Annotated in this window: 98 protein-coding genes, 1 tRNA gene, 1 pseudogene and 1 riboswitch (1 of these 101 running past the window's edge); of the genes and pseudogenes, 39 read left to right on the forward strand and 61 right to left on the reverse strand. The window is 49.8% G+C overall.

Annotation, left to right across the window (positions count from 1 at the left end; all coding sequences use genetic code 11):
* Nucleotides 1-6: 6 nt before the first annotated feature.
* A complete protein-coding gene (locus BZG75_RS00005) occupies nt 7-1,239 on the reverse strand; it encodes an ISL3 family transposase (RefSeq protein WP_077575824.1) in 1,233 nt (410 codons plus the stop codon).
* Between the two features lie 343 nt (nt 1,240-1,582).
* On the opposite strand from BZG75_RS00005, the gene BZG75_RS15640 reads away from it, so the two are divergent.
* Together BZG75_RS15640 and BZG75_RS15645 are read left to right on the forward strand one after the other, a co-directional pair.
* Nucleotides 1,583-1,834: a phage integrase N-terminal SAM-like domain-containing protein gene (locus tag BZG75_RS15640; RefSeq protein ID WP_443216179.1), complete on the forward strand. Its 252-nt coding sequence runs from the start codon at nt 1,583-1,585 to the stop codon at nt 1,832-1,834.
* Nucleotides 1,728-2,012: a phage integrase N-terminal SAM-like domain-containing protein gene (locus BZG75_RS15645; RefSeq protein WP_077575826.1), complete on the forward strand. Its 285-nt coding sequence runs from the start codon at nt 1,728-1,730 to the stop codon at nt 2,010-2,012. Before BZG75_RS15640 ends, BZG75_RS15645 begins: the two co-directional genes overlap by 107 nt.
* Nucleotides 2,013-2,205: 193 nt before the next feature.
* Here BZG75_RS15645 and BZG75_RS00020 read toward each other — a convergent pair.
* The 4 genes from BZG75_RS00020 to BZG75_RS00035 form a co-directional block, all read right to left on the reverse strand.
* A tRNA-Ser gene (locus BZG75_RS00020) sits at nt 2,206-2,296 on the reverse strand.
* Between the two features lie 138 nt (nt 2,297-2,434).
* Entirely contained in the window at nt 2,435-3,637 is a 1,203-nt protein-coding gene (gene fabV / locus BZG75_RS00025) for an enoyl-ACP reductase FabV (RefSeq protein WP_077575827.1), read from the reverse strand.
* 212 nt (nt 3,638-3,849) lie between these two features.
* Complete coding sequence (locus BZG75_RS00030) at nt 3,850-6,150, reverse strand: acyl-CoA dehydrogenase (protein ID WP_021022368.1); 2,301 nt, start codon at nt 6,148-6,150, stop codon at nt 3,850-3,852.
* Nucleotides 6,151-6,311: 161 nt separating this feature from the next.
* Nucleotides 6,312-6,995, reverse strand: coding sequence for a TetR/AcrR family transcriptional regulator (locus tag BZG75_RS00035; protein WP_077575828.1), 684 nt, complete (start codon nt 6,993-6,995; stop codon nt 6,312-6,314).
* Nucleotides 6,996-7,491: 496 nt separating this feature from the next.
* Here BZG75_RS00035 and BZG75_RS00040 point away from each other — a divergent pair, with 496 nt between their 5' ends.
* Nucleotides 7,492-10,134, forward strand: a complete 2,643-nt coding sequence (locus BZG75_RS00040) for a DUF2339 domain-containing protein (RefSeq protein WP_077575829.1) — start codon at nt 7,492-7,494, stop codon at nt 10,132-10,134.
* A gap of 318 nt (nt 10,135-10,452) precedes the next feature.
* Here BZG75_RS00040 and BZG75_RS00045 read toward each other — a convergent pair whose 3' ends face one another.
* On the reverse strand, nt 10,453-11,307 hold the full coding sequence (locus BZG75_RS00045) for an SDR family oxidoreductase (protein WP_158009944.1): 855 nt from the start codon (nt 11,305-11,307) through the stop codon (nt 10,453-10,455).
* Between the two features lie 322 nt (nt 11,308-11,629).
* Between BZG75_RS00045 and BZG75_RS00050 the strand changes: the two genes are divergently transcribed.
* Both BZG75_RS00050 and pyk read left to right on the forward strand, forming a co-directional pair.
* Nucleotides 11,630-12,484 (forward strand): MurR/RpiR family transcriptional regulator, encoded by an 855-nt coding sequence (locus tag BZG75_RS00050; protein WP_021022372.1) that lies wholly within the window; start codon nt 11,630-11,632, stop codon nt 12,482-12,484.
* Nucleotides 12,485-12,638: 154 nt separating this feature from the next.
* Nucleotides 12,639-14,084 (forward strand): pyruvate kinase, encoded by a 1,446-nt coding sequence (pyk, locus tag BZG75_RS00055; protein WP_077575831.1) that lies wholly within the window; start codon nt 12,639-12,641, stop codon nt 14,082-14,084.
* 81 nt (nt 14,085-14,165) lie between these two features.
* Here pyk and BZG75_RS00060 read toward each other — a convergent pair whose 3' ends face one another.
* The 7 genes from BZG75_RS00060 to pspA form a co-directional block, all read right to left on the reverse strand.
* Nucleotides 14,166-14,753 (reverse strand): GNAT family N-acetyltransferase, encoded by a 588-nt coding sequence (locus BZG75_RS00060; RefSeq protein WP_077575832.1) that lies wholly within the window; start codon nt 14,751-14,753, stop codon nt 14,166-14,168.
* 20 nt (nt 14,754-14,773) lie between these two features.
* Nucleotides 14,774-16,315, reverse strand: coding sequence for a transcriptional regulator TyrR (gene tyrR, locus BZG75_RS00065; RefSeq protein ID WP_077575833.1), 1,542 nt, complete (start codon nt 16,313-16,315; stop codon nt 14,774-14,776).
* A gap of 398 nt (nt 16,316-16,713) precedes the next feature.
* The gene (locus tag BZG75_RS00070; protein WP_077575834.1) at nt 16,714-17,748 is read right to left on the reverse strand and encodes a YcjF family protein; all 1,035 of its coding nucleotides are present in this window, start codon (nt 17,746-17,748) and stop codon (nt 16,714-16,716) included.
* 11 nt (nt 17,749-17,759) lie between these two features.
* A complete protein-coding gene (locus BZG75_RS00075) occupies nt 17,760-19,151 on the reverse strand; it encodes a YcjX family protein (RefSeq protein ID WP_077575835.1) in 1,392 nt (463 codons plus the stop codon).
* Nucleotides 19,152-19,241: 90 nt separating this feature from the next.
* Nucleotides 19,242-19,637, reverse strand: a complete 396-nt coding sequence (gene pspC / locus BZG75_RS00080) for an envelope stress response membrane protein PspC (protein ID WP_021022378.1) — start codon at nt 19,635-19,637, stop codon at nt 19,242-19,244.
* On the reverse strand, nt 19,634-19,864 hold the full coding sequence (pspB, locus tag BZG75_RS00085) for an envelope stress response membrane protein PspB (protein ID WP_021022379.1): 231 nt from the start codon (nt 19,862-19,864) through the stop codon (nt 19,634-19,636). Before pspB ends, pspC begins: the two co-directional genes overlap by 4 nt.
* Before the next feature lie 21 nt (nt 19,865-19,885).
* Nucleotides 19,886-20,554 (reverse strand): phage shock protein PspA, encoded by a 669-nt coding sequence (gene pspA / locus BZG75_RS00090; RefSeq protein ID WP_021022380.1) that lies wholly within the window; start codon nt 20,552-20,554, stop codon nt 19,886-19,888.
* Between the two features lie 161 nt (nt 20,555-20,715).
* Here pspA and pspF point away from each other — a divergent pair, with 161 nt between their 5' ends.
* From pspF to BZG75_RS00120, 6 genes and pseudogenes are all read left to right on the forward strand, one after another.
* Nucleotides 20,716-21,711 carry a phage shock protein operon transcriptional activator gene (gene pspF, locus BZG75_RS00095; protein ID WP_021022381.1) on the forward strand — a complete coding sequence of 332 codons (996 nt, stop codon included), beginning with the start codon at nt 20,716-20,718 and terminating at the stop codon, nt 21,709-21,711.
* A 141-nt stretch (nt 21,712-21,852) separates the two neighbouring features.
* Nucleotides 21,853-23,472, forward strand: a complete 1,620-nt coding sequence (gene sapA / locus BZG75_RS00100; protein WP_077575836.1) for an ABC transporter substrate-binding protein SapA — start codon at nt 21,853-21,855, stop codon at nt 23,470-23,472.
* 3 nt (nt 23,473-23,475) lie between these two features.
* Nucleotides 23,476-24,438, forward strand: coding sequence for an ABC transporter permease (locus BZG75_RS00105; protein ID WP_021022383.1), 963 nt, complete (start codon nt 23,476-23,478; stop codon nt 24,436-24,438).
* A complete protein-coding gene (sapC, locus tag BZG75_RS00110) occupies nt 24,425-25,312 on the forward strand; it encodes a putrescine export ABC transporter permease SapC (RefSeq protein ID WP_021022384.1) in 888 nt (295 codons plus the stop codon). Before BZG75_RS00105 ends, sapC begins: the two co-directional genes overlap by 14 nt.
* Entirely contained in the window at nt 25,312-26,319 is a 1,008-nt protein-coding gene (locus BZG75_RS00115) for a peptide ABC transporter ATP-binding protein (RefSeq protein ID WP_021022385.1), read from the forward strand. The genes sapC and BZG75_RS00115 overlap by 1 nt, the downstream gene beginning before the upstream one ends.
* Nucleotides 26,320-26,416: 97 nt before the next feature.
* Nucleotides 26,417-27,118, forward strand: a pseudogene (locus BZG75_RS00120) (peptide ABC transporter ATP-binding protein); the annotation flags it as partial.
* A 159-nt stretch (nt 27,119-27,277) separates the two neighbouring features.
* On the opposite strand, the gene pyrF reads toward BZG75_RS00120, so the two are convergent.
* The 9 genes from pyrF to gyrA all read right to left on the reverse strand — a co-directional run bounded on the left by pyrF (nt 27,278) and on the right by gyrA (nt 38,327).
* On the reverse strand, nt 27,278-27,976 hold the full coding sequence (gene pyrF, locus BZG75_RS00125) for an orotidine-5'-phosphate decarboxylase (RefSeq protein ID WP_077575837.1): 699 nt from the start codon (nt 27,974-27,976) through the stop codon (nt 27,278-27,280).
* An 87-nt stretch (nt 27,977-28,063) separates the two neighbouring features.
* Nucleotides 28,064-29,233, reverse strand: coding sequence for a lipopolysaccharide assembly protein LapB (lapB, locus tag BZG75_RS00130; protein ID WP_021022388.1), 1,170 nt, complete (start codon nt 29,231-29,233; stop codon nt 28,064-28,066).
* A 3-nt stretch (nt 29,234-29,236) separates the two neighbouring features.
* Nucleotides 29,237-29,524 (reverse strand): LapA family protein, encoded by a 288-nt coding sequence (locus tag BZG75_RS00135; RefSeq protein WP_021022389.1) that lies wholly within the window; start codon nt 29,522-29,524, stop codon nt 29,237-29,239.
* Nucleotides 29,525-29,823: 299 nt separating this feature from the next.
* Nucleotides 29,824-30,108 (reverse strand): integration host factor subunit beta, encoded by a 285-nt coding sequence (ihfB, locus tag BZG75_RS00140; protein WP_021022390.1) that lies wholly within the window; start codon nt 30,106-30,108, stop codon nt 29,824-29,826.
* Nucleotides 30,109-30,180: 72 nt separating this feature from the next.
* On the reverse strand, nt 30,181-31,851 hold the full coding sequence (gene rpsA / locus BZG75_RS00145; protein WP_077575838.1) for a 30S ribosomal protein S1: 1,671 nt from the start codon (nt 31,849-31,851) through the stop codon (nt 30,181-30,183).
* Nucleotides 31,852-31,954: 103 nt separating this feature from the next.
* Nucleotides 31,955-32,638 (reverse strand): (d)CMP kinase, encoded by a 684-nt coding sequence (gene cmk, locus BZG75_RS00150; protein ID WP_077460208.1) that lies wholly within the window; start codon nt 32,636-32,638, stop codon nt 31,955-31,957.
* 222 nt (nt 32,639-32,860) lie between these two features.
* Nucleotides 32,861-34,144, reverse strand: coding sequence for a 3-phosphoshikimate 1-carboxyvinyltransferase (gene aroA, locus BZG75_RS00155; protein WP_077575839.1), 1,284 nt, complete (start codon nt 34,142-34,144; stop codon nt 32,861-32,863).
* A gap of 157 nt (nt 34,145-34,301) precedes the next feature.
* Nucleotides 34,302-35,384 (reverse strand): 3-phosphoserine/phosphohydroxythreonine transaminase, encoded by a 1,083-nt coding sequence (gene serC / locus BZG75_RS00160; RefSeq protein ID WP_077575840.1) that lies wholly within the window; start codon nt 35,382-35,384, stop codon nt 34,302-34,304.
* A gap of 264 nt (nt 35,385-35,648) precedes the next feature.
* On the reverse strand, nt 35,649-38,327 hold the full coding sequence (gyrA, locus tag BZG75_RS00165) for a DNA topoisomerase (ATP-hydrolyzing) subunit A (protein ID WP_077575841.1): 2,679 nt from the start codon (nt 38,325-38,327) through the stop codon (nt 35,649-35,651).
* Nucleotides 38,328-38,637: 310 nt separating this feature from the next.
* On the opposite strand from gyrA, the gene ubiG reads away from it, so the two are divergent.
* The 5 genes from ubiG (at nt 38,638) to yfaE (ending at nt 44,188) form a co-directional block, all read left to right on the forward strand.
* Nucleotides 38,638-39,348 (forward strand): bifunctional 2-polyprenyl-6-hydroxyphenol methylase/3-demethylubiquinol 3-O-methyltransferase UbiG, encoded by a 711-nt coding sequence (ubiG, locus tag BZG75_RS00170; RefSeq protein WP_077575842.1) that lies wholly within the window; start codon nt 38,638-38,640, stop codon nt 39,346-39,348.
* A gap of 25 nt (nt 39,349-39,373) precedes the next feature.
* A complete protein-coding gene (gene gph, locus BZG75_RS00175; protein WP_077575843.1) occupies nt 39,374-40,030 on the forward strand; it encodes a phosphoglycolate phosphatase in 657 nt (218 codons plus the stop codon).
* 395 nt (nt 40,031-40,425) lie between these two features.
* Nucleotides 40,426-42,714: a class 1a ribonucleoside-diphosphate reductase subunit alpha gene (gene nrdA, locus BZG75_RS00180; protein WP_077575844.1), complete on the forward strand. Its 2,289-nt coding sequence runs from the start codon at nt 40,426-40,428 to the stop codon at nt 42,712-42,714.
* A gap of 53 nt (nt 42,715-42,767) precedes the next feature.
* Nucleotides 42,768-43,901, forward strand: a complete 1,134-nt coding sequence (gene nrdB, locus BZG75_RS00185) for a class Ia ribonucleoside-diphosphate reductase subunit beta (RefSeq protein ID WP_021022399.1) — start codon at nt 42,768-42,770, stop codon at nt 43,899-43,901.
* Entirely contained in the window at nt 43,898-44,188 is a 291-nt protein-coding gene (gene yfaE / locus BZG75_RS00190) for a class I ribonucleotide reductase maintenance protein YfaE (RefSeq protein ID WP_077575845.1), read from the forward strand. The genes nrdB and yfaE overlap by 4 nt, the downstream gene beginning before the upstream one ends.
* A gap of 47 nt (nt 44,189-44,235) precedes the next feature.
* On the opposite strand, the gene BZG75_RS00195 is transcribed toward yfaE, so the two are convergent.
* Nucleotides 44,236-45,489, reverse strand: coding sequence for a CinA family nicotinamide mononucleotide deamidase-related protein (locus BZG75_RS00195; RefSeq protein WP_242413559.1), 1,254 nt, complete (start codon nt 45,487-45,489; stop codon nt 44,236-44,238).
* A gap of 225 nt (nt 45,490-45,714) precedes the next feature.
* Here BZG75_RS00195 and tyrP point away from each other — a divergent pair, with 225 nt between their 5' ends.
* Nucleotides 45,715-46,887: a tyrosine transporter TyrP gene (gene tyrP / locus BZG75_RS00200; RefSeq protein ID WP_021022402.1), complete on the forward strand. Its 1,173-nt coding sequence runs from the start codon at nt 45,715-45,717 to the stop codon at nt 46,885-46,887.
* Nucleotides 46,888-46,950: 63 nt separating this feature from the next.
* On the opposite strand, the gene BZG75_RS00205 is transcribed toward tyrP, so the two are convergent.
* The 3 genes from BZG75_RS00205 to cysB all read right to left on the reverse strand — a co-directional run bounded on the left by BZG75_RS00205 (nt 46,951) and on the right by cysB (nt 50,122).
* On the reverse strand, nt 46,951-47,676 hold the full coding sequence (locus BZG75_RS00205; protein WP_077460202.1) for a sulfite exporter TauE/SafE family protein: 726 nt from the start codon (nt 47,674-47,676) through the stop codon (nt 46,951-46,953).
* A 124-nt stretch (nt 47,677-47,800) separates the two neighbouring features.
* Entirely contained in the window at nt 47,801-49,084 is a 1,284-nt protein-coding gene (locus BZG75_RS00210; RefSeq protein WP_077575846.1) for a methyltransferase, read from the reverse strand.
* Nucleotides 49,085-49,147: 63 nt separating this feature from the next.
* On the reverse strand, nt 49,148-50,122 hold the full coding sequence (cysB, locus tag BZG75_RS00215; RefSeq protein WP_021022404.1) for an HTH-type transcriptional regulator CysB: 975 nt from the start codon (nt 50,120-50,122) through the stop codon (nt 49,148-49,150).
* Between the two features lie 366 nt (nt 50,123-50,488).
* Here cysB and BZG75_RS00220 point away from each other — a divergent pair, with 366 nt between their 5' ends.
* Nucleotides 50,489-51,247, forward strand: coding sequence for a DNA repair protein (locus tag BZG75_RS00220; RefSeq protein ID WP_077575847.1), 759 nt, complete (start codon nt 50,489-50,491; stop codon nt 51,245-51,247).
* Nucleotides 51,248-51,362: 115 nt separating this feature from the next.
* Here BZG75_RS00220 and BZG75_RS00225 read toward each other — a convergent pair whose 3' ends face one another.
* A complete protein-coding gene (locus BZG75_RS00225) occupies nt 51,363-51,851 on the reverse strand; it encodes a low molecular weight protein-tyrosine-phosphatase (RefSeq protein ID WP_077575848.1) in 489 nt (162 codons plus the stop codon).
* 154 nt (nt 51,852-52,005) lie between these two features.
* Here BZG75_RS00225 and cobO point away from each other — a divergent pair, with 154 nt between their 5' ends.
* Nucleotides 52,006-52,596, forward strand: coding sequence for a cob(I)yrinic acid a,c-diamide adenosyltransferase (cobO, locus tag BZG75_RS00230; protein WP_077575849.1), 591 nt, complete (start codon nt 52,006-52,008; stop codon nt 52,594-52,596).
* A 57-nt stretch (nt 52,597-52,653) separates the two neighbouring features.
* On the opposite strand, the gene BZG75_RS00235 is transcribed toward cobO, so the two are convergent.
* The 5 genes from BZG75_RS00235 to apbC all read right to left on the reverse strand — a co-directional run bounded on the left by BZG75_RS00235 (nt 52,654) and on the right by apbC (nt 58,693).
* On the reverse strand, nt 52,654-53,715 hold the full coding sequence (locus tag BZG75_RS00235) for a metal-dependent hydrolase (protein WP_077575850.1): 1,062 nt from the start codon (nt 53,713-53,715) through the stop codon (nt 52,654-52,656).
* A 53-nt stretch (nt 53,716-53,768) separates the two neighbouring features.
* A complete protein-coding gene (locus BZG75_RS00240; RefSeq protein WP_077575851.1) occupies nt 53,769-55,937 on the reverse strand; it encodes an AsmA family protein in 2,169 nt (722 codons plus the stop codon).
* A gap of 99 nt (nt 55,938-56,036) precedes the next feature.
* Nucleotides 56,037-56,624: a dCTP deaminase gene (dcd, locus tag BZG75_RS00245; protein WP_021022410.1), complete on the reverse strand. Its 588-nt coding sequence runs from the start codon at nt 56,622-56,624 to the stop codon at nt 56,037-56,039.
* Nucleotides 56,625-56,794: 170 nt separating this feature from the next.
* Nucleotides 56,795-57,439, reverse strand: a complete 645-nt coding sequence (gene udk, locus BZG75_RS00250) for a uridine kinase (protein ID WP_077460248.1) — start codon at nt 57,437-57,439, stop codon at nt 56,795-56,797.
* A 141-nt stretch (nt 57,440-57,580) separates the two neighbouring features.
* Entirely contained in the window at nt 57,581-58,693 is a 1,113-nt protein-coding gene (apbC, locus tag BZG75_RS00255; protein WP_077575852.1) for an iron-sulfur cluster carrier protein ApbC, read from the reverse strand.
* 158 nt (nt 58,694-58,851) lie between these two features.
* Here apbC and metG point away from each other — a divergent pair, with 158 nt between their 5' ends.
* Together metG and BZG75_RS00265 are read left to right on the forward strand one after the other, a co-directional pair.
* Nucleotides 58,852-60,888, forward strand: a complete 2,037-nt coding sequence (metG, locus tag BZG75_RS00260; RefSeq protein WP_021022413.1) for a methionine--tRNA ligase — start codon at nt 58,852-58,854, stop codon at nt 60,886-60,888.
* 242 nt (nt 60,889-61,130) lie between these two features.
* A complete protein-coding gene (locus BZG75_RS00265; RefSeq protein ID WP_077575853.1) occupies nt 61,131-61,985 on the forward strand; it encodes a hypothetical protein in 855 nt (284 codons plus the stop codon).
* A 139-nt stretch (nt 61,986-62,124) separates the two neighbouring features.
* Here the strand turns inward: BZG75_RS00265 and serS are convergent, their stop codons facing one another.
* The 5 genes from serS to lrp form a co-directional block, all read right to left on the reverse strand.
* Nucleotides 62,125-63,411: a serine--tRNA ligase gene (gene serS, locus BZG75_RS00270; RefSeq protein ID WP_077575854.1), complete on the reverse strand. Its 1,287-nt coding sequence runs from the start codon at nt 63,409-63,411 to the stop codon at nt 62,125-62,127.
* Between the two features lie 187 nt (nt 63,412-63,598).
* Nucleotides 63,599-64,861 (reverse strand): replication-associated recombination protein A, encoded by a 1,263-nt coding sequence (locus BZG75_RS00275; protein WP_051109666.1) that lies wholly within the window; start codon nt 64,859-64,861, stop codon nt 63,599-63,601.
* A 71-nt stretch (nt 64,862-64,932) separates the two neighbouring features.
* Entirely contained in the window at nt 64,933-65,562 is a 630-nt protein-coding gene (gene lolA, locus BZG75_RS00280; RefSeq protein WP_021022417.1) for an outer membrane lipoprotein chaperone LolA, read from the reverse strand.
* Nucleotides 65,563-65,578: 16 nt separating this feature from the next.
* Nucleotides 65,579-68,392: a DNA translocase FtsK gene (locus BZG75_RS00285; protein ID WP_077575958.1), complete on the reverse strand. Its 2,814-nt coding sequence runs from the start codon at nt 68,390-68,392 to the stop codon at nt 65,579-65,581.
* A 224-nt stretch (nt 68,393-68,616) separates the two neighbouring features.
* A complete protein-coding gene (gene lrp, locus BZG75_RS00290) occupies nt 68,617-69,111 on the reverse strand; it encodes a leucine-responsive transcriptional regulator Lrp (protein ID WP_077460192.1) in 495 nt (164 codons plus the stop codon).
* A 166-nt stretch (nt 69,112-69,277) separates the two neighbouring features.
* On the opposite strand from lrp, the gene ald reads away from it, so the two are divergent.
* From ald to infA, 7 genes are all read left to right on the forward strand, one after another.
* A complete protein-coding gene (ald, locus tag BZG75_RS00295; protein ID WP_021022420.1) occupies nt 69,278-70,402 on the forward strand; it encodes an alanine dehydrogenase in 1,125 nt (374 codons plus the stop codon).
* A 119-nt stretch (nt 70,403-70,521) separates the two neighbouring features.
* Nucleotides 70,522-71,481 carry a thioredoxin-disulfide reductase gene (gene trxB / locus BZG75_RS00300; RefSeq protein WP_077460191.1) on the forward strand — a complete coding sequence of 320 codons (960 nt, stop codon included), beginning with the start codon at nt 70,522-70,524 and terminating at the stop codon, nt 71,479-71,481.
* A gap of 77 nt (nt 71,482-71,558) precedes the next feature.
* Nucleotides 71,559-73,328, forward strand: coding sequence for a heme ABC transporter permease/ATP-binding protein CydD (cydD, locus tag BZG75_RS00305; protein ID WP_077575855.1), 1,770 nt, complete (start codon nt 71,559-71,561; stop codon nt 73,326-73,328).
* Nucleotides 73,321-75,039, forward strand: a complete 1,719-nt coding sequence (gene cydC, locus BZG75_RS00310) for a heme ABC transporter ATP-binding protein/permease CydC (protein WP_077575856.1) — start codon at nt 73,321-73,323, stop codon at nt 75,037-75,039. Before cydD ends, cydC begins: the two co-directional genes overlap by 8 nt.
* A gap of 15 nt (nt 75,040-75,054) precedes the next feature.
* On the forward strand, nt 75,055-75,768 hold the full coding sequence (gene aat / locus BZG75_RS00315) for a leucyl/phenylalanyl-tRNA--protein transferase (RefSeq protein WP_077575857.1): 714 nt from the start codon (nt 75,055-75,057) through the stop codon (nt 75,766-75,768).
* On the forward strand, nt 75,765-76,490 hold the full coding sequence (locus BZG75_RS00320) for an arginyltransferase (protein WP_077575858.1): 726 nt from the start codon (nt 75,765-75,767) through the stop codon (nt 76,488-76,490). Before aat ends, BZG75_RS00320 begins: the two co-directional genes overlap by 4 nt.
* A gap of 129 nt (nt 76,491-76,619) precedes the next feature.
* Entirely contained in the window at nt 76,620-76,838 is a 219-nt protein-coding gene (infA, locus tag BZG75_RS00325) for a translation initiation factor IF-1 (RefSeq protein WP_021022425.1), read from the forward strand.
* Nucleotides 76,839-76,932: 94 nt separating this feature from the next.
* On the opposite strand, the gene clpA is transcribed toward infA, so the two are convergent.
* Together clpA and clpS are read right to left on the reverse strand one after the other, a co-directional pair.
* Nucleotides 76,933-79,188, reverse strand: coding sequence for an ATP-dependent Clp protease ATP-binding subunit ClpA (gene clpA / locus BZG75_RS00330; protein ID WP_077575859.1), 2,256 nt, complete (start codon nt 79,186-79,188; stop codon nt 76,933-76,935).
* Nucleotides 79,189-79,233: 45 nt separating this feature from the next.
* Nucleotides 79,234-79,554, reverse strand: a complete 321-nt coding sequence (gene clpS, locus BZG75_RS00335) for an ATP-dependent Clp protease adapter ClpS (RefSeq protein WP_021022427.1) — start codon at nt 79,552-79,554, stop codon at nt 79,234-79,236.
* An 825-nt stretch (nt 79,555-80,379) separates the two neighbouring features.
* Between clpS and cspD the strand changes: the two genes are divergently transcribed.
* Complete coding sequence (gene cspD / locus BZG75_RS00340) at nt 80,380-80,601, forward strand: cold shock domain-containing protein CspD (RefSeq protein ID WP_021022429.1); 222 nt, start codon at nt 80,380-80,382, stop codon at nt 80,599-80,601.
* 87 nt (nt 80,602-80,688) lie between these two features.
* Here cspD and BZG75_RS00345 read toward each other — a convergent pair whose 3' ends face one another.
* Nucleotides 80,689-81,270, reverse strand: coding sequence for a thymidine kinase (locus tag BZG75_RS00345; protein WP_021022430.1), 582 nt, complete (start codon nt 81,268-81,270; stop codon nt 80,689-80,691).
* 110 nt (nt 81,271-81,380) lie between these two features.
* Nucleotides 81,381-82,964 (reverse strand): Na+/H+ antiporter NhaC family protein, encoded by a 1,584-nt coding sequence (locus BZG75_RS00350; RefSeq protein WP_021022431.1) that lies wholly within the window; start codon nt 82,962-82,964, stop codon nt 81,381-81,383.
* An 88-nt stretch (nt 82,965-83,052) separates the two neighbouring features.
* A riboswitch (Lysine riboswitch) is annotated at nt 83,053-83,234 on the reverse strand.
* A gap of 281 nt (nt 83,235-83,515) precedes the next feature.
* Here BZG75_RS00350 and BZG75_RS00355 point away from each other — a divergent pair.
* Complete coding sequence (locus tag BZG75_RS00355; protein WP_021022432.1) at nt 83,516-83,941, forward strand: H-NS family histone-like protein; 426 nt, start codon at nt 83,516-83,518, stop codon at nt 83,939-83,941.
* Between the two features lie 58 nt (nt 83,942-83,999).
* Here BZG75_RS00355 and BZG75_RS00360 read toward each other — a convergent pair whose 3' ends face one another.
* Together BZG75_RS00360 and BZG75_RS00365 are read right to left on the reverse strand one after the other, a co-directional pair.
* On the reverse strand, nt 84,000-84,971 hold the full coding sequence (locus tag BZG75_RS00360; protein ID WP_077575860.1) for a lytic murein transglycosylase: 972 nt from the start codon (nt 84,969-84,971) through the stop codon (nt 84,000-84,002).
* 10 nt (nt 84,972-84,981) lie between these two features.
* The gene (locus tag BZG75_RS00365; RefSeq protein ID WP_021022434.1) at nt 84,982-85,257 is read right to left on the reverse strand and encodes a YcgL domain-containing protein; all 276 of its coding nucleotides are present in this window, start codon (nt 85,255-85,257) and stop codon (nt 84,982-84,984) included.
* Between the two features lie 268 nt (nt 85,258-85,525).
* On the opposite strand from BZG75_RS00365, the gene minC reads away from it, so the two are divergent.
* From minC to minE, 3 genes are read left to right on the forward strand one after another with little or no spacing between them, the layout of a single operon-like run.
* Nucleotides 85,526-86,188: a septum site-determining protein MinC gene (gene minC, locus BZG75_RS00370; RefSeq protein ID WP_077460183.1), complete on the forward strand. Its 663-nt coding sequence runs from the start codon at nt 85,526-85,528 to the stop codon at nt 86,186-86,188.
* Nucleotides 86,189-86,205: 17 nt separating this feature from the next.
* Nucleotides 86,206-87,018 carry a septum site-determining protein MinD gene (gene minD, locus BZG75_RS00375; RefSeq protein ID WP_077460182.1) on the forward strand — a complete coding sequence of 271 codons (813 nt, stop codon included), beginning with the start codon at nt 86,206-86,208 and terminating at the stop codon, nt 87,016-87,018.
* Between the two features lies 1 nt (nt 87,019).
* On the forward strand, nt 87,020-87,289 hold the full coding sequence (minE, locus tag BZG75_RS00380) for a cell division topological specificity factor MinE (protein WP_077460181.1): 270 nt from the start codon (nt 87,020-87,022) through the stop codon (nt 87,287-87,289).
* Between the two features lie 56 nt (nt 87,290-87,345).
* Here minE and rnd read toward each other — a convergent pair whose 3' ends face one another.
* The 7 genes from rnd to BZG75_RS00415 all read right to left on the reverse strand — a co-directional run bounded on the left by rnd (nt 87,346) and on the right by BZG75_RS00415 (nt 94,915).
* Nucleotides 87,346-88,479 carry a ribonuclease D gene (gene rnd, locus BZG75_RS00385; protein ID WP_077575959.1) on the reverse strand — a complete coding sequence of 378 codons (1,134 nt, stop codon included), beginning with the start codon at nt 88,477-88,479 and terminating at the stop codon, nt 87,346-87,348.
* An 85-nt stretch (nt 88,480-88,564) separates the two neighbouring features.
* Nucleotides 88,565-90,256, reverse strand: a complete 1,692-nt coding sequence (gene fadD, locus BZG75_RS00390) for a long-chain-fatty-acid--CoA ligase FadD (RefSeq protein ID WP_077460180.1) — start codon at nt 90,254-90,256, stop codon at nt 88,565-88,567.
* Between the two features lie 121 nt (nt 90,257-90,377).
* Nucleotides 90,378-91,337, reverse strand: a complete 960-nt coding sequence (locus BZG75_RS00395) for an alpha/beta fold hydrolase (RefSeq protein ID WP_241824040.1) — start codon at nt 91,335-91,337, stop codon at nt 90,378-90,380.
* A gap of 16 nt (nt 91,338-91,353) precedes the next feature.
* On the reverse strand, nt 91,354-91,896 hold the full coding sequence (locus BZG75_RS00400; protein ID WP_021022440.1) for a Slp family lipoprotein: 543 nt from the start codon (nt 91,894-91,896) through the stop codon (nt 91,354-91,356).
* 24 nt (nt 91,897-91,920) lie between these two features.
* Nucleotides 91,921-92,220, reverse strand: a complete 300-nt coding sequence (locus BZG75_RS00405) for a hypothetical protein (RefSeq protein ID WP_021022441.1) — start codon at nt 92,218-92,220, stop codon at nt 91,921-91,923.
* Between the two features lie 34 nt (nt 92,221-92,254).
* Entirely contained in the window at nt 92,255-92,950 is a 696-nt protein-coding gene (tsaB, locus tag BZG75_RS00410) for a tRNA (adenosine(37)-N6)-threonylcarbamoyltransferase complex dimerization subunit type 1 TsaB (protein ID WP_077575861.1), read from the reverse strand.
* Nucleotides 92,951-94,915, reverse strand: a complete 1,965-nt coding sequence (locus tag BZG75_RS00415) for an ATP-dependent DNA helicase (RefSeq protein WP_077575862.1) — start codon at nt 94,913-94,915, stop codon at nt 92,951-92,953. It lies immediately after the preceding gene.
* 158 nt (nt 94,916-95,073) lie between these two features.
* Between BZG75_RS00415 and purU the strand changes: the two genes are divergently transcribed.
* The 3 genes from purU to BZG75_RS00430 all read left to right on the forward strand — a co-directional run bounded on the left by purU (nt 95,074) and on the right by BZG75_RS00430 (nt 98,638).
* Entirely contained in the window at nt 95,074-95,907 is an 834-nt protein-coding gene (gene purU / locus BZG75_RS00420; protein WP_021022444.1) for a formyltetrahydrofolate deformylase, read from the forward strand.
* Between the two features lie 449 nt (nt 95,908-96,356).
* Nucleotides 96,357-98,087, forward strand: coding sequence for an arginine--tRNA ligase (gene argS / locus BZG75_RS00425; protein WP_077575863.1), 1,731 nt, complete (start codon nt 96,357-96,359; stop codon nt 98,085-98,087).
* A 122-nt stretch (nt 98,088-98,209) separates the two neighbouring features.
* The gene (locus BZG75_RS00430; RefSeq protein WP_077575864.1) at nt 98,210-98,638 is read left to right on the forward strand and encodes an HIT domain-containing protein; all 429 of its coding nucleotides are present in this window, start codon (nt 98,210-98,212) and stop codon (nt 98,636-98,638) included.
* A 5-nt stretch (nt 98,639-98,643) separates the two neighbouring features.
* Here the strand turns inward: BZG75_RS00430 and BZG75_RS00435 are convergent, their stop codons facing one another.
* From BZG75_RS00435 to znuA, 3 genes are all read right to left on the reverse strand, one after another.
* Entirely contained in the window at nt 98,644-100,935 is a 2,292-nt protein-coding gene (locus BZG75_RS00435; RefSeq protein WP_077575865.1) for a hypothetical protein, read from the reverse strand.
* Between the two features lie 114 nt (nt 100,936-101,049).
* The gene (mepM, locus tag BZG75_RS00440; protein WP_077575866.1) at nt 101,050-102,387 is read right to left on the reverse strand and encodes a murein DD-endopeptidase MepM; all 1,338 of its coding nucleotides are present in this window, start codon (nt 102,385-102,387) and stop codon (nt 101,050-101,052) included.
* Complete coding sequence (gene znuA / locus BZG75_RS00445; protein WP_077575867.1) at nt 102,371-103,264, reverse strand: zinc ABC transporter substrate-binding protein ZnuA; 894 nt, start codon at nt 103,262-103,264, stop codon at nt 102,371-102,373. Before znuA ends, mepM begins: the two co-directional genes overlap by 17 nt.
* Nucleotides 103,265-103,345: 81 nt before the next feature.
* On the opposite strand from znuA, the gene znuC reads away from it, so the two are divergent.
* Nucleotides 103,346-104,110, forward strand: coding sequence for a zinc ABC transporter ATP-binding protein ZnuC (znuC, locus tag BZG75_RS00450; protein WP_077575868.1), 765 nt, complete (start codon nt 103,346-103,348; stop codon nt 104,108-104,110).
* Complete coding sequence (znuB, locus tag BZG75_RS00455) at nt 104,103-104,894, forward strand: zinc ABC transporter permease subunit ZnuB (RefSeq protein ID WP_077460171.1); 792 nt, start codon at nt 104,103-104,105, stop codon at nt 104,892-104,894. The genes znuC and znuB overlap by 8 nt, the downstream gene beginning before the upstream one ends.
* Before the next feature lie 204 nt (nt 104,895-105,098).
* On the opposite strand, the gene sucD is transcribed toward znuB, so the two are convergent.
* From sucD to sdhC, 8 genes are all read right to left on the reverse strand, one after another.
* On the reverse strand, nt 105,099-105,971 hold the full coding sequence (sucD, locus tag BZG75_RS00460) for a succinate--CoA ligase subunit alpha (RefSeq protein ID WP_021022452.1): 873 nt from the start codon (nt 105,969-105,971) through the stop codon (nt 105,099-105,101).
* Nucleotides 105,972-105,973: 2 nt separating this feature from the next.
* Nucleotides 105,974-107,140 (reverse strand): ADP-forming succinate--CoA ligase subunit beta, encoded by a 1,167-nt coding sequence (gene sucC, locus BZG75_RS00465; RefSeq protein WP_077460170.1) that lies wholly within the window; start codon nt 107,138-107,140, stop codon nt 105,974-105,976.
* Nucleotides 107,141-107,252: 112 nt separating this feature from the next.
* Nucleotides 107,253-108,464, reverse strand: coding sequence for a 2-oxoglutarate dehydrogenase complex dihydrolipoyllysine-residue succinyltransferase (odhB, locus tag BZG75_RS00470; RefSeq protein WP_021022454.1), 1,212 nt, complete (start codon nt 108,462-108,464; stop codon nt 107,253-107,255).
* A 28-nt stretch (nt 108,465-108,492) separates the two neighbouring features.
* Nucleotides 108,493-111,303, reverse strand: coding sequence for a 2-oxoglutarate dehydrogenase E1 component (gene sucA, locus BZG75_RS00475; protein WP_077575869.1), 2,811 nt, complete (start codon nt 111,301-111,303; stop codon nt 108,493-108,495).
* 115 nt (nt 111,304-111,418) lie between these two features.
* On the reverse strand, nt 111,419-112,129 hold the full coding sequence (locus tag BZG75_RS00480; RefSeq protein ID WP_077460168.1) for a succinate dehydrogenase iron-sulfur subunit: 711 nt from the start codon (nt 112,127-112,129) through the stop codon (nt 111,419-111,421).
* Nucleotides 112,130-112,142: 13 nt separating this feature from the next.
* Nucleotides 112,143-113,909: a succinate dehydrogenase flavoprotein subunit gene (sdhA, locus tag BZG75_RS00485; protein ID WP_021022457.1), complete on the reverse strand. Its 1,767-nt coding sequence runs from the start codon at nt 113,907-113,909 to the stop codon at nt 112,143-112,145.
* Nucleotides 113,910-114,260 (reverse strand): succinate dehydrogenase, hydrophobic membrane anchor protein, encoded by a 351-nt coding sequence (sdhD, locus tag BZG75_RS00490; protein ID WP_021022458.1) that lies wholly within the window; start codon nt 114,258-114,260, stop codon nt 113,910-113,912. It abuts the gene before it with no gap.
* Nucleotides 114,254-114,646 carry a succinate dehydrogenase cytochrome b556 subunit gene (gene sdhC, locus BZG75_RS00495; RefSeq protein ID WP_021022459.1) on the reverse strand — a complete coding sequence of 131 codons (393 nt, stop codon included), beginning with the start codon at nt 114,644-114,646 and terminating at the stop codon, nt 114,254-114,256. The genes sdhD and sdhC overlap by 7 nt, the downstream gene beginning before the upstream one ends.
* Before the next feature lie 420 nt (nt 114,647-115,066).
* Between sdhC and BZG75_RS00500 the strand changes: the two genes are divergently transcribed.
* Nucleotides 115,067-115,343, forward strand: partial view of a citrate synthase gene (locus BZG75_RS00500; RefSeq protein ID WP_077575870.1) — the 5' portion only. Its footprint extends 1,013 nt past the window's final position; the window shows 277 of its 1,290 coding nt (coding positions 1-277); it begins with the start codon at nt 115,067-115,069; the stop codon falls past the right edge of the window.

The raw sequence follows: 115,343 nt of genomic DNA on the forward strand, positions 1-115,343 counted from the left end.
GGCTCTTCACCGTTCATGGTGGAAAGTCATATCAAGCCCCCCAAAATAGAACAGTATCGCTGTCTTGAACCGTTGTTTGTTTCTAAAGCCTTTGGCTCTAAGCTTCATGTATTGGATTTTGGCATTTATAGCTTCCGCCAGGCCATTCGATGCCTTCAGCCGCATTGCATTAAGGATTGCTGGTAAGTGCTTTTTCACTGTCGCCGCTGCTGTCATCAATGGTTTAATTCCACTTGCTTTAACTAAAGCAAGCCACTCTAGCCATTGATTCCTTGCGCTTCTGATCGAACCTCCGTACCAGATTAGTCTTGCTTGCTCTTTGAGCAACCAGCTAAGGCTTGTATCTATCATGAGCTTGGCCAATCTGTTTATACGCTCTCTCAGGCGACCGGTGAGGTTTCTATTTCTTTTGAGCCAGCCATAACGCGTTCTGTAGCACTCTCGTTTAAGGTATGGCGGTAGACGGTTAACCTCTTGCTTGCGAACATCGTCAACAGCTTTGGTGAGTACTTTTGCTACGTGGAAATGATCAACTGCAATCAGGCGTTTAGATCGTGAGCCAAAGAAGGACTCGGTTGCATTCATAAAAGCTTGGCTCATATCCATCGAGACTGAGCGGACCTGTTGTTTAGCGATGTTAGGCAGCACTCGATAGCAGTTTGCTAAGCTTTGTTCACTTTTACCGTCGGCAACAGCGAGAACTTGGCCCGTTCGGCTCGACATCACGGTGACATAATCATGCCCTCGGCAAAAGGCAGTTTCGTCTACCAACAGATCTTCTACCTTATTTAAATTTCTCCGGGCGAGCCCTCGTGAGACAGCCCTTTTCATTATCCGATCAATGGCTCCCCAACTCAGTCGAAAGGCTTTAGATACAGAGTGAAGAGAAGTGAACTGAAGTGTTTCAATAATCTTTGTCTCGAAGAGTTCGGTATAGCGACTACCAGGAGATGCCCAAGGAACAGAAACGGTCTGAACCCCGTGCTTTGGACAGTCAGCACGTGGGACTTGGGCCTCAAGATATGTTTCGTATTGGCATGTATCCAAATGACGCCATATCCGCTTTCGAGAGTCATGCTTTCTTACCGCTTTCGAACATGTTGGACAAGCAACGCCTGAAGGACTTTCGTACATGATGGTCACGGTAATACGTTGGCTCTTTTTATCCACTTGGACAGAGTCGACAGTCCATGGCGGAATCAGTCCAAGGATCGCTTGATAGAGTGCTGTATCTTTCATCTGATTCAGGGCCCAAGTGCAGAGTGTTTCCTTATTGTCCAATTAATCGGAAAACTTGAAAAGAAACACTTTCCACCACATCCGGTGAAGAGCCNGGTCACGGTAATACGTTGGCTCTTTTTATCCACTTGGACAGAGTCGACAGTCCATGGCGGAATCAGTCCAAGGATCGCTTGATAGAGTGCTGTATCTTTCATCTGATTCAGGGCCCAAGTGCAGAGTGTTTCCTTATTGTCCAATTAATCGGAAAACTTGAAAAGAAACACTTTCCACCACATCCGGTGAAGAGCCATGAATAAACAGTCTTAGAGGGAGGGAAAAGATCATGACCAAAAGTCCGTTTATGGCAAGCCTTCAGCACGAGATTAGGCGACGAGGCTATGCGATTAGAACCGAGAAAAGTTACTTGTACTGGGTTCGTCGATTTATCCTTTTCCATCACAAGCAACACCCTACAGAGCTCAGTGACGAGGATGTAAAAAACGTTTCTGTCTTATTTGGCGAATGCGCAGCAAGTTTCACCAAACACACAAAAGGTTGCCCTCAATGCATTAGCCTTTCTTTACAACCAGTTTTTAAACCAACCGCTAGGTAAGATTGCGTTTAGTCCGTCCAAAAAATCGCCGCGAATTCCAATTGTGCTCAGTAAAGAAGAAGTTGCCAAAATTTTTACCTACCTTAGCGCAAGAGATAAGCTGATTTGTGGGCTTATGTACGGCAGTGGCCTACGCATCAATGAGTGCTTGAGGTTACGCATTAAGGATTTGCTTTAACACCCACGCTACCGCCCTTTGGTTAGCGGCGTCCAAAAGGCCTTACAGGGCAATTTTTTGCGGGCTAGGTTATCAGACGCTGGGCAGTGTGTTTAGGCAAAGGGGTCTAAAATGTTGGCGGGGTCAGAATTTAGAAATTTTTGGGGATATAAACGCAAAAAAGCCGCTGACTGAGCAGCGGCTTTTCTATATGTGGCGGAGAGATAGGGATTTGAACCCTAGAAGGGCTATTAACCCTTGCCGGTTTTCAAGACCGGTGCTTTCAACCACTCAGCCATCTCTCCGGAACGCGGCGTATATTATTGGCTTAGGCTTCGCTTGTAAAGTAAAAAGCGACGATTTTGGTTTGTTTGGTTAGCTTTCGTGCAATAAAAAAGAGGCCAGCGTTTGGCTGACCTCTTTCGTCTGTTTTCTAAACAGTTTTAGATGTTTTCGACATCAAATTCTACCAATGGGCTCACGTCTGCGTCGTAGTCTACGCCGTCTACGCCAAAGCCAAATAGCTTCAAGAACTCGGCTTTGTATTCGTTGTAGTCGGTTAGCTCGGTGAGATTGTCAGTGGTGATTTGCGGCCACAAGTCGCGACAGTGCTGCTGAATGTCTTCGCGTAGCTCTAGGTCGTCTAAACGCAAGCGACGCTCGCTATCAACGGCAGGCTCGCTGCCATCGGCTTGATAGAGGCGTTGAGTAAACATGCGATGGATTTGCTCCATGCAGCCTTCATGGACCCCTTCTTCGCGCATCTTTTTGAACACCATAGCGATATAAAGCGGCATAACGGGAATAGCCGAGCTCGCTTGGGTCACGACGCTTTTCAATACGGCGACGTTGGCGCTACCACCTTTGGCGGCAAGCGTCTGGTTTAGCGCGTTGGCGGCACGGTCTAAGTCCATTTTGGCTTTGCCTAGTGCCCCTTCCCAGTAAATTGGCCAAGTGAGCTCTGTGCCAATGTAGCTGTAGGCGACGGTCTTGCAGCCTTCGGCCAATACGCCGGCGTCATTGAGTGCGTTAATCCAAAGTTCCCAGTCTTCACCGCCCATGACAGTGACGGTGTCTTGGATCTCTTGCTCAGTAGCAGGCTCGACGCTCGCTTCGATAAGTTGATCTTTGTTGGTATCGACGGCGGTTGAGGTGTACGTCTCACCGATAGGTTTGAGTGATGAGCGTACCAGCTCGCCGCTGTCAGGTAGCTTACGGACTGGCGAGGCCAGTGAGTAAACCACCATGTCGATTTGACCCAAGTCTTGTTTGATCAAATCGATGGTTTTTTGCTTGGCCTCGTGCGAGAAAGCATCGCCGTTCAGGCTTTTTGAATACAGGCCTTCTTGCTTGGCAAACTTGTCGAACGCGGCTGAGTTATACCAGCCTGCGGTGCCTGGCTTTTTCTCGGTGCCTGGCTTTTCGAAGAACACGCCTATGGTTGCGGCGCCGCCACCAAAGGCGGCTGCAATGCGTGAGGACAAGCCATAGCCGCTGGATGCACCCACGACCAACACACGTTTTGGCGCATTGGCAATCGGGCCTTGCGCTTTGGTGTAGTCAATTTGTTCTTTTACGTTCGCTTCACACCCCACTGGATGGGTGGTTGTACAGATAAATCCGCGAATTTTAGGTTTGATGATCATATTCAACGTCCCTCACAAAATTGAGGCTAGGATAAATACTAACGCCTGCCTATGCATCCCCTTTTATGGAAAAAGGGCAAAAATACCCAGTGGTTGGAGGTGTTGCAGGCAAAAATAGTGGGCAAGATCGCAGTGTAAATCGGTTCCATGAGCGAGCCAACAAAAAAGCGTCTGCTCATCACAGACGCTTTTCATTAGCGTAATCACAGCGTTTAAGCGGCTTTATTTGGGTTGGCTTTGTCGATAGCGCCCCCTTGTAACTGGTTTGAGGTAAACCAATCGGCCTCAAAATCATCCACTTGTACGGCGTAAGCACGCAACGCATCGGCCTCAAGCAATTTTTCACGCGCATCGGCGGTAATAATATTTTGCTCTACCGCTTGTTGTGAACGGTCGGCCAGGCTAGCTTTACCATTGATTTTTTTGGCTTTTACTGCCTTGATCAGGGCTTTTTCGGTATCACGACACGCCCACATGGCTGTGAAGGCGCGTTCCATTACCGCCACCGGATCGTCGGCTTTTTCCCCGACATAGCAAAGATGCGTCCAACGGTCGCGCTCTGCACTTGGGGTCATTAACTGCTCGGCGATCTGGTTAAGCAGTTTGTCGGACGGCATCGTATAACGCATGCCTAATGGGAACAGTAGCACCCGTAAACTACGACCCACGCCTTTGGCCGGGAAGTTGTTAAAGGCGCCATCAAAGGCTTTAGCACACTGGGCTAAGCAGTATTGCAGCGCATAGTGCACCATTGGCAGATCTTGGCTTGGACGCCCTTCATCTTCATAGCGCTTCAGGGTTGCCGATGCCATATAAAGGTGACTCAATACATCACCAAGGCGCGCTGAAAGCATTTCGCGGCGTTTTAGCTCACCGCCCAGTGACAACATCGCCACATCGGTGGTTACCGCCAGTGCGCGGCTCATGCGAGTAAGATGGCGATAGTATTTGGCCGTTTCACCACTAACCGGTGCACGGTTAGTCAGCGAGCCGGTTAACGCATTCACTAACCCCATGATGCTGTTTTTAGTGGCATGACCAATGTGTTTAAACAGCAGGTTATCAAATGCTTGTGCGCCTTGCTCTTGGTCTGGGTTAGCCGCCGCTTCCATCTCTTTAAGTACATAAGGGTGGCAACGGGTCGCCCCTTGACCAAAGATCATCAGGTTGCGGGTAAGAATGTTCGCCCCTTCCACGGTGATCGCGACAGGAATACCAAAGTAATGGTGGCCAATGTAGTTGAGTGGCCCCAATTGAATGGCACGACCCGCGTGAACATCCATCGAGTCGTTTAAGATGGTGCGCGCGATCTCGGTCATGTGGTATTTAGAAATGGCGGTGATGATCGCCGGTTTCTCACCTTGGTCAAGCGCGGTGGTGGTCAGGGTACGGGTCGATTCAATCAAGTAGTTCAACCCGCCCATGCGACCCAGTGCTTCGGCGACCCCTTCAAAGCGGCCAATATGCATACCAAACTGCTTACGTACATAGCTGTAAGCGCCTGTGGTGCGTGTGGCTAAGTGGCCGACCGCCGTGCCGAGCGCAGGCAGCGAGATCCCACGTCCGGCAGACAGGCATTCCACCAGCATACGCCAGCCTCGACCTACGTAGTCTTTCCCGCCGATGACCCAATCAATCGGAATAAAGACGTCTTCACCACGGGTGGTGCCATTCATGAAGGCCATATTGAGTGGGTTGTGGCGATCGCCAATTTCCACCCCTGGATGGTCTGCCGGGACCAAGGCACAGGTGATGCCGAGATCTTTTTTGTCACCCAACAACCCCTCAGGATCGCCGAGTTTGAAGGCAAGCCCAACGACACTGGCCACGGGAGCTAAGGTGATATAGCGCTTGTTCCAGCTTAAGCGGATCCCGAGAACCTCTTCGCCATTATGCTCACCCATGCAAATAACGCCATGGTCGGGAATGCTCCCTGCATCCGAGCCTGCTTCTGGGCCGGTTAAACCAAAGCAAGGCACTTCACGGCCATCGGCCAAACGTGGCAGCCAGTAATCGCGTTGTTCTTGGGTGCCGTAGTGCGTCAGTAGTTCTCCTGGGCCCAGTGAGTTCGGCACCATCACAGTGACCGCCGCGCTTAAACTGCGCGTCGCAATGCGCGATACGATGGTGGAGTTGGCCAGCGCCGAGAACGCGAGGCCGCCGTATTCTTTGGGGATGATCAGCGAGAAAAAGCGTTCTTTCTTCAAGTAATCCCACACCTCTTCCGGCAAATCTTTTTGCTCTTGCACGATTTTAAAATCGTCCAGCATGGCCAGTAAGGTATCGAGTTGGTTATCAATAAAAGCTTGTTCTTCAGCGGTGAGCGTTGGCTTGCCATAGCTGTGCAAGGTTTTCCAATCTGGCGATCCGGAAAAGAGTTCGCCATCCCACCAAACGCTGCCCGCTTCCATCGCTTCACGCTCTGTCGCTGATAAGGGTGGCAGCACCTTTTTGAAGAAAGTAAACGCTTTGTCACTAATCAGTGAACGACGTAATGAAGTTTGAGAGCTCATGATTCAGGTCCTTTTGTTGATCATGGTTGCACTCTTGTTGCTGTTATTGTGCGACCAGAACGGGTTTTACATTGCATTCCACGCATTGTCAGACATCGACAATAACGTGGGCGAATAAATGAGGGCTGGCTCCACGCCTACCACGCCCATACGTTGTTGCGCTAGTCGGCCTGCGATTCCGCCGAAAACGGAAGCACTTGGCCTTGCTGCATCACTGCTGGCTCGGCGTTCATCCCTGCTGCTAAATACGGGATGAGGCGGTCAACGATCGCTTCGGTGTCTAACGTGCGATCAAAATCATTTTCGGCAATTTCACGGAGTGCCTCGCTCGATGCCATGGTGAAAATGGCCGCGCCGAGCGTAAAATGGATATGCCAGAAGACGGCTTCGGGGGTGAGTGCCGGGTTGGCTTTGTGCACCGCTTGGTTAAACAAGGATAAAACGTGCTCATAGCGCGTGGTAATAAACCAACGCAAGTGCCCTTGCACATCGGTGTAGCCTCGACCAATTAATTGCATAAAGGTGGCCGCGCCATGAGGCCGGTATTGGTCAAGTGCGAGTACCGGCTGTTTGGCACAAGAAAACACTTGGGCCATCGTACATTCACGCTGGCTTAACAACATTTGCAGTTGTTCGCCAAGTGCGGGCATAAATGCCTCGAGATAACGTCCAAGCACCGCGCGCACCAATGATTTTTTATCACCAAAATGGTAATTCACCGAGGCAAGGTTAACCCCTGCTTTGCTGGTGATGGTGCGCAACGATGTTTCTTTAAAGCCATGCTCGGCGAAGAGCTGCTCCGCGGCATCCAGTATTTTCGCTTTGGTGTCGCCTCGTCCTGCCATTATTCATTCACCTGATTTAAACGCTTGTTTAACTTTATACCGACAAGCCTTATTTAACAAGTAAGAAACACCTACGTATCGCATGAGCAACATCACATTATTGAGTGATGACAAGGTGATCAGGCCATTACTGGCGTTCAGCGCCCGTTTGTTGTCACCGTATAATGTTTGGTAAATGATCCGTCTGAGACAGGAGGGGCAAGATGATATGTAACGTATTGAATATCAGAGACTAAGCCAGTAAGCCCGTACGGCCGCAAAAATAGGCGGCGCTTTTTTTATACCAATGTGGGAACCCATTCGCATTTTTGCTAGTCACACCTTGTGCCACTGCTTTTTCTAGAAGACTTTTCTTCTATGCCCACTTGCTCGTTGCTTGTGGGCTTTTTTATGCGCTTACTCCCAAATCTGGGCTCTTTTCGCCCAATTTCGATGATTTAATGTCTATCCACAGTAAAGTGTGTCTGCGTTCGCTAACAGATGTGGTCACCCTATTATGTATTTCACTTTTCTTGTCGCTATGGCGTTGATCATTATGGTCGGCAGTATTTGCGGCGTTGTTGCGATCATTAAAGTGAGTTCCTTGCGTCATGATCTTGAGGCGACCCAACATGCACTGAGGCAGTTGCGTCAGAGGCAAGAGACCACGACAAGTTCCAGCGATAACCACACGTCATCAAGCATGCGTTCGAGCAATGAACCTTCAGTAAAGTCATCAACGGAATCGGACGCTTTAGAGGAAAACCGCGAGCATCATACTCTCCAGCCCACAGATGCCCCCCCTCTTCACGACGATAACGCCATGCGTGCCACCAAAGGACATGCGATGGCATGGCTTGAGCGCGCGAAACAGCAATGGCTGGTTTGGAGTGGCGCCGGTATTTTTACCCTCGGTGGACTTTTCTTAATTTCCTATCTGATCAGCGAAGGCTATTTTCCCCCTCTTGCCCGTCTTGGCTTGGGAGCGCTGTTTGGCGTCGGTTTGATTGTAAGCAGTGAGTGGTTGCACGATAAGTTGCGCTGTTATACGCAAATTGATTGGCCGAGCTATGTGCCCGCTGCCATTGCGAGTGCGGGCTTTATCAGCTTGTTTGGCCTGACCTTGATGGCGGCGACGCCCTATCAGTTTATTTCTGATCCTATCGCTGTTGTGATGCTGGCGCTGATCTCGCTCGCTGCGACCTTCTACGGGCTTAGGTTTGGCCCACTACTGACCGTTGTCGGGCTCATCGGTGCGTATGGCGCGCCATTGTTCTCTACCAGTGCCACCCCCAGCTACGGGTTGCTCGCCAGCTATTTTTTACTCGTCGCCGCCGCCATCACCTATGTGGCTCAACGTGTCGAGCGCCGATGGCTGTGGTATAGCTTGTGGGGGATGCATCTTGCTTGGTTATTTGCTTTTGCCCATTTTTCGGCGCCCCTGCTTATCGTCACTGGATTTGCTGTCGGCTCAGTCTACGTGCTGATTGCAGTACCAAGATTGGGTTGGTTGCTTAAACCAACATCTGACGGGCCACTATCTTGGCGTATTCTTGTTGATATTCGATCATGGCACCATCACGCACTCGACACCTGGCTGATGCTTGCCATTATGCTGATTGCATCAATGGCGGCATTTCCATTATCTATCACCGCTGGTATTCCATTGATCGCAGCACTAGTGGGGTGGCTTTACCTCGCTCCCCTATTCTCTGTGCGTTGGGGTGCTTGGCCTGCTCTGGGCTTAATTTGGGCCGCGCTTTGGCTACTGACAAGTGATCTTGATGGCTCTGCACTTGCCCAACATATGGGTTTAAGTATCGGTGTGTTTACTCTGTTATATAGTTTGGCCTTGGGTAAGCGTTCGCCAAAAAGCATTCACTTTATCTGGTTGGCGTGCCTAGCGACACCATTAATGGTGAGCCTAAACTCGGTAGTGACGGATCCGTTTTGGGGTGGGCAACCTCCTCACGCATATAGCACCCTATTATGGTCAGCATGTTTAGCCGGTGGCGCGGCGATATTAGCGACATTTACTCGTTATTTTAAAGGAACAGACCAGACACAACATTTAGTCCGGTTAAGCCTATGGTGTGGGGTGAATGCACACCTTGCGCTTGCGCTGACCTTACTATTGAGCAATTACGCGCTAACCTTGGCGATCGCCCTTCAAGCCGTGGTGATGCTTTGGCTTACCCATAAATACAGGATTACACTCGCTGATTGGATTATTCAAGCCCTGGTCAGTCTTGTGCTCGCTCGCGCGACCTTATTATTGCTCACAACCAATCACATGACATCGGTGCCCGATACACTGTGGCTTTATCCGTCGCTTAGTCTGTTGATTTATGGCAGTCAGCGTTGGGTACAAAGCCAAACACTGCCCGCTTGGCTCACGGGTGCCCAGTTACAGCTCATCGCACTGTGGCTGACCAGCACGACAATTTGGCTGTGTGATCTTCAAGGCCTTAGCGGTGTCATCTATTCCGTCTCAGGCGCTGTGGTAATGAGTATGAACTGGTCATTGTTAGCTTGTGTTTATCTTTATCGCTATCGCCTCGCGCAGACGTTCGCTTTTTTATACCGCTTTAGCGGGATAGCACTGCTGGCATTGAGCATACTCATCCAACTGATCCTCTTTGTCGACCACAATCCCTACTTTGAAGAGGTATCTATTGGTTATTCGCCACTTTCCAGTTTGCTCTGGCCTTGGTGGGGCGTCCCCTTGCTGGTTTGTCTTTGGCTAGGCCGAGAGGGATCCTCATCGAGCCTGGCGTTTAACGCGCGAGTACAACTGCTTACGGGTATCGCTGCGGCATTTTTTGGGTTCTTGCTCGTCAACGGATTAATCCGCCAAGCTTGGCAAGGTGACACCATTGTGCTTTCACTGCCAACATCAAACGCAGAGCTTTACACTTATTCATTGGTTTGGTTAGTAATTGGCAGCCTGACTCTGCTCGGTGGATACTGGCAACAATCGGTACGTGTGCAGCAAGGTGCCATGGCGACTTTGGCGTTAGTGATATTGAAAGTTTTCTTGGTTGATATGGCAAGTTTGGAGGGGCTAATGCGAGCTTTGTCCTTCATTGGCCTCGGGCTATGCTTAGTGGGTCTAGGTGGCTTATTCCAGTGGCTCAAACAACGCCAATGGGCCGTGTAGTGCTACACCAATTATACGCAGGATAAATAATTTATATCTGTTTCAATTTAACGAGATGGCGGCGTTTATTGCCGCCAAGTTTGTGATAAGAATCACGAAATCGTCGCCCATTGACAAGATTTGGCGACTTTTTTAAATCATCAGGAACTTCTTGGTCATCGCCCAGTCCTAATGGGTGCATCGGTAAGAAATGCCTTGTCCCCCTCAGCGATTGAGGTGCATGATTCACCTTTCTTTCCGAACTGCTGCTGCTTTTTCTACTTACTTTAGAGTTTATTTGTCTCTACCTTTATTTTGCCCACCTTGTGTGGGCTTTTTTTATTTTGGTGCAGGGTCATCAGACGTTACCTGACCATTGGCAATCATTTGATAGGGCGACGCATACCGTAAGGTGAGTCCCAGCTGCGCCAGCGTATGCGTGGCATCAATCCATTTTCCATCGCCAGCACTTGGGTGATACTCAGGTGGCGTTAATCCCATTTCACGTGCAGCCCAGCTGTAATAAACGCTTTTGGATGGATGAAGATCCGCACTCAAATGGAAAACATGTCCCCATTGGCGCTGATGAATCATTGCACTGATTGCAGCCATGACATCGCTACGATGGATAAGATTAACCGGTTCGCTGCCGCCAGACAGCCCTGTACGCCCTGACAACATGGTCGATGGGTGACGTTCACCGCCAATTAAACCTGCCAAGCGCAGCACACTGCCCCGATCGCCATACACGCGATCAACATGGGCTTCAATGGCTTCATGCGCTTGACCGGATGCCGTTGTCGCGGCGGTCGGTGTCTGTTCTGTGACTTGTCCTTTAAGCTCTCCATACACAGACGTCGTGCTAATAAAGAGCACATGTTCAACGCCCGCTTGTGCCAGATGATCAATAAAGGCGGTCATCGCGTTGCGGTAGGCATCAAAATCGGCATTACGTCGCCCTGCCGCGATATTGATCACCACAATGTCGCAATCAAGCAATGGCTGCGCGTGGTGGTAATCGGGCGCCATGACATCAAAAGGCACCATTGGCGCACCTAGTGACTGGCTCCATGCTTGCGCTGCATCCGATTGGCGCTTGGTCCCCACCACCTGATGCCCTGCCGCTAGCAAGTGCGACGCAAGGGGGGTACCCAACCAACCACAACCACAAATTCCGACTTTCAATCCTGACACAAGCACTCCTTAGGGTTACGTAATTATTTTTCAATGTAATCGGCTTCACACCGCTTTTTGCCCCATTTTTGACCGATTATTTATTTCACGCTGTAAATATATTCCTTCATTGTGTAAGGAAATAACCAAAAGCGTGAATGGTGACAAAGTTTTCATTCTCAGATAGTCATAATAATGTCATTACAAAGCGTGAGAAGATAGACTATTCATCATTAAACGGTGGTCAAAAACCGTGATGATTGACGTACTTAAACACTGCATTTTGTTCGCTCTCAGGGAGCGATAGTTTTTAATTTGGTCTTGAACGTAAGCGGTAACTCAGATGAATACTCTGGAAAAAATACAAAAAAATATTGAAAACTTCAGCAAATCTGAAAGAAAAGTTGCTGAAATTATTGTCGCCTCGCCTCAAACCGCTATCCACTCAAGCATTGCGACGTTAGCGAAAATGGCTGATGTGAGTGAGCCAACGGTGAATCGCTTTTGTCGTCGTTTAGACACCAAAGGATTTCCCGACTTTAAATTGCATTTAGCGCAGAGCTTGGCAAACGGTACGCCTTATGTGAACCGTAACGTTGAAGAGAACGACGGTGCCGATGCTTACACAGCCAAGATTTTCGAGTCAACCATGGCCTGTTTAGATGTGGCGAAGAACAGCATTGATACACACCAAATTAACCGTGCTGTTGATATGTTGACCCAAGCAAAGAAAATTTCTTTCTTTGGTTTGGGTGCATCAGCGTCTGTTGCCCACGATGCGCAGAACAAGTTTTTCCGTTTTAACATCCCTGTCGTCTGCTTTAACGATATTGTGATGCAACGCATGAGCTGTATTAACTGCAATGACGGCGACGTGGTGGTGATGATCTCACACACAGGCCGGACCAAAAGCCTGGTCGACGTGGCGAACTTGGCCCGAGAAAATGGCGCCACCGTGATTGGTATCACCCAGCGCGATTCACCGCTCGATAAGGTTTGCTCGCACACCATTCAACTCGATGTCCCTGAAGATACCGATGAATACATGCCAATGGCAAGCCGCGTGGTGCAAATGACCGTCATCGACGTCTTGGCTACCGGTTTTACCCTACGCCGCGGCCCCGGCTTTAGAGATAACTTGAAACGTGTCAAAGAAGCCATTCGCGATTCACGTTTTCATAAAGAATCATTGACCTAATCCCGAGGAGTGCATGGCACTCCTTTTTTATATCATCTCGTTAATATTTTCCGTGCGCTACACTGATGTCAGCGTTTTATTGGTTTATTACTAAGCGGTGATGCTTGCCTTGTAACACGCTTCTTGCGCATCACCCTGTCTACAGGAGTTAATCATGTCTGCAAAATTGAGAAGAACGAAAATTGTCACCACCTTGGGCCCGGCAACGGATAAAGACAGTGTGTTAGAGGCCGTCATTCAGGCGGGTGCGAATGTCGTTCGCCTCAACTTCTCTCACGGCAGTGCAGAAGATCATATTAAGCGTGCCGAACAGGTGCGTGCTATCGCCGCACGACTGGGTCGCCATGTGGGGATTTTAGGCGATTTACAAGGCCCTAAGATTCGCGTATCCACGTTTAAAGACGGCGCTATTGTGCTTGCGGTGGGTGATAAATTTACCCTAGACAGCGATCTTTCTCCGGGAATGGGCGATCAAGACGCTGTGGGGCTGGACTACAAGGCGCTACCGCAAGATGTCACTCATGGCGACATTTTGCTACTCGACGATGGCCGTGTACAGCTCAAAGTGTTGGCCGTTGACGGCACCAAAGTGCACACCGAAGTCACGGTGGGCGGGAAGCTATCAAACAACAAAGGGATCAACAAGAAAGGCGGTGGCCTGTCTGCGCCTGCGTTGACCGAAAAAGATAAACAAGACATTCTCACCGCCGCCAAACTCAAGGTCGACTTTTTGGCTATCTCGTTCCCTCGCAACGGTCAAGACATGCATTATGCCCGCTCATTAGCACGCGAGGCTGGTCTGGATGCACGTTTAGTCGCCAAAGTTGAACGCGCAGAAACCGTGGTGAGCGATGCCAGTATTGATGACATTATCGAAGCGTCTGATGTGGTGATGGTGGCACGTGGCGATCTTGGCGTCGAAATTGGTGACCCTGAGTTAGTCGGGGTACAGAAACAATTGATCCGACGCGCACGCAGTATGAACCGCTTAGTGATCACTGCCACGCAAATGATGGAGTCGATGATCACAGCCCCGATGCCAACCCGTGCAGAAGTGATGGATGTCGCTAACGCCGTGTTGGATGGTACCGACGCGGTAATGCTATCAGCAGAAACCGCAGCAGGACAGTATCCGGTTGAGACGGTACGCGCCATGGCAGAAGTGTGTGTCGGTGCGGAAAAAATGCCGTCGGTGAATGTGTCTAACCACCGCTTGGATCGTCAGTTTGATAGCCAAGAAGAGACGGTGTCGATGGCAACCATGTATGCGGCAAACCATATGAAAGGGATTAAAGCCATGGTGTCGCTGACTGAGTCAGGCCGCACCGCGTTGATGATGTCACGTATTTCATCGGGTAAGCCCATTTTCGCCTTGTCTCGCCATGAACAAACGCTGAATCGTGCAGCATTGTATCGCGGCGTCACCCCCGTGTATTTCGACAGCAACAGTGGTGCCGGTCCGCAAGTGGCCGAGCTTGCCCTGCAGACACTGAAAGCGGGTGGGTTTTTGAATGAAGGCGATCAGGTGATCATGACCCAAGGTGACCAAATGGAAGTGGTTGGCTCAACCAATACGATGCGAGTCTTAACAGTGAAATAGCGAATGTCCATGAGGGCACGAGCAAAAACAGCAACGCAAAAGGCGATCGCAATCGATCGCCTTTTTTCATGGAACCTTCCTTTAGGACGACGATTTAGGGCGCCAGTGGGGATTAATATGTGCCATTAACAGGTGATCTTCCCATTGACCATTAATGAGCAGGTAATCCCGTGCTCGTCCTTCTCGTTCAAATCCAACGGCCTCTAACACCTTGGCACTGCGCGCATTGCATGGCATATAAGCGGCATTGACGCGGTGAATATGGATATTATCGAATAACCATTGATTGGTGGTCGCCAATGCGCGGCGCATAATGCCCTGCCCTTGTGCCGCTTGGTCTAACGAGTAACCGACGGTGCAAGAATACGAAGGATACTGCATCATGCTGGTATAAGAGATCACTCCCAATACCGTGGGAGAATCTTGCTTGGCAATTAAAAAATAATATGCCAGCTGATGCTTTTGTAACTCCATCAGCTGTAGCACCCGCCGTTTCCAGCCCTGCTCGGAGTAAAAGCCCGATGTTCGCGCCGGCTCCCAGGGGGCAAGAAAGGCACGATTGCGCTGAAAGTATTGCACAACTCGCATGACGTCTTCATGGCTGATGGCATCAATGCGCAGTTCATCCACGGATAATCGCGGAAAATCACTCACCGAGGGTTCGTACATAGTCACTGTCTTGGCCCGCGTTATTTCTTACCAATGCCATAGTCGCGCAGTTTATTGGCGATAGCGGTATGCGAGACATCCAGCCGCTTAGCCAGTTTACGCGTGGAAGGGTAGCTTCGGTACAAGTTATGCAATATGCCAGACTCATAACGCTTCATGATTTCGTCCAACGATCCATCAATCGACTCTTCACTCAGAAACTGAGTGTTTTCGATTTCTGGTAACTGCACATCGTCTATCGTCATCACGTCGGCATCGATTTGGGTCATCGCATGCAATAACACATTGCGAAGCTGGCGGATATTGCCCGGCCATGCATAGTGGGTCAGGTAGTCTGCAAGCGCGTCATCGATGCTTGGCTTGGATTGGCCCAAATCGGCGGCAAATTGTTTAATAAATAGCTGCGCAAGTGGCATCACATCCGCAGAACGTTCTCTCAGCGGTGGAACCGTCAGAGATAAGACATTAAGGCGATAAAAGAGGTCTTCGCGGAATTGGTGCGCGGCCACCAGCTCAGGTAAATTTTTCTGCGTTGAGCAAATCACCCGCACATCGACCTGCATTTCACGCTCTTCACCGACCCGACGGAAGGTGCCGTCTTGCATAAAGCGCAGCAGTTTTACCTGCAGGTGACGGCTCATTTCACCGACTTCATATAGGAAGACGGTGCCGCCGTCCGCTTGCTCTAAAATCCCTTTTTTCGCGCTACCGCCCTCTTCTGCGGCGGCCATGCCAAACAGCTCGGTTTCAGCGGCGTTATCAGGCATCGACACGCAGTTCACCAGCAAGAAGGGTTTGTCTGCCCGCAGTGAATGCCGATGGCAAGCGCGCGCAATCATCTCTTTGCCTGTTCCGGTTTCGCCTTGTACCAACAGTGGCGCGTCGAGCATCGCTAATTTTTTAGCTTGGCTCATCAGCTGCTTAAACTTGTTGGATTGGCCAACGAGGTGCTCAAAACCATGGTCGCTAGGCGTGCGGAAAACCGTTTGCGGGGTGTTATTCAGCGCCACTTGTTTCAGTTGGACCACGGCGCTCACGAGCACAGGCTGTTCGCTTTCATCGTTGATATGAACAGGCATCACTTCCATGAGGAAGTCGAGGCCAGCCATCACCACCATCCTACAGCTTTGGCTGGCTTCTTCTTTTTCCAGCCAATGGGCAAACTGAAAGTCAGGAAACACGGTGTTCGCATGCTCGTCGATAAGCTGATGCTCACTGGATCCAATCAGATCTTGTGCCGCTTTATTGGCCATATCGATGTAGCCGTCGAGGTTGATCGAGACCACAGGATCGGTCAGGCTTTCGACCAAAGCACGTAGCTCTTTATGCTCGCGCTCGGCAGGCAAGAACTGGACTTTGCGCACATCGGTGACCCCAGAAATCAGTCGAATTTCAGACATCAACTGACTAAAGGCTTCAAATTCAATTTCAGGGCAGTTCAGATAGATAATCCCGACTTGGTCGATTTCGATCCCGCGTAGATCAATATCGCGGCGAACCAGAATATCAAGCAGTTCGCGGGTCAGTCCGATCCTATCTTCACAACAGACTTTCAGTCTCATAATGGATTCCTGTAACGTGACAGTGATACCCAATACCGGCGCAGAACAAGATGGGATGAGGTGATTAAAACCTGCTCTGATCAAGACGTTACAAAAGCAATCGTCAGTATTTTTTCATGCGCCGGATTAGCTGTCAGGATAAGTTGACACTGAGGCGAAGTTTGAGCGGGTTAGGGTTAACAGTCAAGCCCTGATGCCATTTTTGCCTTGCGACATCACGTTTGTAGCACAGACTTTTGCCGTTTAAACTTTTGATTATATTATAAATAAAAACATAAGGTGACAGAGCGCAATGGGCTACGATGTCACCAAGAGCCTGTTACTAAGAGCATGTTACCAAGAGCGTCACCAAGAGCGCCACCAAGAACGTGTCACCACGCGTGCTACACGCATTCGCGTCAGTGGGGTGATTCGCCGGGGGTTGGGCTTTTACCCATTAGCCGTTTTACCAGCTCGCGCCGCAACTGTGACAAGCTCGGGGCCGCTTGCCCATGCCAAGGCAGTGGCCGCATCAGGGTCATGGTTTTTAATCCAAGGCGAGCCGTGAGCAAACCAACCCCCAACCCTTGGGCGACGCGGCCAGAAACACGTCCAGCGAGGTTCACTGAAAGGACATCAAAGCCAACATCGGTCATGGCCTCACTCGCGCCGGCAAGCGCCATGTTGGTGAGAACCATTTTAAGTAAACTCAATCGGGCTTTGACTCCAAGTTGAATGCCATACACGTTGGCAATCTTGGTCATTAAATGAAAATTTCGCCACGCAACCAGTAACATATCGGCGGCCGCCAATGGGCTAACGGCCACCATTAAGGCCGCCTCTTGCGAGTGTTTCGTCACCAAGGCGCGCGCTGCCTTATCTTGAGCGCTGAGTACCTGTTGCTCATAAAGGCCTAAAATTTCGCTGTCGTTATGGGTTGCCGTGATCGCTTGCTGCCACTGTGTAAAAGCTGGACGCTGTACTTGTCCAGTTTGCTCCGCTAACTGACGACAAAAGTGTTCGCCCTGCCCGACCGCATCACTGGCCAGCAGTTGCTCAGCCTGTTGGCGAACAGCATCGCGTTGCAGCAAACGACGCATCGCGCGCCATTCTTTACCCAGCATCACCAATCCAGTCGTGGCGATGGCGATCAACAAACCTTGCCAGCCAAGGCTAAGCCAATCTTGCGCTAGCCAGCTTTGATACACACTGTCAGCGGATTGCCACAATGCCAGTAGCATGGTTGCCAACATAAGAAATGGCCACACTCGGCGTCGCTTGCGTGACGAGAGGGCGAGCGTTGCATCAAGCGAGGCTTCCCATTCAGTACTCGCCGCCGGCGTAAAATCATGGTCCGATTCAAACGTGGTGCCTTGTTGTATCCGGCTATCTAATGCCGTCTGGTCTATCTCGGCATCCTGTGCAAAGGTTTGTTTTGGCTTATATTGGGTCATGACTACCTCATTTATCGAAATTTGTCGCCAAGCAAATAATCCAAGGCTTTATCCATGCGGATATGTGGCAAAGGGGCATCGAGCGGCGCGGGTTGCGGACGAAACGACGGGAAGTCAAACCCTTGATCCTGCCAGAAGGCATCTTCCGGTAACTGAGCCGGTACTTCTCCCGGATATAACGTCACTGGGCTGTTATCGGCCAAATGGCCTTTTAACGCGCTTTGGCTGCTGCCTTTTACCGAGACATAGCCCGGTGTGGTTGCTTCAATCGCGGCGACACTTTGGCAGCGCATATCAATGCCTTCAAACGCCGCCTGTTGCCATGCTTGATGAACAATTTGTTGCAACAGGCTCACCAAGTTTGGATGTTGCTCGGGGGTCACATGATCGGCTTTGGTAGCGGCAAACAACACTTTATCGATACGGGGCGAAAACAGCCGTTTGAGTAACCCTGACTTGCCGTATTTAAAGCTTTGCATGAGCTGCTCAACGGCGAGGCGCATATCGTGAAACGCAGCGGGCCCAGCGTTCAACGGTTGTAAAGTGTCGACCAAGATGACTTGGCGATCAATTTTGGCAAAGTGTTCGCGGTAGAAATGGGCAACCACATGTTCACAGTAATAGTCGTAGCGCGCTTTGAGTACCCCATAGTTGGAGTCTTTCCCTGCTTTGGCCAAATCCTGTTCATTGTCCGAGCCAACCCAAGGAAAGAACTGCACCACAGGTGCACCAGCCAGTTCCCCGGGGAGCACAAACCGGCCAGGTTGCACCCAATGCAGCCCGCCATGTGCTTTACACTGGTGTAAAAAGGCCGTGTAGTCGGCAGCAATCTCAGCCAGCTTTTTTTCATCTGCAGGTGCAAACGGGTCGAGTGCCGCGGCTTTGGTTGTCCACGTGCCAGCAAGCTCGCCACGACGCCCGGTCAATAATCCCGACTGTTTAGCTGACCATTGCGAGTAGGTTTGACTCAACAAGGGTAAATCGAGCAGCCACTCTCCGGGATAGTCAATAATATCAACGTACAAGGTCGCCATGTCGTTAATCGCTCTCAGTGCGGCAGACTGGGGCCGATACCGCACGGCTAGGCGTACTTCACTGACATCACGCGTGGGTGACGGCCACGCCGGCGGAGTACTATGTAGCGCCTGCATGGCAGAGTCGTAATCAAACGCGGGCAAGTGCATATGTGGATGTGGCTCTCGACGCGCCCCTAATCCACGTCCCTGCTGCACCAGTTGCATTAACGGCAAATGAGGCTCGGTCCCCAAATGCGTCAGCTGGTTAATGAGTGAGGTAATAAAGGCCGTTTTTCCCGCACGCGAGAGGCCAGTAACCGCAAGACGAACATGACGGTCAGCGCCTCGGCTAGCCCACTGCTTTACGCGCCTTTTCACTGATGGCATAAGTTTTTATGGCTCCTTGATCAGCCAAGCTGCCTACGACAGGCAGCCGCTGTGCATAGTTAAATGCGTGTTCTGATAAGTTGAGGCGGATTATAGCTTTTTAAACGCTTGATCAACGTTAAACGCTGATGATGTCACATAGGCTTCCATCTGAGTGATCTTGTCTTCCATTTGCGTGAACTCGCCGTTGAGATCACGGATCAGTTGGCTGGCTGACTTGCCCGACTGCCATGGCTTTTGTTTCACCTGATGCGCTGGCGCCGCTTGAGCCGGCTCAACCGTTTCGTGTTCTTGCGCCGGTTTTTTATCTAAGATCAGCACGGCGGCGATGTAGGCCACCACCACAAAAAAACCGAAGCCGAGCAAAAACGCGGAGACCGTCAGGATCCGCACTAACCAGGTTTCCATCCCAAAGTGGTTGGCAAGGCCGGCGCACACACCGGCAATGCGGCCGTTGTCTGGATCTCGATATAAGGTTCCCCTCATGCGCGTTGCCTCCATTGTGGCGCTTCAGCATCAAGCAAGCGCTCTAAGTTATCCACACGGGCTTGCAGTTTTTCAGCGCGCTGAGCCAGCTGCTGTAACGTTTCGTAATCTTGCCCACTTAAGCCCTGCTCAACTTGGCGTTTACTGCGGTAATGCAGCAACAGCCATAGCGGGGCGACGAACAGTAAAAATATCGCCAGTGGAAAGCCAAGAAATAGTGATGACATGTCCGCTCCTCGTCGTATTGGTTATGATTGATTATCTTTCATTTTGGCTTTTAAAGACGCCAACTCTTTCTCAATTTCGTCTTGGGCTTGAAGATCCGCGAACTCGTCGTCTAGTCCTTTGCCTTTGCCAACTTGATAACTGTCGGCTTCCGCTTCAAGTTCGTCAATACGGCGCTCGTATTGTTCAAATTTCGCCATTGCTTCGTCCGCACGACCACTGCCGAGGTGACGACGTACATCACGACGATTGCCCGCAGTCTCACGGCGAATGCTCAGCGATTGCTGACGTGCCCGCGTTTCGCTCAGCTTGGTCTCAAGCGCTGCAATTTCACCACTCAGTTTTTCAACGCTTTCCGCAATTAAACTCAGCTCTTCATCGAGTGCGACTTTCACATCATGCGCTTTCTGTTTTTCGATCAAGGCAGCGCGCGCGAGATCTTCTCGATCTTTTTGCAGCGCTAGCGAGGCTTTTTCCTGCCAGTCTTGAATTTGGCGTTCGATGTTTTCAATCTTACGCGCGACTTCTTTTTTATCTGCCAGCGCTTTCGCTGATGATGTCCGCACCTCTACCAAGGTGTCTTCCATTTCTTGAATGATCAAACGGATCATTTTTTGTGGATCTTCCGCCTTATCGAGCAAGGCGTTGACGTTGGCATTGACGATATCTGCAAAACGAGAAAAGATTCCCATTACTGACTCCTTCTATTTGTTCAAGTTTGTTTAAACCTGCTCACACTTATTCAAACGGTATGCCAACTTTTTATGCACTATTTTTCAATCGGTTAAAAGCAGTTGCGTCGGCCTTCTAAACCGTTCATGATGAATAAAACCACTATTTGGTAAAAATCGCCATGCGAGAACAAGATAACTTACTGGGGGAGTCCGACCGTTTTTTAGCCGTGTTAGACCATGTTAGTCGGCTGGCCCCGCTCAACCGTCCGGTTCTGATTATGGGTGAGCGCGGCACCGGGAAGGAGTTAATCGCGCAGCGTCTTCATTACCTCTCAACCCGTTGGTCACAACCGCTTGTGAGCTTGAACTGTGCGGCGCTAAGCGAGGGGCTGATCGATTCTGAGCTCTTTGGCCATGAGGCCGGTGCTTTTACCAGTGCCAAAGGCCGACATGCGGGCCGATTTGAGCGCGCTGAGGGCGGAACTCTATTCTTGGACGAGATTGCTACCGCGCCTCAGGGCGTTCAGGAAAAGTTACTCCGTGTGATTGAGTATGGCGAATATGAACGTGTTGGCGGCACCACGCCTTTGCGCGCAGATGTTCGGCTGGTGTGCGCCACCAATGAAGATCTACCCGCGCTTGCACAAGACAACCAATTTCGTCCTGATCTGCTGGACCGGCTCGCCTTCGACGTTATCCATCTTCCCCCGCTTCGCGAGCGCCAGCAGGATATCTTGATCATGGCCGAGCACTTTGCCATGAAAATGGCGGTTGAGCTCGGTTATCCATTATTTGCGGGCTTTTCGCAACCGGCCCAAGCACAATTGCTAACACACTCCTGGCCAGGTAATGTGCGAGAGCTGAAAAATGCAGTTGAGCGGGCGCTTTCGCGCCATAATGATGCCACCACACCCATCGATACGATTTGTCTTGACCCATTTTCACCGCCTTGGCAGCCTCAGCAATCCACACATGCTCCTTCAGCGGTCAAAGGTTCACTGCCAGCCTTTCCTCTTGATCTGCGTGAGTGGCAAACCACACAAGAACGCGATTTGGTCACAGCGGCGTTGTCGCAAGCCAACTATCATCAGAGGAAGGCCGCGCAGTTACTCGGCCTAAGCTACCATCAATTTAGGGGGCTGTTGCGCAAGCATAACGTGGGACAAGATAACTAATCTTGTGGTTGCTCAACCTTTATCGGCACAGGGACAACTCACGGACACAGAAACGCAAGATAACCCTTACTTTACTTGGTGGTAAGACCGTTTCGGTGGTAGATTACGGGATTCATTTTGATAGCTGATTTTACTTGGTTTATGCGCGTTTTTTTCCAGTTTTTGATCCTGGGCGTGAGCGGTCTGCTTCTCGCAGGTTGTGATGCGGCTAACGATCAACGTGCGGCCGACAACCGTGGTTTTGTGTTTTGTGGCCCAGGCCAACCGAACACATTTAACCCTCAGTTGACCGATGGCGGCCTGACCGCAGACACCTTATCGAGCCAGCTGTACGATCGCCTGCTTCAGCTGAACCCTGACACCTACCAACCCGAGCCCATGCTCGCGAAAAGTTGGGAGGTCAGTGATGACGGTAAAACCTATACCTTTGTGCTCCGTCGTGGTGTGGCTTTTCATCGCAGTGTGACCTTTACGCCGTCTCGTTACCTCAATGCTGAGGACGTTGTTTTCTCTTTTCGGCGCTTGATTAACCCCCGTCACCCTTTTCATCGCATTTCTGGCGGCCAATATCCATGGTTCGATAGCATGGATTTTTCAAGTTTAGTCTCGAGTGTCAAAGCGACCGATACCTATCGTGTGCAATTTACCCTCTCGCGACCCGATGTGTCGTTTCTTTCTACACTGGCCACCAAATTTTCGGTGATTCTTTCAAAAGAATATGCCAACCAATTATTAGCCGCCGGTACACCAGAAAAGATCGACGCCTACCCGGTTGGCACCGGCCCGTTTGCTATGGCTGAATATCAGCCTCGTGAATTAATTCGTCTGCGCCGCCACTGGCAATATTGGCAAGGTCCCGCCCCGATGGAGCAGGTGGTCTTTGATATTTCAACCCGAGGAACGGGCACCTTGGCAAAAATGCTGACGGGTGAATGTGATGTGCTCGCCTCTCCCGTTGCCAGTCAGTTACCCGTCGTGGTGAATGATCCGCGCTTTCGTTTATCATCTCAAACGGGGATGAACGTGGCGTTTATTGCGCTCAACACCCGCCATCCAGCGCTTTCGCAGGTGGAGGTTCGTCAGGCGATCAATCTGGCGATTAATCGCGGCGCCTTACTAAGCTCGGTGTATTATGGCACAGGCACACCTGCCACCAGCTTGTTGCCACCGATGTCCTGGGCGTATGACCCTAATCAGCAAAGCCAACATGATCCCAAGCTCGCAGCGGCCCTGCTCGCCAAAGCCGGGTATCGCCATGGGTTCAGTGTTGATTTAACGGTGCCATTAAAGCCCACGGCGTTTAATCCAAGTCCGCGTAAAACCGCCGAACTGATCCAGGCCGATCTGGGAGAAATTGGCATAGACGTAAATATCATTCCAGAAAAAACCGTTAACCGCGCATCGATTCGGGAAGGCGATGACAGTCACGGTATGGTGCTTACCGGTTGGGTGGCCGATAATGGGGATCCTGATGCTTTTTTACGCCCATTACTGACTTGCAATGCCAAGTTCACGGGGTGGAATATCGCCAATTGGTGTAACCGCTTTTTCGATCAAACCTTAAATGAGGCAATTGCGACAGACAATATGGCCATGCGCAAAACCTTATACCAGGACGCACAAACCATTCTTGACCGTCGGATGCCGGTGGTGCCACTTGCCCATGGTATTCAACACCAAGTCCGTGATGCACATTTAACCGGGCTCACGATGACACCCTTTGGGGCAGACAGTTTTGCTGATGTGTCACGGGAGCGCTAAACCATGCTGATTTATACCTTACGACGCTTCAACTTATTTTTGATCACCTTGGTGATCCTCACCTTGGTCGCTTATAACATCATTTTATTGTCGCCTGATTCAGGATGGCACCAATATGACTATTGGTTAGGGTGGGTTTATTATCTACGCCAACTCATTGATGGAAACCTAGGGCTTGCGGCTAACGGGGAGCCAGTGGTCAATATTCTTGCCCATGTCGCACCGGCGACTTTAGAGCTCTGTATTTCAGCGCTGGTCATTAGCGTGATGGTCGGCGTACCGCTCGGCACGCTCGCAGGGCTGCGTAGCCAAGGCCCCACTGATAAAGTGATTTCATCCCTCGCTGTCGTGGTATTTTCGATTCCGACATTCTGGTTAGCCATCTTACTGATTATGGTGTTCTCACTCGACTTACAATGGTTCCCCGTATCAGGCCGCTACAACCTTTTGTATGAGATTCCGCATATTTCTGGGTTTGCGTTAGTCGATTTATGGCTCTCGGATTTACCGCTCCAGGGAAAAGTCGCGACCGATATTATGCGTCATCTTGCTCTCCCGACACTGACGCTTGCCGTGGTTCCGACAACTGAAATTATTAAGATGGTCAGAAACTCAATGGCCTATGTGATGAGTCAGAATTACATTAAAGCCGCGGCCACTAAAGGGCTATCGAAAACCGAGATTGTGCTTCGGCATGGAATGAAAAACGCGATTCCGCCTATTATTCCCAATTTTGGATTATTGGTTTCCACCATGGTGACCTTTGTGATTATTGTCGAGTCTGTATTTAACTGGCCAGGCATTGGGCGTTGGTTACTCGATGCGCTCCTTGTCAAAGACTATACCTCTGTACAGGCGGGCGTGCTCGCGATTGGTGGATTTGTCTTATTGATTAATATTGTCTCCGATGTGCTAGGGGCGTTTATGAATCCGCTGGTAAGGAAGAAATGGTATGCCCTCAAATAGTGTCTACGTTGAACAGCATATTCCCACTCAGTTTGAGCGGACTTGGACTGCCTTTCGCCGCAATAAGTTAGCTGTGATTGGGTTTTGGTGTCTAGCCGGGCTTCTCTTAGTGACCCTCTTTGCACCCTTGCTCGCCCCTTGGAGCCCGCAACATCAAACGGGTCAGCTTTTGATGCCACCCTCTTGGGTGCAGTCTGGGCAGATTGAGTTTTTTCTCGGCACCGATGATTTGAGCCGCGACATGCTATCGCGCTTAATTGCCGGCTCTCGCTTAACCTTTGGATTGGCGCTGATAACGGCATTAACCGCGTCGTTGGTCGGCATCGCTATTGGTGTGCTGGCAGGCATGACCAAGGGGCTAAAGTCCAGTGTGTTAAACCACATTCTTGACAGCATTCTTTCCATCCCTTCGCTGCTATTGGCGATCATTGTGGTCGCCTTTCTCGGTGTCGGTGAAACCCAGATATTGCTCGCGATTTGGTTGTCACTGATCCCTCGAATTATTCGTGCGGTGTATACCGCGGTCCACGATGAAATAGAGAAAGATTACATCATCGCCGCACGCTTGGATGGCGCGAATAATATCTATCTTTTACACCATTCTATTTTGCCGAATATTGTCACCGTATTGAGTACTGAAGTAACCCGTGCAATCTCGGTCGCGATCTTGGATGTTGCCGCGCTGGGTTTTCTAGGATTAGGGGCTCAACCCCCAGCCCCCGAATGGGGCGCTATGCTCGGTGATTCCATTGAGCTTATTTTTACCGCCCCCTGGACAGTGACCCTGCCCGGCATAGCCATTGCGTTTAGCGTGTTGGTTGTTAACCTTGTCGGTGAGGGCGTCAGCCAAGCCATCAACGCAGGAACTGAATAATGCCGTTATTAGATATTCGACACCTAACCATCGAAATTGAAACGCCTCAAGGGATGGTGAAAGCGGTTGATAGAATGAGCCTGACCATTAATGACGGTGAAATTCGTGGCCTGGTAGGAGAATCGGGCTCAGGCAAAAGCTTGGTCGCTAAGGCCATTTGCGGTGTGACCAAAGATCAATGGCATGTCAGCGCCGACCGTTTGAGGCTGGGCAATATTGATTTACTGGAGCTACCAGCCAGAGAGCGTCGCCACGTGGTGGGTAAAGATATTGCGATGATCTTTCAAGAGCCATCGACCTGTCTGGACCCCTCTGAAGTGGTGGGCCATCAGCTTGAAGAAGCGATTCCTCCCGCGTCGTTTTCTGGCAGTTGGTGGCAGCGTTTAAACTGGCGTAAACAGCATTCCATCGCCCTACTCCATAAGGTTGGGATAAAAGATCATCGGCGGGTGATGGACAGCTATCCTTACGAGCTCACCGATGGCGAATGTCAAAAGGTGATGATTGCAATGGCGATCGCTAACCGCCCTCGATTATTAATTGCCGATGAACCAACCAATGATTTGGATCCCATCACGCAAGCACAAATTTTCCGACTGCTCAGCCGCACCAATCAGCTGTCGAACACGACCATTTTGTTGATTAGTCATGATCTGACTTTGGTTACGCGTTGGGCGGATAGAATTACCGTGATGTATTGTGGCCAGTCTGTGGAGTCGGGAAACCGAGAGCAAATACTCACCACGCCCCATCATCCATATACAGACGCATTATTACGGACCATGCCGGATTTTAGCCGCGAGATCCCGCATAAAAGCAAACTAGAAACTCTGCCTGGCTCAATACCGCCATTACAACATTTACCTATTGGTTGCCGACTTGGCCCGCGCTGCCCTTATGCGCAGCGTAAATGCGTAGAAGTACCGCGAACCGAGAAAGTGAAAAACCATAAATTTGCCTGTCATTTCCCGCTCAACATGGAGAACAAGCATGGCCGCTCTTCTTGAAATTGATGGGCTATCGAAAGACTATCATCACCGGTCTGGTTGGCTAAAAAAGCGCGTCACCCATGCGGTGAAGCCGGTGTCCTTTTCATTGGATGTCGGCGAGACAATTGCATTTGTCGGGGAAAATGGCTCAGGTAAGTCAACCTTAGCACGAATGATTGCTGGCGTGATTGAACCGACCGCGGGACAAATCCGCGTTAATGGCGATCCGCTCCGCTATAAAGATTATCAAACACGCTGCAAGCTCATACGGATGATCTTTCAAGATCCGAATACCTCGCTGAACCCACGCAACCAAATTGGACAAATATTGGAAGGGCCTTTGCGTCGAAATACCAATATGACACCCCAAGAGCGTGGGAAACGGATTAAAGACACCTTATTACGGGTCGGGCTAATCCCGGAGCACGCTTATTTTTATCCGCAAATGCTTGCTACCGGTCAAAAGCAACGTGTTTCGCTTGCAAGGGCGTTAATTTTGCAACCCAGTGTGATTGTTGCCGATGAGGCATTAAATGGCTTGGATATGTCAATGCGATCGCAGATCATCAACCTGCTGCTCGAGCTACAAGAAGAAATGGGATTATCTTATGTCTATGTGTCGCAACACATGGGCGTGATTAAACATGTGACGGATAAGTTGATGGTGATGCAAAAAGGCGAAGTGGTTGAATCGGGCGATACCGCCTCACTGTTTGCTAACCCACAGCATAGCCTCACCCAAAGGCTTATCGATAGCCACTTTACCGCTCCGGTATTAGACAGGCGCTCTCGCAAATCCTCAGGTGCGCGACCGTAATACAAACATGAGCGGCCGGCTCTGCCCGCCGCTCATGCTTTCCTTGCTTGATGCTTCTCTGTTAATGCTTTCTCTTTGAATGCTTTCTCTGTTGGTGCTTTATCTGTTAGTGCGTTATCTGTTAGTGCCTTCTCTGGTAAGACTTAGATAGCTGGCACATCAAGTGCGTAGGGATTGATTAATCGTATGTAACACAGCGGCTGGATCGGCAGCTTGGGTGACAGGTCGACCAATGACAAGGTAATTCGAACCTGCATTTACCGCTTCTTCTGGCGTCATAATTCGGCGCTGATCGCCTGCGGCACTGCCAGCCGGACGGATCCCTGGAGTCACCAACTTAAAGGTGTCACCACACTGCGCTTTAAGCAAACTGGCTTCTTGTGCTGAACACACCACACCATCCAAACCCGACTGTTGCGTCAGCTTGGCAAGATGCTGCACCTGCGCTTGTGGTGAGCGTTGTACCCCAATTTGGCGTAAATCCGCATCCGTCATGCTGGTCAACACGGTGACACCGATAAGCAATGGACGGTTGCCTCCATATGGTTCAAGCGCCTCGCGTGCTGCACTCATCATGCGCTCGCCTCCTGATGCATGCACATTGACCATCCACACGCCTAGCTCTGCCGCAGCCGCTACAGCACGGGCACAGGTATTGGGGATATCATGAAACTTGAGGTCGAGAAAGACGTCGTGTCCGCCTGCATGAAGCTGTTTGACAAGCGCTGGGCCAAACAAGGTAAACATTTCCTTGCCCACTTTTAAACGGCATGAACCTGGCTCGATTTTATCCGCAAAGGATAACGCTTGGTTCATATCTGCATAATCAAGTGCCACGATGACTTTTGGGTCGTGCATGTTGTTTCCTCGTTCCTCGTTGAATGCTTATAAACGGCATAATGCCGCACTAACCGATAAAAAAACGGCGATGCCTAAGCATCGCCATTACTCCCCATCAAGCCCTCGAATTGGCTTGATAGCGCCCCAGCTTTTGCAAGATGGGCATTGCCAATAAAGCGCATGCGTGGAAAAACCACATTTACGACATCGGTAATGAGGCTTCACTTTCATTTGTTCAGCGACCAAGCCTTTTAAGGTGTTCAAGCTTGCTTTTGCTCGCCCTTCCTCGGCTTGCTCAACATGGTATTCCATTAACTTATAAAAGCCGCGCATGGTCGGATTACGCGTAAGTTGGCGCGTAAGAAAACTCTGCGCCATGGCGATATTCTCGTTGCTGCCAATCACTTCAGAGAGCATTAGCTCGGCGCTGACGCCTGCATTCTTTTCAATACATTCTTTTAAAAAACGCACCAACTGCATCTCTCGTCCCAAGGCGCGATAGCTTTCTGCAAGCAAAGGTAGCGCTTCACTGACAAAATCAGCATCCTGCTCTAAGATGTTCTCGAGCTGTTTGAGCGCCCCTTTGTAATCTTCATGCTGAATGTCGAGTCTTGCCAATTTTAAGCTCGCTCGGACACAGCTTTTATCGTAAGACAAAGCACGACGTAACAATTGCCGTGCCTTGTGCTCATCACCCTCAGCGAGTTGCTGCATCGCAAGCTCACAGTGGAAATGTGCGATATCTTTACGCAGCTTATGTTTGCCCATTTTGACCAGCTTCGCTGCGGTATCGATTGCTTGCTCCCATTCTCGCGTTTGTTGCGAAATGGCAAGTAATTGCTGCAGGGCAAATTCGCGATAATCTGGCTCATCAACCAGCTCTGCAAAGATTTTCTCGGCGCGATCAAAAAAGCCGGCAACCATATAATCTTTAGCCAGCTGCTGCATCGCGAGGTTGCGCTGATCTAAGGTGAGATTGGGCCGAGCGATTAGGTTTTGATGAATTCGGATTGCCCGGTCGACTTCACCCCGAGAGCGAAAAAGGTTGCCCAACGCCAGGTGAGTATCAATGGTTTCGTTATCGACCTGCAAAAGCTCGATAAATAAGTCGACCGCTTTATCTGATTGCTCAGACAGCAGCAAATTGAGCCCCGCCACATATTGGCGAGACAAATGATGGGACTGTTCTTGCCGTCGATGACGAGCATTCCTGTTACCCATGTACCAGCCGTAACCGGCGGCAATCGGGAGTAACAGAAACAACAGCTCTAGCATGAATTATTGTTCCTTAAGCGGGTCCGTACGCAACTTATCAAGTTCTTTGCGTTGCTTTTCCACCTGTTTACGTAGTCCTCGAGCCGTCATTCGGGCTTTGAGATATAGTGCGCCGCAAACGAGCCAGCCAATGCCAAACCCGATGACAAAGACAATACCCAAGATGACGGATAAACGAAACTCACCCTGAGCGATTAAATAGTTAAAATTGACCACAGCTTGGTTTTGCGCTCCTAGCGCCAAGGCGATCAAAAAGCATAATACCAGAAACAGAATGCCGAGTATTTTCACAAGTATTCCCTCATTGCGAAAGGCCGAATGCCCGATCAGTTATGGTAGATAGACAAAGTGCGAGGCACCTGCCATTGTGAACATTGACGCTTGATTTCAATACTAAACGTCGTCGTTACCCTTCCCCTAGCTTACGCTTTATTCGGACTAAGATTAATCCCAATAACAACGTGTCGTCGTAGGTATAAGATCTTACACAGGAGGTATGATTATGCAGGAAATTCGTCACGCAAGCTATGATCAGCGGACATAAAAAAACGGCATACTTACAGCATGCCGTTTTTTTCAGCGTCTATCGATTAACCATAAATGTTAACGCGATCACGAAGTTCCTTACCAGGTTTAAAGTGAGGGACGTACTTGCCGTCTAACTCGACCTTTTCGCCTGTTTTAGGATTACGCCCCACACGAGGCGCGCGATAATGTAGTGAGAAACTACCAAAACCACGGATTTCGATACGATCACCGCTTTCTAGTGTGCTTGCCATATGCTCAAGGATTTCCTTAATGGCATCCTCTACCTGCTTCGCAGATAGATGGGTTTGTTGACTACAGAGTCTTTCAATCAACTCAGATTTGGTCATAAACACCCCGCTTTAGTATGTTTCTCAACAGTATAAGTGCAGAGGGGGAAAATTTCCCCCTCAACGTATACATTATTCGCTTTTCGCTGCTTTAAACGCGTCAGCCATAGCGTTGCCGATAGAACCTTCTTCGGTTTTGTTCAGGCTCGCTACTGCTTCTTGCTCGTCAGCTTCGTCTTTCAGACGTACAGACAGGTTAAGAACGCGGTTCTTACGGTCAACACCGGTGAACTTCGCTTCAACACTGTCGCCAACTGAAAGCACTTGCGTCGCGTCTTCAACACGGTCACGCGATGCTTCAGAAGCACGCAGATAACCTTCAACACCTTCTGCCAGCTCAACCGTTGCGCCTTTCGCGTCAACAGCCGTTACCGTACCGTTAACGATAGCACCTTTTTTGTTGGCTGCTAGGTAGTTGTTGAATGGGTCTTCTTCCATCTGCTTGATGCCGAGTGAGATGCGCTCACGCTCTGCGTCAACCTGAAGAACCACTGCTGAGATCTCGTCGCCTTTCTTGTATTCGCGAACGGCTTCTTCGCCTGTTGCGTTCCAAGAAATGTCAGACAAGTGAACCAGACCGTCGATGCCGCCGTCTAGACCGATGAAGATACCGAAGTCAGTGATTGACTTGATCTTACCAGTAACGCGGTCGCCTTTGTTCTGAGTTTCAGCGAATTGCTGCCATGGGTTGGCTTTACACTGTTTCAGACCTAGGCTGATACGACGACGCTCTTCGTCGATGTCCAGAACCATAACTTCAACTTCGTCACCCACGTTAACCACTTTAGATGGGTGGATGTTTTTGTTGGTCCAGTCCATTTCAGACACGTGTACCAGACCTTCAACGCCTTCTTCGATTTCAACGAAGCAGCCGTAGTCAGTTAGGTTAGTTACACGACCAGTCAGCTTGTGACCTTCTGGGTAACGGTTAGCAATGGCTACCCATGGATCTTCACCCAGTTGTTTCAGACCAAGTGATACACGAGTACGCTCACGATCAAACTTCAGAACTTTAACGTTGATTTCGTCACCAACATTAACGATTTCTGATGGGTGCTTAACGCGCTTCCACGCCATATCAGTGATGTGAAGCAGGCCATCAACGCCGCCCAGATCAACGAACGCACCGTAGTCAGTCAGGTTCTTAACGATACCTTTAACTTCCATGCCTTCTTGCAGAGAAGCTAGCAGCTCGTCACGCTCAACGCTGTTTTCTGACTCGATAACCGCACGACGAGAAACAACAACGTTGTTGCGCTTCTGGTCAAGCTTGATTACTTTGAACTCGAGCTCTTTGCCTTCCAGGTGAGAAGTGTCACGTACTGGACGAACGTCAACCAGTGAACCCGGTAGGAACGCACGGATGCCGTTCAGTTCTACGGTGAAACCACCTTTCACTTTACCGTTAATAACACCGTTAACGGTTTCAGCTTCTTCGTACGCTTTTTCTAGCTGGATCCAAGCTTCGTGACGCTTAGCTTTCTCACGAGAAAGCTGAGTTTCACCGAAACCATCTTCCACTGCGTCCAGGGCTACATCGACTTCACCGCCTACTTCAATTTCAAGTTCGCCAGCAGCGTTCTTGAATTGGTCAGCCGGAATGGACGATTCAGATTTCAGGCCTGCGTCAACCAGAACGAAACCGTTCTCGATAGCAACAACAGTACCCTTAACAATAGRACCTGGGCGAGTTTCGATTTCTTTTAGAGACTCTTCAAAGAGTTGAGCAAAAGATTCAGTCATTATATTTAAAATCTTCAATTTGATAAACGTCCACGGGTATCCTACCGCATGGGGTTGTAAAATATGTCAGCTATCATCCTTGCAGCTAACGGTTATAGACTGCTTATGCAGCCGATAATTTGCTTTCAATAAACGCTAACGCCTGCTCGATCACCTCGTCAATCGATAACGAGGTAGAATCTAGCTCTAAGGCGTCAGACGCAGGGCGCAATGGTGCCACCGCACGGTTGCGATCGCGATCATCACGCTCTTGAATTTCACTTAAAAGTTGCTCAAAGGTAACATTAACCCCTTTACCTTGCAACTGGTGCTGACGGCGACGCGCGCGTTCTTCTGCACTGGCATCCAAAAAGATTTTAGCCGCCGCCTTCGGGAACACGACCGTTCCCATATCACGTCCGTCAGCAATCAACCCCGGCTCACCAACAAAGGCGCGCTGGCGGCGTAATAATGCTTCACGAACCCGGGGTAACGCAGCCACTTTTGAGGCTTGGTTGCCTACCTGCTCGGTCCGCAAGGTCCCGGACACATCTTCGCCTTCCAGGATCACTTTCACCAAGTCTCCTTCGGCCAAAAACTGCACGTCTAAGTTGGCGGCCAGTGGCACCAGTGCTTCTTCAGATTCGGTATCAACGTCATGATGAATCGCTGCGAGAGCCAGTACCCGATAGATAGCTCCTGAGTCGAGCAGGTGCCAACCGAGCTTTTCAGCCAGTCGCATACATAGGGTTCCTTTTCCTGCACCGCTTGGTCCATCTACTGTAATGACAGGCGCCTGTATCGGCATAAATCTCTCCACGTTGGTCTCGATCGCTCAACGCACCCGTTTTGTCACATCATGCTTGTTAGTCACATGATGCTTGTTAGTCGCATCAGGCTTTTGCTTGCATCACGCTTTAACGAAAACGGGCGGTTGTATAATTCGGTGCACATTATAGAAGAAATGGACAAGGAAATCATTGCTGCTGACTCAATATCAGCAGCAATAAAAAACCCTTACGCTTTATCATCAGTCAGCGCTGATCGCCGCTAGCTTGTCGAAGTAATCAGGAAAGGTTTTTGAGGTGCAACCCGGGTCATTGATGGTAACGGGCGTATCACTGAGTGCCACCAGCGAAAAACACATCGCCATGCGATGATCGTCATACGTGTCGATTGCCGCATGCTTAAGTTGCTTAGGTGGCTCAACATACAGATAATCGTCACCTTCTTCGACCACAGCGCCGAGTTTTTTCAACTCCGTTGCCATGGCATGAAGTCGATCGGTTTCTTTGACTCGCCAATTATATACGTTACGAATGCGCGTCGGTCCGTTTGCGAATAACGCAGCGACACCAATGGTCATCGCGGCATCGGGAATATGGTTAAAATCCATATCCACGCCTTGTAGCGTATTGCGGCGCGCTAACACGTAATCGTCGCCCCACTCTATGTCCGCGCCCATTGCGGCTAGCGCATCGGCAAACTGGATATCACCTTGTACACTTTTCCGTCCAATGCCTGTGACCTTAACTTCACCGCCTTTGATTGCCGCGGCCGCAAGAAAATAAGAGGCAGACGATGCATCGCCTTCAACCATAAAATGCCCAGGCGAGCAATAGTGCTGACCAGCCGGCACGACAAAACGCTGATAGTTGTCGTTTTGCACCTCGACACCAAATTGCGCCATGATAGCAAGGGTAATATCAATGTAAGGCTTAGAGACCAAATCGCCTTTGATAGTAATACGCGTTTCTTGGCGCGCAAACGGAGCAGCCATCAGCAGCGCAGTCAGAAATTGGCTGGAGATACTGCCATCGATGTTGACATCCCCGCCAGCTAACCCTGTGCCTTTGATGCGCAATGGCGGGTAACCTTCGGCCTCGAGATAACGGACATCGGCGCCGATCGCATTGAGCGCGTCGACCAAGTGACCAATCGGGCGTTCTTTCATTCTTGGTTCGCCAGTCAAGGTCACCTCGCCTTTACCCAGGCACAGTGCCGCAGTTAAAGGCCGCATCGCTGTGCCGGCATTGCCCAAAAATAGCTCAAGCGGGGTGTCGACCTGAAAAGCTTGTCCCAGCCCTTCTACCACACATTCGGTGCGATCCGAAGACAGTTGATACGACACACCTAACGCGGTAAATGCATTAAGCATATGCCGAATATCATCACTATCGAGTAGGTTGGTCAATCGTGTGGTGCCTGACGCTAACGCGGCAAGCAGCAAGGCGCGATTAGACACGCTTTTCGAGCCAGGTAGGTTAATTTGACCATTAACATGAGAGATGGGGGAAAGTGTCAGTTGCTCCATTCTGGTTTATATCCGTGATGCTTAGTGTCTCCAGAGTAACCAAAATACAAGCGGTCTCACAATTATTATTTTTATCAAAGTGTCGAGAAGGGAAATAAAAAGACCGCTTTCACGACAAAAGCGGTCTTTTCGATAAATCTCACCTGGACACGTTGAATCAGCCGTGCGTTTTCTCAAACTCATGCATAAAGTCCACGAGGGCTTGCACCCCTTCTAGTGGCATCGCGTTATAAATAGACGCTCGCATCCCACCCACGTCACGGTGGCCTTTGAGTGCATGTAGGCCTTGCGCTGTCGCTTCCGCGAGGAAGGTTTCATCCAGCTCACTATTGGCCAGTTGAAACGGCACATTCATCAATGATCGGTTGTCAGGATGAATCTGGTTCCGGTACAAGCTTGACTGGTCGATGGCATCGTATAGCAACGCCGCTTTTTGTTGGTTACGCGCGTACACCGCTTCAATACCACCTTGTTGTTTTAACCACTTAAACACTTCAGCCGCAAGATACCAGCCAAAGGTCGGTGGTGTGTTAAACATGGAGTCTTTATCGGCCAATACTTTGTAATTGAGCACACTTGGCAATACATCTTTTGCCAAGCCCAGTAAGTCATCACGCACGATAACCAGTGTGAGTCCAGCAGGGCCAATATTCTTCTGTGCACCCGCATAAATAACACCATATTGAGACACGTCGATCGGACGTGACAAAATGGTCGATGACATGTCGGCGACAATCGGCTTATGGGTGTCGGGCAGATCGTTAATTTCAATGCCATCAATGGTTTCATTCGGGCAAAAATGCACATACGCAGCGTCACTACTGAGCAACCAATCTTTGGCTGGCGAGATAGCTCGCTTACCGTCACGCTCGCGTCGAACGTTAATTACATTCGGTGTGCAATAGCGCTTTGCTTCTTTGACGGCACTCTCGGCCCAATAACCGCCATCAACGTAATCAGCAATGGTATGATTGCCCATGAGGTTCATGGGTACTGCGGCAAATTGCGCACGTGCGCCACCTTGGCAAAATAGAATGTGATAATTCTCTGGAATAACCAGCAGTTCTCGCAGATCCTGCTCAGACTGGCGAGCTAAAGATAAAAATGCCTCACTGCGATGCGAAACTTCCATTACTGACGTGCCAAGGCCTTGCCAGTTCATGAATTCTTTTTGGGCTTTAAGCATGACCTCACGCGGCAGCATCGCCGGGCCAGCTGAAAAGTTATAGACGTTATCCATGTTGGGGAGGGGCTCCTGCTTTTTGTCATCTCCCGCGTCCGTTGGACGGCAAGACTACTCGTTGTTTTAAAAAGACGTTTTAAGCCGTTCGTTTTAAAAGGCGTGTAATTGATTTAACACGTTTCACGCACATTTTGAAGGCACCAAGGCACATTCCACCCTGATTTCTTGGCACGCCTGGATATTTTTAGCGCTACCCAATCAATAGGCAATAAAAAAGGGCGCAGTTCACTGCACCCTTTTTAATCTTACACCGAGTCACGATTAGGTGTTTGAATCCTCATCCGGCGCTGGCGCGTCGTCTTGATCATCATTCACCGTGGGTGAAGCATCCTCGTCCGACGTGTCGACACCCTCTGATTTATGGGTTGCAGCAGCTTCATTCGCTAGCGCTTCCATTTCTTCTTCATCAGGCTCTTCAATGCGCTGTAGGCCAACCACTTTCTCGTCATCGCTGACGCGGATCAGACGAACACCTTGGGTATTTCGACCCACTTGGCTCACTTCTTCGGCGCGAGTACGTACCAGTGTGCCCGCATTGGTGATCATCATCAGCTCGTCGCCTTCACACACCTGAATGGCACTCACGACATCACCGTTACGCTCGGAGACTTTGATCGATACCACCCCTTTGGTTGCACGACTCTTGGTCGGATATTCATCCAAAGCAGTGCGTTTACCAAAGCCGTTTTCGGTGACGGTTAGGATCTCAGCGCCGGCTTGCGGGATAATCAGCGAGACAACTTGGTCATTCTCGGCCAATCGAATACCTCGCACCCCTGCAGCGGTACGACCCATTGCACGCACGGTGTCATTTGAGGCGACAAACCGCACGACTTTACCGAATTGCGAGAACAGCATGACTTCGCTGCTATCGTCGGTGAGCTGCGCGCCAATCAGGCTATCGTTGTCACGTAAGTTGACCGCAATAATACCGGCGCTACGTGGGCGACTAAAGTCGGTCAACGGCGTTTTCTTCACCGTGCCGTGTGCGGTTGCCATAAAGACATACTTGTCTTCCTCGTACTCACGCACCGGTAGAATAGCGGTAATTCGCTCACCGTCTTCAAGCGGGAGTAAGTTAACAATCGGCTTACCACGGGCATTACGTGACGCATGCGGCAATTGATACACTTTCAGCCAGTACATGCGGCCACGGGTGGAGAAGCATAAGATGGTGTCGTGGGTGTTTGCCACCAATAGACGCTCGATGAAGTCTTCATCTTTCATGCGCGTCGCCGATTTGCCTTTACCGCCACGACGTTGCGCGTCATAGTCACTCAACGCTTGGTACTTGACGTACCCGTCGTGTGACCACGTCACTACCACATCTTCTTGGTTGATCAGATCTTCGATATCAATGTCGGCACTTGCCGCAGTGATCTCAGTTAGACGTTTATCACCATAGCTATCACGCACCGCTTCCAGCTCTTCACGGATGACCTCCATCAAGCGCTCAGTGCTCGCTAAGATGTGTAATAGCTCGGCGATTTGCTCTAGAAGCCCTTTGTACTCGTCTAAGATCTTTTCGTGCTCAAGCCCAGTAAGCTTGTGCAAACGCAGATCCAAGATCGCTTGCGCTTGTTGCTCAGTGAGATAGTAAGACCCATCGTCGCGGGCACCAAATTCTGCCGCGAGCCACTCAGGACGGGCATTTTCGCCCCCAACCGCTTCAAGCATCGCCGATACGCCACCGAGTTTCCAACCTTGGTCTTGTAACTCTTGCTTGGCAACAGCAGGTGTTGGTGCTTGACGAATCAGTTCAATCACTTCATCGATGTTAGCAAGCGCGACCGCGAGCCCTTCCAGGATATGGGCACGATCGCGCGCTTTACGTAATTCGTAAACCGTTCGACGTGTGACCACTTCACGACGGTGATTGACAAAGCATTTCAACATTTCTTTCAAGTTGAAAAGCTTCGGCTGGTTGTTGTCCAGCGCCACCATGTTGATACCGAACGATGTCTGCAATTGCGTTTGCGCGTAAAGGTTGTTTAGAACCACTTCCGCAACCGCATCGCGGCGACATTCGATGACAATCCGCATGCCGTCTTTATCCGACTCATCACGCAGTGCAGAAATACCATCGATTTTTTTGTCTTTTACCAACTCGGCGATTTTTTCAATCAAACGCGCTTTGTTGACTTGGTAAGGGATCTCGTTAACAACGATGGTCTCTTTACCATTTTTTTCTGTTTCGATATCCGCTTTGGCACGTAAGTAAACTTTACCACGGCCCGTTTTATAAGCGTCTTCAATCCCTTTACGGCCATTGATCATTGCCGCGGTTGGAAAGTCAGGGCCTGGGATGTAGTCCATCAACTCGTCGATGGTAATATCTTCGTTATCGATGTAAGCCAGACAACCATTAACCACTTCGGTTAAGTTGTGAGGTGGGATGTTGGTTGCCATCCCGACCGCAATCCCTGACCCACCGTTGACGAGCAGGTTAGGTACGCGTGTTGGCAACACATCCGGGATTTGTTCGGTGCCATCGTAGTTTGGCACATAATCCACGGTTTCTTTATCAAGATCGGCGAGCAGTTCATGGGCAATTTTTGCCATGCGCACTTCGGTGTAACGCATCGCCGCCGCAGAATCGCCGTCAATAGAACCGAAGTTACCTTGACCATCTACCAACCTGTAGCGTAGCGAGAATGACTGCGCCATTCGCACAATGGTGTCGTAAACCGCACTATCACCGTGTGGGTGATACTTACCGATCACATCACCGACCACACGGGCCGATTTCTTATATGGCTTGTTCCAGTCGTTGCCTAGTACGTTCATCGCGAATAATACGCGGCGGTGTACTGGCTTTAGGCCATCACGCACGTCAGGAAGAGCTCGGCCAACAATGACGGACATTGCATAGTCGAGGTATGAGCTTTTCAGCTCCTCTTCGATATTGACTGGCGTGATCTCTTTAGCAAGATCGCTCATGGAGCCAACATCCCTCAAAATAATGTTTGCGTATTCAAATACGTGACTACGGAGAATAACACAAAGCCTTCTACGAGACACGTGAATATGGCCAAGATGTATCACGGATCTCGTTAGTAGACGCTCTGAGCGCGTCTATACGGATAAAAACCCACCACTTCCGTATCTGGCTATGCATTTTTAAGAATATAAGCCCACAAGGTGTCTGAGCGCGCTGGCCTGATGTATCACGTCGCGCTGATAAATAGGCTTCTTTTTATCGTGTTGGATTTCGCTATAATGCAGCAAAACCGATAAGGAAGCTGTAGTTATGACTCAGGTATCAAATGTCGATCCGGCAGAAATTCAAAAGTTTGAAGACATGGCATCACGTTGGTGGGATTTAGAGGGTGAGTTTAAGCCTCTACACCAAATCAATCCTCTGCGTCTTGACTATGTGATGGCCAAAGCCGGTGGACTATTTGGTAAGAAGGTGCTCGATGTCGGCTGCGGTGGCGGGATCCTTGCAGAAAGCATGGCGCAAGAAGGCGCCGACGTCACCGGCTTAGATATGGGTAAAGAGCCACTCACCGTTGCCCGACTCCACGCGCTTGAAGCGGGCGTCGATGTTCAATACATCCAATCAACAGCCGAAGAACACGCCAGTAACTTTGTTCAGCAATACGATGTAGTGACATGTATGGAGATGCTGGAGCATGTCCCTGAGCCCGCCTCTGTCATTCACGCCTGTGCCCAAATGGTTAAACCGGGTGGCCATGTCTTTTTCTCAACCTTAAATCGCAATACAAAATCCTGGCTATTTGCGATTGTCGGTGCCGAGCACATTCTGAAGTTAGTCCCGAAAGGCACCCACGAGCATCATAAATTTATTCGGCCCTCAGAGCTGATGACGATGATTGATAACACCTCGCTCAATGCCCAAGATATGACTGGGTTGCACTATAATCCGATTTTCGACACCTATAAGTTGTCGAACGCCAATGTCGATGTGAATTATCTCGTTCATACTCAGGCCCCCTAACCGACTGAAAAGGAAGCACGCTAGCATGACTCCGTCGACCGTCCTCTTTGATCTTGATGGCACCCTGCTCGATACTGCGCCCGATATGGGTGAAGCTGCGAATCGTGTTTTAGCCGAATTTGACCTGCCGCCTTTGACCGCGGAGCAAATATACACCCACACCAGTTTTGGGGCGCGAGGGCTGCTCACGGCCGGATTTGGCGAGCGAGCAAAACATCAAGATCCTATCGCCTTACGTGCGCGCTTTCTTTATCATTATGGCCAAGCGATTTGCCAAGGGACGCAGGTGTATCCAGGTATTGATGCACTGCTGGATAAGTTGGCGCATTTAGCGATGCGTTGGGGCATTGTGACCAATAAGCCTGAAGGGCTCACTCATCAGTTACTCGACCACTTTCCGCGTCTGCAAGCGGCACAAGTGATTGTGGGTGCCGATACTTATGCGCACGCTAAGCCGCATCCATTACCTCTTTTAAAAGCGGCCAAAACGCTTGATTGTGCGCCAGAGTGCTGCTTCTACGTCGGAGATATCGAAAATGATACTCGGGCGGCTCATGCAGCGAATATGAAGTCGATTGTTGCTGGCTGGGGATATGTGGGTGATCCGGCGCTAATTAGCAATTGGGAAGCAGATCATATTTTTACCACACCAACACAGCTTAGCGCCTTTCTTGGATCCTAGTCACACCCCACATTTTGTGGGGTTTGCTGGCTTTTCAATCAGTTAAAACCGATCACTGATCATGACTAAGATCAACCAAAATAATTTTTTTTTATTGCTAGTTTTTGCCTTTCAGTGATTGAAATTTTCATTAATCTTGGCGGCCTTGAGCCAGTAGGTTGGTAGTTACTAACTTTAAGGATAACATCCCCAAGATATCCACACCCTAAGGCCGTCAGATTGGCTTGCAAAAGTGCGCCTATATCACTATCTTGTAACCGACTTACACGCCGACCCCTATATATAGTGTAWGAACGACGCAACGTCCGCATAGAGGCCGACCAAAAAATCATCAGCATTTTATAAGAACTTGCAAAAAGAGCAGTTTGGCAAGGAAATATTGGGAAAGCATACAAATGAACCAAGAAATTACTGTATTAAAGCGTGATGGACGCAAAGAAAAGTTAAACCTCGACAAAATCCATCGCGTTGTGACTTGGGCTGCCGAAGGCCTCTCAAACGTTTCCGTTTCTCTGGTTGAGATGCGCTCTCACATCCAGTTTTACGATGGCATGCGCACTGAAGATATCCRCGAGACAATCATCAAAGCCGCTGCCGACCTTATCTCTGAAGAAAGCCCGGATTATCAATATCTCGCGGCGCGTTTGGCTGTCTTCCATTTACGTAAAAAAGCCTATGGCCAATTCGAGCCACCTAAGCTGGTTGATCATGTAAAAGGCATGGTTGAGAAAGGCAAATACGATAAACACATTTTGGAAGACTACAGCCTCGAAGAGCTCGAGACCCTGGATGGCTATCTCGATCACTGGCGTGATATGAACTTCTCGTATGCGGCCGTCAAACAGCTGGAAGGTAAATACCTGGTACAAAACCGTGTCACCGGTGAGATTTACGAGAGCGCGCAGTTCTTGTACATGATGGTCGCTGCCTGTTTGTTTGCCTCTTATCCCAAAGAAACGCGTCTTGACTATATTCGCCGCTTCTACAATGCCGCGTCGCAGTTTAAAATTTCGCTGCCAACGCCGATTATGTCAGGCGTACGGACACCAACACGCCAGTTTAGCTCTTGCGTGCTGATTGAGTGTGACGACAGCTTGGATTCAATCAATGCGACCTCCAGTGCGATTGTTCGCTACGTGTCACAGCGCGCAGGGATTGGCATTAACGCAGGCCGCATTCGTGCACTGGGTAGCCCTATTCGTGGCGGTGAAGCATTCCACACCGGCTGTATTCCTTTTTATAAGTATTTCCAAACCGCGGTGAAATGTTGCTCACAGGGTGGCGTACGTGGTGGTGCAGCGACTTTGTTCTACCCGATGTGGCACCGTGAAGTTGAATCGCTACTGGTATTGAAGAATAACCGAGGCGTCGAAGAGAACCGTGTCCGCCATATGGACTACGGGGTACAAATTAACAAGCTGATGTACACCCGTTTGCTTAAAGGTGGCAACATTTCGTTGTTCTCACCATCAGATGTGCCAGGGCTCTATGACGCATTCTTTGAAAACCAAGAAGAATTTGAGCGTCTGTATACCCAGTACGAAGCAGATGAATCAATCCAGCGTGAAACCGTTAAAGCCGTGGATTTGTTCTCACTGATGATGCAAGAGCGTGCGTCAACAGGCCGTATTTACATTCAAAATGTGGACCATTGCAATACGCATAGCCCGTTTGACCCATCTGTTGCGCCGATTCGTCAGTCGAACCTGTGTCTGGAGATTGCCCTCCCCACTAAGCCACTGAATAATGTTGAAGACGAGAACGGTGAAATTGCACTGTGTACCCTCTCGGCCTTTAACCTGGGTGCGCTTGAATCACTCGATGAGTTGGGTGAGCTAGCTGAATTGACCATTCGTGCACTGGATGCGTTGTTGGATTACCAAGACTATCCATTGCCCGCCGCACGTAAAGCGACCATGAACCGTCGTACGCTCGGTGTGGGTGTCATTAACTTCGCATACCACCTGGCTAAACATGGCGTGCGTTATTCGGATGGCAGTGCGAATGGCCTCACGCATCGTACCTTTGAAGCCATCCAATACCACTTATTGCGTGCATCGGTAGAGCTGGCGAAAGAGAAAGGCGCGTGTCCAGCCTTTAATGAAACCACCTATGCACAGGGCATTCTCCCTATTGATACGTATAAAAAAGATTTAGACGCGATTTGCGACGAACCGCTTCATCTGGATTGGGAAACCCTACGTAAGGATATTCAAACCCATGGTTTGCGTAACTCGACCCTGACAGCGCTGATGCCGTCTGAGACGTCTTCGCAAATCTCAAATGCCACCAATGGCATTGAGCCACCTCGTGGTTTTGTCTCGGTCAAAGCATCAAAAGATGGCATCTTGAAGCAGGTGGTACCGGAGTATGATAAATATAAAAATAACTACGAACTGCTCTGGAACATTGGTAGCAATGAGGGTTACTTACAGTTAGTGGGTATCATGCAAAAATTCGTTGACCAAGCGATTTCTGCCAACACCAATTATGATCCGAGCCGACATGCAAGCGGTAAAGTTCCTATGAACCAACTGCTTAAAGATCTGCTCACAGCTTATAAATTAGGGGTAAAAACCCTGTATTATCACAACACCCGTGATGGCGCGACGGACGGTCAATCCGACTCAAGCGCGGCACAAGCTGCCGATGATGATTGTGCCGGCGGCGCATGTAAGATCTAACACAATATGCGAAGGGCCCCACCCGGGCCCTTTTCTAGAGGTTAATAAGATTCATGGCTTACAGTACGTTTTCTAAAATTAACAACGATCCGCTTAAAGAACCGATGTTCTTGGGCCAATCGGTCAACGTTGCCCGTTATGACCAGCAAAAATATGAGATTTTTGAAAAGCTGATCGAAAAGCAGCTGTCTTTCTTTTGGCGCCCAGAAGAAGTCGATGTATCAAGCGACCGTATTGACTACAACAAGCTACCTGAACATGAAAAGCATATTTTCATCAGTAACTTGAAGTATCAAACATTATTGGATTCTATCCAAGGTCGTAGCCCAAATGTGGCATTGCTTCCATTGGTGTCCATTCCGGAGCTAGAGACCTGGATTGAAACGTGGAGTTTCTCAGAAACCATTCATTCGCGCTCTTACACGCATATCATTCGTAATATTGTCGCTGATCCAGCGGTTGTCTTTGACGACATTGTAATGAATGAACACATTCAAAAGCGCGCCGAAGATATTGCGCAGTATTACGACGATCTTATTCAACTAAGCAACTACTATCATCAGCTTGGTGAAGGCACACACACCATTAACGGTCATACCGTCACCGTGAGCTTGCGTGCCCTAAAACGTCAGTTGTATTTGTGTTTAATGTCAGTGAATGCACTTGAAGCGATTCGCTTCTACGTCAGCTTTGCCTGTTCGTTTGCGTTTGCCGAGCGCGAATTAATGGAAGGTAACGCCAAGATCATTAAATTTATCGCGCGTGACGAAGCGCTGCACCTGACCGGCACACAACATATGCTCAATATTCTGCGGAGCGGTCAGGACGATCCTGAAATGGCTGAGATCGCAAAAGAATGCGAGCAAGAATGCTTTGATCTGTTTAAAAAAGCCGCCGAGCAAGAGAAGGATTGGGCCGAGTATCTATTCCGTGATGGCTCCATGATTGGGTTGAACAAAGACATCTTGTGTCAATACGTGGAATACATTACCAACCTGCGTATGTCCGCTGTTGGCCTCGCCCCCGCGTACGACGATGCAACCCAAAACCCCATTCCTTGGATTAATGCATGGTTGTCATCAGATAACGTGCAAGTTGCCCCACAAGAAGCGGAGATTAGCTCCTACTTGGTTGGACAGATCGACAATGAAGTCAGCGTTGAAGACTTCGGTGATTTTGAACTATGACCCGTATCACTATCGATGTGAATGGCGTGGAGGTGGGTGGCAACACCCACCAAAACTTGCTTGAACAGCTCGAAAATGCTGGCATTCAGCCTGAATATCAGTGCCGAAGTGGTCTGTGTGGTGCGTGTCGCTGTAAACTTAATCAAGGGTCGGTCACTCAACACGATGCCATGGCTTTCGTGATGCCCGGGGAAATCCTTGCCTGCCAAAGTGCCCCACAAACTAACGTCTCAATTGTCTTTGACTACCAACCGGCATGCATGAAAAAACAAGTGAACGAGGCGTGACCGACAGTCACCGCCTCGTGGCGTGTTCTTCTTTTCTGTACCCTTCTCTACGCCAGCGTCTGTGCATCGATAAAAATGTCGTCGTGGCGAGTTAAGGATGCATAATCCGCAATAACGGCTTCACCACTAAGATAACGCCGTAGCATGTCTAATAAGACCGTCGCCATGTAACAACGTGCATCGTCATTTGAAAGGTGTCGCTTAAAACTAAGCCGCTGCCCCCATTCACCTTCTGGGGTAGAAATCGCCACACATATCTGGCCGTGAAGCTCAGGCCCGCAGGCAAGTCCGATTTGACGCTGTCCTGGCGACGTCGTCGCACTTGCCATTGCTAATGACGCGGCTAAGGGATTAGCGACCGCTTGCTCTGGCACATGCGCATTCGACATTACCCAACCCTGCTCAACCAGATGTGCCGCCTGACCGTTTAACGTGCTCGCCAGCCAACCACCAGTGAATTGTTCCGCAACTTTTAACACTACACCATGGTGATTAATATCCGCAGCCAATGCCGCCGTCATCGGCTCAGAAAAGGACACGACATAGTCCGCAAGACGATGCCGTAACGCGTCCAGAACCGCATCTTTTTCAACATGATCCGCTTCGATGAACAACTTAACTTCAATAAACGGCAAGCTGGAGCGATACCCGAGTGTTGCACTATTGGGAAGCACTAACGATGCCATCACATCGCTGATCCCCGACTCTGATAGCCCAAATGTAAATAAACGGTAACACGATCGCGCTTTGGCTGGGTAATTATGTAACAACTCAGGAAGAATTTGCTGTTCAACCATTGAGAAAAACTCAGAAGGCACTCCGGGCGTAAAGTAAAAGTGACATCCGTTGAGCTGACAGTGAAAGCCACAAGCAGTGCCTTTGGGGTTATCAATTAACCTTGCGCCTTCTGGCAGCATCGCCTGCTTGAGGTTACTTTGGGCCATCGGCCGGCCTCGACGCTCAAACCGCTGTTTTAACTCGTCTAACCACGCTTCATTGAGGGTTAACTCTACTCCCATCGCAGCAGCCATGGCCGCCGTGGTTAAATCATCCGTGGTCGGTCCTAATCCGCCATTTACGATCACGACCTCTTCCGTTTGTGACAGGCGTACAAGCTCAATCGCCATATCATCAAGTTCATCGCCGATAGTCACACGACGAGACATCGCCAGCCCGTTTTCAAATAATACTCTTGAAAGCCAAGCGGCGTTGGTATCGGTAATATCACCCAGCAATACCTCTTCACCTGTCGAGAGCATTGCGATCCGTGGCAATGAGGTTTCATGTTGTTGTTTGTCCACCTTGCCGCTCCTTGTTGTCGCGATCATCCGACCTTGATTATGACATTAGACGGCACAATGCACTACCCCACCCTTATCGTACACTTTATTTTACAACACCGTACCTGTAACATTACACAAAGCCGTTTTTTTATCTGTCTAGACGATGCACAATACGAATAAATTCAGGTTATCTTTTGTGCGAACACAATAATTAACTATTTATTAACATTGGTTAAACATAATATGAATAAAGTACTCGGAAGTTCGCTCATTATTGCGGGCACAACCATTGGCGCCGGTATGCTGGCGTTGCCTCTTGCCTCTGCCGGCATCGGGTTTGGCGCATCGATGGCACTCATGGGTGCGATGTGGGCCTTAATGACCTACACCGCCTTACTGATGTTAGAAGTGCATCAGTTCGCAGAGGCCGACGCGACATTGCACAGTTTAGCGAAACAGTTTTTGGGGAATAAAGGAAAATGGCTGGCGTCGTTTGCGATGCTCTTTTTATTCTACTCACTTTGTGCCGCATATATTGCAGGCGGGGGCAGCCAATTAAATGAAAAGCTGGCGCAATGGTCGGCCATTGAGCTACCACCTGCGGCAGGCGCCGTTTTATTTACGCTGGTTTTCGGTCTTGTGGTGACATTGGGCACCAGTAAAGTGGATTTAATTAACCGCGGGTTATTCACCATTAAGTTATTATTTTTAATCTTGGCCTTAACCCTACTGACGCCTCATGTCTCTAGCATTAACTTAGTCGAAATGCCCGTTGAACGAGGTTTGCTGGTTGCCGCGTTACCGGTCATTTTCACGTCTTTTGGCTTCCACGGCAGTATTCCTTCTATTGTGCGATACGTCGGGATCGACTTACCTTCGCTAAGAAAGGTCATGATTGTTGGCTCAACCCTTCCGTTGGCCTTGTATATCTTTTGGCAAGTAGCCAGCCTCGGTACGGTGGCACAGTCTACCTTGGTACAAAACGGTGAACTGTCCCAGTTTGTGGCAATTATCCAATCAGTGGTTCAACAAGACTATATTGCTTCAAGCATCTCACTGTTCGCCGATTTAGCACTAGCTACGTCTTTTCTCGGCGTCAGTTTAGGCTTGTTTGACTTTATCTCCGACAGCTTTAACCGCCAAGATAGCGTGCGTGGGCGCTTACAAACAGCGGCTATTACCTACCTCCCACCGTTGGTCTTTGCGCTGTATTATCCGCAGGGTTTTATCACAGCGTTAGGATACGCCGCGATCGCACTCGTCATTCTTGCCGTGGTACTCCCGGTTTTGATGGTGCGTAAGGCACGCCAGACGGTCTCAACTGACGAGCACTATCAAGTCATTGGCGGTAATCTTGGATTGAGCCTGGCAATGGTCGGCGGTATCACGGTTGTCGCAGCGCAATTTATCGGATAACACACCGAGGGCCGACCTTGATTCACACCATCGGTCGCACCCCACGCTGATGGGGTGCGACCTTTAAGCACCGATAAGTCCGCGCGCCAATGTACTTATCCCCGCCAATGTACAGAGTATTAGCATCGCTCGGCGAACAAATTGCGGTTTAACACGTGGCGCAATACGGTAAGCCAACCAGGTCGCCAGCAATACGGCAGGAACGGCAAATGCCGCTTGTTTGACATGCCACCAGGTTAGATAATCGGTCGCGCTCAAGGCGATTAAAGACAAAATGCAGCTCACAACAAAGTAGCCTGCCAAACAGGCGCGCATTTTATTCACCTCTGCATGCTGTAACACAAGCGCCATCGGTGGACCACCGATACTGGTCGTTGTTCCCATGACTCCCGACGTAAACCCAGCGATAAAAAAGTTACGCCGGTTGGGGGCAATATTAAAGCGCATCACACTGGCAAACACAGCGAGCAAGACGGCAGCACCTATAATAATTTCAAGCATTTGTGTTGTGACTACCAACATGATCCCGCCCGCAACCGCGGTGCCTGGCACTCGGCCGAAGTACGCCCAACTCAAATCACGAAAAGACAACTGATGACGATATTGCCAAGCGTTAATACTGGCTAATGTCAGCCCCACCATCGAAATTGTCGTTGGTACCAATTTCGGATCAATCATCAATAAAAGCGGCGCCGCTACGATCGCCATTCCAAAGCCAATCAAACTCTGCACAAAGCACCCTAACCCTAAGATCAGAGCCACCGCAATCGACACACCAATATCTGGCATAATAAAGTTTCTTCACATTAAACTATTTACCGCCAGTGTACCCATTTTCAGTCGCGGCAGCGAGTACCATCCGGCTTTGGCGCGCTAGATATTGTCAACTAGGCGTAACACGTTATGCACGTGCTTAATTGTTATTACGTCGTTTCTTTTTTATGTGAATATGGTCGCCATGAATATGGTCGCCATGAACATGGTCGTCATGAGTACGCTCTGCATGAATAAGGAGGTTTCTTGGCGTGAGTTCGCGTTCACAAAACTGGGTTAGCGTGACACGGTATCCATGTTGTTGAAGATATAAAACACGATCAAGCACTAGCCACAGCTCCATGGCGCGCCGAAATGCACTTTTAATTAGATTGATTTTCTCCAGCACGAGAAACCTTGCTTCGCCTCGAGCCAAGTAGTGAGTCTGATCAAAGTCGCCGGGGAATGTGAGCCCTTTTTGCGCGGCCCCCCAGCGGCAAAAGGCAGCGAACCCTTGGGTAAGCTGTGACTTTTTGAGTGCGGGTAGCGGTAAATAGTGCTCAGATTGTTGATAGTCACGTTGCCATTCATCAAAGCCCAACCGATAAGTGACCTCCTGCTCGCGTTGACGGCGCACCCGCTGCCCGCCAGTGACGGACTCTTGAACCGCGAGCTTTAAATCTGCTTTTGAAAGCGTCAGGGCGGCTTCCTGCGCCTGTGCGGATAAAGGTTGATACCTATCTCCGCGAATTAAATGATAACAACAAGGTGAAACCGTTAGTGCACGCATACCCGTTGCGACCGCCTTTTGAAGAAGCTTTACGTGTAAGTCGCCACACGCGTGCAACGCCAGCCCGTGCTCACAACCGGCAATGACGACTGTTGCCGCCTCACTCATTGCATCTAACGAGTAAAACTGCATCGGGAGCGCCTTTTGATCCGCGAAAGTTTGTCCCTGTTCGCACAGTTCCGATTGCCATTCTACGCTTTCTACTGGTTTACCTGTGATCGCCGCGACACCGCGTCCTAAGTATCCTTTTCCAGCGCACCACTCTAAATAACACGCCGTCTTATCTGTTTGCGGCATCGCGCCTAAATACGCCTGTATTTGCGCCCATTTGCGTCCCGGCACACCAACATTCAAGCGCGAATCAAGCTCAATATCAGTATGTTGCGCCATCGGTACTGAGACTAACGCTGGTAACTGGTTTAACGCTGGCCACCAGGTCGCGAGTTTTTTTATCACAGCGTCTGGATCCGCGTTTAAGGCCGCGAGCTGCGTATTATCCAACGTGGCGAGCCATTGGCAAAGCGGCCCGTCGTCTTGCCACGGAAGCTGAGTATGCGCCATCGGCATCAGTCGCCACAGATTTTGGTGCTGTATCAACAGATTGGTTAACTGATTAAATTGGTCGCTGAACGATAAAGATGACATGATTGGCATGAAGGTATTGATGAGTGCGTGATCAAAAAAGGCTGCCTCAGCAGCCTCGTCGTTTTAAACAGTTTATCGAACCGGAAGCGGAATGTCCTTGAACATAGCATCAATTTCTTCATTGGTACGCAGTGCAACCGCTTGGTCAATCACATTTCGGGTCAAATGCGGCGCAAAACGCTCAATAAAGTCATACATATAACTACGAAGAAAGGTTCCTTTACGGAAGCCTATCTTGGTGGTGCTCGCACCGAAAATATGACTCGCATCGATGGCAACCAAATCTGCATCAGCATGACTATCCATGGCCATGCTCGCGATCACGCCCACACCTAGGCCTAACTTCACATAGGTTTTAATCACATCCGCATCCGTTGCTGTGAATACAATTTTCGGTGTGCGGTTAGCGCGATGGAAGGCTTCATCCAGCTCAGATCGCCCTGTAAACCCAAACACATACGTCACGAGCGGATAGGCCGCGAGATCCTCAATACTGAGATCCGTTTTTTGTGCTAAAGGATGATCGGGCGTGACAATGATCGAGCGGTTCCAGTGATAACAAGGCAGCATCACCAAATCTTCGTAGAGATGAAATGCTTCGGTTGCAATGGCAAAGTCAGACGTCCCCTTTGCCACTGAACTGGATATTTGCGTCGGTGTCCCCTGGTGCATATGCAAGGAAACTTTCGGGTACCGCTTGGTAAAGGCTTTGATCACGTCGGGTAATGCATAACGCGCTTGCGTATGGGTGGTCGATATATTGAGGTTCCCCATTTCAGGATGAGTATGCTCACTAGCGACCGCTTTGATGCTTTCTACTCGTGATAAAATGCTTTGTGAGATCTCGACAATCGCCTCACCGGCTGGTGTTACTTGCGTTAAATGCTTACCACTTCGTTCGAATATTTGTACGCCTAGCTCATCTTCCAACAGCCTGACTTGTTTGCTAATCCCAGGTTGAGAGGTATACAAACTCTCCGCCGTCGCAGATACGTTAAGGTTGTGGTTAACGACTTCAACGATATATCTAAGCTGTTGTAATTTCATAGTGCAGACGCGTCAGCCTCGTGGGTTAAGTGGCAGCATGGTTTTATATCACTCATTTATATACCCAAATTCGACTATTTAATAGGCTTTGGTTATATAAACGTTAGCGATTGCACATTCACTAAGCAATTTACCCTGTCATTCTAACCGACTCGATCGCAAATAGTATTTTATTGCAACGACTTTATCGCAGATCGCGAGATCATAGGCCACACTCATAAAGGCGCATTCGACGAGGCCGCAATGCTAAGAGTTAGAGGCGGATCACTCATGCAGCTTTCACCTTTCGATTGATGCTATCTCTGTCAGTCGAGATGGTGTATCTTAACCAGTTGAGTTTATTGCAAGGAACATCGACGCTAAATTATGAATATTGCCTTGATAGCTGGCCTTTGTGTCATATTGCTCGGCCTGATTGTCGGCTACAACATATTGGCTCAACAACGAAAGCAAATCGAGTCTCACAAGCGCCAAGAAATGGCGAAGCACATTGCCGTCATCGATGCGACTGAAGAGCTGATTGGCAATGCGCATAACCTACCCTATAGCGGGACATTACTGGCGTGCTTGAACAAAAAGATCTTGGATTCCTTGAAAGCCATGTACGAGGTCGATCCATCGGATAAGTCAATTAAGCAACGAATTAGTGCGACCCAGGCTCAAATCGATCAGGTCAAACAAAGCTACTCCAACCGAGACTCGACATCGTTTAAAGTGCCTCATAACGACCGAGAGGCAATATCGATGCTCAAACTCGTCAAGCGCTTGCGCTCAGTGGTTAAAGCCGAGCATTCGAAAGGCCGCTTGGCAACGCAAGCTTTTGTGTCGGAAAACGCGCGACTAGAGCAAATGCAGCTCAAGATAAATATTGAGAACGTGATTAAACGTGCCAACGATGCGAAAAATAAAGGTCAAATGGGCACGGCGCAGCAATTACTGAAAAAAGCGATCGATGTCGTCAGTCCAAAGACCGATGAATACTCGTCAGAGATGAAACAGCATCTTGAAAAAATGCACAGCGACATCACTCATACGCTAAACAGTGGTCATGAGAAATTGCAGTCCGAGCAAGAAGAAGAAAAAAGCGAATTGGACGAGCTGTTTGCCCCCAAGAAAAAATGGTAGCGTCTCTCATCACAAATCCAAAAGGCGCTTGATGACAGCGCCTTTTTTCATGCCCCGTGTGTCTATGCGTGTTTTAACTGGCTGTGGTCTTAACTGGCTGTGGTCTTAACTGCTTCTATTGCGCGTTGATCTTTGCAACAATATGGTCTAGTACACCGTCTGCCGCTTGCTCCAATAAGTCCAGTACGTGCTCAAATCCATCGTCGCCGCCGTAATAAGGATCAGGGATCGCGCCCTCCGTCTGCTCTCCCCAACTGAGAAACAGAGACAGTTTGTTTTGGTAATCAGTCGGACATTGCGCATGCAGGTCGGCCAAGTTACTTTCATCGGCCGCTAAGATCATATCGAAATCCGCAAAATCTTCCTGCCGTACTTGACGCGCTCGAATACCGGCAAACGAGTACCCTCTCGCTTGACCTGCCTGTTGGCTCCGCTTATCTGGCGGATTACCTTGGTGATAACCTGCTGTCCCCGCAGAATCAATATTCACCATGATCCCTCTCGTCTGGGCACGGGCGCGTAATACCGCTTCTGCCGTCGGTGAACGACAAATATTGCCTAAGCAAACCACCAATAGACTCGGCACATTTTTTGGGGTTGTCATCGATAGAGTCTCCTTATTGGTAAAGTTTTACTCTATCAAGTCGACACTCGGATGCCTAGTCGCTTCAATCTGCTTGCCTTTGCGTTGTTATGGGTAGCATGAAGCATGACGTCGCTTTACTATGGTGTAACGTTTATTTGGGGTTAGAAATCGTATGTCAGAACAAGGACACAAGCAGCGTCAGCAAAAGTTAAAAGAAAAAGTTGATGCTCGAATTGAAGCCGCGCAACAAGAAAAAGGGCTCCTCCTGATCATAACGGGCAATGGTAAAGGTAAATCGACATCCGCGTTTGGCACAGTGGCGCGGGCCGCCGGCCATGGGCTAAAGTGTGGCGTAGCTCAGTACATCAAGGGCACGTGGGCTTGTGGAGAGCGGGATTTACTGAGCCAACATGGTGTCGACTTTCACGTGATGAGTACCGGTTTTACCTGGGATACGCAGGACAAAACCGCAGACACCCAAGCCGCTCAGCAAATATGGGCAGCGTGTCAAGCGATGCTTGCGGATGACCGCTACGATTTAGTGGTACTGGATGAGATCACCTACATGATCACGTACGACTATATCAGCCTCGATGAAGTCATTGATGCGCTGCAACAACGCCCTAGCGAACAATCCGTTATCATCACTGGGCGTGGCGCACACCGTCGCTTAGTTGAGATGGCAGATACCGTCTCGGAAGTCAGAAACGTTAAGCATGCCTTCGACGCCGGCGTGAAAGCGCGCCAAGGCATTGACTGGTAAGCCACCGAGTAAAAACAAAGAAAGCCGTGGCTGACGTTATCCTGAGCGCCGCTTTTCTCAGGGCTTCGCGTTTAACGATATCGACTGCGTCTTGTCCACGGCATCCTTTTGGCAAGACTGGCGACACAAACGCGCATCAATCGATTGATCACCCAGCAATCGCTGCCAGAGGGTTGGCAAGGCGCTGTCTCGTAGCGGCCCTGGCTCAAGCTGCTTAGGCATAACTGACTGCCACTGCCCTTCGGCGTCTTGCTCGGCAAGCAAAAACTGAAAGGGTTGATAGTTTGCTACGCCAAAACGCAAGTCGGTCACCACCTGCTGCCCATTCCGATTTTCAAAGCGAATAAAATCACGCGAAAACGTGCGAAGTGCCATTAATGTTTCCGAGCCCGCTAGTGGCCATTGTCCGCGAGGACGCGTGATCCATTGAATATGCTTATCTTTGTCTAAGCGTGACGCGAGTCCTTCCCAGTAGTGGTCGTCGCCGATAATCACCACTCGCCACAGCAGCGTGTTAAACGGGGTGGGCATAATAATATGCGGCCGCCCTGCCAAGTCGGTTCCTTGGGTTTGGGTTGCAACACGTACTTCAATCTTTTCAAGCTGATAGACCGAACTGGCCAGGTAGAGCGTAGAGACTGCCAATCCGATACCACATGCTTTGGCGCCCCGATGTCGCCAAATACACGCGGCGATAACACTGACCAATAAGGGCACCGTATAAAGTGGGTCAATAATAAACAGGCTGGCGACTGCTACCGAAGGCACGTCTAACGGCCAAAAAAGCTTGGTACCATAAACCGTCATCGCATCCAACAACGGGTGTGTCACGAGCACCGCGATCACCAGCGTCATGACTTGCCACAGCGGCCATTGACGACGCCATCGCCACCCACACCATCCTATGATTGCACCAACCCAAGGCAGCACAAATAATGAGTGACTGAATCCACGGTGGTTGACCGTATTCGCCACCGGATCGCCATAATCAATCAGCACATCTAAGTCAGGTAAGGTGCCCAATGCAGCACCGGCCAAAAGCACTTTTGGAGAACAGCGCTTGCCCGAGACTAACCCAGCAACCGCCGCGCCCAGTGCCGCCTGGGTAATAGAATCCATCGCTTATCCTTTAACAAGGTTTTGATTTATTAGCGTAAAAAGTGGTAAACCGATCACTGGAATAAATTAAGCAGTTTATCGGTTGCCTCTTTGACCTTGTCATCATCCGCTTTATCACCCAGTAACTTTTTAATCCCACGCTGTGCTTCTTTGCGTGCCTTTTCTTCCAAGACTTTGTTGCTGCTGAGTAGCTGCTTGATATCTAATTGATAACTCGGCGATTGCCAGGTACCGGCCACCGTCACTGGGATGGTCACATCACGAAGTTCATCAATATCTTTGCCGCCTTGACCCTTGCTGGTTTCAACCACAGACGTGAACACATCAAAATCTAACGTTTCTTTCAGCAAATCAGTTTGCCCCTCACTTCTGACTCGCAGCGCTGGGGCTTCTAGTAGCAGATCGTTGGTGCGTGCCATGCCATTTCCGATGGTAAAACTGGCGGTGAGCGCACTAAAGTCGGTTTTGCGCACATCGTTGGCAGCGTTGCTGGTCGCTTCTCCTTTCAACGTCGCTTTCGCTTCTCTCAGCATTTGTGCCAAGTTAATGCCGTTGATCGCGCCATCCTCAAAGAAAATCGCAGCACTGCCCTGAATCGCCTGACGGAGAGCATAAGGCGATAAACCTTGACCTTGGAGGTTAATATCCACATTGCCTTTGCCTTCAAGCAGATCAACCTGTGCGACATCCTCCAATAACGGCAAGATGGCAATGTTGCGTGCTTTTTTACTCACTTGATAGCGCGCGGGGGTTTGGGTGGCATCTAACATCCCTTGCACAACTACCCTGCCTTCATAGGCTTGCGTGATCAGCTCGGACACGTCGACTTTGCCACGGTTGATAGCAACCGTGGCGCGTGTTTGTCCTAAGGTAACGTTACTCACGGTAAGCCCTTTCATCGCCAGTGAGCCGGCAATATCCAGCGTCTTCAACACTCTCAGATCAGGCTCTTCTTGGCTAAGTGACCCAGTTTGCGTACTGGGGCTGGATTCATCATTGGACCCAGACTGACTTTCGTTTGCAGATTGACGAGGCGCTGCATTGTCTGTCGGTAACAAGGTATCGAGATCGATGTGATTGGTATTGAGTGCAAAACGAATTTGCGGGATATCTGCCAGCTTGATGGCCACTTTACCGTCTATGACCACCTCGTCAGTATTAAGACGGCTGGTCATCTCAGTGATATCTAACGTTTGCTGCTTGGCATCGAAGACGATATCTGCCGCCAGCTCTTGAGTCAGCGACTCGCCGGGTAATGCGTCACCCGAGAGCTGAGTGAGCATGTCCAACCCCTGCACTGTGACCTTGTCTTGGCTTTCTGCCACTGTAACTTGTGCGTTTCCAGAGGTTTCAACCTTTAGCTCTGACGTCTGCGCATTGATATTAAAGCCGAGCTGAGCCGCTTGACCCAAGGCGACACGGTCGAGGGTAATATTGGCTTCATTGATGGTCATCTCGCCTTGTTGTGCCGAAACATTTAGCGCAAGTTCTCGTAACTGACTTTGTTGTGGATCCGCGGCAAGCTTCAGTTCACCCTGCCCTTGCGCGCTGAAGGTCGCACCATCCTGTTCGCCACGCAGTGATACGGTCAGTGGCGTCCATATATCGGTTGCTATATTGCCCACTTGGAGTTCAACATCTCGTAAGGCCGTTTGCGTACCCGCCTGATCATCTTTAATCACGACGCTGGCATTGGTGACGCGTAGACCTTGTAAGGAAACTTGCCACGCCCCGCTCACTGTATCTTGCTGGCTAGCCGGCTCTGACGACGACAAACTTGTCTGTTGCTCTGCCGACGCACCCACGTTTTTTGGTTGAGTTGGCGTCACTGTTTGAGTTGGTGTCACATTGCTATCGCCGTTCGCCAACGTTTGGATAAATACATGCGGGTCTTGTAAGACAATTTCACCCACTTGTAATGTCTGAGACATCAATGGCAACACATCAACGGATAATTGCGCGCGCGACAAACGGAGTAAATCAGGCTCATCAAAACCAGGTCGGTTTTTGATCGCCACATCAGCAATGGAAAAGCCCAAACTCGGCCAGAACTGCCACTCGATGTCGCCACCGATAACGACCTCATAGCCCGTTTGCTCTGCGACTTGTTCCACCAGCAAGGGTTTAAATTGATTGGGGTTTACCGTGGCAATTAAAGTCGCGACGGCGCCAATCAACACCACGACAAATGCTGCGAGAATAAGGACGATTTTTTTTATCATTGCAAGATGCTCCTTGTGTGTCAGACGCGTTATCGACCACGATTTAACCGTCGAGTTCCTGGTGAGAAAAAAAATGCGCCCTCAGGCGCATTTCACTCATTAAGCCTTGTCTTGGCTAATACGAGAGGCGACTGCCCCTTGCTGATTTTTGTACTTGGCATTGTCCCGTTTATTATAAGGCTGGTCCGCTGACCCTGACATGGGCTCAAAGCTTAAGGCGCCGATCGGCATGCCGGGACGTAGCGCTAACGGTAGACGCCCATTATTATAAAACTCTAGAACAATTCGCCCTGACCAGCCCGGATCTATTCGGTGTGCCGTGACATGGACCATCAAACCCAACCGCGCCAACGATGAACGGCCATCGAGCCAACCGACAATATTATCGGGTAATGTCACAGCCTCATGCGTGACTGCCAAGGCCAATTGACCCGGATGAAGATAAAAAGGGTCGCCGTCAGCGATTTCTATTTCATCACTCATGACACGCTCAAGTTGGGCGTTCACTTCTTGTTTCGGCCCCGATAAATCAATATAAGCGGCCCCATGATCGTTAAACACACGGAACTGGTTACCCAGGGTCACATCCGCAGTCACGCCCGAAATCGCGTCTGCGGCAGGACGGGGATCAATTTTGATGCGGCCATCATCAAGGTGTTCTTTGATATGCCTGTCGCACAGTCGCATCTAACATTCCTCACGGTTATTTACTCACGCGGTGTCTTGCTTTGTGCACCGCACTCATTCGATATATTCGCGCACACATTCGATATATTCGCGCACACATTATGGATTAAACCACGACTGATTACCTAGAGAGACAGTCATTGACCCATCATGTGATGGGAGATCATGCCTTACGCTTTAAGTAAACGCGCGATATGCGCTTTTAGTACATCAATCGCAATGCGGTTTTTACCCCCGCGCGGGACAATGATATCGGCATATTGCTTCGACGGCTCAATAAACTGCATAAACATAGGGCGGACCGTCTTTTGATACTGCTCCATCACCGAATCCATGGTACGACCGCGCTCGGCAACGTCACGTTTCATCCGACGCAGTAAACAAATATCAAGTGGCGTGTCCATAAAGACGCTGGCGTGGATCAAATTGCGAAGACGGGGATCGGTGAGAAGCAGAATACCTTCGAGGATGATCACTTTTTTGGGCGTCATCGTCGTGGTTTCTCCCATACGGGTATGCTCGGAGTAACTATAAACCGGCACATCAGCCGGCTGACCGGCGACCAATGCTTCAAGATGCTCACACAAAAGATCGTGATCCAGTGCCTGAGGGTGGTCATAATTGGTTTTTACGCGCTCTTCCATGCTGAGGTGGCTCTGATCACGATAATATCTATCTTCTGTAATCACGCCGATTTGATGATCACCGACTTTTTCCTTTAATTCCTTATAAATGGTGCTGGCGATCAGGCTTTTACCGGAAGCAGAGGCACCTGCAATACCGATAATAACGCAGTGGTGGTTGTTGTCACTCATAATATGAATACCCAGGGGAAGCTTGGCGGAATCAACATAAACCGCCTGATTATAGGGAGTTGAAGCAGCTGGCGCCAGAGAAAATCGCGCTTGTCTGTGCATCCGGCCGCTTTAGCCGATAAATCACGGCCGGTTGCGCAATCAGGGCGACACAGTTTGTACGCTAATCTGTTCAGGACGTGTTTCACCTTGCCAGTAGAGCTGACTGGCGACCGTCGCTGCCATCTGTCGATAAACCGCCGCATGCTCACTGTGAGGGCGCGCGACCATGCTTGGCACACCGGCATCAATATCTTCCCGAATCGCAACATGAAGCGGTACCTGTGCAAGCACTGGCGTCCCCTGCTCTTGCGCCATTTTATCGGCACCCCCTGAGCCAAAAATGGCTTCATGATGGCCGCATTGCGAGCAAATGTGATAACTCATGTTTTCTACCACGCCCAACACGGGAACGTGAACTTTTTCAAACATCGCCACCCCTTTCACCGCATCGGCCAATGCCAAATCTTGTGGCGTTGTCACCACAATCGCGCCTGTCACCGGAAACTGTTGCGCCAAACTCAGTTGGATGTCACCGGTACCAGGCGGCATATCGACGACTAAATAGTCCAGCTCGGGCCACCGTGTTTCGTTGATCAGCTGTGCAAACGCTTTTGAGGCCATAGGACCTCGCCAAACAGTCGCGTTCTCTGCGGGCACCAGATAACCGATCGAATTTGAGGCGATACCATGGCGCGTCACAGGCTCCATTAACTTGCCATCATGGGTTTGTGGCTCACTATCTTTGGCGCCCAACATGATAGGTAAAGACGGCCCATACACATCCGCATCAACAATGCCGACTGCAGCGCCCTCCGCATGCAACGCAAGCGCTAGGTTTACAGCGGTGGTCGATTTACCGACGCCACCTTTCGCTGAGCTCACAACAATCAGGTTTTTCACCCCTTTCACCGGCGTTTTTTCGCCCGTTTTTAACGGTGCCACCCGTTGCATCAGTTCAAATTGGTTGGCAAGGGCATCAGACTGCGCACTGAGCCAATCTTTAAGCGCTTCAGCGATAGAGTGCGCCGCAAAGGGGAACGTGACCCTAAAGCCATGATCTGCGGTTCTCACCCACCCCGTTTGGCTTGCCCACTGCTCGACCAACTGCGGGTGTGAGAATTGATTAAGTAACGCGATCGCATCATCAAGGTTTGAGAGCGAAGCAGCTGTGTCTTCTTTTTTTGTTTTTTTCTTTTTGGACCCAAAAAACATCCAGCACCATCCCGTTGATTGAAATATGTTAGCCGCTCGTGTGCGTCTTTAACGGATAAACGCGCGAGGACCCGGCCTTACACTAGGCAAGGCATATCGTATCAGGTAAGATTTCCGCAATCATTCCATTCATATCATAAGAGCGAATAAACAAGATTATGGCTGCAAACCCACGGAAAATTCTGGTGACCTGTGCGCTGCCTTATGCGAACGGCTCGATTCATTTGGGCCACATGCTCGAGCATATTCAGGCAGATGTATGGGTTCGCTATCAACGCCTGCGTGGCAACACCACTCACTTTATTTGTGCTGACGATGCTCACGGCACACCTATCATGTTAAAAGCGCAGCAAATGGGTGTCGAGCCAGAAGCCATGATCGCCGGCGTGCAACAAGAGCACCAGGCAGATTTTGATGGCTTTGATATCAGCTTCGATAATTACCACAGCACCCACAGTGATGAAAACCGCGAATTAGCGTCATTCATTTATACGCAACTTCGTGATAAAGGTTATATCACCAGCCGCACGATATCTCAGCTGTTTGATCCGGAAAAAGAAATGTTCTTGCCGGATCGCTTTGTCAAAGGCGAATGTCCGAAGTGTCACGCCGACGATCAATACGGCGATAACTGTGATAACTGTGGTGAAACCTATACGCCGGCTGAATTGATCAATCCTCGTTCCGCAGTCAGCGGTGCCACGCCGGTGATGCGTGATTCAGAGCACTTTTTCTTCGATTTACCACAGTTCGAGCAAATGCTTAACGAGTGGATCAAGTCTGGTTCGCTGCAAAGCGAAATCGCTAACAAGATGAATGAGTGGTTCGAAACCGGTCTTCAGCAGTGGGATATCTCCCGCGATGCGCCCTACTTTGGTTTTGAAATCCCCGACCAACCCGGCAAGTTTTTCTACGTTTGGCTCGATGCACCGATCGGCTATATGGGGTCGTTTAAAAACTATTGTGACAAACGCGGTGATATCGACTTTGATGAATACTGGAAGGCTAATAGCGACACCGAGCTATACCATTTCATCGGCAAAGATATTGTTTATTTCCATAGTCTGTTCTGGCCTGCCATGCTGGACGGTGCTGGCTTCCGTAAACCTAACAACGTCTTCGTGCACGGCTATGTCACGGTCAATGGCGCGAAAATGTCCAAGTCAAAAGGGACATTTATCAAAGCCAGTACCTATTTGAACCATCTTGATCCAGAATGCCTGCGATACTATTACGCGGCCAAGCTCAATAGCCGCATTGATGATCTGGATTTAAGCCTGGATGATTTTATCCAGCGTGTGAACACGGATGTTGTCAACAAGGTCGTCAACCTGGCATCACGTAACGCTGGCTTTATCACTAAGCGCTTTGATGGTCAGCTCTCTGATACGTGCGCCGAACCCGAGCTTTATCAATCGTTCATCGACAAAGCTGAATACATTGGTGAGCTTTACGAAGCCCGAGAGTTTAACCGCGCCATCCGCGAAATTATTGGCTTGGCCGACAAAGCCAACCAATACGTGGACGAAAAGGCGCCATGGGTGATCGCTAAAGAAGAAGGAAAAGACGCCGAACTACAAGCGATTTGCTCTGTGGGGATTAACCTATTCCGTGTGCTGATGACGTACCTCAAACCTGTGATGCCTAAGCTGGCAGAGCGCACGGAAGGCTTTTTGAATGATACCTTGACGTGGGAAAGCATTGCGACGCCACTGACCGGCCATCGCATTAGCAAGTTCAAGGCACTGTTTAACCGTATCGATCCGAAAGCCGTCGACGCCATGATCGCCGCGAGCAAGGAAGATGCAGCCGCTGAACAAGCAGAAAAGGCCAAAGCTCAAGGGCCGTTAGCGGACGAGCCGATTGCCGATGAAATCGAATTTGGTGACTTTGCTAAGGTCGATCTGCGTATCGCTAAAATTGTTGAGTGTGAGGCGGTGCCAAAAGCGGACAAACTGCTGAAGTTTAAGCTCGATATTGGCGGTGAAACGCGTCAGGTGTTCTCTGGGATCAAATCGGCCTACAAGCCGGAAGATCTCGTGGGTAAGCACACCGTCATGGTCGCCAACTTAAAGCCTCGCAAGATGAAATTCGGCATGTCAGAGGGCATGATCCTCGCGGCGGGTCCGGGTGGCAAAGAAATCTGGATTTTAGAGCCGCATGAAGGGGCTCAACCTGGCATGCGCGTCATGTAAAACAGCGCGATAGCTAAAACATCAAAGGGCCCAACAAGGGCTCTTTTTTTTGCCTGCGACTCTCTTAGTTTGCACCGTTTGATAGTTTGCACCGTTTGAGTGCGCTCAAGCGCTATCATAGTGCGTTTTTATCTGATCTTGATGCCCTTAACGCCGCTTTCATAGGATGTGACCCGCTTCTCATCTTTGGCACAGTTCATGCTGAGCTTGATGACGGAGAGTCGCGATCGCAAGGAGAGCATATGGGATGGTTAGTCATGGTAGGCGCACTGGCGCTCGGAATAGCGGTCGTCGTCGCCGTCGTACTTTACCGTCAACGCCCAGATTGGCCGTTACATCAGCTACATGAATTACGTGCGCTGCTGCAGCACGCACGTGAGCTGGCCGCTCAAACACATATTGCTTCCAGTGACTACCAACATTTACTCAGTCAAATTCGTCAATTGCACCACTTAGCGCCTCAGGCACAAAAACCGATGTATCGGCTTTTATTTCATCATTTACATGCGCTACCGCAATACGATGAAGTCACACAAGCACGGATGAAAAACCGCGCGTTACAACATATTATTTATCTTGTTGACGAGGCGGTGCCACCCTTCCTGATAGCCCACAATGACGAAGCCAGCTTGTCGCATTATCAACACGTGTGGTATGCCGTTTTAGAATTATTACAAGCACGTCAGCGATATTCTTACGCCAGTATTCAGTTACACAAAGCGACGCCAAACGCGAGCCAGTCATTAAACCTGCAACAGCAAATTTTAGTGAAACGCTTATGCCAGCTCCAGCACCTTAACCTAGAGGATTCGCTAAACACAGAGATTGATCGCCTTACTTCCCAGCTCAGCACCGACGCTGAGCGGGCCTTAGCGACTGAGGCACCGTTAGCAACTGAGAAATCGTTGGCAACTGAGAAACCGTTAGCTGATAAGACACCACTGGCCAGTCGCCTCGCACTATCTCAGCGCGTCAATGCAGTGATACTCACCGTGCTCGATAATTGTCTTGCCGACCTATTAGCAGGCTTTCCTGCACCACAGGACGATATTTTTAATACCTTATCGCCCTTGCATGAGCCGCGAAATAGCGCTTAACAGATAGCGCTAAACAAACAGCGCGTGACAGACAGTGCGTGACAGACAATGCTTAACCGATAATCCCCACGTTTATGCAAGCATAAAAAAAGCCGACAATCGTGCCGGCTTCATGGTTATTAAGCACACGGTGAGCCCATTAGCCTATATGCGTTTGTCCACCCATATACGGACGTAATACCTCAGGGATTTCGATACGACCATCCGCTTGCTGATAGTTTTCCAAAATGGCCACCAAGGTACGACCCACAGCTAAGCCAGACCCATTGAGCGTGTGCAACAGCTCAGGCTTCTTCTCACCTTTACGGCGGAAACGCGCCTGCATACGACGCGCTTGGAAGTCCAAGGTATTTGAGCATGATGAAATTTCACGATAGGTATCTTGCGCAGGCAACCAAACTTCTAGGTCATAGGTTTTGGCCGCGCCAAAGCCCATGTCACCGGTGCATAACAGTACTTTTCGGTAAGGCAGGTTCAGCAACTGCAATACTTTTTCGGCATCGGCGGTAAGTGATTCGAGTGCTGCCATAGAATCTTCAGGCTTCACCACTTTCACCAGCTCGACTTTATCAAACTGATGCATACGAATCAGTCCACGCGTATCACGTCCGTAGGAGCCGGCTTCTGAACGGAAACACGGTGTGTGTGCGGTCATGCACAGCGGCAGATCCGCTTCATCGATGATCTCATCGCGTACCATGTTAGTCAGAGGTACTTCCGCGGTTGGGATTAACGACATGCCGATCCCCTCTTCGGTGGCCGGCTTGGTGTTAAACAAATCGTCACCAAACTTAGGCAATTGGCCGGTGCCATAGAGACTGTCGGCATTGACTAAGTACGGCACATACATTTCGGTATAGCCGTGTTCGTTGGTATGTAAATCGAGCATAAACTGGGTTAAAGCACGATGCATGCGCGCCATCTGCCCTTTCATCACGATAAAGCGAGAGCCAGATAGTTTTACCGCACTGGCAAAGTCGAGACCACCGGACAGTTCACCTAAATCAACATGATCTTTGACCTTAAAATCAAACTGACGCGGTTCACCCCAGCGCATGATCTCCTGGTTCTCAGACTCATCTTTACCACTTGGGACGTCTTCCGCCGGTAAGTTAGGCACGCTCATCACCACGTCGTTGACTTTTTGCTGCAGCGCCGCGAGTTCTGTTTTCGCTGCGTCCAACTCATCACCAAGGTTTGACACTTCTTCTAGCAATGGCGCAATGTCTTCACCCTTTGCTTTAGCCTGGCCAATGGACTTCGATCGGGAATTACGCTCTGCTTGCAGTTGTTCGGTGCGAATTTGCAGCGCCTTACGTTGTTCCTCGAGTTCACGCATAGCGTCAACGTCAAGCGTAAAGCCGCGACGAGCGAGTTGTTGAGCGGTTTCTTCCAGCTCAGTTCGAAGTAATTTGGAATCCAGCATGCTAATCCTGTGCTTTTCGGGTTGATTAGTTGGTTGTCACTTGTCATCACGTTTGAAAACAAGCGTCGATACTGCGTATTGTATTACGCGATTGGTCAAGGGTGACGGTGGATGTCACCACGACGAGGAGACTGCGTCTTCATGGCGTCGCTGCACTCTAAACCTTACCCAAAAAGGGTAAACTTGCCTAGCGCTTTTGCGGGCTTTTTGCATCCTGCTCGGCCAGAAAGGCGAGCTTTTCGGCGATTTTAATTTCTAGCCCACGATTAACGGGCTGATAATAGCGAGTATCGCCAAGTTCGGACGGTAGATAGCGCTCTCCTGCCGCATAAGCATTGGGCTCATCATGGGCATATCGATAGCCCTTCCCATGCCCCATATCTTCCATCAATGCGGTCGGCGCATTGCGCAAGTGCATGGGAACAGGCGCGTTGGCGGTTTCTTTAGCGTCTCGCAACGCTTGTTTCCATGCGGTGTAAACAGCATTGCTTTTGGGCGCGCTGGCTAAATATACAGCGGCTTGAGCAATCGCTCGCTCGCCTTCCGCCGGTCCTACGCGAGTAAAGCAATCCCACGCATTCAATGCCACCTGCATGGCACGTGGATCCGCATTGCCAATATCCTCCGAGGCGATAGCTAATAAGCGGCGGGCCACATAAAGGGGATCGCCACCGGCACTGACAATGCGTGCGTACCAATACAGGGCGCCATCAGGACTCGAGCCACGGACGGATTTATGAAACGCAGAAATCAAATCGTACCAAGCATCCCCTTGCTTATCGAATTGCGCCACTTTTTCACCGGCAACGTCTTTAAGCATCGACAGCGTCACTTGGCCATCAGCCATATCTGCCAGCATTTCCAGAAGATTCAACGCCATGCGCGCATCGCCGCTGCACGTCGCGGTTAACGCCGCTTTAACGCCTTTATCGAAAGTGAGTGCCTGCTCGCCTAACCCGCGTTGCGAGTCGGCAAGCGCTTGATCAATCACGGCTTCAAGATCGCGATCATCCAGGCTTGTCAGTCGGTAGACGCGGGCGCGCGATAGTAAGGCATTGTTAAGCTCAAACGATGGATTTTCCGTCGTGGCGCCAATAAAGGTGACGGTCCCCGACTCGACATGAGGCAGAAAAGCGTCTTGCTGACTTTTGTTAAAGCGATGTACCTCATCAACGAATAAGACAGTGCGTACACCCGCTTGCTTGTTTTGCTCTGCACGTCCAATCGCTTCTCGGATCTCTTTCACACCGGAGGTCACCGCAGAAATTTGTTCCAGCTCGGCATTAGCTTGACGCGCAGCAATATCGGCCAGTGTGGTCTTGCCTGTGCCCGGTGGTCCCCAAAAAATCATGGAATGAAGCGTCCCCGACTCAATGGCACGGCGTAGCGGTTTGCCTTCGCCAAGCAGATGGCGCTGGCCAATATATTGGTCCAAGGTGACGGGCCGCATACGCGCGGCCAGTGGGCGGAAGTCCTCAGCGAAATCGAGCGGCAAGGTAGGCAAGGCATCCTCCGATGCGGTTAACGTGACTGGCGTTGATCGTCGACCATGACCGACTCAGGCGGGGTAAACGAAAACAAGTCCGCGTCTGGCGTTTGTCGGCTAAATTGGCTCAGTGCGAACTGACTCTGTTGCCCATCTTGCTCAACGACTCTAAAGCCAGTCAAGGTACCATCGGGCTTGACCGTGACATCAAACTGACCAATGGTGCCGGTGGTTTTTGGCGTGAGCGTGAAGGTATTGCCTTCCTGGGTGATTTGGTAATCCTGCCAATCACTCGGTTGGTTACGGGTCAATAGCACGAAGGGCGTTTGTGCTGTTGCCTCTTCTAACCACATGGCAGTTACTTGTTCAACAAAGGGGCTGTAGTACCACAAGGTTTCACCATCAGAAATCATGATGGTTTCGTCCGGCGACGTGGTGGTCCAGTTAAACAAATTAGGGCGTTGGATAGCCAAGGTCCCTTTCGCTTGATGAATCTCGTCACCCTCTGGGCTTTGGACCTTTTGTTCAAACTGTGCGCTGAACGCATCAACCTTATTCAGTCTTTCGATTAAATGTTGTTGCGCCTCTGTTTGCGCTTGCGCGCTGACAACAACCAAGAGAGATATCACCGCCAACAGGTGGCGGACAGCAGCAAATCGAGTCATTGAACCTTCCATTCGATCAATCTTTCGGTGGCGGCGGTGCGATTACTTCGCGATTACCGTTATGGCCTGGTGAACTTACGACACCGTGTGCTTCGAGTTGTTCCACAATACGCGCCGCACGGTTATAACCAATTTTAAATCGACGCTGGACACCAGACACGGAACCACGACGACTTTCGGTCACAAATTCAACCACTTGATCAAACAACTGGTCCAGCTCTTCGCCATCGCCGCCGGTCGGCGCTTCACCAGGTAATAAGCTATCTGCACCTTGATCGCCTTGGGTGATTTCATCGATATATTGCGGCTTGCCTCGCGCTTTCCAATTATTAACCACCCGATGCACTTCTTCATCACTGACAAAGGCACCATGCACGCGAATCGGATGGTTGGAACCATTCGGCATAAAGAGCATATCCCCCATTCCCAGCAACGACTCAGCGCCGCCTTGGTCAAGGATGGTGCGCGAGTCTGTTTTGGTCGAGACAGTAAACGCCATACGCGTTGGAATATTGGCTTTAATCAGCCCCGTAATCACATCAACAGAAGGACGTTGGGTGGCTAACACAAGGTGAATACCCGCGGCCCGTGCTTTTTGTGCTAATCGTGCGATCAACTCTTCGACTTTTTTACCAACCACCATCATGAGATCGGAAAATTCATCTACCACCACCACGATATAGGGCAGTTTTTCCAGTTTAGGCGCCGATTCATCCATACTATCGCCCGATTTCCATAGTGGGTCAGGGATCGGATTATTCGCGGCTTCTGCTGCTTTGACCTTTTCGTTAAAACCTTTAAGGTTGCGCACGCCAAGGGCTGACATCAGCTTGTAACGTCGTTCCATCTCACCCACGCACCAACGCAGCGCATTCCCCGCATCCTTCATATCGGTGACAACTTCTGACAACAAATGCGGAATGCCCTCATAGACCGATAACTCCAGCATTTTAGGGTCGATCATGATAAAGCGCACATCTTCAGGAGACGCCTTATAGAGCATACTAACCAGCATCACGTTCACGCCCACAGATTTACCCGACCCTGTCGTCCCTGCCACCAGCATATGCGGTGCTTTGCCAAGATCGGTAATAATGGCTTCGCCGGCAATGTCATTTCCCAAGACTACGGAGATCGGCGATTGGCTGTTTTTAAATCGCTCACTGCCAATCACTTCTGACATAAACACCGTTTCGCGATGCTCGTTCGGCAGTTCAAGGCCAATATAAGGTTTACCTGGGATCACCTCGACCACGCGCACCGCGGTGGTTGATAGCGCACGCGCTAAGTCTTTAGACAAACCTGAAATTCGTGAGACCTTAACGCCCGGCGCCAAATCAAGCTCAAAACGCGTGATCACCGGCCCTGGATACACGCCCACCACGCGTGCTTGCACTTTAAAATCTTCCAAGCGCGCCTCAACCAAGCGCGCAATTTGCTCTAGCTCTTCGCGCGTGGCTTGTTGCGCTGTATGGCGCGCAGGATCCAACAGATCGAGGGTTGGGAAAGGTTCTGCCGGTTTAGGCAAATTGGGCTCATCTTTCACTAAAAAAGGATGGTCGAGCCCGGCCGCTTGCTGTTGGGATTTTTGTGCTTGGCGAATCGTTTCTTGGAAAGGATCCTCGTCATCATCGGCCAACTTGCTTGCCTGCTCCGCGCGCTCTAGCTCCGAGAGTCCATCTTGATTGCCATAGGTGGTATCAGCGTACTCTGAGTGCTTTGTCTCTAAGTGCTTTGTCTCTGAATGCTCTGAATCTGTCGACACATAAGTTGCGACCGACTCACGATCATGCTGAGTCGGTGTTTGGGCTTGCGGGTCTGAGTCGGTGTCTGCGCTGAATACCGACGCGGAGGGCTCATCATCAGCAACAGCGGTTTGCCATTGTCCCAATGCCGGTTCATCCGCACTCTCTGACAGCGCGGATTCGGACTGCGTCGAACCGGCTTGCTCAGCGGTGGCATGTCCACCAAAGATGATCGACCTTTCACTCTCGTGCGCGCTGTGATTAACGGTTTCCTTTTCCGTCGCTGTCGTTTTTTCAACGACGGATTTTTTCTCAGAAACGGACGCTTTCTCAGGCGATGTCGGCGTCAATCGACGTAAATCACTCAGCTCCATCGGTTCACAAGTCTCACGCGATTGCGTCACGTCTGTGTGCTCGGGGGCCGATGAGCCAGGCGCACCAAGTTGTGTCGGGGTATCGCCACGCACGCGATTAACCAGCCAGGTGATACCATTTAGCGTCACCGCGCCGAGGTGATCCACGATCGTGAGCCATGAAATTCCCGTGAATAAGGTGAAACCGGCCGCCCAGCCAAACAACATGACCAAGGTGGTCCCTAAGACATTAAACAAGGGCAAAGCAAGGCTATTGGTGACATCTCCCATCACGCCACCCGATGAAAAATGCCAAAAGTCATCAAAATTGAGATCAGCCAACGAACAACTGGTCAGGAAAAGGACCAGAAGCCCCAATAGACGTGCGCCAATAATGGTGTAATTAATGGGTTCATTATCACCACGCCGCCGCAAAAAAACCCAACCGCCAAGAATGGCAGCAGGGGGTAATGGATACGCCAAGATCCCAAACGAGAAGAAAAAGCTGTCTGCTATCCATGCACCCATCGCGCCAGCCGCATTATGAACGTCACCATGCCATGCGGTTTGCGACCACGAAGGATCAGCCGGATTAAAAGATAACAATGCCACCATGGTAAACACAGCAGCGGCGAGGACCAAGATGAATCCACACTCTTTTAAACGTTGACCGCCATCTAAACGCGCTTTCGGCTGAGCCGTTTTCGGCTCTCGACGTAAAGAAAACTCCATCATTACCTGTTTAATATTATTCGTTAATCGCATTCCTCACCCTGAATGGAGGCTTGCTCTGATTGCCCTGACTTTATCACATTCATGCCGTGACGGCAGGCATGATGCGTGTTTACGTTCAATCTTTACCGAGATATCACATTCTTTAAATCATGGCGTACAAAAAATAAGCCGAGCGCAATGCTCGGCTTTGGTTATGTTTTGCTTCACCCTATGGCCAACACTTAACGCGTGTGGATCACCAGATGATTACTTTGTTTTACCTCTTCCATTACCACGTAAGTGCGTGTGTCATTCACGCCGGGCAAACGTAGCAAGGTTTCACCCAATAACTTGCGATAAGCCGACATGTCAGCTACTCGTGTCTTTAGTAGGTAATCAAAATCACCGGACACTAACGAACATTCTTGGATGTCTTCTAGTGTCTGCACCGCTTTATTAAATTGCTCAAACACGTCAGGTGCGCCACGATTTAGTGTGATTTCCACAAAAACGAGCAGTGATGCATCTAAATACTGGGGATTAAGCTGTGCCGTGTAGCCAAGAATATAGCCCTGACGCTCTAAACGTCGCACACGTTCTAGGCAGGGGGTTGGAGAGAGACCGACACGTTTTGATAACTCAACGTTGGAGACTCGCCCATCCTTTTGGAGCTCATTTAGGATGTTGCGGTCAATACGGTCCAATTCCTTGGAGGGCTTGTTTTTGGTATCTACCATTTTTTATTCCACCTTGTTACTTCCTTGCAAAAAGATATACCAAATTAAATAACATCTAAACAATCTTTAGCATCAAATGCTGGTTTATTGCCTTTATACTAGCCTGAAAATTGACAATTTCAATAACAAGCCAGCCGATAACACTAAATAAACAAGAGGTGACAGCATGATCATTGGCGTTCCAAAAGAAATCAAGAACCATGAGTACCGCGTGGGTATGGTTCCAGCAAGTGTCCGTGAGCTTATTTCTCACGGCCACTCGGTCTATGTTGAAACCAATGCAGGTAACGGTATTGGTTTCTCTGACGATGACTATAAAGCCGCTGGGGCATCCATTCTCCCTGCCGCCGCTGACGTATTTGCGAAAGCAGACATGATCGTCAAGGTCAAAGAACCGCAAGCTGTCGAGCGTGCCATGCTGCGCGAAGGACAGATTTTGTTCACCTATTTGCATCTTGCACCAGATTTTCCGCAAACAGAAGACTTAATTAAAAGTAAAGCTATCTGCATTGCCTATGAAACGGTAACAGATTCTAAAGGTCGATTGCCACTATTAGCGCCAATGTCTGAAGTCGCCGGCCGTATGTCTATTCAAGCAGGTGCACAAGCGTTAGAAAAATCACACGGCGGTTCGGGCATGCTGCTCAGTGGTGTTCCTGGTGTCGAACCCGCTAAAATCGTCGTACTTGGCGGTGGCGTGGTTGGCTCAAACGCCGCGCGCATGGCGGTTGGCCTCCGAGCTGACGTCACTATTTTGGATAAAAATGTCGATACATTGCGTCGCTTGGACGAAGAATTCCAAGGCCGCGCCAAAGTCGTCTACTCAACCGAGGAAACATTAGACCAGCACGTACTTAACGCTGATTTAGTTATCGGTGCTGTCCTTATCCCAGGTGCTGCTGCACCGAAACTGGTCAACGAAGACCATATCAAGCGAATGAAACCAGGCGCTGCGGTTGTCGATGTCGCTATCGACCAAGGTGGCTGTTTCGCGACCTCACATGCAACGACCCACGCTGACCCAACCTACATCGTTGATGATGTTGTCCACTACTGTGTGGCAAACATGCCTGGCGCTGTCGCGCGCACCTCGACGGTTGCCTTAAATAACGCAACACTGCCCTACATTGTGAAGCTGGCGAACAAGGGATATCGCGATGCTTTAGTTCAAGATGAGCACTTGCGTAACGGTCTTAACGTGATCAGTGGCCACGTTACCATCAAAGAAGTGGCCGAAGGCTTTGATCTTCCATACGTTGATGCCCTGGATGCGCTGAAGTCAGCCCATTAATCGGCAATATCAATGATAGAAATAGAGGGCACCATCACGGTGCCCTTTCTTTAGCCTTCCAATTTACCTACAATCACTCCATTCAAAAAAACGAACCTCTTTCCTGCTCGGAGACGTGAATGAGTAACATTAAGCATGCGAACCTATTGATTCTTGGTTCAGGCCCAGCGGGCTACACCGCGGCTGTTTACGCGGCTCGTGCCAATTTAAACCCTGTTATGGTAACAGGCATGCAACAAGGGGGTCAGCTGACCACCACCACGGATGTTGAAAACTGGCCTGGCGATCCGGAAGGACTAACCGGTCCCGCATTAATGGATCGCATGAAAGCCCACGCAGAAAAATTCGATACCGAGATTATTTTTGATCACATCAATGACGTGGATTTATCCTCACGCCCTTTCCGCCTAAAAGGCGACAACGGCGAGTTCACTTGCGATGCCTTGATTATTTCGACGGGGGCGTCTGCGCAATACCTTGGCTTACCGTCTGAAGACGCGTTTAAGGGACGTGGCGTATCCGCCTGTGCGACCTGTGATGGCTTTTTCTATCGCAACCAAAAAGTGGCGGTAATTGGTGGCGGTAATACGGCAGTCGAAGAAGCCTTATACCTTTCTAACATCGCCTCTGAAGTGCATGTTGTCCATCGTCGCGATACCTTCCGTGCTGAGAAAATTCTGGTCGATCGTATGATGGACAAAGTGAAGAACGGTAATATTGTCCTGCACACTAACCGGGTATTGGATGAAGTGTTGGGCGATGAAATGGGCGTGACACAAGCGCGCTTAAAAGACACACAAAGCGATGAGACTGAAACCCTTGATGTGATGGGTGTTTTTGTTGCGATTGGCCATAAACCTAACACAGACATCTTTGCTGACCAGCTGAAAATGGAAAACGGCTATATCCAGGTTGAATCAGGCCTAAGTGGCAATGCAACCCAGACAAGCGTCGAAGGCGTATTTGCGGCTGGTGATGTCATGGACCACGTATACCGTCAAGCGATTACCTCTGCAGGGACCGGCTGTATGGCGGCTCTAGATGCCGAGCGTTATCTCGACGCACTCGCGAATCAGTAATTTCTCGCGCTCATGCAGGCTATCATTCGATGGCCTGCCCAGCCTGTTGGCAGGCTTTGATAGAATAATAAGATGATATGGATAAATCTAAACAGCGGGCGCTAACCCAATGGCTCAAGTCGCAGAGCACGTTAGCCAAACCCTGGTTAGTTGCGACGATTAGCATTGCACTCCTCTCTGGTGTGCTTTTGATTGCCCAAGCAGCACTTCTTGCCCACCTGCTGCATCAACTGATTATTGAGCAAACCGATAAATACGCCTTACTGCCAAGTTTTCTCACATTGGTCGGCGTTGTTTTAGCCCGTGCTGGGTGTAGTTGGGCCAAAGAACAAACTGGCTATCGCTGTGGTGAGGTCATTCGGCAACACATTCGCCAGTTAATACTCAACCGACTTCATGCGCTTGGACCTGTGAGTATTCAAGGGCGACCCGCGGGGAGCTGGGCAAGCCTGATCCTTGAGCAGGTTGAGGAGTTACAGGACTTTTTCGCTCGTTACTTACCCCAAATGGCGATCGCAGTCTTGATCCCCTTAGTGATTTTAGTCGTCGTGTTTCCAATCAATTGGGCATCTGGGCTGATCTTTTTAATCACAGCACCGCTGGTTCCCCTGTTTATGGCACTGGTCGGGATGAAAGCTGCCGATGCTAACCGCAAGAATTTTAAAGCACTGCAGCGTTTATCCGGCTATTTTTACGATCGTTTACGTGGCCTACCCACACTAAAACTATTTAATCGCGTTGATGCCGAAGCCGATCAGTTACACCTGGCGTCACATACGTTCCGTCAACGAACGATGGAAGTATTACGTCTCGCGTTCCTATCTTCTGCGGTGCTTGAGTTTTTTACGGCGATTTCGATTGCGGTTGTGGCGGTGTATTTTGGTTTTAGTTTTATCGGTGAGCTTGACTTTGGTCATTATGGTGCGCCTATTTCGCTCTTTACCGGCTTGTTTGTGCTGGTGCTGGCACCGGAGTTTTACCAACCGCTTCGCGATCTCGGTACCTTTTATCATGCCAAAGCGCAAGCGATTGGGGCTGCTGAATCGATTGTCACATTTTTAAACGCTGAGCCTGATACAGGCACGCAAGGAGAAGCAACTCCCGACTTGGCCACGGTCACCATCACTGCCGAGGATCTCGAAGTGCTCAGCCCAGATGGCCAGGTACTCGCCGGTCCCATGAATTTTCATATTAAACCCGGTGAACATATCGCACTGGTTGGCGTAAGTGGCGCCGGAAAATCTAGCTTACTCAATGCGTTACTCGGCTTTCTTCCCTACCGAGGTAGCTTGACCATTAATGGCTGTGAACGCAGTGAGCTGGCACTTTCGCATTGGCGACAAGCCATTAGCTGGGTGGGACAAAATCCACAACTGTTCCATGGCAGTATTCGCGATAATATCGCGCTCGCCAACCCCGATGCGAGTCCAGAAACGATTAACCAGGTGATGACACAAGCCTATGTGGATGAATTCGTGATGCGGTTAAAAAATGGCCTTGCGCACGCCGTCGGTGATCGTAATGGCGGCTTATCCGTCGGCCAAGCGCAGCGTGTCGCTGTCGCACGCGCCTTGTTGCAAGACGGTGCGTTATGGGTGCTAGATGAACCGACTGCGAGCCTGGATGCACACAGTGAAAAGCTGGTCATTGAAAGCTTACATGCTGCCACTCAGGCTAAAACCTGCATCCAGGTCTCTCACCGTCTAGATGCACTGGCTAACAGTGATCAAGTCTGGTTGATGGCCGACGGAAAGCTGGTTCAACAAGGCCAGTATCATCAATTAGCGCACACAGGGCCGCTGGCAGAGATGCTGGCTTCAGCCGATAGGAGAAATCTTGATGCGTGAACTCCTGCCGTATCTACGCTTGTATAAACGTCATTGGTTTGGCTTAAGTTTGGGCATTGTCCTCGCGTTTGCCACTTTATTTGCCGCCATTGGCTTGCTCACTCTCTCTGGCTGGTTCATTGCCGCAGCGGCAGTGGCCGGTATCGCAGGCATCGCCACCTTTAACTATATGTTGCCAGCCGCGGGCGTGCGTGGGTTTTCTATTGGCCGCACCTTTGGTCGCTGGGCGGAACGTGTGGTCAGCCATAACGCTACTTTCAAGTTACTTGCTGATCTCCGCGTGTCGTTTTTCCGTAAATTGGCGCCGTTAGTCCCCGACCATCGTCTGAATATGCGTGATGGTGATTTGCTTAACCGCATGGTGGCGGATGTCGACGCCATGGATCATGTTTATCTACGCCTTATTAGCCCCATGATTGTGGGTGTACTGGGCGTATTAGCCGTGAGCTTATTCTTGGGCTGGTTTGATCCGACGCTTGGTATTGCCTTGGGTCTGAGTTTGCTGGTACTGCTTGTCAGTCTACCGATCGTTTTCTATCGTCTGGGCAAGGATCAGGGCCGAGATCAACTAGAACAAAATGCCGCAACCCGCGTTGCCCTGCTAGATTGGCTGCAAGGCCATGCAGAATTAGCCTTATTTGGCGCTCGTGAGCGATATCGTGCGCGCATTGACGACAGCGAACAAGCGATGCTCAATGCGCAAGCGAATATGGCCCGTATCACAGGGTGGGCTAACGCCGTGCTAATCGCAGCCACCGGACTCACGTTAGTCTTGATGATTTGGCTGGCAGCCGATGGCGTTGGCGATCGTGCGCCAGGCCCCCTCATCGCCATGGTAGCGTTTACGACCATGGCAAGCTTTGAGCTGATGATGCCGATTACGGCAGCTTTCCAGTATTTAGGCAAAACGCTCACGGCCGCAAAACGACTCAACGCCATCACAGAACGCCCACCCAGTGTTCCTTTCCCTCTCGATGGCCACAAAGGACCGGTAACAGGATCAATTGGCTTGAATAAGGTGAGCTATCAATACCCTGGGGCGGCACAAGAGGCGGTATCAAGAGTCTCGCTGGACATCACAGCAGGGCAAACCGTCGCGCTATTAGGTCGTACAGGTTGTGGTAAGTCGACCCTTATGAGCTTGCTGACGCGTGCATGGGATCCGACTCAGGGGCAAATTACACTCGATGGTGTTCCGTTGAGCGAGTGGGATGAGTCTAGGTTACGTGATGCTATGTCTGTGGTGACGCAACGGGTTGATCTCTTTAACGGCTCACTCCGCGATAATCTCATTCTCGCCCGTCCAAATGCCTCAGACTCGGCATTATCTCAGGCATTGACGCAGGTCGGGTTAGCGCGCCTATTAGAAGGGCAAGGCTTAGACACCTGGCTAGGCGATGGTGGACGCCAGTTATCAGGCGGTGAGCGCCGTCGTTTAGGTATCGCGCGTGGTTTATTGCATTCGGCCCCGATTATGCTCTTAGATGAACCGACAGAAGGCTTAGATGTGCAAACTGAAGCCGAAATCCTGTCTTTATTGAAAACCCATTGCCAAGATAAAACAGTGGTGATCATTACCCATCGTCTTGTTGGCTTGGAGCAGATGGACACTGTCTGCTTAATGGATGCCGGTCAGATTGTTGAACAAGGGACGCATCAGTCATTGATCGATGCCAATGGACGCTATGCACAATTGATGCATCGGCTGTAAATCAGAGAGCACACGATGACCCTCTATTTGCCTCCTTTAGCGCAAGATGACGTTCGTTTTCCTCCCGTCACCGAGGCGCTGGATGATCCCGATGGCTTGCTTGCCATCGGGGGGGATCTTAGCCCTGCTCGGCTAATGTCTGCGTATCGCAATGGGATTTTCCCGTGGTTTGGTGAAGATGACCCGCTGTTATGGTGGTCACCCAGTGAGCGGGCCATCATTCAGCCAACCGAGTTTCACGCCAGCAGAAGCTTACAAAAAGCAGCGAGAAAGTCCGGAATGACGGTTACTTTGAATCAGGCCTTTGAGCGCGTTATTGCTATCTGTGCCGAGATTCGAGGGCCGGAGCAAACTTGGATCACGCACGAAATGCAAGCGGCCTATTGCCAGCTTCATCATCAAGGTGATGCCCACAGCGTGGAAGTATGGCAAGGCAATACATTAGTCGGCGGATTATACGGTGTGTCGGTGGGGGCCATTTTCTGCGGTGAGTCCATGTTTTCAAGCACAACGAATGGGTCTAAATTCGCGCTGTGGCAATTCAGCCAATATTTTGCTCACCAAGGAGGGCAATATATTGATTGCCAAATGATGACACCGCATTTAGCGTCATTAGGTGCGCAACCTTGGTCACGTCATACGTTTATCGACGCACTTCACGCACATCGTGACCGCCCTATTGCTGATGGCTACCCACCGCAACATCTTACCGATTGGAGAATAACATGAGTGTTGGAATCCAAGTTGGTGTCACACCAGGCGCTGATTGCCAGTATCTTACTGATCAAACTGAGCAACTCGCGGTGGTGATGTCTCCAGAATACCATCAACGCGAACGTTATGGTGCGCTGTTAGCGGCAGGCTTTCGGCGAAGCGGTCATCTCATCTACCGTCCTCATTGCCCTTCTTGTCAGGCTTGCCAAGCGTTGAGAGTCGATGTCGACCATTACCGCCCATCAAAAAGTCAAAAGCGGCATCGCAGCCAGCTCAAGCGCCTCACTATGCACGTCAGTGACCAGTTAGATGACCACTGGTTCGAGTTGTATGACCGCTATATTACCGCCCGTCACTCAGAGGGCAACATGTACCCGGCCAAACGGCAAGACTTCTTAGATTTTATCCATAGTGATTGGCTAACCCCGCGCTTTATTCATCTGTATCAAAATGAAGAACAGCGTTCACGCTTGATCGCCGTGGCAGTGATCGATGTGGTGGATGACGGCCTTAGTGCCTTATATACGTTTTTTGACCCCCAGCACCGATTTTCATTAGGACGTGTGAGTATTCAAGCGCAACTCCAGCTAGCAAAATCGATGCAGTTACCTTGGCTGTATTTGGGCTACCAAATCGATGCCTGCGCCGCGATGCGCTATAAAGCGGACTATTATCCCCACCAACGCTTTATTAATCAGCAGTGGCGGGCCTTTTCCTGGCCAGTTATTCCACAATAGTCGCTATTTTTTCTAGCAAGGTGCGCCCCAACAGGGTAAAATTCGCACCCGAACTTTACAGACTTTCAGAATAGAGGCATTATCTGTCGGTCAAAAAATTGGCTATCAGAATAAGCCTAAGAGGATTCAATGGCAAAAGAAGACGTAATTGAAATGCAAGGCACCGTATTGGATACGCTGCCTAACACTATGTTCCGCGTAGAACTAGAAAACGGTCACGTGGTGACTGCCCACATTTCAGGCAAGATGCGTAAGCACTACATCCGCATCCTGACCGGCGACAAAGTCACTGTTGAAATGACCCCTTACGATTTGTCGAAAGGTCGCATCGTTTTCCGTTCGCGTTAATCCTCCGAACGCGGTCAAAAAAACCCGGCTCTCAGGCCGGGTTTTGCTTTTGGTGAACGCTTGCTTTAATGAACACTTACGTGAGCAACTGCCGTTACGCTGGCTCCATTTGATCACTGAACTGGAAGTCCAAGCGGTTGTTTTTCAATACCACTCGAACCGTTCCTCCATTGACCAAACAACCAAAGAGCAGTTCGTTCGCTAATGGTTTTTTCAGATTATCTTGAATCACACGCCCCATCGGTCGCGCACCCATCGACTTATCGTAGCCCTCTTCTGCCAACCACTGTTTGGCTTCCGATGTCACTTCGAGTGAAACACCTTTAGCATCCAGTTGCGCTTGCAGCTCAACAATAAATTTATCCACCACTTGCAAGATGACTTGCTCATCCAAGTGATTGAACCAGATGATATTGTCGAGACGATTACGGAACTCAGGTGAAAATACCTTTTTAATTTCCGACATTGCATCATGGCTGTGATCCTGCTGAATCAAACCGATGGACTTACGTACCGTTTCCGCCACCCCGGCGTTGGTTGTCATCACCAAGATAACATTACGGAAATCGGCTTTGCGGCCATTGTTGTCAGTCAGTGTGCCATTATCCATGACTTGGAGTAACAAGTTAAACACGTCAGGATGCGCTTTCTCGATCTCATCAAGCAGCACCACACTGTAAGGATGCTTAATCACCGCATCCGTCAGCAGGCCGCCTTGATCGTAGCCAACATAACCTGGTGGTGCACCAATCAAGCGGCTAACGGTGTGACGCTCCATGTATTCGGACATATCAAAACGTTGGAGTTCAATGCCCATGGCACGCGCAAGCTGCACGGTCACCTCTGTTTTGCCCACACCTGTTGGCCCAGCAAACAAGAACGACCCCACGGGTTTGTTATCATCACCCAAGCCGGCACGACTGAGTTTAATTGCCTCTGACAATGCCGTGATCGCAGTATCTTGCCCAAACACCAACATCTTAAGTTTGTCGTCTAGCGACTGCAGCACATCTTTATCGGAAGAAGATATCGACTTCTCCGGGATCCGTGCCATTTTTGCAATCATGGTTTCAACATCAGGCACGTTGACGGTTTTTTTACGCTTACTCGCAGGTGCCATTCGGCATCGCGCGCCCGCTTCATCAATCACGTCAATCGCCTTGTCAGGAAGGTGGCGCTCATTGATGTATTTTGCCGACAACTCAACCGCCGCACGAATCGCTTTGTTGGTATACCGCACTTCATGATGAGCTTCGTATTTCGGTTTCAAGCCCATCAAGATCTTGGTGGTATCGTCGATAGACGGCTCCAACACATCAATTTTTTGGAAGCGACGCGCCAATGCACGCTCTTTCTCAAAGATAGAGCCGTACTCTTGGTAGGTTGTCGAACCAATACAACGTAACTTACCGCTGCTCAGTAGCGGCTTGATCAAGTTTGCAGCATCGACTTGGCCGCCACTTGCCGCACCCGCGCCAATGATAGTGTGGATCTCATCAATGAAAAGTACGGCATGATCTTCTTTCTCAAGCTGCTTTAAAATTGATTTAAAGCGTTTCTCGAAATCACCGCGATACTTGGTCCCCGCCAAGAGCGAGCCAATATCTAGCGAATAGATGACGCAGTCTTTAATGACATCGGGCACTTGGCCTTCGACAATGCGCCACGCCAGCCCTTCGGCAATCGCTGTTTTACCCACGCCGGCTTCCCCCACCAGCAATGGATTGTTCTTGCGACGACGGCACAGCACCTGAATGGTTCGCTCAAGCTCTTTGTCACGACCAATCAAGGGATCAATGCCACCGACGCGCGCCAACTGGTTTAGGTTGGTAGCAAAGTTTTCTAAGCGATCTTCACCTGGGTCGGCGCCCGCTTCTTCTGTCCCCATATCGCTACTGGGAAGATCTTCACTGTCGTCTTTGGTGGTGCCGTGGGAGATATAGTTCACCACGTCTAAGCGGCTGACATCATTTTTCTTCAATAAATAAGCCGCATGCGACTCTTGCTCACTGAAGATAGCGACAAGCACGTTCGCACCACTGACTTCGCTGCGCCCCGATGACTGAACATGGAACACGGCCCGTTGCAAGACGCGCTGGAAGCTCAACGTGGGTTGTGTTTCTCGCGACTCATCATCCGCCGGGATCAGCGGTGTGGTTTGTTCAATAAACGCGTCGAGTTCTTTGCGTAGCGCCTCCAGATCAGCTCGGCATGCCACCAGCGCTTCATGCGCCGCCGCATTTTCGATTAACGCGAGAAGCAGGTGCTCCACCGTCATAAATTCGTGGCGTTTTTCACGCGCACGTGCAAACGCGCCGTTCAAACTTGCTTCAAGTTCTTTGTTAAGCATAAAGGCACCTCCCTCAAAAACCGCGCTAAAGCGTGATGAAGCAGCTTACGCTTTCTCCATCGTGCACAGTAGCGGATGGCCATGCTCTTTGGCATACATCATTACCTGTGCCACTTTCGTTTCAGCGACCTCGGCAGTAAACACACCGCAGACCGCTTTTCCTTCATAGTGCACCGCCAGCATGACTTGTGTCGCTTTGTCCACATCCATGGCAAAAAACGTCTGGAGCACTTCGATAACAAACTCCATGGGAGTGTAGTCATCATTGTTGAGCACCACCTTGTACATCGATGGCGGTTGTAACTTAGTTTTTTCTGACGCCTCAAGCTCTGCGTCAGGCAAACCCCATTGATTCCAATTACTCATAACCACTTCAATGCATTGTTAGGGTATCAAGGCTCATTGTGTGGCGGGGCAGCACTGCCATCCACGAATCCCGTCCACCTGTCTTTAAAGTTAAGCTACAGATTGTATTCCAGCAACCTTTTCAATGCGAACATCGTTTGTCTGAGCAATTGTTAATCATGGTAGTGCTTTATCGTTGCACATATATATAGGGTGAAACACGCAAATTCGTTCACTGGCTATGCCAAAGCCCATGAAAATGTGTTACCAACCGGGCACCTGTATGCGTGCACAAAAAAAAAGGCAAACATACACCTACCCGATGGGCTATCACCACGCCAGCAGGATCATATGTTCGCTTATCCTGTGTTCTTTTTTCTTACAATTATTCAATAAATCTTCATGTTTACGCATTTTGCGCTAGCACGTATTCGTAAACGCGATACCGCGCCGGCAAACAACGTCAAATCACAACAAAAAAACACCCCTCAAACAAAGCATTATTAAACAATGATTTATATAAATAAAACTATAAAAACAACACTTATCACGAGCGAAAAAGCACCGATAACAGTGCGACATTCATGCAAATGACATGTCTGTTCTTTAATGAATTATCGTCACTCCCTCACACTTTTTCGATTTATTATTACATTCTTGTTATATGTTATAGCCAGCGCTTGACTGCCTAAAAGTATCTACTAAAGTGGAGTGTGTGGTAGGTAAATGACCAAGTTGGCTTCGGTCAGTCTGCGCCAGGGGGAATCCCAAGCTCAAGGCTAACCAGAAGCTGACAAGGCGTTTATCACGAGGTATGCAAAGTTTGATGCAAGAAGGATGTGTCGCATGGAAACTGGTACAGTAAAATGGTTTAACAATGCAAAAGGATTTGGCTTTATTTGTCCAGGAGAAGGGGAAGGAGACGTATTCGCTCACTACTCTACGATTCAAATGGATGGATATAAGACATTAAAAGCGGGGCAAACCGTCAGCTACGAAGTCGAGGAAGGACCTAAAGGCTACCATGCCAGCCAAATTGTGCCAGTCGATCAAGAGGCAGTGAAATAGCACTGATCCCGATCGGCCAAATTGAAGAAAAGGCGAGCTGTTGCTCGCCTTTTTTGTCTTTTCAGTGTGTCACACCGGTTCCATTGCTCAGAGCAGTCCGAGCATCTGCTTGTAGTGGCGACGACAAACAGAGACATAACGTTCATTGCCCCCAATCACAACCTGATCGCCATCTGCAATCGCGTTGCCTTCAGCGTCTTGCCGAATGACACGACTGGCTTTGCGTCCACAATGACACACAGTTTTAAGCTCCACCAATTTGTCAGCCCACGCGAGTAAGTACTGTGACCCTTCAAACAATTCACCACGAAAATCGGTACGCAAACCATAACATAGGACAGGGATCCGCAATTTATCCACGACATCGGTCAGTTCCAGTACTTGCTGCTTGGTTAAAAACTGGCTCTCGTCAATTAACAAACAGTCGACTTTGTCCTGAGATAAAATGGCCGCCACATGCTCAAACAACGACGTTTGGTTGTCATACAGATGTGCATCCGCGTCCAGGCCTATACGTGAACTTATTTTACCTTGCCCGTAGCGATTATCGATCGCGGCGGTGAACAGTAAAGGCTGCATCCCACGCTCTTGATAATTGAACGCAGATTGCAACAAGGTGGTCGATTTACCGGCATTCATTGCCGAATAGTAAAAATATAACTGGGCCATAACTGTCTCTACACGTAACGCCCTACTTCAGGGCCAACATCATTCAATACACCGGCATGCTACCGAACCCGCAGAAAAAGAAAAGCCCCGTTTATGCGGGGCTTGAAGGACTATCCTTTCAATTGACAGGGCCGCTTTTTAAGCCAAAGTAACCCCGAGCACAAAAGAATGAACGCCAGCGTCGACGCGGCTAATGACCATAACAAAGAGGCGGTAAAGCCAAGCACTAAGAAGCCAAATGTCGCAACGACTGCGCCCCCGATTGCATAAGGTAGCTGCGTGGCGACGTGGTCAATATGCCCACAGCGCGCCCCTGTTGAGGATAAAATAGTGGTATCTGAGATAGGAGAACAATGATCGCCAAATACAGCACCGGCTAATACCGCAGACAGCATCGGCAACATCAGCGCAATATCCGTCGCTGCCGCAAGATCCCCCGCAATCGGGAGCATAATACCAAATGTGCCCCACGACGTGCCCGTGGCGAATGCCATCACTGCGGCCAATAAAAATAAAACCACAGGTAACAATTGAGCAGGTAGGTTACCTTGTACTAACGAGGATAAATATTTACCCGTTTGTAAATCACCAATGATATGGCCAATCGACCAAGCAAATAGCAATATAAGAATCGCACCAAACATTGATTTAGCGCCGACCCATAACGTCTTCGCAATATCGGGCTTAGCAATGCCTTGTTTAACCGTCATCACTAGCGCAACAAACAGGCCGGCCAGTCCGCCCCACAGTAATGACATGCCGACGTCGGTATTCTCAAACGCTCCCAGGATAGAGAATGCATGATGATCAGCGGCTAAAGATTGCGCACCGGTGTAAAGCATGGCGCTAATCGTGGCGATCACTAGCACGACTATCGGAGCCACCAGATCCGCTACACTGCCATTTTCACTTTCTTCGATGCCTAAATCATCGCAAATATCAGCACAATGTTCGCTTTCATCACCTAATCGGCTGCCTTTTTTTGCTTGGTATTCAAATTGGCGCATGGGGCCAATATCAAGCTGAAACCAGACCACGGCAAACACTAACAGCAGCGCAAAAATGGCATAAAAGTTCATCGGAATCATGATGACAAACGCACCCAGTGCGGTGTAATCGGTAACACCATGCGCAACCAAGATAGAGCCAATAACGGTAATGATATAGGCACCCCAGCTGGAAGCCGGTGTAATCACACACATAGGCGCCGCTGTCGAGTCGAGAATATAGGCAAGTTTTGCCCGTGAAACATGAAAACGATCCGTGACTGGGCGAGAAACGGCCCCCACCGCTAAGCTATTAAAGTAATCATCAACAAAGATGAATACCCCAAGAAAAGCAGCCAGTAACTTCGCACCACGTTTACTCTTAATCCGGCTTTGTGCCCAATTCGCAAACGCGCGCGTCCCCCCTGATAAGGATAATAACGCGGTAATCATGCCCAATAATATTAAAAAGGCGAGGATACTCAAGTTCCAGCTGTTTAAACCGCCATCAGCGATAAATAAGCCAGTGATCACGTCCAGTAAATACTGACTAGCGGGCACAAGTGAAAAATCCGTCAGTAATACGGTGCCAAGGATTATCCCCATACCCAACGACAATAAGACACGTCGAGTTGCAATCGCGAGACCCAAGGCCAGCAACGGAGGAAGCAGTGATAAAGCGGATGAAGAAAAGTCTGTTAAGTTCATGATCTCAATATCAACCAGGTGGTTGGAGATCTACTGCAGAAACGAAGACGGTAAGGCGTGGTATTACACGGCAAACAACTTGCCTCCTACATACAGTAGCGCTCCATAGTGTGTTTCTAAGTACTATGGCAGTGCTGCTCCTATTCGGTAACAGCCCCAGCTCAATCGGTGTGATGACCTGATTGGCTTCGGCATTGTTTCCTTTTATGCGCCCTCATCGGTATCACCCTCTTGCGCATGACTCATAAACAACGCACCTCTACGTTAAGCGAAGTGCATTCTACACATCGTGCTCACTATCGCAACTATTTATGTTTGAAAAATCATCGACTCGTTGTCAGGCGTTCTATTCCTTTTCCATGCCAATGATAAACGACGCGCATTCTATTTTTTTAGACACAAGAATCAAAACGCCACTAAAACTATACGCTAGGATTGCGAATAACTTGCAAATAATGAACAATGTGGCGTATTAATATATGTAATATTGTATATTTCATTTATACTGCTATCATCCTTCTATTAACAAATAAATTAAACAGGAACCAATAATGTCTGATGCAATGAAAGCGTTACTCAACCTGCGTAGCTTACGCGCTCTTGCCAAAGAGATGTCAACCGAGCAACTAAACGAAGCGTTAGAGAAACTACATACTGTGGTTGAAGAGCGTAAAGAAATTGATCGCGAAGAAGAAGCAAAAGAACAAGAGCGTTTAGAAAAGCTAGAGAAATACCGCGAAATGTTAGTGGCCGATGGCATTGAGCCAGAAGAGCTCATGAAGCTATTAGGTGGCAGCACTAAAGCGAAAACACCAGGAAAGCGCGCAGCACGTCCAGCTAAATACCAATATACTGATAATGACGGTTCACATAAAACATGGACAGGTCAAGGCCGTATGCCTAAGGTTATTCGCGAAGCGACGGAAAGTGGTTCTGCAACACTCGACGATTTCCTCATCCCTGGCCAAGAAGCATAAACTTTTTACCAAGGAAAAAGAAAAAAGAGGCCAAGGCCTCTTTTTTTGTTATAGGGTATCAATCAAATTTAATTCTATCGGCTAAATGACTAACCGCCAGAGCAAAGTAATGCGAGCGGTTCCACTTCAATAAGCTTTGATAATTATTGTAGACCAAATACGCTCTCCCCTTTTCATCATCAGGCTGAATGAGCCATGCTTTGATGTCGACCTTGGGTAACGCTTGGCCGTTCATGCGTCTTACGCCTTTCGTCTGCCAGTCACTTAACAATAAGCCCTTGTCTGCTCCGGTACCGAGTAGAGACCGATCAAGCTGTTCTGGAACTTGAACTTGCCGACCCCATGTGTAGGTATCATCCCAACCAGCTTGTTTCAGATAATTCGCTGTCGATGCAAAAACATCGGCCTCCGTTTGCCAAATATCCTTTTTACCATCTTGGTTGCCATCCACAGCGTAATTAATAAACGAACTGGGCATAAACTGAGATTGCCCCATTGCTCCCGCCCATGATCCTTTCATGTCTTCGGGGGCAATATGACCTTGCTGTAATATTGTCAGTGCTGCCATGGTTTCTTTACGGAAAAAAGCTTCTCGACGGCCATCAAATGCCAATGTCGACAATGCCTCAATCACATTATAACTGCCTTGGAGCTTACCAAAGTTACTTTCAACGCCCCACAGGGCAACAATAAAACGTGGTTGCACCTGGTATTGTTCACCCACTTTTTTTAATGCGTCATAATGCTGATTGTAGAGCTTTTTCGCTTGCGCCACTTTCCAGTCTGGTACCGCACGGGGAATATACTCGTCTAAAGTAAGGCGCCGCTCAGGTTGATTTCGATCTGAGCTTACCGCACGTTCATGATATTCAATCCCGTCAAACGCTCGCTCGAGCAATGCATCGCTAATCCCTGCCTCACGAGCTTCATCTTTTAATGAGGCCACATATTGTTCAAATCCTGGCTTGGCCATCACTGGGCTAACGATTAATGCAGCCGCCATACAGGCTGAAATCATACCTTTGCGCATAGTCTTCCTTTTACAGTTTTTCGTTTCTGTTACGAATAGCCTGCAGCGCTACGTCCGGAGGTGGGGGCAGCTGTACAAAAAACCCCTCCTCTTGCAGGCTTTGCTTTACCTTGGTGATATTGACCACCGCAAGCTTTTCACGCTTGTCTAAGTCAATCATCATTGCGAACTCTGGTTGCCCAAAGCTGTTCATCAGCGCCTCTGGCACATCATCGAATTTATCTTTCTCTGCAAGATAAAGATAGGTGCCTTCTTTCTTTTTGCTTCGATAAATTGCGCAATACATCTCAAAAGTCCTCACGAGCATGCCATAAAACAGGCGATAAATTGTCATCCTCGGGCAAAGGTTTGTTAAACTTTACCGCAAAGTGTATCAAAACACGTATTTGCGGTGGTTTCTCACTATAAAGCTAAAAAACATCATTAAAACGAGAAATCTGACTCGAAAAGCAAACCTTGCTTGCCGCATCCGTGCTGTGAATATACCATGCTATTCAACGTCTGATAATGCGCGTCTGACTCGTGTTTTAACGACAGAACCGGGATCGAATCACATGCTTAAACAACCGGAGTTGAAAGGCTCTACTTTCACCCTATCCGTCCTCCATCTTGTTGACGATAACTTCGCCGCGGCGGCTGATGTGCTGGCCGAGAAGGTCACTCAAGCACCTGGTTTTTTTGAAGGTGCCCCCGTTGTGGCTGATGTTCAACGCCTTTCTCAATGTCCTGACATCAGTGCGTTAAAGCGCTGTTTACAGGCAACGGGAATGATTCTTATCGGACTGACTGGGGTCACGCACAACCATACACGCCAACTTGCGCTAGATTCGGGACTGGCCGTGCTTAAATCAAGTAAGCAGTCACGGATCGCAGATCCGATACAAACGCCAGCAAAAGTGGTCACCGCGCCTGTTCGTTCCGGCCAGCAAATTTATGCTAAAAACGCAGATTTGGTCATCTTGAATCATGTTAGCGCCGGGGCAGAAGTGATTGCCGATGGCAGCATTCATATTTATGGCGTGCTACGAGGCCGAGCAATTGCCGGCGCATGCGGACAAAAACAAGCACGCATTTATTGTCAGAACCTTCAGTCAGAATTATTGTCAGTGGCAGGTAGCTATTGGCTGAATGATAAGATTCCACCAGAACATGTTGAGCGGCCAGCCATGGTGTCGCTTAATCAAGAAAGCTTACAGATTGACCCCCTCACGCTATAACAGAATAAGGACGAGGAATGGCACGAATTATTGTAATTACTTCCGGCAAAGGTGGCGTGGGAAAAACCACCTCAAGTGCAGCATTAGCGACCGGATTAGCATTAACAGGCAAAAAAACAGCGGTTATCGATTTTGATATCGGTTTACGTAACCTGGACTTGGTGATGGGATGTGAACGCCGTGTTGTCTACGACTTTGTTAATGTCATTAATGGTGAGGCGAATCTCCATCAAGCACTGATTAAAGATAAACGCGTAGAAAACTTGTTTATTCTACCCGCTTCTCAGACACGCGATAAAGATGCGCTGACCAAAGAAGGGGTTGAACGTGTTTTAAAAGACATGGACGAGCTTGGTTTTGAATACATTATTTGCGACTCTCCTGCGGGCATCGAGGCTGGCGCATTAATGGCGCTGTATTTTGCTGATGAAGCAATTGTCACGACCAATCCTGAAGTGTCATCTGTACGCGATTCTGACCGTATTCTTGGCATTCTTGACTCTAAATCACGCCGCGCAGAAAACGGTGAGGAGCCGGTTAAACACCATTTATTAGTCACTCGTTATAACCCTGCACGTGTGACCAATGGCGAAATGCTAAGTGTCGAAGACGTTGAAGATATTCTACGTATTCCTCTGCTGGGCGTGATCCCGGAAAGCCAGTCGGTATTACACGCCTCGAACAAAGGTGAGCCTGTTGTGCTTGACCAAGAGTCTGACGCAGGCCAGGCCTACGAAGATGCCATCGCTCGTCTGCTGGGTGAAGAGCGCCCCTTCCGCTTTATTGAGGAAGAGCGTAAAGGTTTCTTAAAACGCTTATTTGGAGGCTAATGTGGCATTGCTAGAATTCTTCCGGCCCACTAAGAAAAAGTCCGCCAACATCGCGAAAGAGCGTTTACAGATTATTGTTGCCGAGCGTCGTAGTGCCGATAGCCCTGCTCCAAACTATCTGCCTCAGCTTAAGCAGGATATCTTAGATGTCATCCGGAAATATGTCGATATTGCGCCAGACCAGGTATCGGTTAGCCTCGAGCAAGGGGATGATGATCTGTCTGTTTTAGAGCTAAATGTTACGCTCCCCGAGGAAGGAAAGGACCACTAATACGGCCCCTTTTTCTCAAAAACACGAAAGCGGTGCACGAGCACCGCTTTTTAGGTTTAGGCGGTTGGCTTTTTGGGAATAATCGCTAACAGGGCGTCGCCAATTAACGTGTAACGCCATCCTTTTGCCAACTCGGGGCGCTTCTCTTCTTGGCAATCGTCTCGCCATACCCAAGTAATCAGCTGATTCAGCTGTTTTTTGGAGCCAATAAACTCTGGCGCTAATCCAGCGTTATCAGCCGCTTCTTGCACTTTTTCTTTAATTGCTTTGATCACTGCTTTATAGCCTGGTTCATCAACCAATCGTGTCAGCGCTGGCGGGCATTTATCCGCAGTCACCTTGTCAGCCTGTTTTGCGATTTTTATCAGTGTTTGTGCATGATAGCGAATTTCAAAGCGATCAAACCCATGTTCCTGCATTTGCTCTACTGTGCGTATATCGTATCGCGCCATTTTCCAAAGGTGCTGTTCTTTGACGATAAAATTAAGCGCCATATCACGACGTCGTGCCTCTTTGGCTCGCCATTTTGCCAACGCTTGCAATACTGCCAATTGTTGTGGATTCAACTGCCAAGCATATTTAATCTCTCGATAGACAGCATCATCCGCCTTTGGCTGCTGTTTTTTCAGGCAAAGCAGTGCGCACTCCTCGACGATAGCCTCTTGCCACGGTGTCTGCGCTAAGGCGTCAGACAACGCCTGATAAAGTGGCATCAAATAGTAAACATCTGCTGCGGCGTAGTGCTTTTGCTTGTCGGTCAGTGGCCGTGCACACCAGTCAGTGCGTGACTCGCCCTTGTCCAGCGCCACACCGACATAACGCTCAACTAAGCTTGCAAACCCTTCCGATACACCATGGCCTAAAAATGCTGCCATGATTTGGGTATCAATCATTGGTGTCGGTAGCGCACCCGCATGGTGTAGAAACACCTCTAAGTCTTCACTGCTCGCATGTAGTACTTTGGTCACGCTGACGTCGGCCATCAGTGCCCACAAAGGCGATAAATCGTCAATCGCGATAGGATCGACTAGCGCGAGGCACTCCCCGTCATAAAGCTGAACTAAGCCCAGCTGAGCATAGAAAGTGCGAGTGCGGACAAACTCGGTATCGACCATCACGGTTGCTTGCTGACGAAGACGCGTGCATATAGCCACGAGTTGTTGAGAAGAGGTGATCAGTTGATAGTTCACAAAAAAGCCCATAAAGAAAATGCCGGCGATGCCGGCATTTCGTGATTCGTTATCGCTAGTTTACCCTTTTCTGGGTCGGTTCGCATCAAGCCGACGCTTTTTGCGCAGGCGCCTCAGACTCGTCTCTTAACTCACGACGCAAAATCTTACCAACATTGGTTTTAGGTAATTCATCCCTAAATTCCACCACACGCGGTACCTTATAGCCCGTAAGATGCTTACGACAGTGGGCAACGAGATCATCTCGCGTGAGCGAGGGATCTTTTTTCACCACACAGATCTTCACCAACTCGCCCGAGTTTTCGTTAGGCTGGCCAATCGCTGCAACCTCGAGCACTTTTTCGTGCAGAGCGACCACGTCTTCCACTTCATTTGGGTAAACATTGAAGCCTGATACCAAAATCATGTCTTTTTTGCGGTCAACAATGTGCAAGAAACCATCATCATCAAACTGCACCACATCACCGGTCGCTAACCAGCCATGTTCATCAATGCTCTCCCGTGTGGCTTCAGGCCGATTCCAGTAGCCTTGCATCACCTGTGGGCCACGTACTAGAAGCTCACCGGGTTGATTATCGGCGACATCGTTACCTTCATCATCGACAATACGGACCTCAGTCGAGGGCACGGGCAAACCAATTGAGCCATTGTAGTCTCGCAGATCGTACGGATACGCGGCAACCAAAGGTGAGCATTCGGTTAACCCATATCCTTCGAGTAAGTGCTTACCCGTCAGTTTTTTCCAATTTTCAGCCACTGCACGCTGTACCGCCATGCCTCCTCCCACGGTCAAGCGTAGGTTCGAGAAATCGAGCTCATGGAAATCTTCGTTGTTGAGTAAGGCATTGAATAACGTATTTACGCCGGTGATCGCGGTAAATGGATATTTTTGTAGCTCTTTCACAAAGCCTGGAATATCACGCGGGTTAGAAATCAGTAAGTTCTGCCCCCCCATCTCGATAAACAACAGGCAGTTTACGGTCAACGCAAAGACGTGATAAAGCGGTAATGCAGTTACCACCACTTCTTCACCCGCATTAAGCACCGGCTGGTAGGTACCTTTTGCTTGATAAACATTCGCCAACATATTGCGGTGGGTTAAGATAGCGCCTTTCGCCAATCCAGTGGTGCCACCCGTGTACTGGAGGAAAGCGACATCATCGCCTTTCAAGAAAGGCTTAACGTATTGCATTCGGCGACCACGACTCAGCGTTTGGCGCATCGATGTGGCATGAGGCAAATGATACTTGGGTACCATTTTCTTCACGTATTTGACCACAAAGTTCACCAAGGTTCCTTTGGCGCGCGGTAGTTGCTCGCCTAAGCTGGTCAAAATCACATGCTTGACTGGGGTATTGTCGACCACTTTTTCTAATGTATGGGCAAAGTTACTGACAATCACAATGGCCTTTGCTCCCGCGTCCGTCAGCTGGTGCTCTAACTCACGAGGGGTATATAACGGATTGACGTTAACAGCAACACAACCGGCACGTAAAATGCCGAATAAAGCAATCGGATATTGCAGCAGGTTTGGCATCATGATCGCAACGCGATCGCCTTTTTTCAGCTTCAGCTCATTTTGCAAATAGGCCGCAAACGCGCGGCTACGCTCTTCCAATTTACGAAACGTCATCACCTGCCCCATATTAATAAAGGCAGTCTGGTCGGCGTACTGTTGAACAGAATGTTCAAACATTTCAACAAGGGAGCGATGAGCATCTGGATCTATTTCCGCCGGCACATCCGACGGGTAACGATTAAGCCATACCTTTTCCACTGGCTTTCTCCTATATTTCTGCTGGTCGGCTATTTTGCCCACTTCGATCGACGCAAGGTATAATTCAAACAAGTGTTTAACCTGCCTACCATAACGTTAACATTATTTTTACACGAGCATTTTAAGTGCGCGTTTGAATTTTGGTCACAAAATCCGTTATCAACGACACAGTTTGTTGCGGTTGTTGAAGGTGGCAATGATGGGTTCCGGGAAGCTCAGCGAGGGTGAGTTGTTGAAACCACGTTGCCCGGATGGCCGCATCTGTTGAGCGAAATGCAGGATACCCATCTGTCGCTCGAATCGCCAGTACTGGGCAATTGATCGCTCGAATAATCGACTCACTGTGAGCTGGCGACATTCGATAAAGCGCTTCTGCGTCTAATTTGCGGTCATGACGCCAGCGTACGCCTTGTGTACATACCGAAAGTCCTCGAGCCACCAAAGGCAGAAGTGACTCAAGCGACACTTTATTTATCGAGGCGCGTAACCGTAGCGCCTTAAGCGCCGAATCAAAGTAACGGGGGGCCTTTGCTCTTAAAATGGCCCGTTGATTCAAGCTGTTCACAAAACGTTCAGTGACCGTCTGCTCAGGTTCCGCGATCGGGCCGAGCGCTTCAATGGTCACCATGGCATCAATACTATCGGGGAAACTGGCCGCATAACAGCTAGCGACCACCCCACCCAGTGAATGACCCACCAGCACCACCGGCCCTGTGTGACCGAGCAGCGAGAGCGATGAGTGGTTCAGCACTTGGTGCAGATCATCAAGATAGTCAAAAAACGGATAATAATAATCACCGGGTTTGTGTTCCGATAAACCATGTCCTGGCCAATCAAACAGAATGAGCCCAAAATCTTGCGGCAATAAAGGAAGCAGCGAATGAAAACTCGCGAGATTATCTTGCCAACCGTGCATGAACACTAATGTCGGTGCGCCATGGCTGGGCGTACGCACAGCCGCCGCTACCTGAATGTCTGCAAGCGGGATAGATGTGGCAACCAACCCCGAGCAAAGGCCCACTTGCTCAGGGGGCTGGGCCAATAAAGCATCAAGCTTTGCACTTAACGGTGTGGATAGCATGGCGACCCGTTATGGGTTAAGGAAGGGTAATCACGCTTTGCACATGCCCGGTACCGACACCGATACGAAGTCGAGAACAATACGACCCGTAACAATACGGCCTGTCATCATCAATCACTTGTTGCTCAATATTCCATAATTGATGTCCTTTCACCTTAAGCACTGGGTAATCATAGGCGTACGCATCGACCATACCTTGCTGGCGTGAGTCAAAGTCGCCGAGAATGGTAATCGGCCGCCCTTTGGCATAATCAGCAGGCTCCACAAACCCATCAAAAACGGCTTTAAAACGCCCGAGGGATGAGGCCTTAATATCGGGACGTCCCGCATCTGAGATTGGTAAAGCTACGATTTCTACAACCGAGTCAGACTCCCGGTTGTTGACACCGACAATCATCCCGCCTAAGCGCACTTCTTCGCCTCGTTGCGCCTCAGTCATTTTCGCCACAACTGGATATTCAGTCACGGGCTGATCCATGCGTCCTTTGAGTGTCTCCGGCAACGTTGAGCAGCCGGTTAAAACCAAGGCACCAAGAACGACTAGCCAATAAGGTTTCATACAACACGCTCCTTTTGTGCGCCATTAAACGTATATATCGACCCCAACCAAGCTCAACAGTTCCTCTCGCCGTGTTTGGTTTAACACGGCGAAGTAAGATTCCATTGCCTGCCGACCTCGACCATCAGGTAAATCATACTGCACCTGTTGCTGCGCTTGCTCAGCTTGCGCAACCGACACTGGGTCAACGCGCTGGCGAACCGCGTTGGCAACTTGCGTCGTCTTCGGCGTTTGCTTGCGTGTGGCTTTCTGTTTGTTTGCCGCACGCTGGGATTGATTCGATCGGGTCGTCTGTGGGGACGGTACACCGTTAATCGATACCATATTCGCTTCCTATGCTCACCGACCGACTACCGGCCTACTCTCGCCCGGGTAATTTCTTCCACGTGACTTTATCTCGCAAATAGGTGGGGCTGGCTAGCTCGGCGGCCACCGCTTCTCCTGACTGGTACGCGTGTTGTGCAATCGCGATCATATCTTGCGCTTGCGGGTACAACACGTCTGACCTGACGCTTTGCAATCCCAACTGGGCCTCTAGATCAGGATAGGCAGGCCAGCCGGTTCCTGCCAATGTCCAAACACCTTGGTTCGAGTGAGGTGAAAGCGCATCGGGTGCGACGACCACTTCCTCACCTAAACACTGCCAACGGCCTGTTTGTGTGCGTTGGTACTGACCGACATATAACTCGCCCATCCGCGCGTCAATCGCAGCGAGAACATGGGTTGCGCCGCTCAGTCGGTAGCTTTGTGCCGCCATCGCCTCTAGCGTCGACACGCCAATCATGGGCAAATCCGCGCCAAAAGCGAGTCCTTGGGCAATACCAATACCAATGCGTACACCGGTAAAACTGCCCGGCCCGCGGCCGAACGCCAACGCATCCACCTGGCTGAGTGCGACGCCGGCTTCTGCCAGGACTTCATCAACCATCGGCAGGATCTTATTCGTGTGTTCGCGTGGGGCGATTTCACTGCGTGAAATAACATGATCGCCACAACTAAGTGCCACTGAACAATTCTCCGTCGCCGTATCGACGGCAAGTATTTTTAGCGTCATTTAACCCTCTATAGGTTGATGTGATAAATGCGAGTGAACGGTTTTATTGTCCGCCTCTGAGGGCGACAAAAAATCGTCAATATGGTTAAGCTCCCGTGTCCGTGGGATAGCAGGTAAACTGCGTAAAAAGGTCGCGCCATAGGCACGGGTGACTAAGCGGTTATCACAGATAATCAATGCGCCATAGTCTTGTTGATCACGAATCAATCGCCCCACGCCTTGTTTAAGCGTGATCACTGCTTCGGGAATTTGTACCTGAGCGAAGGGATCGCCACCTTGCAATTTGCAGTCTTCAATGCGTGCTTTTAATAAAGGATCATCCGGCGACGCAAACGGCAACTTATCAATGATAACGCAACTCAAGGCCTGGCCTCGTACATCAATGCCTTCCCAAAATGCCCCTGTCGCCACCAGTAGCGCGTTACCTAAAGACAAGTATTCTGCCAATAGGCGCTGTTTAGGCATTTCGCCTTGCATCAACACCGGCAATGACAACTGCTCGCGAAATAACGCCGAGAGCTCACGGACCATTTGGTGCGACGTGCAGAGAAAAAAGCAACAGCCTTGGTTGCGTTCAATCACCGGCCCGAGCATGGCGGCCAATTTATTCGCACGGCGATAACTATTGGTCTCAGGGACATGACGTGGCACACACAATCGAGCTTGTTCTGGATAATTAAACGGGCTTTCCAGCGTCATTTGTTGTTTGGCATCGATCCCTAATCGGTGATTAAAGTGGCCAAAATCTCCCTCTACGGCCAAGGTGGCCGAGGTAAAGATCCATGCACCGCCTTGTTCGGCCATTTGTTCACGAAAACGGTCCGCTACGGATAATGGCGTAATATTCAAGCTAAAATGATGGCGTGTACATTCATACCAGTAGGAATATCCGGTTATCGACGTATCGCGAAGGCGCGTTAATCGGGCTTTAAACAGCGTAATACGGTCAAATGCGGCATCCAATAACTGGCTTCGCCCAAGCGACAACTTGACAACGTCATGAACTAAATCGAGGGCATCGGACAGTCGCACCAGTTCTTTTTCAACCACGGGTGACGCTTGAAGCTCGCGCCAATTGCCTCGAAACCCTGGCTCCCCCATTACTAACCGCATATCCATCGCTGCTTGCGAGAGGCGATCGGCCACTTTTTCCAGTTGGCGGGTATCACGAAGTTCGGTCCGGTAGGCGATATGAATATCTTTCGCGGCATCTTGAAGCTGTCGGCTTGACAAAGACTGGCCAAAATACTGGCTGGCGATATCGGGCAATTGATGCGCTTCATCAAACACCATCACATCGGCATCTGGGATCAGTTCACCAAAGCCGGTTTCTTTGATGGCGACATCTGCCAAAAATAAATGATGATTCACCACCACCACATCGGCATCCATCGCGCGGCGCCGCGCTTTCACTACATAACAATCTTCATAGCTCGGGCAGTCTTTCCCCAGACAGTTATCATTGGTAGAGGTCACAACAGGAATGAGCGGACTGTCTTCGGCAAGCGCCTCGCATTCACTCAAATCGCCTGATTCAGTATACGATGACCACTCACGAATTTTGACCAACTGACTCAGTTGTCCCGGTTCACTATCTGGGCGGTGACACTCGCTGATTTGCCGCTCTAAACGTTCAGGACAAAGATAATTGACCCGGCCTTTGAGTAGCGCCGTGGTACCGGTATAGCCCAGCGCAGACTTCATCAAGGGTAAATCGCGATGGTAGAGCTGCTCTTGCAGGTTTTTCGACCCGGTACTGATAATCGCTTTTTTGCCGCTTAACAACACCGGGGCCAGATAGGCATAGGTTTTCCCGGTTCCTGTGCCCGCTTCAACCACTAACTGGCCTTGTTCACGAATGGCCGTATCGACAGCGATCGCCATATCTGTTTGCGGTTGGCGAGGCACGAAGCCGTTAATGGCTTTAGCCAGCGCGCCCGTCTCTGAGAAAACCTTACGGATCATTGGATAAATACACAGGGGAAAGAGAGCATTATGCCAAACCCCCAAAATGGATCAAACCATTCAGGGTCGAAAGCCAAGATCACTGCGAAAATCACTTTGACCTAGCCCGCCAGACAGGGTAAAACCGAGGGTTTAATAATAAGCAGCACAGTATCAGCATGGAACGAAAAACACTACTCACGGATTGCCCTGACGCTCAAGGCTTAATCGCTACCATTACCAATATTTGCTACAAACACCAACTCAATATTATTCATAACCGCGAATACGTTGATCACGCCACCGGTCAGTTTTATATGCGCACCGAGCTGGAGGGAATTTTCAACGATCATACCTTGCTATTGGATCTTGACCACGCATTACCACCCGGCAGTCAGCGTCAATTAGTCAGTTCGCGTCGCAAACGTGTGGTGATCATGGTCACCAAAGAGTCGCATTGTCTCGGCGATATTTTGATGAAAGCGTATGACGGATCGCTCGATATAGAGATTGCCGCTGTGGTAGGGAATTACGATAAGTTACAGCCTTTAACCGAGCGGTTTGATATCCCGTTTCACTTTGTTAGCCATGAAGGATTAAGTCGCGACGAGCACGAGCAAGCGATGATTAAGGCCATTCAAGGCCACCAGCCTGATTATATTATTCTCGCCAAATATATGCGGGTGCTAACGCCAGATTTTGTCGCCCAATATCCGCATCGCATTATTAATATTCACCATAGCTTTTTGCCTGCCTTTATTGGTGCACGCCCCTATCATCAAGCCTTCGAGCGCGGGGTCAAAATCATTGGTGCGACCGCCCATTTCGTGACCAACGATTTGGATGAGGGCCCTATTATTGGCCAAGATGTGATTCATGTTGATCATAGCTTTAGCGCACAAGATATGGCAAAAGCTGGCCGGGACGTAGAAAAAAGCGTGCTCAGCCAAGCGATCGCTCGCGTTATCGACGATCGCGTCTTCGTACACGGCAATAAAACCGTGATCTTGTAGCTCAGCCTCCTTATTTCCACCAAACCGCCATCGATTGCCAGCGCACCGGCGCTGGCCTCTACCTCATTGGTGAGATCATAAGAACCTGTGTAAGCAACTGGTTGATTTTATCTAAAAAGTGGCGTCATCTCGCACTACGACTTTTCCTTTGATGGCATCATAATTGGTAACCTCCGAGAGGGAAAAAAGGCTCGTTGTATTCCGGCGCGTAAAGATATCAAGGAAGGCGGTGAATAACTATTGCCAATGCCTGCTGTTTTATGGGTATCATTAGGGATCATCCGCGTCGATGAACGTCATGGTTCGCGACAATACAGCATCCCGCCAACACTGTGTTTGCACGCTTCATTCTCGCGCAATGCAGTGTTGGCGGATTCTTGTATTGATAAGCTGGAAACCCACATAACGGGTCATTCATAATCAGCCCGGCTAGTAGTAAAGGTAAGCAAGTGAATATTCAAAGTCTTCTTAACGAAAAAGTTTCTGCCGCCATGGTTGCGGCGGGTGCGCCTGAGGGCACACCAGCAGCAGTGCGTCAATCTGCAAAACCACAATTTGGTGATTATCAGGCCAATGGTGTGATGGGTGCAGCCAAAAAGATCGGGACGAACCCGCGTGAATTTGCCCAAAAGGTATTGGATGCGCTTGATCTCGGTGATATGGCAAGTCGCGCAGAGATTGCCGGTCCAGGCTTTATCAATATCTTTTTAAACGATCAGTGGCTGGCTAAACAGGCGGATATCGCCCTGTCCGACGCGCACTTAGGTATCGAGAAACAAGATAAGCAAAATATTGTCGTCGATTACTCGGCACCTAACGTTGCTAAAGAAATGCACGTTGGTCATTTACGCTCCACCATTATCGGTGATGCGGTGGTGCGTACATTAGAGTTTTTGGGTCACAAGGTTACACGGGCCAACCACCTAGGTGATTGGGGAACGCAATTCGGTATGTTGATTGCTAACCTCGAGCTGCACGAGTCACGCGGTGATGATATCTCTATGGAGCTGGGCGATATTGAAAACTTCTATCGTGAGTCTAAAGCGCGCTACGATGAAGACGAAGCCTTTGCCGCCACCGCACGTGACTACGTGGTGCGATTGCAGCGTGGCGATGCCTATTGCAAAGAGAAGTGGGAAAAGCTCGTTAAAGTCACGTTAGAGCAGAACCAGCAGAACTATGACCGTCTAAACGTTTCCCTGACACCAAAAGATGTCATGGGCGAGAGCCTTTATAACGATATGCTGCCGGGTATTGTTGAAGACTTAAAAGCGAAAGGCATCGCGGTCGAAGACGATGGGGCTCAGGTGGTCTTTCTCGACGAATATAAAAATAAAGATGGCGAGCCGATGGGTGTGATCATCCAAAAACGTGATGGCGGCTTTCTTTATACCACCACCGACATTGCTTGCGCCAAGTATCGCTATGAACAATTTAACGCTGATCGCGTGATGTATTTCATTGATTCACGCCAGCATCAACACCTAATGCAAGCCTGGACCATTGTTCGTAAAGCCGAGTATGTTCCGGAAACCGTTAGCTTGGAGCACCATGCATTCGGCATGATGCTGGGTAAAGATGGCAAACCGTTTAAAACACGTGCGGGCGGCACAGTGCGTCTTGCTGACCTATTGGACGAAGCAGAAACGCGTGCCAAAGCACTGATTGCTGAAAAGAACCCTGATATGGATGCGGCCGAGCAAGCGAATATCGCGACGACGGTTGCGATGGCAGCGGTAAAATACTCCGATCTCTCCAAGCACCGTACTACCGATTATATTTTCGACTGGGATCATATGCTGGCCTTTGAGGGGAATACCGCGCCTTACATGCAATACGCATATACTCGCGTTGCCTCAGTCTTTGCAAAATCAGGCGTCGATCGGGATGCGCTTGACGGTGAGATGATCATTGAGCACGAAAAAGAAAAAGCATTGGTTGCTAAGCTACTGCAATTTGAAGAAGCCGTGAAATCTGTAGCCCGAGAAGGACAGCCGCACTTAATGTGTAGTTACCTCTTTGAGCTTGCAGGCTTGTTCTCTAGCTTTTATGAAGCTTGCCCAATCCTGCTCTCAGAAGGACACACTCGCCAAAGCCGCTTGCGCATGGCCGCACTCACTGCGAAAACCATCAAGCAAGGTTTGGCGCTATTGGGCATCAATACGCTTGAACGCATGTAATGGCTAAGCGGACGAGATAACCTAATAGTGAAGCCCACCTTGTCGGTGGGCTTTTTATTTGCCGTGACCCACTCGTCGGTTGTGATATAAGCTGGCGAGATTCATTTCAATACGGAGTGGCTATGTCTTTTTGTCTTCACCCTCGTTTAGCCGCTGACAGCGCGTATGTCGGCGATTTTGCATTATGCCAATTACGCCTTGCAGGCGCAGATTTTGGTCCATGGCTTTTGCTTATCCCTCGGGTAAGTGGCATCGAAGAAATCCATCATCTCAGCCCAAGCGATCAACAAACACTCTGGCAAGAGTCCGCCCTGGTCGCAAGCTGTCTAGAATCTCTTTTTGCTCCCGATAAGCTCAATATTGCAGCAATTGGTAATCTGGTCCCGCAGCTTCATCTCCATCATGTTGCGCGATTTCGCGACGATGCAGTATGGCCCAATCCAATCTGGGGGCACCTCCAGGCGACGCCGCGCTCACCGTCACAGCAAACAGCACTTGTGAGTCAGTTTAGAGAGGCGCTTGTTACTCAAGGATTAACGGTTTTGTCGTGATCACGTCACCCAGCATCCGAGGATTCCGCCAAGGCCTCCGTTGCACCCTCTCGTTTTTTAGTTTCACTCGGCACAGCGAGCGCTTGGTATTCAGTCCACATGGGTTTCAACGTGGACTGAAAAAGCGGATATGCACCGGCATGATCCAAGGGAAAATCAGTATGCTGCCCAACCTGGTGCCGTTGTTTGAACGCTAACCTAACTGCGGCTAATACAATACTGACAAAGAGTATCAGCATGACACCGCTCACCAGGTGAGGCAATATCGGCATAGAGACCCTCATATCCAGTACAGTATGCGACGCGCCATCACGCGGAATGGCAATCCGAAGCTGATAGTGCCCTCCGACCATATTCGCTAACGAGAAGGTTTCTCTTCCGGTTTGCTGCCAAGCGGCCAGCGGTTTAGCCAAAGACTGGCCAGATTGTCGGTAAGGGACCAATTGGTAATGAATACGAGAGACCTGACGCTCTGGCGGCCAGCTTCCCCAAGACACGTTAACCGGGCTTTTTTCGAGCAGTGTGATTGCGGTCTGCTGGCGTGGGCCAACACGCCAGCGCTTATGTTGCTGCCACAGAGCCCCGATCACCACCTGAGGCGGTTTACGCAGCGAAAACGCGAGTTGGTCGGTTTCAATCACGTACTTATTTTCAGCGTCCAGAATGGTCAACTGATGCGGGCGAGACGCAAAACAAGCCACTTGCTCAGACTCAGAAGGCAGTCGGAAAGTGCGGATAAAACCTCGTGGTGCAATGTGGATTAAAGCCTGATTACTATACGCCCAGATACCATCTCGATTTCCAGTGATACAGCGAAAGGCTTCATTCTCCAATGCTAGGTACGCCACCGAGGTTGAATCAGATAAGTTTGGGTTGTATTGATATAGCCCCTTGTTATTCACCAACCATACCCGCCCTTGCTCATCGGCATAGAGATCAACGATGGGTAGTAAGGCATCCATGAGCGGTATCGGCTGGAACTGATCATGACGATAACGCGTCAGCCCTTGGCGATGACGAATCCAAACACTCCCTCTGCCATCATCATAAAAGCCTAATATATCGCCCGCATCAGATTGCCAATTAGTGCCATAATCGATGACCTTTTCAGATTCAGGCCAATAGCGAATGAGGCGATCCTTGAACGCCAGCCACATAACGCCATTTGAGTCGACATATAAATGCTGAGCCGAGAGTGACGAGAGAGACTCGGGGAGCGTGAGGTCAGCGCTTAAATTCCGCCAACCGCCTGAATACAGCCCCCGAGGATCACTACTGGCCAGAAAACCTTGTGTCATCGCTGTTGGCACATCCTGATGTTGATGCGAAATCCAGCGTTGCCCAGGCGCGCGATAACGGGTTGTCTTATCGGTTGAAAACCAGACGCCGTCCTCAAAGTCGCCCCACAAAAAGGTGACTGACTTTCCCGGTATTAACCGAGCGCCGGGCTGCCACACGGGCGTTGCTTCCCCGCCAATAGAGAGAAAATAGACGCCATCGGCACGCGCCGCCCAAAGCCCACCGGAGCCAACCGTTAGGCGCTGGTAACCCCCTTGGATATTAAGTAGATGCTGTGCTTGAACCGCACGGTCTGATAACGCTAAGAGGTAGACACCTCGTTCAGTACTGACCCAAGCTCTATCTCCCTTTGCCGTTATCGCAGTCACAGAGCTTGTAAAGCGCGTGAGTTGGCGAATACCGTCATCGGTAAGCTGATACAAACCTTTGCCGATCGCGACTAATCGGTGCTCAGCGGTAAGCCAAGTATGGTCCGCACGCCATTGACCAGCTCGCCAAATACGAAATTGATTCTCTTTAACGTGATAACGGCTTAATTGTCCATCTTGGATATACCACAGCGTGTTATTCACCGCGGCTAATCGAGGTTGACTCTCGCCGCGTGTGTCTTTGCCGCTGTCTGACAACTTATATTGGATTAGCGTATTGTCACCCGCTCGAAAGCGATAAATACCTCGTTGGCCCGCAAGCCAAATACCTCGTTGGCCCGCAAGCCATAACGTTTGGTGGGCATAGGCGATGGTCACTATTTTTTCGTCAGGTAAGGTCAGCGTTTCGTCTAGAGGGTGGGATTGTTGTCCATCGAAGAAATAAATATCGCCTTGATTATTAAGCAGCCACATACCGCCTGAGGGTTGGACCGCGACATCACGCACATCACCAAGCGCACTGAGCCCCGGATAAGATTGAAATGACGTTTGTAGTGGTTCGTGCGCATGCAAAGGCAGACAAAGGAGAACAAGAGCCAACCATAAAAAACAAAGACATTGGCGTTTCATGTATAAAATGCGAGACAGGGTTGCAGGGTTAAGCCTTGTAGTGTCCTGCTAGTCACTACGAAAGAAAACCCTGCCTCCCCAAATGTGAGCGAGTCCTCACATTTTTAATATTTATTACCCATTAAGACGCTGCTCCAATGCTTGCTGCGCATGTTTTGCTTGACGCTGAAACTCACCTCTCTCCTGACTCGGCACGGGATGAGCTTCGGGCAACGGCACTTTCATGGCATTCACAGGGTGGCCGTACTTTAATAACTCAAAATGCAGGTGTGGGCCGGTCGAGCGTCCCGTGTTGCCACTGAGCGCAATCCGTTGTCCCATTGATACGTGGTCGCCAGGTTTCACCAAAATCCGGTGTAAATGGAGATAACGGGTTGAGTATTCACGACCATGTTTGATGACAACATAGTTTCCTGCTAACGGGTGTTTGCGCGCTTTCACCACCACGCCATCACCTGCCGCTAGCACCGACGTCCCAACGGGGGTAGCAAAGTCGGTCCCGTTATGCGGAGAAATACGCCCCGTAATGGGATGCTTGCGGTGAGGATCAAACGATGAGCTAATCCGGTAGCGTTTCGCCGTAGGGATGCGGCGCAGGGCACGATCTAAGCTTTGCCCTTGCTCATCATAAAAACGGCCATCCGTATGTCGATAAATGAAGATATCACGATCTCCCGCTCGATAGAGCATGGCGGATATATCTCCAGATGAGACCGGTTTATTGTCAATAAACTCTTTATCCACCTGAATCGCAAACTGATCGCCTCGATGCGATTGGCGTCCAAAGTCAAACCGCCATTGTAATGCCGAAACCAGGTTTTGAATTTGATTAGGGGTTAGCCCCGCTTGGCGAGCTTGTTGGTAAAAACTGCTGTTGACACGACCAATCACGGTGACTTTTTCACGATCCCCTTTGGTTTCTAAACGCGCATACGCTACCTTCCCCTGCTCAAAACGATACTGATCCCGGTATTTGAGCGATTGGTACAGGGTGAACGTTAATAACCGTCCTTGTTCATCGACCTGCCACTCCATGTTTTGACCACGACGGATGTCACCCACGCGATCATTTTCATCAAGCATTTGATAAAGCTGGCTGATCGGAAGTCCGTATTGGGAAAAAATACCTCCCAACGTATCGCCGGCAGCCACCGTGTGTTGGTGGGTGCGCGGTGCTTCCGAGGTGATGTCTTTTTCTAATGCATCTTCCGGTACGCGAAGTGCAGGATCATCGGCATCCAGACCCTGTTCGATAGGCTCACTGTGCTCGACGGAGGTGATATTTTGCGTATCGTTCGGGATAGGTATCGGTTGGCGATCACGTGAAGAGGAAAAAGGATGGGGCTGCCACATCAAGGCAGCGCCAACCAAAAGAGATAATGATGCGAGTGCTAGCTTGTGCTGGCGTGGTAGCCGAGCCGTAGCAGCTAACCAGTTAGTGAGTAGTTTCATGCTTTAAACAACGTGCGAAACGATTTCCCATATCTTTTAAAAACACCTGATAAGCATCAGGCGTTACCTGAATTGACGTCGCCAATGGATCGAGTTCGAGGACATTGACGTCATTATGTCGGGTCACAGCATCAATCAGTGCAGGATTAAACTGCGGCTCAGTGAAGATACAGGTCGCATCATGATTAAGCAATCCTCGGCGAATGGTTACTAACGTCTTAGCGCCCGGTTTTTGGCTTGGATCCACGGTAAAATGGCCGGTTTTCTCGAGGCCAAAGGCCGTTTCAAAGTAGCCATAGGCATCATGAAAGACAAAGTAGCCTGACTGCATGTGCGTGGATAACTCATCTTCAATAGCCGCGACGGTTTGGGTTAGCTGGGTATTAAAACGGTTAAGGTTAGCCCGATAGATCGCCGCTTTATCCGGCGCCGCCTCAATTAAAGCCGCGGTAATCGCTTGCGCGGCTACCCGTGTGGTGTCTGGACCCAACCACAGATGAGGGTCGATGTTATGTTCACCGTGATCATGGCCATGATGATCATGGGCGCCGTCAAAATCACGCAGTGGCATCCCCTCGATCTGAGATAGCGTCAGCACCGAGGGCTTATCGGCTAATAACTTATCGAGAAACAGTTCGAGTTCGGGCCCGACCCATAGGGTAATATCGGCTTGATTCAACGCGCGAATATCCGAAGGTTTCAGGGCGTAGCCATGCGGTGATGCGCCAGGAGGTAGCAGCACGTCTAAACGATCATCATCGGCAATGAGTCCTGCCGTAATAAGCTGAAGCGGTTTAATGGTTGTCATCACCGTGATCGCGTGAGCCGGCATCACCAGCAATAGCGCAAAAAGTCCACCAATAATACGAGCTGTCATCATTCCTCTCATTCTTTTGTTTTCTCGACGGGCAGAAATGTTATATTATAACAATTCCAATTCACAATGCTTTTTTTCACTATGACAAATTCGCTAGTCTCGCTTGACGCGGTGACGGTGACCTATAACGGCCGAAATGTGCTGGACAAGGTCTCTATGCAATTAAAACGAGGACAGATTACCACGCTCATTGGTCCAAATGGCGCGGGGAAATCAACCTTAGTCAAAGCATTAATTGGTTTAGTGAAGCCTGCAGCGGGTATGGTTCACGTCGCTAAAGGGGTGAAGATAGGCTATGTGCCACAAAAACTTCAGCTTAACCAGACACTGCCTTTGACGGTTGACCGATTTATTCGCCTAGGAACACGCTATACCAATTCCCAAATTGATCACGCGTTGAAAACCGTCAACGCAGAATCATTGCAATACGCCAATATGCACACGCTTTCGGGCGGGGAAACACAACGTGTTCTTTTGGCGCGTGCGATCTTAAAACAGCCGGATGTGCTGGTGTTAGATGAACCGGTGCAAGGGGTCGATGTCAGCGGCCAATTAGAAATGTATAGCCTCATCGCGCACCTGCGCGATACACTAAAATGCGCCGTATTAATGGTGTCACACGATTTGCATTTAGTCATGGCCAAGACCGATGACGTCATTTGCCTTCAACACCATGTGTGCTGCTCTGGCGCACCCGACGCCATATCTCAGCATCCATCGTATGTCGCGATGTTTGGTCGTCAAACCAGTGAACAACTGGCGTTATATCATCACCACCATCATCACCAACATGATCTTGCAGGCCAGCCTGTAAGCTGTGATCACCAAGAGCACCACCATGATTGAGTTCCTTCTAGCCCCTATTATGGGTGGCCTACTTATCGCTGCCATTGCTGGGCCATTAGGCTCTTTTGTGGTCTGGCGTCGAATGGCCTATTTCGGCGATACCTTAGCACACGCTTCATTACTTGGGCTCGCGCTTGGGTTTTTACTCCAAATTGACTTAAATCTCGCGCTGGTGGTGACGTGTTTGCTTCTCGCGATCTTGTTGGTTGGTCTGCAACGCCAACATCTGGTTTCTACCGATACCTTACTTGGGATATTGGCACACAGCGCCCTGTCTTTGGGCTTAGTGGCGGTCAGCTTTTTAGACAACATGCGGGTTGATTTGATGGCCTATTTGTTTGGCGATCTGCTGGCGGTTTCATTTGCTGACCTTACCTGGCTCGCGGTCGGCGCCTGCTTTACACTTGCTGTACTGGGATACTATTGGGAACAACTTCTATCGATGACCGTCAGTGAAGAGCTGGCTAAAGTCGAAGGGATAGCGGTCGAAAAACTGCGGCTTTTATTGATGCTGTTGATTGGTTTAGTGATCGCATTGGCGATGAAGTTTGTTGGCGCGCTGATTATTACATCCATGCTGATCATTCCCGCTGCAACAGCCCGCCGACTGGCGTCTACGCCAGAGCAAATGGCTGCTTTTGCTAGCCTGATTGGCATGTTCGCCGTGATGCTGGGTATGGCTGGATCATGGTTTTATGATACGCCCGCAGGGCCGTCAGTAGTGGTTGCTGCAGCCAGTGTATTTATGCTCACGCAGCTGGTCCCCTCTCGCGCCGTTACCTGAGTATCTGCGAATATGGCCTGAATATGATGATGCTGTGAATGCGATCATAGCCTGAAGACGATCATAGTCTGAACGAGTCTAAACGTTAAACACGTTTATGCTGTGAAAACGCGCAGGCCTTTGCTAACGCCTTAACGTCTTCCCTGTAACGACAAAAGCCGCTCACATGAGCGGCTTTGGGCTTTACGTGACTGGAAAATTACATTACCAGTTGGTTTTTTCACGTAGTGCTTTGCCAATATCGGCCAAGCTTTTCACTGTTGTCACGCCTGCCGCTTCCAAGGCCGCAAATTTATCGTCTGCGGTACCTTTACCACCAGAAATGATTGCACCCGCATGGCCCATACGTTTGCCTGGAGGCGCAGTCACACCAGCAATATAAGCCACAACCGGCTTGGTAACATTCGCTTTAATGTACGCGGCGGCTTCTTCTTCGGCGGTACCACCGATTTCACCAATCATTACAATTGCTTCGGTGGCTGGATCCTTTTCGAACATCGCGAGGATGTCGATAAAGTTTGAGCCTGGAATCGGATCACCACCAATTCCAACGCACGTTGATTGGCCAAAGCCTTCATCGGTTGTTTGTTTTACCGCTTCATAAGTCAAGGTGCCTGAGCGTGAAACAATGCCTACCTTACCCGACTGATGGATATGTCCTGGCATAATGCCAATCTTAGACTCATCGGGGGTAATCACACCGGGGCAGTTAGGGCCGATCATTCGCACCCCTGCTTGATCCAGTTTCACTTTCACTTCCAGCATATCCAGCGTTGGAATACCTTCGGTAATACAGACGATCAGCTCAATCCCGGCGTCAATCGCTTCTAAAATGGCATCTTTACAAAAAGGCGCTGGCACATAAATGACCGAGGCAGTGGCGCCGGTCGCTTCAACCGCGTCTGCCACGGTATTAAAGACCGGAAGGCCGAGGTGAGTCGTGCCGCCTTTGCCCGGTGATACGCCACCGACCATTTGAGTTCCATATTCAATCGCCTGCTCGGAATGGAAGGTTCCTTGACCGCCCGTAAATCCTTGGCAGATAACTTTGGTTTCTTTATTGATCAGCACTGACATTGTTATTTACCCTCCGCTGCAGCAACGACTTTCTGTGCGGCTTCGGTTAGCGATGTTGCCGCAATGATGTTCAAACCACTATCGGCCAGTTTTTTGGCGCCTAAGTCTGCGTTATTCCCCTCAAGACGAACCACAACAGGCACTTTAACGCCGACTTCTTCAACCGCACCAATAATGCCATCTGCAATCAGATCACAGCGCACAATGCCGCCAAAGATGTTCACCAATACCGCCTTTACGTTGCTATCAGACAGAATGATTTTAAAGGCTTCTGTCACACGCTCTTTTGTCGCACCGCCTCCCACATCGAGGAAGTTGGCAGGGCTGCCACCGTGCAAGTTAACAATGTCCATGGTCCCCATTGCCAAGCCAGCACCATTCACCATACAACCAATGTTGCCGTCTAACGCAACATAGTTCAGCTCCCACTGTGCCGCATGCGCTTCGCGCTCATCGTCTTGACTCGGGTCGTGCATCGCACGCACCTTCGGCTGACGATATACCGCATTACTGTCAATCGCTAGCTTTGCATCCAAGCAATGCAAATCGCCTTGTTCAGTAATCACCAGCGGGTTTACCTCGACCAAGGCAACATCTTTATCCAAGAACAGTTGACCAATCCCGACAAAGATCTTAGTGAACTGCTTGATTTGCTCACCTTCTAAGCCAAGTTTAAATGCCAGTTGGCGACCCTGGTAAGGTTGTGGGCCAACCAAAGGATCAATCGATGCTTTGTGAATCAGCTCTGGCGTTTCTTCGGCGACTTTTTCTATTTCAACACCGCCTTCGGTGGATGCCATGAAAACAACGCGACGCGAGCCACGGTCGACCACGGCGCCCAGGTAAAGCTCTTTAGCGATATCGGTGCAAGACTCAACCAAAATTTTGCTGACTGGTTGGCCATTCTCGTCCGTTTGAAATGTCACTAGGTTTTTACCCAGCCATTTCTGTGCAAATTCGCGGATTTCTTCTTTTGAGTTCGCGAGTTTTACCCCGCCCGCTTTTCCGCGGCCACCGGCGTGAACTTGGCATTTCACAACCCATTTGTTGCCGCCAATTTTATCGGCTGCTTCAGCAGCTTCTTGTGGTGTATCGCAGGCATAGCCCTCTGAAACTGGTAGACCATATTCAGCGAACAGCTGCTTTGACTGATATTCGTGCAGATTCATGATGTTCTATCCGTGTTAGTGTCCATTATTGTATCTTTATGCTTTCCAAAGAAGGGGACCTCCGTCCCCTTCAAAACGGTTTATTTCCCTCAAAAAGACGTCGATAACACCATTAAACGTCTAGGAGCAGACGTGTTGGGTCTTCAAGGAGCTCTTTGATGGTGACCAAGAAACCAACCGACTCACGACCGTCAATAAGGCGGTGATCATAGGAAAGCGCAAGGTACATCATCGGCAAGATTTCAACCTTGCCATCTACCGCCATTGGGCGATCTTGAATTTTATGCATGCCAAGAATGGCAGCTTGAGGTGGGTTAATGATCGGCGTTGACATTAATGAGCCGAACACACCGCCATTGGTCAGGGTAAAGTTACCTCCGGTGAGTTCATCAACGGTCAACTTGCCGTCACGCCCCTTTATGGCTAAGTCACGAATACCTTTTTCGATATCGGCAAAGCCTAGTTTGTCGCAGTCGCGTAGTACAGGCGTTACCAGACCACGCGGGGTAGAAACCGCCATGCTGACGTCAAAATAGTTGTGATACACAATCTCATCACCATCTATTGACGCATTCACTTCTGGATAACGTTTAAGGGCTTCAACGACCGCTTTGACGTAAAAAGACATGAAACCAAGGCGAATATCATGACGCTTTTCAAACGAATCACGGTACTGCTTACGCAGTTCCATAATTGGCTTCATGTTCACTTCGTTAAATGTAGTTAGCATCGCGGTGCTGTTTTTTGCTTCGAGCAGACGTTCTGCCACGCGCTTACGCAAACGCGTCATCGGCACACGCTTCTCGCCTCGCTCTGCCACTGGCGGCACATCTTGGGTCGCCGCTTTCTGCTCACTGCTTTGCGCGGGCTGCTTCTTCAGGTGCGCTTCCACATCTTCTCGGGTAATGCGTCCGCCTACACCCGTGCCTTTCACCGCATCCGAAGAAAGATCATGTTCAGCCAATAAGCGACGGACGGCAGGGCTCAGTGAGTCATTGCTCTCTTCTTCTAGTGACGCAGTGTGGCGCTTATCCGGTGATGCCTCTGATTCAGCGGGCACATCTTTGGTTGGTTCACCCGCGACAGCCCCTTCTTTCAGCTTGGCGATCGCTTGTTTCCCCAGCACGGTTGACCCTTCATCTTCAATGATGGATTCCAGTACCCCATCTGCAGGAGCGGGAACTTCTAGCACGACCTTATCTGTTTCAATATCAACCAGTACTTCGTCACGGGTTACCGAGTCACCTGGCTGTTTATGCCATGTGGCAATCGTTGCGTCAGCCACAGATTCGGGTAAATCGGGAACCAGAATTTCGATTGTCATATCGTATTTATCCTTAATGTTCTAGTTCTTACTTTAGGGTCAGAGCGTCTTGTACTAACGCTTTTTGTTGTTTCTGGTGTACAGACATATAACCTACCGCTGGCGATGCCGAGGCGGCACGCCCAGCGTAGCTGAGTGTGGCACCATCCGGTAAGGCTGCACGGAAATTGTGCTGGCTGCTGTACCAAGCCCCTTGGTTTTGTGGCTCTTCTTGACACCATACAAAGTCTTTTGCATTGCCGTAAGGCGCAATCACTTCTTTCACCGCCTCAAGCGGGAACGGATAAAGTTGCTCGATACGAACAATGGCTACGTCATCGATTTCTTGCTCGCGGCGTGCTTTCAGCAAATCGTAATAGACCTTACCGGCACACATAACCACCCGTTTCACCTTGCTTGGATCCAGATCATCCATTTCACCGATAGCGGGTTGGAAATCGCCCTCTGTCAGATCGTCTAGGCTGGATACACAAAGCGGATGGCGTAGCAAGGATTTAGGTGACATAACCACCAATGGTCGACGCATCGGGCGAACAACTTGACGGCGTAGCATATGATAAACCTGAGCGGGGCTCGAGGGCACCACGACCTGCATATTTTGCTCGGCACATAATTGCAAATACCGCTCTAAGCGCGCGGAAGAGTGCTCAGGGCCCTGCCCTTCATAACCGTGAGGGAGCAACATGGTTAAACCACACATCCGGCGCCACTTCTGCTCGCCAGAGCTGATGAACTGGTCAATCACAACTTGCGCGCCATTACCAAAATCGCCAAATTGCGCTTCCCATACCGTTAAGCCACCCGGCTCTGCGGTCGCATAGCCATACTCAAATGCCACGACGGCCGCTTCAGACAACACAGAGTCATAAATTTCGAACGGCCCTTGCTTATTATGGATATTGGCAAGGGGGACATAGGTACTGCCATCGCCTTGGTTATGTAACACCGCGTGACGATGGAAGAAAGTACCACGACCAGTATCTTGGCCCGTAATACGAACACGCTTGCCGTCGTCCACCAGCGTGGCATAGGCCAATGTCTCGGCCATCCCCCAGTCAACAGGTTTTTCACCATCAATCATCGCTTTACGATCTTTGTAAAGCTTACCGACTCGGCTGTGTAGCGTATGGCTATCTGGCAATTGACAGATACGGTTACCAAGCTCTTTCAGCCGTTTGGCATCGAACTTATTCGCCCACTCAACCGTCCAGTCGTGGCCGAGATAAGGGGTCCAGTCGACCGAGTGCAACACCATTGGGCGCCACTCTTTCACTACGCATTCACCGCTGTCCAACAGATCACGGTATTCGTTAATCAATTCGGTCGCTTTTTCTAGGTTGGCAATGCCTTGTTGATCAAGCACATCCGCATAGAGTTTGCGCGGCGTCGGATGTTTTTTGATCTTCTGGTACATCATCGGCTGCGTGGCATTCGGTTCATCCGCTTCGTTATGGCCATGACGGCGATAACAGACCAAATCAATGACCACATCGCGTTGAAACTCATTACGAAAATCAAGCGCTAAACGCGACACAAATGCTACCGCTTCGGGATCGTCGGCATTGACGTGGAAAATCGGCGCCTGAACCATTTTCGCGATATCGGTGCAGTACTGGGTTGAGCGAGAATCTGCCGGATTTGAGGTTGTAAAACCAATCTGATTGTTCACCACAATCCGCACCGTGCCGCCCACTTGGAAGCCCCGCGCTTGAGACATATTAAAGGTCTCTTGCACCACGCCTTGTCCCGCAATCGACGCATCGCCATGAATGGTGATCGGCAATACGCTTGAGCCTGTGCTGTCTTCGAGTCGGTCTTGACGCGCACGCACGGAGCCCATGACCACTGGATTAACAATTTCAAGGTGTGACGGGTTGAACGCTAAAGCAAGATGAACGTCACCACCTGGGGTCGCAAAGTCAGATGAGAACCCCTGATGATATTTCACATCACCGGTTCCCCAACTTTCATCTTGTTTCCCTGCGAACTCATCAAATAATTCTGACGGCTTTTTACCTAGCACATTGACTAAGACATTGAGTCGACCACGGTGAGCCATCCCAACAACCACTTCACGCCCACCTTTACTCCCCGCATGGCGAATAAGCTCTTTGAGCATAGGAATGAGCGAGTCGCCCCCTTCAAGCGAGAAACGTTTTGCCCCAGGGAATTTAGCCCCCAAATACCGTTCAAGGCCTTCTGCTGCCGTTAGCTCTTCCAAAAAGGTGAGCTTCTCTTCCTCGCTAAATTGTGGCTGTCCCACAACTGATTCGAGGCGGCTTTGAATCCAACGCTTTTCTTCGGTATCTGTAATGTGCATGTACTCAGCACCAATTGACCCGCAATAGGTCTTTTGCAGTGCGTCATACAACTCACCTAATTGCATATTGTCTTTGCCAATTGCAAATGAGCCGACATTAAAGGTCTCGTTAAAATCCTGCTCGTTAAGAGAATGGAAGTCAGGTGACAAATCGGGGACAGGTTTACGTTTCCATAATCCGAGGGGGTCTAAACTGGCCTGTTGATGGCCACGGAAACGGAACGCATTGATCAGTTGAAGAACTTTGACTTGTTTCGCGTCTACATCTGGATCATTGACTGAAGCACTTGCACGCGATGTATCGGTAGCTAAGCGTCGAAAGTAATCGCGAACTCGAGAGTGGGGTTGTTCTACCGCGGTATCACTCACCACTGGTAGCTGGTCAAAGACCGCTCTCCATTCTTGATCAACTAACTCCGGGTCACTGAGGTACATTTCGTAGAGATCTTCTACGTACGTTGCATTGGCGCCAGCCAAATGAGAAGACTCTAACCAAGCCTTCATCACGCCATTTTGCATTGTTATCCCTTAACCACTAGTTATTTATCCAAACACCGGTTCTAAGCCGGGTTACCTGTTATTAAGCCCCGTCCTAGAACGGGGCATTTTTTATCTACGTTATTGGTTCAGCGTTTTAAACGCCGCGCTGAATCAGCATTGACTTAATGTGCCCAATTGCCTTGGTTGGATTAAGCCCTTTTGGACATACACTGACACAGTTCATTATTCCGTGGCAACGGAAGACACTAAAAGCGTCGTCTAGATCAGATAACCGTTCTTCAGTTGCCGTATCACGGCTATCTGCTAGCCAGCGATAGGCAGCAAGAAGGCCTGCAGGGCCGACGAACTTGTCAGGGTTCCACCAAAACGATGGGCACGCCGTACTACAGCAAGCGCACATGATGCACTCATACAAACCATCAAGCTCTGCTCTATCTTCCGGCGCTTGAAGGTTCTCACGCGACGGTGGTGTCTCATCGTTGATCAAATAAGGTTTGACGCGCTCGTAGTTCTCATAGAACTGCCCCATATCGATAATAAGATCACGCACTACGGGCAAACCAGGCAACGGACGAATAACAATCTCCGACTTATCCATTAGCGAGGATAAAGGCGTGATGCATGCCAGCCCATTTTTACCGTTCATATTGACACCGTCAGAGCCACAGACTCCCTCTCGACACGAGCGACGGAATGACAGGGTTGGATCCTGTTCTTTGAGTTGAAACAGCGCATCCAAAAGCATCATATCTGACCCTTCAGGGACGTCGAGTGTGTAATCCTTCATGTATGGCGCATCGTCCACATCTGGATTATAGCGATAGACTGAAAAATTAACGTTCATCGTTTCGACCCCCTTAATAAGTACGTGCTTTCGGTGGGAAAGCGTCACGATGCACAGGCGCCATATTGACGTCGCGCTTGGACATGGTTTCCGTTTCTGGGTTATAGATGGAGTGACACAACCAATTCTCGTCATCACGCTCTTGGTAGTCGAAGCGCGCATGAGCACCACGGCTTTCCGTCCGATAATACGCGGAGACCGCCGTTGAATAGGCAGTTTCCATCAGGTTCTCCAGCTCCAAACACTCGACGCGCTGGGTGTTAAACTCTGTTGATGTATCATCAAGGCGTGCTGTTTTGAGTCGCTCACGGATAGCATCCAACTCTTTCAGCCCTTTTTCCATCGCTTCGCCTTCTCGGAACACCGAGAAGTTTTCTTGCATACACGCTTGAAGGTCTTTGCGAATTTCTACTGGGTCTTCACCCTGCTGAGTACTATTCCAGCGATTGACGCGAGCCAGAGAGGCTTCAATGTCTGATTCACTGGCGTCTCTTGCTTCCACCTGCGCTGCCAAGGTTTCCCCTAGGTGTAACCCTGTTGCACGGCCGAAGACAACCAAGTCTAAGAGCGAGTTGCCCCCTAAGCGGTTGGCGCCATGTACAGAGACACTGGCGATTTCACCGCAGGCAAAAAGCCCTTGAACTTCGATATCATTGCCCAGTGGATCTTGTTTAATGGCTTGGCCGGATACTTGCGTTGGAATGCCTCCCATCATGTAGTGACACGTTGGGATAACAGGAATCGGCTCTTTGATCGGATCGACATGTGCAAAAGTGCGCGACAAATCCAAGATACCCGGCAAGCGCGATTCCAGTACATCTTTGCCGAGATGATCGAGCTTCAGCTTAATGTGTGGGCCCCATGGCCCCTCACAGCCGCGTCCTTCACGGATCTCGATCATCATTGATCGGGCAACCACGTCACGACCCGCAAGGTCTTTTGCATTAGGCGCATAACGCTCCATGAAGCGTTCACCATCTTTATTAAGTAGATAGCCACCCTCACCACGACAGCCTTCTGTCACCAAGACACCGGCACCCGCAATGCCTGTGGGGTGGAATTGCCACATTTCCATGTCCTGCATCGGTACGCCAGCACGGAGCGCCATACCGACACCATCCCCGGTATTGATGTGCGCGTTGGTGGTTGACTGATAAATACGGCCTGCGCCCCCAGTCGCCAACACGGTTGCTTTCGATTTGAAGTAACAAATCTCACCCGTTTCCATGCACATCGCCGTTGCACCGACAATCACTCCATCTTGGTTTTTGACCAGATCAAGGGCATACCACTCTGAAAAAATCGTCGTTTTGTTTTTGATGTTTTGTTGGTAAAGCGTATGCAATAAGGCATGGCCAGTTCGGTCTGCCGCCGCGGCGGTACGTGCCGCTTGCTCGCCCCCAAATTCTTTTGATTGACCGCCAAAGGGTCGTTGATAGATCGAACCGTCTTCAAAGCGAGAAAAGGGCAATCCCATTTTCTCTAGCTCAATGACTGACTGCGGGCCTGTTTTACACATGTATTCGATAGCGTCTTGATCACCGATATAATCGGAGCCTTTGACGGTATCGTACATATGCCATTGCCAATTATCCTTGTGCGAGTTACCCAGTGCCACTGTAATCCCGCCCTGTGCTGACACAGTATGAGAGCGAGTTGGGAACACTTTAGATAACAGCGCACACGTTAGGCCCTGCTCGGATATTTGCAGTGCCGCGCGCATACCGGCGCCACCTGCTCCAATAACGATTGCATCAAATTCGCGAACTGGAATACTCACTTACACACCCCACAATACAAAGAAACCGGCAAACACATAGATGAGAAGCGTGGCGACAACAGCAAGCTGTAATACACCGCGCAGCAAGGCTGGCTTGATATAATCAGTCAACACCTGCCACATCCCAATCCAGCCGTGGATCAGCACAGAGACCAGGGCCAACATGGTAAAGACCTTCGTGCTGGTCTGGCCGAAAAACGCTGTCCATGAGGCATACGTAATCTCAGGGCCAAAGACGGCAAAACCGACCATATAAAGTGTGTAAAGTGTGATGAGAATCGCAGTAGCTCGGACCAGCACATAATCGTGCACACCGTTGCGACCCACCGATGAAATATTTTTTGTTACCATACTAAAACCCCCGCCAACACAGCTAGCACGCCTGCAATTACAAACGAGACTTGGGCACTTTTTGCCCCCGACTCCAGCTCTTCAAAGTAACCCAGGTCTTGGATTAAATGACGAATCCCGCCAACGATGTGATAAGCCAGCGCCGTCAAAATGCCCCAAAGTACGAGCTTGACGAAGAAGGTATCGAGTATCGCAGCAGCAGATTGAAATCCATCAGGAGAAGAGAGAGACAGGCTAAGCAGCCACAGTAGGATGGCGATCGAAACAAAGGTGATCACACCTGATATCCGATGCAAAATAGACGCAATCGCTGTAATGGGGAAGCGAATCGTCTTAAGGTCGAGGTTTACGGGTCTTGACTTTCTTTCTTTCACGATATTGCCCACTCAGCTCTATTGAGCATTTATAGTTATTACACTCTCTGAACCTCAGTACTCAAAGCGTAAGACCTGCAACATCTGCGTAACGCGCTTCATGTACCTTATTGCTTATAACTGCAATTCTCGGTGAATGGATCACGTCAGTTAGGAAAGGTGTTTGAGCCCCTAAACGCTCTAGGATACTGATTTGCCCAGAGACCTCGAAAAAGTATACGTGGCGTAACAGACAATTACAAACGCACAAAATTGACCGGAATCTCACAACAGATATTTAACCCCCATTGCAAATAAGTTATTAACTAACGCACATAAGTTATTAACTGACGCACACATCGATAGGTTAAAAATTGACATAATAGAGGTCGATCGGTAAAACGGTCGGGTCCGTATCCTGGATGGGATTATAAAATAACAAAGGAGATTGTTATGGCAGAGAAGAAAGCTACCCTACATATCGAAGGGAAAGCACCAATCGAACTGCCGATTATCGGAGGCACTGTCGGCCCGGATGTGATCGATGTGCGCAAGCTAGTCAATGAAGGTTACTTCACGTTTGATCCAGGGTTTGTTGCGACAGGATCTTGCGATTCGCAAATCACCTACATCGACGGCGAAGCGGGTGTTTTACTGCACCGTGGTTTTCCGATAGATCAACTTGCCAATAACGCTGATTACTTAGAAGTCTGTTACATCCTGCTCTACG

Origin of the sequence: Salinivibrio sp. AR640, assembly GCF_001995405.1 — a bacterium.
In the GTDB taxonomy this organism is placed as follows: domain Bacteria; phylum Pseudomonadota; class Gammaproteobacteria; order Enterobacterales; family Vibrionaceae; genus Salinivibrio; species Salinivibrio costicola.

Excerpts from the sequence above, each read along its gene's own strand:
- lolA (WP_021022417.1), bottom strand. The coding sequence starts at position 65,562 with ATGACTCGATTTGCTGCTGTCCGCCACCTGTTGGCGGTGATATCTCTC.
- BZG75_RS00415 (WP_077575862.1), bottom strand. The coding sequence starts at position 94,915 with ATGATCCGTAAGGTTTTCTCAGAGACGGGCGCGCTGGCTAAAGCCATT.
- pspF (WP_021022381.1), top strand. The coding sequence starts at position 20,716 with ATGCGAGAACAAGATAACTTACTGGGGGAGTCCGACCGTTTTTTAGCC.
- BZG75_RS00430 (WP_077575864.1), top strand. The coding sequence starts at position 98,210 with ATGTCTTTTTGTCTTCACCCTCGTTTAGCCGCTGACAGCGCGTATGTC.
- sapC (WP_021022384.1), top strand. The coding sequence starts at position 24,425 with ATGCCCTCAAATAGTGTCTACGTTGAACAGCATATTCCCACTCAGTTT.
- odhB (WP_021022454.1), bottom strand. The coding sequence starts at position 108,464 with ATGACAATCGAAATTCTGGTTCCCGATTTACCCGAATCTGTGGCTGAC.
- cobO (WP_077575849.1), top strand. The coding sequence starts at position 52,006 with ATGTCAGAACAAGGACACAAGCAGCGTCAGCAAAAGTTAAAAGAAAAA.
- BZG75_RS00365 (WP_021022434.1), bottom strand. The coding sequence starts at position 85,257 with ATGTATTGCGCAATTTATCGAAGCAAAAAGAAAGAAGGCACCTATCTT.
- gph (WP_077575843.1), top strand. The coding sequence starts at position 39,374 with ATGACTCCGTCGACCGTCCTCTTTGATCTTGATGGCACCCTGCTCGAT.
- sucD (WP_021022452.1), bottom strand. The coding sequence starts at position 105,971 with ATGTCAGTGCTGATCAATAAAGAAACCAAAGTTATCTGCCAAGGATTT.
- serC (WP_077575840.1), bottom strand. The coding sequence starts at position 35,384 with ATGGATAACGTCTATAACTTTTCAGCTGGCCCGGCGATGCTGCCGCGT.
- trxB (WP_077460191.1), top strand. The coding sequence starts at position 70,522 with ATGAGTAACATTAAGCATGCGAACCTATTGATTCTTGGTTCAGGCCCA.
- lapB (WP_021022388.1), bottom strand. The coding sequence starts at position 29,233 with ATGCTAGAGCTGTTGTTTCTGTTACTCCCGATTGCCGCCGGTTACGGC.
- apbC (WP_077575852.1), bottom strand. The coding sequence starts at position 58,693 with ATGTTTTTTGGGTCCAAAAAGAAAAAAACAAAAAAAGAAGACACAGCT.
- znuA (WP_077575867.1), bottom strand. The coding sequence starts at position 103,264 with ATGACAGCTCGTATTATTGGTGGACTTTTTGCGCTATTGCTGGTGATG.
- ubiG (WP_077575842.1), top strand. The coding sequence starts at position 38,638 with ATGACTCAGGTATCAAATGTCGATCCGGCAGAAATTCAAAAGTTTGAA.
- BZG75_RS00050 (WP_021022372.1), top strand. The coding sequence starts at position 11,630 with ATGAATACTCTGGAAAAAATACAAAAAAATATTGAAAACTTCAGCAAA.
- BZG75_RS00030 (WP_021022368.1), bottom strand. The coding sequence starts at position 6,150 with ATGAGCTCTCAAACTTCATTACGTCGTTCACTGATTAGTGACAAAGCG.
- fabV (WP_077575827.1), bottom strand. The coding sequence starts at position 3,637 with ATGATCATCAAACCTAAAATTCGCGGATTTATCTGTACAACCACCCAT.
- metG (WP_021022413.1), top strand. The coding sequence starts at position 58,852 with ATGGCTGCAAACCCACGGAAAATTCTGGTGACCTGTGCGCTGCCTTAT.
- BZG75_RS15640 (WP_443216179.1), top strand. The coding sequence starts at position 1,583 with ATGGCAAGCCTTCAGCACGAGATTAGGCGACGAGGCTATGCGATTAGA.
- sucC (WP_077460170.1), bottom strand. The coding sequence starts at position 107,140 with ATGAATCTGCACGAATATCAGTCAAAGCAGCTGTTCGCTGAATATGGT.
- pspC (WP_021022378.1), bottom strand. The coding sequence starts at position 19,637 with ATGAGGGGAACCTTATATCGAGATCCAGACAACGGCCGCATTGCCGGT.
- clpA (WP_077575859.1), bottom strand. The coding sequence starts at position 79,188 with ATGCTTAACAAAGAACTTGAAGCAAGTTTGAACGGCGCGTTTGCACGT.
- BZG75_RS00435 (WP_077575865.1), bottom strand. The coding sequence starts at position 100,935 with ATGAAACGCCAATGTCTTTGTTTTTTATGGTTGGCTCTTGTTCTCCTT.
- BZG75_RS00395 (WP_241824040.1), bottom strand. The coding sequence starts at position 91,337 with ATGCTATCCACACCGTTAAGTGCAAAGCTTGATGCTTTATTGGCCCAG.
- infA (WP_021022425.1), top strand. The coding sequence starts at position 76,620 with ATGGCAAAAGAAGACGTAATTGAAATGCAAGGCACCGTATTGGATACG.
- minC (WP_077460183.1), top strand. The coding sequence starts at position 85,526 with ATGCTTAAACAACCGGAGTTGAAAGGCTCTACTTTCACCCTATCCGTC.
- BZG75_RS00105 (WP_021022383.1), top strand. The coding sequence starts at position 23,476 with ATGCTGATTTATACCTTACGACGCTTCAACTTATTTTTGATCACCTTG.
- BZG75_RS00350 (WP_021022431.1), bottom strand. The coding sequence starts at position 82,964 with ATGAACTTAACAGACTTTTCTTCATCCGCTTTATCACTGCTTCCTCCG.
- cydC (WP_077575856.1), top strand. The coding sequence starts at position 73,321 with ATGCGTGAACTCCTGCCGTATCTACGCTTGTATAAACGTCATTGGTTT.
- BZG75_RS00210 (WP_077575846.1), bottom strand. The coding sequence starts at position 49,084 with ATGCCAATCATGTCATCTTTATCGTTCAGCGACCAATTTAATCAGTTA.
- cydD (WP_077575855.1), top strand. The coding sequence starts at position 71,559 with ATGGATAAATCTAAACAGCGGGCGCTAACCCAATGGCTCAAGTCGCAG.
- clpS (WP_021022427.1), bottom strand. The coding sequence starts at position 79,554 with ATGAGTAATTGGAATCAATGGGGTTTGCCTGACGCAGAGCTTGAGGCG.
- pspA (WP_021022380.1), bottom strand. The coding sequence starts at position 20,554 with ATGGGAATCTTTTCTCGTTTTGCAGATATCGTCAATGCCAACGTCAAC.
- BZG75_RS00480 (WP_077460168.1), bottom strand. The coding sequence starts at position 112,129 with ATGAACGTTAATTTTTCAGTCTATCGCTATAATCCAGATGTGGACGAT.
- minD (WP_077460182.1), top strand. The coding sequence starts at position 86,206 with ATGGCACGAATTATTGTAATTACTTCCGGCAAAGGTGGCGTGGGAAAA.
- gyrA (WP_077575841.1), bottom strand. The coding sequence starts at position 38,327 with ATGAGCGATCTTGCTAAAGAGATCACGCCAGTCAATATCGAAGAGGAG.
- mepM (WP_077575866.1), bottom strand. The coding sequence starts at position 102,387 with ATGAAACTACTCACTAACTGGTTAGCTGCTACGGCTCGGCTACCACGC.
- BZG75_RS00070 (WP_077575834.1), bottom strand. The coding sequence starts at position 17,748 with ATGACCCAATATAAGCCAAAACAAACCTTTGCACAGGATGCCGAGATA.
- lrp (WP_077460192.1), bottom strand. The coding sequence starts at position 69,111 with ATGGTAGATACCAAAAACAAGCCCTCCAAGGAATTGGACCGTATTGAC.
- BZG75_RS00360 (WP_077575860.1), bottom strand. The coding sequence starts at position 84,971 with ATGCGCAAAGGTATGATTTCAGCCTGTATGGCGGCTGCATTAATCGTT.
- sapA (WP_077575836.1), top strand. The coding sequence starts at position 21,853 with ATGCGCGTTTTTTTCCAGTTTTTGATCCTGGGCGTGAGCGGTCTGCTT.
- BZG75_RS00205 (WP_077460202.1), bottom strand. The coding sequence starts at position 47,676 with ATGCCAGATATTGGTGTGTCGATTGCGGTGGCTCTGATCTTAGGGTTA.
- ald (WP_021022420.1), top strand. The coding sequence starts at position 69,278 with ATGATCATTGGCGTTCCAAAAGAAATCAAGAACCATGAGTACCGCGTG.
- sdhD (WP_021022458.1), bottom strand. The coding sequence starts at position 114,260 with ATGGTAACAAAAAATATTTCATCGGTGGGTCGCAACGGTGTGCACGAT.
- BZG75_RS00355 (WP_021022432.1), top strand. The coding sequence starts at position 83,516 with ATGTCTGATGCAATGAAAGCGTTACTCAACCTGCGTAGCTTACGCGCT.
- tyrP (WP_021022402.1), top strand. The coding sequence starts at position 45,715 with ATGAATAAAGTACTCGGAAGTTCGCTCATTATTGCGGGCACAACCATT.
- BZG75_RS00060 (WP_077575832.1), bottom strand. The coding sequence starts at position 14,753 with ATGTACGAACCCTCGGTGAGTGATTTTCCGCGATTATCCGTGGATGAA.
- udk (WP_077460248.1), bottom strand. The coding sequence starts at position 57,439 with ATGAGTGACAACAACCACCACTGCGTTATTATCGGTATTGCAGGTGCC.
- BZG75_RS00220 (WP_077575847.1), top strand. The coding sequence starts at position 50,489 with ATGAATATTGCCTTGATAGCTGGCCTTTGTGTCATATTGCTCGGCCTG.
- pyk (WP_077575831.1), top strand. The coding sequence starts at position 12,639 with ATGTCTGCAAAATTGAGAAGAACGAAAATTGTCACCACCTTGGGCCCG.
- BZG75_RS00005 (WP_077575824.1), bottom strand. The coding sequence starts at position 1,239 with ATGAAAGATACAGCACTCTATCAAGCGATCCTTGGACTGATTCCGCCA.
- BZG75_RS00285 (WP_077575958.1), bottom strand. The coding sequence starts at position 68,392 with ATGGAGTTTTCTTTACGTCGAGAGCCGAAAACGGCTCAGCCGAAAGCG.
- BZG75_RS00275 (WP_051109666.1), bottom strand. The coding sequence starts at position 64,861 with ATGCGGCCCGTCACCTTGGACCAATATATTGGCCAGCGCCATCTGCTT.
- BZG75_RS00040 (WP_077575829.1), top strand. The coding sequence starts at position 7,492 with ATGTATTTCACTTTTCTTGTCGCTATGGCGTTGATCATTATGGTCGGC.
- BZG75_RS00235 (WP_077575850.1), bottom strand. The coding sequence starts at position 53,715 with ATGGATTCTATTACCCAGGCGGCACTGGGCGCGGCGGTTGCTGGGTTA.
- BZG75_RS00265 (WP_077575853.1), top strand. The coding sequence starts at position 61,131 with ATGGGATGGTTAGTCATGGTAGGCGCACTGGCGCTCGGAATAGCGGTC.
- ihfB (WP_021022390.1), bottom strand. The coding sequence starts at position 30,108 with ATGACCAAATCTGAGTTGATTGAAAGACTCTGTAGTCAACAAACCCAT.
- BZG75_RS00240 (WP_077575851.1), bottom strand. The coding sequence starts at position 55,937 with ATGATAAAAAAAATCGTCCTTATTCTCGCAGCATTTGTCGTGGTGTTG.
- dcd (WP_021022410.1), bottom strand. The coding sequence starts at position 56,624 with ATGCGACTGTGCGACAGGCATATCAAAGAACACCTTGATGATGGCCGC.
- cysB (WP_021022404.1), bottom strand. The coding sequence starts at position 50,122 with ATGAAATTACAACAGCTTAGATATATCGTTGAAGTCGTTAACCACAAC.
- BZG75_RS00115 (WP_021022385.1), top strand. The coding sequence starts at position 25,312 with ATGCCGTTATTAGATATTCGACACCTAACCATCGAAATTGAAACGCCT.
- purU (WP_021022444.1), top strand. The coding sequence starts at position 95,074 with ATGGAACGAAAAACACTACTCACGGATTGCCCTGACGCTCAAGGCTTA.
- serS (WP_077575854.1), bottom strand. The coding sequence starts at position 63,411 with ATGCTGGATTCCAAATTACTTCGAACTGAGCTGGAAGAAACCGCTCAA.
- pspB (WP_021022379.1), bottom strand. The coding sequence starts at position 19,864 with ATGTCATCACTATTTCTTGGCTTTCCACTGGCGATATTTTTACTGTTC.
- BZG75_RS00345 (WP_021022430.1), bottom strand. The coding sequence starts at position 81,270 with ATGGCCCAGTTATATTTTTACTATTCGGCAATGAATGCCGGTAAATCG.
- BZG75_RS00075 (WP_077575835.1), bottom strand. The coding sequence starts at position 19,151 with ATGCCATCAGTGAAAAGGCGCGTAAAGCAGTGGGCTAGCCGAGGCGCT.
- BZG75_RS00225 (WP_077575848.1), bottom strand. The coding sequence starts at position 51,851 with ATGACAACCCCAAAAAATGTGCCGAGTCTATTGGTGGTTTGCTTAGGC.
- BZG75_RS00035 (WP_077575828.1), bottom strand. The coding sequence starts at position 6,995 with ATGGCAGGACGAGGCGACACCAAAGCGAAAATACTGGATGCCGCGGAG.
- cspD (WP_021022429.1), top strand. The coding sequence starts at position 80,380 with ATGGAAACTGGTACAGTAAAATGGTTTAACAATGCAAAAGGATTTGGC.
- nrdB (WP_021022399.1), top strand. The coding sequence starts at position 42,768 with ATGGCTTACAGTACGTTTTCTAAAATTAACAACGATCCGCTTAAAGAA.
- znuC (WP_077575868.1), top strand. The coding sequence starts at position 103,346 with ATGACAAATTCGCTAGTCTCGCTTGACGCGGTGACGGTGACCTATAAC.
- pyrF (WP_077575837.1), bottom strand. The coding sequence starts at position 27,976 with ATGCACGACCCAAAAGTCATCGTGGCACTTGATTATGCAGATATGAAC.
- sucA (WP_077575869.1), bottom strand. The coding sequence starts at position 111,303 with ATGCAAAATGGCGTGATGAAGGCTTGGTTAGAGTCTTCTCATTTGGCT.
- BZG75_RS00405 (WP_021022441.1), bottom strand. The coding sequence starts at position 92,220 with ATGGTATCGATTAACGGTGTACCGTCCCCACAGACGACCCGATCGAAT.
- BZG75_RS00320 (WP_077575858.1), top strand. The coding sequence starts at position 75,765 with ATGAGTGTTGGAATCCAAGTTGGTGTCACACCAGGCGCTGATTGCCAG.
- aroA (WP_077575839.1), bottom strand. The coding sequence starts at position 34,144 with ATGGAGCAACTGACACTTTCCCCCATCTCTCATGTTAATGGTCAAATT.
- aat (WP_077575857.1), top strand. The coding sequence starts at position 75,055 with ATGACCCTCTATTTGCCTCCTTTAGCGCAAGATGACGTTCGTTTTCCT.
- tsaB (WP_077575861.1), bottom strand. The coding sequence starts at position 92,950 with ATGACGCTAAAAATACTTGCCGTCGATACGGCGACGGAGAATTGTTCA.
- znuB (WP_077460171.1), top strand. The coding sequence starts at position 104,103 with ATGATTGAGTTCCTTCTAGCCCCTATTATGGGTGGCCTACTTATCGCT.
- cmk (WP_077460208.1), bottom strand. The coding sequence starts at position 32,638 with ATGCCGATACAGGCGCCTGTCATTACAGTAGATGGACCAAGCGGTGCA.
- BZG75_RS00400 (WP_021022440.1), bottom strand. The coding sequence starts at position 91,896 with ATGAAACCTTATTGGCTAGTCGTTCTTGGTGCCTTGGTTTTAACCGGC.
- yfaE (WP_077575845.1), top strand. The coding sequence starts at position 43,898 with ATGACCCGTATCACTATCGATGTGAATGGCGTGGAGGTGGGTGGCAAC.
- tyrR (WP_077575833.1), bottom strand. The coding sequence starts at position 16,315 with ATGAGACTGAAAGTCTGTTGTGAAGATAGGATCGGACTGACCCGCGAA.